Source organism: Notoacmeibacter marinus (genome assembly GCF_002238045.1).
Lineage (GTDB): Bacteria > Pseudomonadota > Alphaproteobacteria > Rhizobiales > Rhizobiaceae > Notoacmeibacter > Notoacmeibacter marinus.
On sequence record NZ_NBYO01000001.1, the window covers coordinates 1 to 115,343 of the forward strand.

A 115,343-nucleotide genomic window follows, 5' to 3' on the forward strand; every position below is an offset into this window, starting at 1 on the left:
GGCTCGGTCAGGCCGAAACAGCCGATCCATTCGCCCGAGGCCAGCTTCGGCAGGTATTTCCTGCGCTGCTCTTCGGAGCCGTAGGCATAAATCGGGTGCATGACCAAGGAGGACTGCACGCTCATCATCGACCGGTAGCCGCTATCGATCCGCTCCACCTCGCGGGCGACGAGACCATAGGCGACATAGCCGGCGCCGACGCCGCCATACTCTTCCGGCACCGTCACGCCCAGCAGACCCGCCTGCCCCATCTCGGCGAAGATCGCCGGATCGGTGGTCTCCTCAAGATAGGCGTCGGTCACGCGCGGCAGCAGCCGGTCCTCGGCGAAGGCCGCCGCCGTATCGCGGATCATCCGCTCTTCTTCGGTCAACTGGGCGTCCAAGAGGAATGGGTCGGACCAGACAAACGCGCCGTCATCCTTGACGTTCTTTTCCGCTCTGACCTGTTCCTGAGACATGATGCTTTCCTCTCCGCCCGGCAACTGATGGGATGTTTCACCATGCGAGCCGAAAGGGAGCAAGCGCCGCGACGGAAATAACGTCACGACGCTAGTCGAAGCCCGAACGCATGGCGCCGTTCAGCTTCGTCCGGCCGCCTTCAGATGCTCGATAATGCCGGAGAAATCCTTACCCTCTCCGCCTTCCTCGATAAAGCGCCGGTAGAGGTCCAGCGCGTGCCGGCCCATCGGTGTCGCCTGACCGGCATTTTCCGCTGCCTGCTGGGACAGCCCAAGGTCCTTGGCCATCAGTTCCGCCGCGAAGCCGGGCTTGTAATCATTGTCCGCCGGGCTTTGCGGGCCGACGCCCGGCACCGGGCAGTAATTGTTGACCGACCAGCAGAAACCCGAAGACGTCGAAATCACGTCGAAGGCGGACTGTGCGGACAGGCCGAGCTTTTCGGCAAGCGCAAAGGCTTCGCACGCGCCGATCATCGAAATGCCGAGCAGCATGTTGTTGCAGATCTTGGCCGCCTGGCCGGCGCCGCCTTCTCCGCAGTGCACAAGCTTTCCGCCCATAATGTCGAGAATGGGGGACGCCTTGTCGAACGCTTCGTTCGAACCGCCCACCATGAAGGTGAGGGTGCCCGCCGCAGCGCCGCCCGTGCCGCCGGACACCGGCGCATCGATCGGCAGAAGACCGGCCGCGGACGCCATTTCGTGCGCCTTGCGCGCGCTGGCGACATCGATAGTCGAACAGTCGATGACGACTGCCCCATTCTTCGCCGCCGGCACGATTTCCTCGAAGACCTTCTGCACGATGTCGCCATTGGGCAGCATGGTGACGATAATATCGGCATCGGCGACCGCTTCGGCACCGCTGGCGGCACGCTTCATGCCCTCATCGGCGGCCTTCTGCATGGCCGTCTCGACCCGGTCGAACACGGTCAGGTCGTGCCCGGCCTTCGTCAGATTGATGGCCATCGGCAAACCCATATTGCCCAGGCCGATAAATGCGATTGTACTCACCGGTCTTCTCCTCCCATTGCCGTCCATTCATCATCGCCGAGCGCCGCCAGCATCTGTTCCACCTGCGTCGGATCGATTTCTTCGAGCCTGTCGGGCCGCCATTTGGGATCGCGGTCCTTCTCGATGATGAGCGCACGTACGCCTTCGATAAACTGGCCGTCCGACTGCGAGCGGTATGTGAAGCGATATTCGTGGGCGAGCGCCTCCTCGACGGTCGAAAAGTCGCGCGCCTTGCGGATCATCGCGAAGGCACAGGCCACCGATAGCGGGCAGGCCTTCCTGGCCATCGCCGCTGCCTTCTGCGCGAATTCGGACGAATCCGCTTCGAGCGACTGGAGGCATTCCAGCGCCGTTTCATGATGGAAATGGCCGTCGATCGTCTCTCGCTGGGCTTCGAGCGGCGCGTCCGGCGCATCGGATGCCCGGTCGGCAAGAATTGCGATATCGGCGCCGCCTTCCAGTTCACCGATCAGGGCCGGCACGTCCGACGCGTCGCAATAGAGGTCGGCAAAACCGGCGAAAATTGAGTCCGCGCCATTCATGCGCCATCCGGTCATGGCGAGAAATTCGCCCAGATGACCGGGCGCCCTGGCCAGAAGAAGACTGCCGCCGACGTCAGGAACCAGACCAATGCCGCATTCCGGCATGGCGATCATCGAGCGCTCGGTGACGATACGATGCGAGCCATGAGCCGAAATACCGACGCCGCCACCCATCGTGATGCCGTCCATCACCGAGATGTAGGGTACGTGAGAATTGGCGATCTTGGCGTTCAGCCGGTATTCGTCAGACCAGAACTGCCGGCCATAGGCGAAATCGCCATTCTTGCCGCGCCGGTAGAGTTCGGTCAGGTCGCCACCGGCGCAGAACGCCTTGTCGCCTTCCGCATCGATCACGATCAAATCGACCGATCCCTCCGCCTGCCAGCGGTCGAGCGCCTCGTCGATGGCAAGCGCCATCTCGTAGGTCAGTGCGTTCAGCGCCTTCGGCCGGTTCAGCGTGATGCGTCCGGTGCGGCCGGCCTTTCGGATGAAAATCTCCTGTTCGTCCGCCAATTCAGTGCTCCGCCAGCAGATGCCGCGCGACGATCATCCGCATGATCTCGTTGGTGCCTTCCAGGATCTGATGAACGCGCAGATCGCGGACGATCTTCTCCACTCCGTAATCGGCGAGATAGCCGTAGCCACCATGGATCTGCAGCGCCTCATTGGCGACGCGGAAGGAGACATCGGTCACGAAGCGCTTGGCCATTGCGCAGAATTTTGTGGCATCCGGCGCGCCGGCGTCCAGCTTGGACGCCGCCTGGTAGAGAAAGATGCGCGCTGCCTGCAGTTCCGTCTCCATATCGGCGAGCTTGAACTGGAGCGACTGGAAGTTCGCAATTGGCTGGCCGAAGGCGCTGCGCTCTTTGGCATAGGCCACCGCCTTGTCGAGCGCGCACTGCGCGCCGCCGAGCGCACCCGCCGCGATGTTGATCCGCCCGCCATCGAGGCCCGCCATCGCATAGCGGAAGCCCTTGCCCTCCTCGCCGAGCAGATGATCGCCCGGGATGGCGCAATCGTCGAAGCGGACTTCGGAGGTCGGCTGCGCCCGCCAGCCCATCTTCTTCTCCTGCGCGCCGAAGGACAGGCCTTCCGCCCCCTTCTCGACCAGCACCGCCGAAATGCCCTTCGGGCCGTCCTCGCCCGTGCGGACCATGGCGATGTAGAGATCGGAATAGTCGCCGCCGGAAATGAAGGATTTGGCACCGTTCAGCTTCCAGCCATTGCCACTCGTCTGCGCCTTTGTCTTGAGCGCGGCGGCGTCGGATCCGGAGCCCGGCTCGGTGAGGCAGTAGGAGGCGACCAGCTCCATCGAACAGAGCTTCGGCACCCATTCCAGCCGCTGCTCCTCGGTGCCGAACCGGTCGATCATCCAGGCGCACATATTGTGGATCGAGATGAACGAGCCGATGGTCGGGCAACCGGTCGCCAGCGCCTCGAAGACGAGCGCGGCGTCGAGGCGGCCGAGGCCCGACCCGCCGACATCCTCGCGGACATAGATGCCGGCAAGGCCCAATTCGCCGACGGACCGGACGACCTCATCGGGAAAGGTGCCCGTCTGGTCCCATTCCAGCGCATGGGGCGCAAGCTGCTCCTCCGCGAAGGATTGCGCCATCTCCTGAATGGCGCGCTGTTCGTCGTTCAGTTCGAAATCCATAGCCGCTCTCCTCCGCTAGCGCTTGTCGTACCCGCTTCGTCCGACCGTCAACCCATGGTCGGAATCACGAAATCCGCGCCATCCTTGATGCCGGACGGCCAGCGCGAGGTGATCGTCTTGGTCTTGGTGTAGAAGCGGAAGGCGTCCGGCCCGTGCTGGTTGAGATCGCCGAAGCCGGAACGCTTCCAGCCGCCGAAGGTGTAGTAGGCGAGCGGCACCGGGATCGGCACGTTGATGCCGACCATGCCGACATTGATGCGCGAAGCGAAATCGCGGGCGGCATCGCCGTCGCGCGTGTAGATCGCGACGCCATTGCCGTATTCGTGGGTCATCGCCAGATCGAGCGCCTCGTCATAGGTCTTGGCGCGGACGACCGACAGAACCGGGCCGAAGATCTCTTCCTTGTAGATCGTCATGTCCTTGGTGACATTGTCGAACAGGCAGCCGCCGATGAAGTAGCCGTCCTCGTAGCCCTGCATGGAGAAGTCGCGGCCGTCGACGACGAGCTTGGCGCCTTCCTCGACACCCTTGTCGACATAGCCCTTCACACGGGCATGGGCCTCCTTGGTGACGAGCGGGCCGAAATCGGCGTCGTCGCCCGCCGTATAGGGCGCGATCTTCAGGTTCTCGACACGCGGCGTCAGCTTCTCCATCAGCCTGTCGGCCGTCTCCTCGCCCACCGGCACGGCGACGGACACCGCCATGCAGCGCTCGCCAGCAGCGCCGTAGCCCGCACCGACCAGCGCGTCGACCGCCTGGTCCATGTCCGCATCCGGCAGGATCAGCATATGGTTCTTGGCCCCGCCGAAGCACTGGGCGCGCTTTCCGTTGGCGCAGGCCCGCGTATAGACATATTCGGCGATGGGCGTTGAGCCGACGAAGCCAACCGCATGAACGTCCGGATGGTCCAGAATGCCGTCGACCGCGCCCTTATCGCCATTGACGACATTGAGGATGCCGGCAGGCAGGCCCGCTTCCATCATCAGTTCAGCCAGCATCATCGGCACCGACGGGTCCCGCTCGGACGGCTTCAGGATGAAGGCGTTGCCGGCTGCGATGGCCGGGCAGAACTTCCACATCGGGATCATGGCCGGGAAATTGAAAGGCGTGATGCCGGCAACGACGCCGAGCGGCTGGCGCACCGAATGAATATCGATGCCCGGCCCCGCGCCTTCGCTGAACTCGCCCTTGAGCAGATGCGGCGCGCCGATGCAGAACTCGGCGACTTCGAGGCCGCGAATGACGTCGCCCTTGGCGTCCGGCAGCGTCTTGCCGTGCTCGCGCGACAGCGCCTCGGCCAGCTTGTCCATGTCGCGATGCAGAAGGTCGACGAACTTCATCATCACGCGGGCGCGCTTCTGCGGATTGGTCGCGGCCCAATCGGGCTGCGCCGCCTTCGCGTTCTCGACGGCGGCGTTCAGCTCATCCGCGCTGGCGAGCGCGACCTTGCCCTGAACCTCGCCCGTCGCCGGGTTGAAGATGTCGGAATGACGGCCGCTCATGCCCTCGATCCGCGCGCCGCCGACAAAATGTCCGATCTTGTACATGCTCGTCCTCCCAATCGTGTTTGGGCCTATTCTATACGCGCAGTTTGGCAAAGCCATAGACTTGAGTGCGCATCGGTTGTGCGGATATACGCATATGAATGGCTTTTGACTGGGACGATCTGCGTTATTTCCTCTCAGTCGCCCGCACCGGGCGGCTGACGGCGGCTGCGCGTCGCATGGGCACCGATCACGCGACCGTCAGCCGGCGCATCACGGCGCTGGAAAGCCGGCTCGGCGCCGATCTCTTCATGCGCTCGCCGCGCGGTTATTCACTGACCGACGCTGGCGAAAGGCTGGTCGTTCAGGCCGAAGCGATCGAAAGTTCCGCCGCCAGCATCGAGAACGATCTGGCCGGCGACCGCTTTTCCGTCAGCGGCGTGGTGCGCATTGGCGCGCCGGACGGTTTCGGCTCGCTCTTCCTGGCGCCACGCATCGGCGAACTGACGCTCCGCCACCCCGAACTGGAACTGCAGATCGTCGCCATGCCGCGTGTTTTCAGCCTGACCAAGCGCGAGGCCGACATCGCCATCGGCCTGGAGCGGCCAGACCGGGGCCGGCTCTTTTCCCGGAAGCTGACCGACTACACGCTGCATGTCTATGCGGCCCGCTCCTATGTGAGCGAAAACGGGCCGATCGACGACCTCGCCGCGATTGCCCGCCACCCGCTGATCGGCTACATTCCAGAACTGATCTTCACGCCGCAACTCGATTATCTGGGCCAGATCGGCGATGGGCTGACGCCCCGCCTTTCCAGCACCAATCTCTTCGCCCAGCTGAATGCAGCAAAGGCCGGCGCGGGGCTCTGCATCCTACCGGATTTCATGGCGGCGAACGATGCCGATCTCGTGGCCGTTCTGCCGCAAGAGGTCGAACTGGTCCGCACCTTCTGGATCATGGCCCATCTGGACGCGCGCAATTCGGCACGAATTCAGACTGTCATGGGCTTCATTGCCGATCTGGTGAAGGCGCAGCGCGACCTGTTTCAGGTCAGAAACCGCCTTTCCGATTGAGGCGGAATGCGCCGCGCCTCGTCAGTCGGACGGCGCGGTCACGCCCATCCGCCCGATCAGCGTAGAGAAACCGCTCGACCCCTCGATCGCCTCCGCCGCGTTCCAGAGCGCCGCCGCCTCGTCCTCGCCGATCAAGGTTCGCGACTTCTCACGGAGCCGTTTCTCGATGACATCGATATCGGTAAGCGCAAGAATATCGTGGTGCGCGCTCCGCTCTTCTGAGGCGTTCGTGATGACCGTCACATGCGCCTCGCTATCGGACAGGCTGTCGTCGGCGATCACCGTTACGCGATCTCGAAGGGCGACCAGATCGGGCCGGGCGCAGGTCTCGTCGTCATAGACGTCGAGCGCGGCGGTATCGATCCCGGCCAGCGCCATCGCCGCCGTCAGCCGATAACTGAATTTGGCCTGCAGCCCCGTCTGCGGCTCCGGCTGGTTGCAGACGGCGAGCCAGCGGGGATGGGTGCGGATCGTCACCGCCTCGACATCGCCGGGGTCCAGACCCTCGGCGAGAAGCGCTCGCACCGCTTCCAACATGGCGTGAAGACCGTGGCAGCAGGCGTGAAACTTGTAGGAAATGTCCGGAAACAGCCAATCCTGGCCCAGCGCCCGGAATGCGCTGTCCTGCGCCGTGCCGGCATGGGTCGGGCCGAAACCCTGGGACCCTTCGATGGCCTCCGGTGTCGATTGTGCGCCGGCTTCGGCCAGCAGCGCGCATGTGACGCCCGTCTCGGCGGCAAAGCCGGCATTGAGCGGCTTGCCCATCGTGCCGAACTGGCTCTTCAGTCCGGCGGCGCGGGTTGCCGTCAGGCTCAGCGCGTGGGCCATCCGCATTTCATCGAGACCCAGAACCCGCCCGGCGGCGGCGGCCGCGCCGAATGCGCCGGAGGTGCCGGTCTGATGGAAACCCGCCTCGTAGTGCGACCGGCCCAGCCACGCGCCGATCCGGCAGGCGATCTCCAGCCCGACAGCCAAGGCGTCGAGAAGGGTCGCGCCATCCGCCTGCCGCGTCTCGGCCATGGCCAGAGCGGCAGGCATGATGGCGACGCTCGGGTGGCCGATATGGCCGAAATGGGTGTCGTCATAATCAAGAGCATGGCTCGTCGCGCCATTGGCCAGCGCAGCGGCGGATGCAGAGACCGTTCCGCCGCCGAAAAGGGTCGCGCCGTTCGATGAGGCGGCGGCCTCCAGCGCCATTTTGCACGCCGCCCGCGAAACGGGTTCGCCCATCCCCGCCAGTCCGACGCTTGCCCAGTCGAAGAGCGAAAAGCGGACGAAACGCGCCATGCGTTCGTCGGTATCGACCGGCCCGGCCGCAAAGGCGCCGAGCTTTTGCGCGATCGTCCTGTCCTGTTTCATTCGGCTGCCATAACCGCGTCGCCTTCATCGTGTCCGGCACGCATCAGAAGGGCGGGCAGCCAGTCCGGCTCCGCCGACGCTGGTGCAATCGGATCGCGAGCGCTGAGCCGTTCGGTCAGCACCATGCCGGCCAGCCTTCCGCGATCCGCCGCGATGTCCGGCGCGGCATCTGCAAGTTGCGCGCTTTCCCAAGCGAGGAAGACCGCCGAGGCCGCGTTGTAGAGCGCCGTTGCCGCCCGTCTCGTCTCCGCTTCGCCTGACGGCCCGCCTTGCGAAACAGCTGTCATCAGATCGCCAGCACGGACCAGCGCCTCGCGGATCGGGCCTGCCAGCTCGTCATTGACCTCTTCGAAGCAGGACCGGAGATAATTCGTCAGCGCCTCCAGCGCCCCTTCACGCTGCGCCGCGCGGACGACATCGAGCGCGACGATATTGCTGGTGCCTTCCCAGATCGAACCGAGATGGGCATCGCGCAGCACCCGCGCATCCGACCATTCCTCAATATAGCCGCAGCCGCCGCGCACCTCCATGGCGTCGCCAGCCACCTTGCGCGCGTCGCGACAGGCGCGGAATTTGATGAGCGGCGTCAGGATGCGCAGCACCTGCGCCATGGTCCGGTCGCCACGATCCGCCGCGTTCAGCACGAGAGCGGTATGAAACACCATGCTGCGCGCCTGCTCCGCCGGCAGCAGCATCTTGGCCAATTGCCGGCGCATCAGCGGCATGTCGATCAACCGCCTGCCGAAGGCGTTGCGGTAGCGGGCGATGAACAGGGCCTCCGACACCGAACGGCGCATCAGCCCGGCGCTGCGCACGCCGTTGGCCAGACGCGACATGTTGATCATGTCGGTCATCTGCTTGAAACCCTGCCCTGCATCGCCCACCAGATAGGCCTCCGCGCCTTCCAGCACGATTTCGCCGGACGCCATGGAGCGGGTGCCCATCTTGTCTTTCAAACGCACGATCCGATAGGCGTTCAACGCGCCATCGGGCATATGACGCGGCAGCAGAAACAGCGACAGGCCCTTCGTTCCCGACCCTGCGCCTTCGGGCCGGGCCAGAACCATCGCCAGCGCCGCGTCAGGGTTGGAGCAGAACCATTTGTCGCCGTAGAGTTTCCAGACACTATCCTCGTGCCGCGCCACCGTCTCCACCGCGCCGACATCGGACCCCGCCGCCTGCTCGGTCATGAACATCGCGCCTTGGTAAAGCGCATCCATATCCTGGCTGGTCAAGCGGTCCAGATAGCGGCCGATAAGTTCCTCGGAGCCGAATTTGCGCAGCGTGCGCGTCAACGAATCCGTCATGCTGAGCGGGCAGCAGAGCCCGAATTCCGCCTGCACGAACAGATAAACCAGCGCATATTTCGCCATCGGGTGCAGCGAGTCGTTTCGGCCGAACACGCCGCCGCGATGGGACATCGCCGCCAGGCCGAATTCACCGAAGGCAATGTGTTCCATCTCTTCATAGGCGGGATGCTTCTCGATTGTCTGGCAGGGCTCGCCAGTGCGGTTGCGCAGCGTCAGGGTCGGCGGGTTCCTGTCCGCCGTCAGCGCGAGCCGTTCCAGACGGTCGCCGACCAGTTCGCCCATCCGGTCAAGTTGCGGTTCCAGAACCGGGCAAAGCTCCTCTGGCAGATAAATCGACAGAAGCGCCGCGAAGGCTGGATCGGCGCGATAGGCGTTCTGGCCACGACTATCCGGCACATTATTTTGGACTGGATGAGCCATTGCGGGTTGGCCGTTCTCGGGTGCTGTTTCGTTCCGTCCCATCAGGTCAGGATCTTTGCTTCCGTGACAGACTGGACCTCTTCAAGGCTGTTGCCCTCGGTCAGTTCGACCAGCCGGAAGCCGTCCGGCGTCACGTCGAGCACAGCCAGATCGGTATAGACGCGACTGACCACGCCGAGGCCGGTGAGCGGATAGGTGCATTCCTTCAGGAGCTTCGGGCTGCCGTCGCGGTCGACGTGCTTCATCATGACGAGCACGGTCGGCACGCCGACGACGAGGTCCATGGCCCCGCCCACTGCCGGTGGAAACTTTTCGTCTAACGTCGCCCAGTTGGCCAGATCGCCGTTTTCTGCAACCTGGTACGCGCCGAGGACGGCGATATCGATATGGCCGCCGCGCATCATCGCGAAACTGTCGGAGTGCTCGAAAAAGGCCGCGCCCGGTGCAGTGGTGATATAGCGCTTGCTGGCGTCGATCAGTTCGAGATCTTCGGTGCCCTTTTCGGGGGTCGGGCCGACGCCGAGAATGCCGTTTTCTGAATGATAGATGACCTCGCGGCCTTCCGGCACATGGCCCGAAACGTGGGTCGGCTTGCCAATGCCCAGATTGACGTAGGAGCCGTCCGGAATGTCCTGCGCCACGCGCGCCGCCAACTGGCTGTCGATCAGGGACTTCATGGCCGTACCCCGTATTCCACGACGCTCTGGACGAAAATGCCGGGCGTTACCACCGTTTCCGGATCGAGCGGCGTATCCGACAGATGCCGCACCTCAACGATGGCGTGTCTGGCGGCGGTCGCCATGACCGGGTTGAAGTTGCGGGCGGTGGCGTGGAAGCTGAGGTTGCCCCATTTGTCGCCGCGCTCTGCCCTCAACAGGGCAAAATCGGCGTGCAGGGGCGCTTCCATCACATAGCCGCGTCCGTCGATGATCCTGGTTTCCTTACCCTCGGCCAGTAGCGTGCCGTAAGCCGTCGGGGTTAGAAAACCGCCGAGACCCGCGCCCGCCGCGCGAATGCGCTCGGCCAGCGTACCCTGAGGCACGACCTCCAGTTCGATCTCGCCGGCCTCGTAGCGCCGTTCGAACCAGACGGACCCGGGCGAGCGCGGGTAGGAGCAGATCACCTTGGCCACCATGCCAGCCTTCAGCAGCTTGGCGATGCCGGTTTCTTCCGCGCCCGCATTGTTGGAAATAACGGTCAGCCCGCTCACTCCCGTTTCCAGCAGGGCGTCGATCAGGCCGAATGGAATGCCGGACGACCCAAAGCCTCCGATCATCAGCGATGCGCCATCGGTGATGGGTGCGACGGCACTTGCCAGATCCGCGACGCTCTTATCCATCTGCGTATCGTCTTCCTTATGCCTGTGCGGCGCTTTTGCGCCAGCCGATTCCGTAATTGATCGCGATCACCGCGGCCAGGACGCCACCCCCGATCAGGCTCGTCAACAGTTCCGGGACGATAATGAGGATACCGCCGATGCCGAAAGCGACGCGGCTCACGGCGCCGATCTTTCCGACCCTGTAGACCCATCCTTCGAAGGCGGAGGTGATCGCCCAGATCGCCACAAGCGTCAGCGCAATGCGCTCCACGATCTCAAGCCATGTACCGTGCATGATGAGCGCGGGATCGTAGACGAAGATGAAGGGCAGCACAAAGAGTGGCATTCCGAGACGCATGGCGTGGAAACCGGTCTGCATCGGCTTCGACCCGGCGACATTGGCGGCGGTGATGGCGGCGAGCGCCACCGGCGGCGTGATGTATGACAGCATGCCCCAGTAGAGGATGAAGAGGTGGCTGGCGATCGGGTTCAGCCCCGCCTGCACCAGCGCCGGGGCGAGAAGGATCGACAGGAAGATGTAGCAGGCCGTCACGGTCATTCCCATGCCGAGAACGAAGCTCGTTACCGCACCGGCGATCAGCATCAGGGCCGTATTACCGCCGGCGTAGAGAAGCAGTTCGCGCGAGAACGCGCCGGCAACGCCGGTATAGGAGAGCCCGCCAATGACGAGACCGATGCCCGCGAGAACAGCCACAAGAGCCGCGATATTGGTCGAAATGTCGATCAGGAGCGCCTTGGCGCGGCCCAATGTCATGCGGGTCTCCTTGCGGAAACTCGTCGCGACCAGCATGACCAGTGAGGCATAATAGGGCGAGCGCGCCTCCATGCGCAGGCCCATCAGCACGAAGATCAGAACAGCGAGACTCAGAAGATAGGGCCAGCCCTTTTTCAGCACCGGCCAGATCGGCGGGGTTTCGCTGCGCGGCAGCCCCTCCAGTCCGCGCCGGGCGGCATACATGTCTACCTGGAACAAAAGGGCGGCGTAGAAGAGCAGCGCCGGAATGATCGCCGCGATCACAATGGTCGAATATTGCACGCCGAGGAAGGACGCCATGACGAAAGCGACAGTCCCCATCACTGGCGGCATCAGCGTCGCACCAGTCGACGCGCATGCTTCGATCGCCGCGGCGTAATTGGCCGAATAGCCGACACGGCGCATCGTCGGAATGGAGAAGGGGCCGGAGGTCAGGATGTTGGAGATGACGCTGCCGGATAGCGAGCCCAGAATGCCGGACCCCATCACGGCGACTTTGGCGGGGCCGCCCCGGCTATGGCCGAGAAGGGCGGAGGCCAGTTCCATGAAGAACTCGCTGCCCTTCGTGGCGACCAGCACCGAGCCGAAAATGACGAAGCCGATGACCAGTTCCGCCACCACCTGCATGGGGATGCCGATGATCGCCTCGACGCCCAGCACATGGGCGCGGATCGTGCCGATCAGCGAGTATTCCGTGCCCCACAGGAAACCGGGCATGTAATCGGCGTAAAGGGGATAGGTGCCGAACAGGATCGCCGTGAAGAGCAGGATCGGACCGCCGGCGCGACGAACGCCTTCAAGAACGAGCAGGATCAGGATCGCCGCCATGACATCGGCGGTCAGCGGAGCATCGTATTCCCAACCGCGCTGGATGATGTCGAGCCCGTGGAAGCCGAGCCAGCCTCCTGTCACAAGTGCGGCGATGGCCAGAGCCATATCGAACCACCAGAAGCGGGCGGGCTGTTTGGGGCTGAGCGGCAGTGTCAGAAAGGCCAGAGCCAGGAAAATGCCGATCAGATAATAGAGATAGGCGTTGCCGAGCGGCTGAAATCCAAAAATATTCAGCAGGAACTGCTGGTTAACAGCAAGCGCGACACCGATCGCGCCGAGCACCATCACGATGATGCGAATGGCGACATGCCGGGATGGATCGACCGGCTTGTCGAGAGGCGGCGCAATCGCCGCAGGGCCTTCTTTGCTGCTTTCAGATGCCATCGGCATATCCAAATCTGACAGGGAAGACCCCCGGACGGGCGATGCCGAGCCGGGGGCCGAAGGAGCGCGACACTCAGTTCAGGCCGGCAGCGACCTCGGCGCGCTTGGCCATCCAGGCTTCGGTATAGTCCTCTTCGCTCATGCTCTCATTTTGAGGTTTGAACTCTTCCCAAGCCTTCGCCATGGCATCCATCCGCTCGATACGCTTCTGGTTCCAGACTTCGTCCTCATCGGTCCAGATACCCTTTTCCTTGAGGTAGCGAACCGCGCCCTCGTGGAAAGGCACGTCGATGGCCGGCTTACCGGACATATCGAGAGACCAGCGCTTCATCGCGGCGGTGCCGTCCTTGTAGAGGTCGTAGGTTTCATCCAGCGCCTTGATGAAGGCGTAGACTTCGTCCGCCGACTTCTCAGCGGTCGTCGTGATGACCGGATAGCGGTAGGCCGCCATCTTGGCGATTTCGCCTTCCGGCAGACCAGCCGCTACATCCTCATCGGACGGCGCCATGATCGGCAGCACCTTTAGAAGCTTGTCCCAGCCTTCCTTGTTGTCCGCCTCGAGCGGCGCATACTGAATGCCACGCGGGCTTTCGGCCAGTTCGTAGAGCTGGCTGGTGGTGGGCGTGGTGCAGGTGGCGTCGGATTCGTTGCGCGTCATCGACGACATGGCCGACGAATAGGTCGGAAAGGTAATCACCTCGACATCGTCCAGGGTCAGCCCACCGAAAGCGAGGATAGCCTCGCACTTCACGTTCACCGAAGGATTGCCGGCGACGAAGGCGATGCGCTTGCCCCGCGCATCCTCGACGGTGTTGATGCCGGCGTCGCCAGCAGCGATCAGCGTGATACCGGCCGGGCGGCCAGCCACGGCTCGCAGATTGTGTGGTCCCCAATCGGGCTTGGCGAAATCATATGCGCCTTCGGCTACGAAGAAGGCTTCTGTCGCCAGAAAGGCGTAATCGGCCCGGCCCTGTAGCAGCGGCTGCAAACGGCCGATGCCGCTGCCCGATGGCTGGATGCGAACGCGCGTGCCGAATTCCCTGCCGAATGCATCGGCGATGGCCGACGCCTCCGCATAGCCGGCCGAGCCGACATCGTAGGACGTCCAGACCATGGTGCCCGGCAGTTCCTGAGCCGCTGCCGAACCCATCGACAGCGCCATAAGGCCAGCAAGCGCTGCCCCAAAACGAATTTTGGTGTCCATAATAATCCTCCCGGTGAGCGAAAGTCCGTCGACTAGCCGGTCCTCCTCCGACCGAATGCCAATCTAAGCATGCGCCAGCACGACAGCACAGTAGAAAATGACCTTCTCTATGTAAAATAGTGTCGGAGTGGCCGGCATAATTCAAATGCATTATAGACATATCAGCGATACAAACGAGGCATGAATGGAATTCCGCCAGCTTCGCAATTTCATCTATATCGTCGAACTGAACAGCATTACGGCAGCGGCCGAACGCCTGCATATCGCCCAACCTGCCCTCAGCCGTCAGGTCAAGGCTTTGGAAGAAGAGCTGAATGTATCCCTGCTGCGTCGGCACGGGCGCGGCGTGATGCCGACGGAAGAGGGGATTCAGCTGGCGCGCCGCGCCAAGGCGATCCTCGACGATCTCGATGAACTGGCCGGCGATATCTCCGGCAGCCGCACACCCTTGAGCGGCACGGTGACGCTCGGACTGCCGCCGACGGTCGCGGAAATTCTGGCAACGCATCTGATCGAGCGGACGATGCAGACCTTTCCGAACGTCAAACTGCGCATCATTTCCGGTTTCAGCGGTCATGTTCAGGACTGGCTGCTGCGAGGAAAGGTCGATCTCGGCGTTGCTTATGAAGGGCAGAAATCGTCATCGATCAGGGCGCAGCCTATCATCATCGAGCGGCTATTTCTCGTTCAGTCCGCCGATACTGACGGCGCACGAAATGGCGTGCCGGTTTCGACCCGTGAAGCCCTGACGGAACCGCTGATCCTGCCCAATCCCGAGCACGGGCTGCGCGGGCGTGTCGAAACTATCGCCCATGAGGAGCGGATCGATCTGAACGTCGTGTTGGAGATCGACATCTTGCCGACCATGCTGGATTTCGTCGGCCGGGGTCTCGGCAGCACCGTTCTGCCACTCGTCAGCGTCACGCCCGATATTCGCGCCGGTCGGCTGATTGCGCGGCCGATCGAGCAGCCGATCATCGACAGAACACTCGTTCTGATGACCCCGCTCAATCACCCCGGCTCTCGCCTGACAAGCCGTTTCGCGGCGTTTCTGACTGCCGAAGTGCAGAATATGGTCACATCGGGCCAATGGCCTGGCACAACGCTTTAGATTCCACTCGCTATTTCGCATTCGGCGCTCATCGTCAGCTTCTGCGCCGAAACAACCCGTTGCCGATCACGACCGTATCGCGTTCGACCGCACGGGTCCGGAAGGAGCCATCTTTCCATATTTCGGTGCGCAGCGTCTCGCCCGGAAAGACATGGGCCGTGAAGCGGGCGTCCATCGCGCCGAAGCGCTCAGCCTCGTAATCGCACAAGACGGCCAGCAGGGCGTGTGCGGCGCATCCGAAGCTGCACAGACCGTGAAGGATGGGCCGGTCGAAGCCGGCCTCCTGGGCAATGCGGGGATCGAGATGCAGCGGATTGGGATCGCCGTTCCAGCGGTAGTGGAGCGCCTGTTCGGGCCGGGTCGGCGCCTCGAAGACATGATCCGGCGCGCTGTCGGGCAGGCGATGCGGTTGCCTGACCGGCCCGTCCGGCCCGCCGAAGCCGCCATCGCCCCGCAGAAAGGTCGTGCCCCGGCAGGTCGCAAGATGCGTTCCTTCATCGGCGTCGCGAACCGTCTTCTCATAGTAGAGCAGCGCGCCCCTGCCCTCGCCCTTGTCGACCAGCCCGGTCACGCGGGTCTTGGCGATCACGGTTCCTTCGAGCGGGATCGGACGGTGGATCGTCATGCCCTGCTCGCCATGGACGATCCTGACGGCATCGACCCCGGTGGCCGGATCGCTGAGCCAGAAGCCGGGATGGCCCAGAACGTTGACGATGGCCGGCATGACGCGGCAATCATCTGACCGCGCACCGACATAGGCGAGCTGGCGCAAATCCATCGGGTCCTGTCCGAGACCGACCGAAAGGCCGTAGCGCGCCACCTCCTCCGGGCCGTAGGTCTGGCGGGCCTCCGGAATGTCGAAATTCATCAGATGATCGTAATCAATGGTCATCGGCGCCCGGCCTCCCGTCGCTCAGTTCGATGACCGCATCGAGTGCATATACCTCTTGCCCTTCGGGCATCGCCATCACGGGGTTTAGATCGATGGATTGCAGGCGTTTGCCCGCAGCCGCCGCAAAAACGGAAAGTCGCGAGAGCATCTGCGCCAAGGCGTCGATGTCGACCGGAGATCTGCCGCGCGCGCCCTGCAGAATTGCCCCACCGCGTATCGAAAGAATCATCTGGCGCGCGGCATCCGGACCGAACGGACAGGCTTTCACGGCCACATCGTCGAGCAGTTCGACGAAGATCCCGCCGAGACCGAACACGGCCACCGGCCCGAAGGTCGGATCGCGATTGATACCCATCAGGCACTCCACCCCGCCCGACAGTTGTTTCGCGACGAGAATGCCATTGATCGACGCATCCGGCATCTGCTCGGCTACGGCCGCGAGTATCGCAGCATAGGCCGCCCGCACCTCGTCCGCGCTGCTGATGTTCAATCGCACCGCGCCAATATCGGATTTGTGCGCGATGTCCGGCGACAGGATCTTCATCACCACCGGATAGCCGAGTTCGTCGGCTGCGTTCACCGCCTCCCCGGCGTCACGCACGGCGCGCTCCGGCGCGCCCGCAATGCCCGCTTGGGCAAGGATCGCCTTGGCGGCGGCTTCGTCCGGGCTGGCGTCGGGCAGGCTGACCGGCTTCGAAGGCGGCGGAGGTGACGAACGCTCGGCATTGCGCTCCGAACCGAAGCGCAAAACGGCATCGAGCGCGCGCACCGCGCGGCAGGGGTCGTTGAAGATCAGAATGCCCGCTTCGTCGTAGCGGTTCAGGATTTCCGGATCGCCCAGCGCGCAGAAGGCGATGATCCGGTCGGGATAGGCCCGGCGAAGCGGTCCCATCGCCTGCAGGATCGCATCCGCCATCGCCTCGCTGCCGGCAACATAGGTCAGGAAACAGAGCACCGCGCCGTATCCGCCATCCTCCAGCGCCGCATGGGTGAAGCTCTCCAGGAGGGACGGATCGTTCAGCGCCTGCGCCGTGCAATCCAGCGGATTGACCGCCGATGAGTAAGGCAGCAGTTCTTTCAGCTTCGCCTGCGCGCCATCGGGCATGGGCGGCATGGGCAGGCCGACGCGCTCGGCCTCGTCGCTGGCGACGATGCCCGCGCCGCCGCTGACCGTGATGATGCCGAGGGAATGCCGCGTCGGGAACACCGTCTTCGATGCCGCGTAGGCAATATCCATCATGGTTTCCGGATCGCGCAGCATGATCGCGCCGTGATCGGTCAGAACCGCATCGGCCACCACCGCATCGCCGGTGAGCGACGCCGTATGCGAAGCCGCCGCTTTCGCGCCGACCGCCGAGCGACCGGATTTCAGCGCCAGAACCGGTTTGCCGGCCTCTCGCGCCGCATCCAGCGCTGCAAGCAGCGCCGGCGCGTCGTTGACCGCCTCCATATAGGTGCAGATCACATCGGTCGTGTCGCTTTCGGCCATCCAGCGGATGGCGTCGGCGACGGTGATGTCCGCCTCGTTGCCGGTGGTGATCAGGACCGAGCAGCCGAGCCCCCGGTCGCGGGCCAGCGCGCCGAGATGGGCGCCGAATGCGCCGGACTGACTGGCAATGCCAATATTGCCGAGCTTCGGATAGCCGGTATCGAGCGAGGAGGAGAATGTGCCGAAATAGCCGGTCGCGACATTGTAGATGCCGAGCGTGTTCGGGCCAAGAAGCCGCATCCCGTATCTGCCGGCGAGCGCGACGAGTTCGCGCTGGGCCGCCTCGCCATCGGCGCCGGTTTCGGCGAAGCCCGCCGAGAACAGGGTGGCGGCCATGCAGCCCTTGCGGCCGAGCGCTTCGACCGTTTCGGGCACCAGTTTCGCCGGCACGGCGATCAGCGCCGCTTCCGGCGCTTCCGGCAGGGCGTCGACGCTGGCGTAGCATGGCAGACCCTGGATCGTCTCCCGCTTCGGATTGACCGGCAGGATGCGCCCTTCGTAACCGGCGTGAAGCATGGCGGCGATCGGCCGTCCGCCGATGCGCGTGACATCGTTCGTCGCGCCGATCACGGCAACCGAACGCGGCGCGATCAGACCATCGATATGCGGCAGGCCGGTCATAGCGTGGCATCCGATCCGAGGATGGCGGTGCACTGGCTGGACAATGTGCCGCCATTGCCGTGGCACAGCGCCAGTTCGCAGCCCTCGATCTGCCGCTCGCCCGCCTCGCCCCGGATCTGGGCGACCGCCTCGGCGATCAGGAACAGGCCGTACATGCCGGGATGGACGCAGGAAAGGCCGCCGCCATTGGTGTTGACGGCCAGTTCGCCGCCCGGCGCGATCCGCCCGTCCTCGACGAAGCGGCCGCCCTCGCCCTTCGGGCAGAAACCGAGATCTTCGAGGAACAGGATCGTGTTGATGGTGAAGGCGTCGTAGAGCATCACGAGGTCGAGTTCGTCACGGCCGACTTTCGCCATCTCCAGGGCGCGCGGGCCGCTTTCGGCGGCGGCCGTTGTCGTCAGATCCGGCATTGCGACAATGGAGCGGTGATAGTTCGCCGCGCCAGCGCCAAGGAAGTAGACCGGCTTGGCCGAAAGGTCCTTCGCCCGGTCCGCGCGGACCAGAACGCAGGCCGCCGCGCCATCGGTGACGAGACAGCAATCGGCCCTCGTCAGCGGGTCGGAGATCATCCGCGCCGACAGCACCTCCTCCTTTGTCAAAGGTCCGCGCGCAAACGCCTGCGGGTTGAGATTGGCCCAGCCCCGCGCCGCCAGCGCGACCTCGGCCAGTTGCTCGCGGGTGGTGCCATATTGCGCCATGTGCCGGCTGGCCGCCAGGGCATAGGCGGTGATCGGATGGCGCGGCCCGTAAGGCGTCTCATGCCATTGCGGTTCGCTCATCGAGACGAGTTTGCCGCCCGCCGTCCGCTGGTTGGAGCCGTAGCAGACGAGGGCCGCGTCGCAGAGGCCGGCCTCCAGCGCCAGCGTCGCCTGCAGCAGATGCAGTTCGAAACTGGAGCCGCCCACATTGGTGCTGTCGAAGAATCGCGGTTTCAAACCGAGATATTCGACGACGCTCATGGTCGGAAAGGCATGGCTGCTGGTCGCGGCGAAAACGCCGTCGATGTCCTGCAGCTTCAGCCCGGCATCCCGGACCGCAGCGATGGCGGCCTGGCCAAGCAGTTCCATCGCAGAAAAGCCGGGCGCTTCACCCATGCCGGCGGTCGCCATGCCGACGATCGCGGATTTACCGCGCATGGACGCGCCACTCATGCCGCATCCTCCTTCACCAGATCGAAGACGATGCGCGGGCCGTTGGGCGCCGTTTCGATGCGCGCCGTGACGCGCGCTCCGATGGTAGCGGTCTCGACATCCGGCAGGGTGGACATCATGCGCACGCCCTCGTCCAGATCGATCAGCGCGACGTTCCACGATCCGCTGCGGGAGCGGTTGACCGTGATGGCGTAGATCGTGCCGCCGCCGCCAGCCTCGACCCATTCCAGATCGGTGGCGCCGGACGGCGCGGCCACGCGCGGCCAGAACACATATTCGCCGGTGCTTCTGGCGCGCTGGATCATGAACCGGCCTTCGGCCAGATAATTCTCATAGGTGGCCTGAGGCCCCGCCTCGCGGCTGCCGAATGCGCTCATCGGTTCTCCTCCGTCTTTTCCGATCCGTCGTTCCAGCCCAGAAACAGATGGGTCTGCGAGGTCGCACCGACGGTCTTGCCGTCATCCCGCGTGATCGTGACCTGCAGGACCAGCGTCGCGCGGCCGACATGGAGCGGCTCGCTCCGGGCGGTCAGCGTGTCGCCGATCTTCGCCGGTCGTATGAAGTTGGTCTTCGCCTCGACGGTGGTGTTGGAAATGTCGGCCGGGCTGTTGATGAAGGCGCAGGTGCCCGCCGCCGTATCGGCCAGCGTCATCAATGCGCCGCCATGCAGCACGCCGTTGCGGTTCGCCATCTCTTCGGTGACAACCATCCGGCAGACCACCTCGTCGGGCGTGCATTTTGTGACTTCGATGCCGAGATGGTACGAAAAGTTCGATGCCGGAGGCATCTCTTCGACGCTGCGTGTGGGCCGCGCCGTCATGCCCGGCCTGCCCGCTGCGCCAGCGTTCGGCGGGCAATGACGAGCTGCTGGATCTGGCTGGTGCCCTCATAGATGCGCAGCAGGCGGATGTCGCGATAGAGCCGCTCGATATCGTATTCCGCCATGTAGCCCGCGCCGCCGTGGATCTGCAGCGCCCGGTCGGCAATGCGCCCGGCCGCCTCGGTACAGAAATATTTGGTGCAGGAGGCTTCGACGATGGCCTTGCCCTCGCGGTCGAAGGTCTCGGCGCTGGCACGGACCAGCGCGCGGGCGGCGTGCAGTTCCGCCTGGCAGTCGGCCAGAAGCCCCTGCACGAGCTGGTGTTCGCCGATGGGCTTGCCGAACTGTTTGCGCTCCAAGGCGTAATCGGTGGCGATATCGAGCATGCGCTGGCTCTGGCCCACCGCCATCGCCCCGACATGGATACGGCCACGATCCAGCACTTTCATGGCCGTGCGGAAGCCTCGATGCAGCCGGTCCGGCCCGCCGAGGATCGCGCTTTCGGGCACACGCACGTCGTCGAAGATCACGTCAGAGGTCTTGGTGCCGCGCTGCCCCATCTTGCGGTCGGGCGTTGCAACGGTGATTCCCGGCGTATCCGCCGGCACGATGAAAGCGGATACGCCATCGGCACCCGTCTTTTCCGGGTCGGTGCGCGCGAAAACGGTGAAGACGCCGGCGCGGACGGCGTTGGTGATGTAGCGCTTCGTGCCGTTGATGGCGAAATCGGAACCGTCCCGGAGCGCCGATGTGCGGATGCCGCCCGCATCGGAGCCATGATCCGGTTCGGTCAAGGCGAAGGACGCGATGATGTCGCCGCTGGCGATGCCGGGTAGCCATCGCTCCCTCTGTTCGTCGGTGCCGTCCATCACGATGCCCTGCGCACCGATCCCGACATTGGTGCCGATCAGCGAGCGGAAGGTGAGAGACGCGTAGCACAGCGTCTCGATCAGCCGCGCTTCCTGCGGAACATTGAGACCGATGCCGCCGAACTCTTGCGGGACCGACAGACCGAACAGGCCCATCGCCTTCATCTCGTCGATAATGTCTTCGGGAATGGCGTCCTCTTCCTCGACCCTGCGCTCCTCTGGAATAAGGCGTTCGCGAGCAAAACGGCCGACCGTTTCGACGAGTTGTTCAAAAACGTCGCTGTCCACTCCCGACATCATCTTCTATTCCTCCAAGGCACCGTTCACCGGCTATTGCACTAGCAAAGTCATTCTATATAGTAAATGTAATTCTGCCAGAGGAATAATATGTCCGACGATCACGGCCACAAATTCGTACCGGCAGTCCAGAACGCAACGCGCATCATGCGATTGCTTGCAGCCCAGGGTGAGCCACTGGGCGCGACGCAGATTGCAAGGGAGACCGGGCTGAACGTTTCGTCGGCTTTCAACATTCTGCGGACGCTCAGTCACGAGGGCATCTTGAGCTTCAACAGCGAAGCCAAGACCTATCGTATCGGCATGGGACTACTGGAATTCGCCGCGCCCTTGCTCGGCGCGAACCCGGCGGACCTGCTCCGGCCGACGCTGGCGGCCATCGCGCACGAACACAGGGTCACGATCGCGCTTTGGCATATTACAGGCAATGAGCGAATCGTTCTCATCGACCGCTTTACCGCGCCCAATATCGTGCAGGTCGTCATCGCGCGAAACAGCCGTCTGCCGGTCTTCGCCGGGGCGATCGGGCGCTGTTATGCGGCAATGCTCGGCCTTGACGAAGCTGCGACGCGAACGGGGTACGACACTGTACGTTGGCAGCAGGAACCGGGGTTCGATAGCTATTGGCAGGATGTGATCACGGCGCGGCAGACCGGCGTTGCGCGGGATCGGGAACAATTGTTCCGCGGTCTGGAAATCGTCGCCACGCTGGCGCGCGATGCCGCCGACATTCCACGGATCGGTATGAGCAGCATTACCATCGCCGGTCAGCATGACGAAAACAGTCTGGAGAAGGTCGCCGACGCCTTGACCGACGCAGCAGACCAGATCGAGCGCTGTGTCTTCGGGCGAAACGTCGCCGATAGCACACAAAAAAGAAAGTGAGGCACCATGTCTGTAACGAAACCGCTTGATGGAAAGGTCATTCTGGTCACCGGCGCCGGCGGCGGCATCGGTCGCGCCATCGCCATGGAGGCGGCCAAAGCGGGTGCGGCAGTCGTCGTGAACGATATCGGCGCGTCGCTCGACGGGCAGAGCCAATCCAGCGCCGCAGCCGACGACGCCGTTGCGGCCATCGAGAAAGATGGTGGCCGAGCCGTCGCCAATGGCGACGATGTTTCCAATCCCGATGGTGCGCAGGCCATGGTCCGGCAGGCGGCCGATGCGTTCGGGCGGCTCGATGCGGTGGCCAACAATGCCGGCATTCTGCGCGACAGCTTCTTTCACAAGATGACCTACGAGAACTTCGACGCGGTGGTGAAGGTGCATCTGTACGGCACGTTCAATGTCAGCCGGGCGGCGGCCGACGTGATGCGCGAACAGGGCTCCGGCAGCCTCATTCACATGACGTCGACCTCGGGCCTGGTCGGCAATCTGGCGCAGGCCAATTATTCGGCGGCCAAGCTCGGCATCGCCGCCCTTTCGAAGTCGATGGCGCTCGATCTGCAGCGCTGGAACATCCGCTCCAACTGTATCGCGCCCTTCGCATGGAGCCGGATGACCTCTTCCATCAAGGTGGACAGCCCGGAGCAGGAAGAACGCGTCAACCGCATGAAGGAAATGTCGCCGGAAAAGATCGCGCCGGTCGCGCTCTATTTGGCGTCCGACGATGGCGCCGACACCACCGGGCAGATTTTCGCGGTGCGCAACAACGAGATCTTCCTGGTGTCGCAGCCGCGCCCGGTGCGTTCGGTCCATCGCGGCGAAGGCTGGAATTTTGAAAGTGTTCGCAGCCACGCCATGCCGGCGCTGCGCGCCAGTTACATGCCGCTGGACGTCTCGGCGGACGTGTTCTGCTGGGACCCGATCTGAGCCATTCCGCCGGCGACAACCAGTAGAACGCCCTTGGCCTAGCCATATCGTTTCGGCATGTCTGTAAGGCCATTCAGATATTTGATTTATGCGATGCCGGAACGGATGATCGCGCGACGTTTTTTCGTTGCGAACCAGACCGTTCCGGGAGGCTGCATTGCGCCAGCAGGAGACAGACGATCACCAGGACATCCGGGACGCGGTGCGGGCGCTCTGCGCCGAGTTTCCCGACGAGTACCATCGCCGCATCGACGAGCAGCGCACCTATCCGGAAGAATTCGTCGATGCGCTGACGAAGGCCGGCTGGATGGCCGCGCTCATTCCGGAAGATTATGGCGGCTCGGGCCTTGGCCTGACCGAGGCGGCGGTGATCATGGAGGAAATCAACCGGGCGGGCGGCAATTCCGGGGCCTGCCACGGCCAGATGTACAATATGAACACCTTGGTCCGGCATGGATCGGAGGAGCAGCGTCGGACATATCTGCCGAAGATCGCGGCGGGCGAACTGCGCCTGCAGTCGATGGGCGTGACGGAGCCGACGACCGGAACGGACACAACGCAACTCAAGACCACGGCCGTCAAGAAGGGCGACAAATATGTCGTCAACGGCCAGAAGGTCTGGATCAGTCGGGTCCAGCATTCCGATCTGATGATCCTGCTGGCCCGGACCACGCCGCTTTCGGAAGTGAAGAAGAAATTGGAGGGGCTGTCGATCTTTCTGGTCGATATCGAAGATGCCATGCGCTCCGGCATGACGGTTCAGCCGATCCCCAATATGGTCAATCATGAGACGAACGAGCTGTTCTTCGACAATCTGGAAATCCCCGAAGAGAACCTTATCGGCGAAGAGGGCAAGGGGTTCAAATATATCCTGACCGGCCTCAATGCAGAGCGCACGCTGATCGCCGCCGAATGTATCGGCGATGGCTACTGGTTCACCGAACGGATCGTGAAATACGCCAGCGAGCGCAACGTCTTCGGACGCGCCATCGGGCAGAACCAGGGCGTGCAGTTCCCCATCGCCGAAGCCTATATCGAGATCGAGGCGGCCAATCTGATGTGCCGCAAGGCCTGCGCCCTCTACGATGCGGGCGAACCATGCGGCGCGGAAGCCAATATGGCGAAATATCTGGCTGCCAAGGCGTCATGGGAAGCGGCCAATGCCTGCATCCAGTTCCATGGCGGCTTCGGCTTCGCCTGCGAATACGATGTGGAGCGCAAGTTCCGCGAGACGCGGCTCTACCAGGTCGCGCCGATCTCCACCAATCTGATCCTCTCCTACGTCGCCGAACACGTGCTCGGCCTGCCAAGGTCGTTCTGATGCGACCGCTGGAAGGCATCAGGGTCGTCTCCATCGAGCAGGCGGTCGCCGCGCCGTTCTGCACGTCGCGGCTGGCCGATGCGGGGGCTGAAGTCATCAAGATCGAGCGGCCGGAGGGCGATTTCGCCCGCGGCTATGACGATGCGGCGAAGGGCCAGTCCAGCTATTTCGTCTGGCTCAATCGCGGCAAGACCTCCGTGACGCTCGATCTCGTTTCGCCGGGCGGCGAGGCCGAACTGGCGCGTCTGATTGCCGATGCGGACATCGTGGTGCAGAATCTCAAACGCGGGGCGCTTGAGCGGCTCGGTTTCGATTTCGACCGGCTGACGAAAGACGATCCGAAACTGATCTGCTGTTCGATATCCGGCTATGGTGAAAACGGGCCAATGGCTGATCGCAAAGCTTACGATCTGCTCGTCCAGGCCGAATCCGGCCTGTGCTCGATCACTGGCGGGCCGTCTGAGCCCTCCCGTGTCGGCATTTCGCTCGTCGATATCGCAACCGGAGCCACCGCCCATTCGGCCATTCTCGAAGCGCTTGTCCGGCGCGGCGCGACCGGCAAGGGCGCCAACATCTCCATTTCAATGTTCGATGTGATGGCCGATTGGCTGACGGTGCCGCTTCTCAACCATGAGGGCGGACGCACTCCGCGACGGATCGGCATGGCGCATCCCTCCATCGCGCCTTACGGCGTCTTCACCGCCAGGGACGGCATGCAGATCCTGCTTTCGGTGCAGAGCGACCGCGAATGGAAAAAGCTCTGCGCGATCTTTCTGGGCGCGCCGGATCTCGGAACGGACCCGCGTTTCGCCACCAATGTCGCGCGGATGGAGCGGCGCGCCGAGACCGATGCGCTCGTTGCCGAAGGTTTTGCCCGGCGAAGCGGCGAAGAGGCGATGGCCGCGCTGATCGAGGCGGATGTCGCGCTGGCAGCCGTCAACGACATGGCGGGACTTTCCGTCCATCCTCATCTGCGGCGGATCAGCGTCGACACGCCGAACGGGCCGGTGTCCTACCCGGCGCCGGCGCCGGTCTGGCAGGACGATACGCCCGAATACGGGCCGGTGCCCGCGCTCAAGCCGCTGGAAAGGTAGCCATGGAAATCGATCTGGATCATCTGCGCGGATGGATCGGACGGGAGGAAACGGCCTCGGAAGTGCTGACAGCTGCCCTGGTCGCGCGGTTCAACGCCACGCTGGACCGCGAAGGCCCGACGCAGGACGGCGCGGATGCGCCGCTCCTCATCCATCTGTGTCTGTGCCAGCCCGCCGTGCCGACGTCCACGCTGGGGGCGGACGGCCATCCGCCGCGCGGCGGCTTTCTGCCACCAGTCGCCCTGCCCCGCCGCATGTGGGCCGGTGGAGACTTCACGTTCCATTCCGCGCCGCGCATCGGCGAAACGGTGACGCGCCGGTCCGTGATCGACGATCTGACGGTCAAGGAGGGCCGCTCCGGCACGCTCTGCTTCGTCAGGGTCGTCCATCACATCGCGTCCGACGGTCGGGCGGTCGTCACGGAACGTCAGGACATCGTCTATCGCGGTGCCGACAAGGCCACCGGCGAAGGCAAGGCCGCCGCGCCCGCGGCTGGCCAGGGCGAGGCGCACCGCAGGATCGCCGCCTCCCCGATCCTGCTCTTCCGCTACTCCGCGCTGACCTTCAACAGCCACCGCATTCATTACGACGAGCCCTATGTCACCGGGGTCGAGCACTATCCGGGTCTCGTCGTCCATGGCCCCCTACAGGCGATGCTGCTCGCGCAATATGCCGAAGAACTCAAGGGGCGCGCCCCGGCGCAATACAGCTTCCGCAGTGCCGCGCCGATTTTTGCCGGCGTCGACTTTGCGATCAATGCGGATGAGAACGGCGACGCGCTCCGGCTCTGGACGGCGTCAACGGGCGGTCCCATCGCCATGGAAGCACGAGCCGAATGGTAGATATTGCCGCGATCCGCGCGCCGCTCTTCGTGCCGGCCAATCGGCCGGACCGATTCGTCAAGGCGGCGAGTTCGAAAGCCGACGCGGTCATTCTCGACCTCGAAGACGCGGTGGCTGCCTCCGAGAAGGATGCGGCGCGGGACGCGCTTCGCACCGATTTCACGGACAAGCCCGTGATCGTCCGCATCAACGCCATCGGCACGCCCTGGCACGATGCCGACATCATCGCGGTCGGCCATTTGCCAGTTGCAGCGGTCATTCTGCCGAAAGCCGAAATCCCCTCCACCGTCATGGCCGTGAGCTATATGCTGGGTGGCGATATCCCCCTCCTGCCGCTGATCGAGACCGCGAATGGTCTTGCCAATGCACGATCCATCGCAGCGCTGCCCGGTGTCAGCCGGCTGGCCTTCGGCTCCATCGATTTCTGTGCCGATATCGGATGCGACCACCGGCAGGACATTTTGCTGCCGGCGCGGTTCGAACTCGTTCTGGCGTCGCGCCTTGCCGGCATTGCCGCGCCCATCGATGGCGTGACGGCGCAGTTCGACGACGATGTCCGGACCCATCACGAGGCTCTCCACGCAGCGGCGCTCGGCATGACCGGCAAGCTCTGCATTCACCCCCGGCAGGTCGGCGAGGTGATGCGCGCCTTTCTGCCGTCCGATGCCGAGATCGCCTGGGCGCGACGGGTTGTCGCTTCGGGAGACGGGGCCGCGTCAGTGGATGGGGAGATGATCGACGAGCCGGTGCGTCTGCGCGCACGATCCATTCTCGCCCGCGCCGAGACGGAGTGAGAACGTATGAGTGAACCGGCTATTCTGCTGGGCCGATGGTCAATTCGATGTCCGGCAATCCGTCGATCCCACCGCGAATAACGTCGCCCGGTTTAACCGGGCCGACGCCGGCGGGCGTGCCGGTGTAAACGAGATCGCCCGGCGCGAGATGGTAGAAGCGCGACAGATGTTCGACGATCGCCACTGGCGGATGGATGAGATCGCTTAAATGCGCGTCCTGCCTGATCTCGCCATTGACGGAGAGCCAGATTCGCTGCGGGCCGATCTCGCCGAACTCGGATGCGGCGACGAGCCCCGTCATCACGGCCGAGTTTTCGGCGTTCTTGCCGATATCCCAGGGCCGCTGCTTGGCGCTGTTCGCCTTCTGCAGATCACGGCGGGTCATGTCGAGGCCGCAGCCATAACCCCAGATCGCATTTTCGGCCTCGCTTTCGTCGCCCCGAAAGACGGGCGCGCCGATGGCAACCACCAGCTCCATCTCGTAATGATAGTTTTCCGTGCCAGGCGGATAGGGCACGGTCGCGCCGGACGGCACAAGCGATTGTGCGTCCTTCATGAAGTAGAAGGGCGCTTCCCGGTCCGGCTCCGCGCCCATTTCCCTAGCATGATCGGCATAGTTCCGACCGACGCAGAAAATGCGGTGAACGGGATAGAGATCGTCGCCCCGCGCCGAAACCGTCGGATATTCGGGTGAATCGAACAGTCGCCGGGCCATGCGGTCGTCCTCCATTGCAGGCGAGAAACTCAGAGCGGAAGGACTGCCGCCGGTCATTACCAACCGAGATCTCGCGAACCATAAGATTTTGACTTTACTTCAAAATCTTCAGATTTCCAGCCAGACGCCCCTCAATGAACCGCCAATTTGTTGGAATATTGCGTTTGAAAGGGCGTCTTCTGACCGACGCGAAACGAAAAGCCTGTGAACTCTCAACATCTATCGGTCGTTTCACGATTGCCGAAGAATGACAATTACCAAAGCCACCAACACCTGGAAGGTCGAGTAGGCGGATATGACGACGGCCAACAGGGCGATGGCGACTCAAAGCACGTCTCTGCGGATCGATACATCGCCGTGGATGCCGGACACGATAGCCAGAAATCACCGCGCCTAATCTTCGCGCCGACTGCGACCGCGGTCGCAGCGCTGGCCGGACATGCACCGCAACCCTGCGACAAGGCTCCGATCGCGAGGGTGCCCCCGCCTTCACATGCCTGCGAGATCGGCCGGCAGAAGCGCCTCGGGAATGTTCTGGTAGCAGACCGGGCGCAGGAAGCGACGGATCGACAATGTCCCGACCGAGGTGGCGCCAAAGTTTGTGCTGGCCGGATAAGGACCGCCATGAACCATGGAATCGCAGACCTCGACCCCCGTCGGGAAACCGTTGGCCAGCACGCGGCCCGCCATGCGCTCAAGCACGGGCAGCAGTTCACGGCCCAGGTCGATGTCGCCATCATCCATCTGGAGCGTTGCGGTCAGCTGTCCCTTGAAGCTGGAGGCGATGTCGACCATCTGCGTCGCGTCCTTGACACGTATCACCAGGCCAAGCGGGCCAAAGACTTCCTCGGACAGCTCCTCATCAGACAACCAGTCGGCGGCCGATACCTGGAAGAGATAAGGCGCAGCGCTACGGCCTTCGCAAGAGTTGTTCAGTAGGGATGACACCCCCGCTCCTTCGGATATGCGGCGGGCACCGTCCCGAAAGGCATCCGCCATGCCATCGGTCAGCATGGTCTGCGCTGTGATTGCCGTCAGGCTCTCGACCGCCGCGGCAATAAAGGCATTGGCTTCGGGTCCGTCGACTATGACAGCGACACCGGGGTTCGTGCAGAACTGCCCGACACCCATGGTCAAGCTGCCGGCCCAGCCGGCACCAAGCTCCGCCCCGCGCTCTACGGCGGCATTCGGCAGGACGAACATCGGATTAACGCTGCCGAGTTCACCGTAGAACGGAATCGGCTCGGAACGTGCGGCGCACAGATCATAGAGCGCACGCCCGCCACCAAGGCTGCCGGTGAACCCAACCGCTTTGATGCGCGGATCCGTCACAAGCGCGGCACCCACATCACGACTGCCGCCCTGTACAAGGCTGAAAATGCCGGCAGCCATACCCAAATTGTCCAGCGCAGCAACGATCGCCTCGGCCACAATCTCGCTGGTGCCCGGATGAGCGTCGTGCCCCTTCACGACGACCGGACAGCCTGCAGCCAGCGCAGCGGCGGTATCTCCTCCGGCCACCGAAAAGGCGAGCGGGAAGTTCGATGCGCCAAAAACGGCCACCGGGCCGACCGGACGCTGCATCATTCGCAGATCGGGGCGCGGGAGAGGCTGGCGGTCGGGTATCGGTTCGTCATGGCGACGGTCGAGATATGCGCCGTCGCGGATATGCGCTGCAAAGAGACGCAACTGGCCGGTGGTGCGGCCGCGCTCGCCTTCGAGCCGGGCGGCAGGCAAACCGGTTTCTGCGGTGCCGATCTCAGTGATCTGGTCGCCACGGGCGTCGATCTCGTCAGCAATAGTTTCGAGGAGCCTGGCGCGCTCTTCGCGCGGGGTCGCGGCGAAGCCTGGGAAAGCTGCGCTCGCGGCGGCGCATGCCTCCGCCACCAGTTCCGGCGTGCCGACCGCGTATTCGAAAGCTTCACCGCTGACCGGCGCGGAGGAGAATTTGAGATCTGCGCCGATCCACTTGCCGGCGATCAAGTGGTTTCCCTGAGGAATGAAGGTCATGCTTACCGTCCTGTCTCTTCGCGCCATGCGTTGTCTTCGTTCAGGCTTTCCTGATCAGTGCCCGGATAAAGCCCGATAATCGCTGCATCGCCATCGACCTGCTCGAACACGACATCCTCTTAGGCTGTCATCTCAGTGCACATTGTTTGGCAAGATGGACCGCAACCACCATCACGCCCTCGCTATCGCACAGCATCGCGTCATCAGGGAAGACGGACGCATTGTCGCACCGGCTTGGCCCGTCGATTTCGATTGCTTCATGTAGCGTCATATTGGTGGACGCCGAGGGGCAGGCGAAACGGGGCTGCATGCCGAGCGTACCGGCGCCTCCCGCATCGCGCGGTGCGAGAACACTCCCTCCATACCGCGCTTTTGCAGCCGGGTGATAAGGATCGAACCAACAGTTGCGGTGCGGCAATGCTAACGTCGATTCGTCGGCACCGCAGGCAAAAACGCCCTATAGCCCCCCGTCATCAATGTATAGGCACAACCGCTAAATTGTTTTATTCCAATGAGTTATGTCGTAAACTTCCTCACGCCAGCCCTAATTGGAAAATCGCTATTCCCACTCGATCGTGCCAGGGGGTTTTGAGGTCACGTCATAGACCACGCGGTTAATGCCGCGCACCTCGTTGATGATGCGCGTCGCCGCCGAACCGAGAAACTCCATGTCGAACGGGTAGAAATCCGCCGTCATGCCATCGACGGAGGTCACCGCCCGCAGCGCACAGACATATTCATAGGTCCGCCCGTCGCCCATCACGCCGACGGTCTGGACCGGCAGCAGCACGGCGAAAGCCTGCCAGATCGCGTCATAGAGTCCGGACTTACGGATCTCGTCGAGATAGATGGCGTCGGCTTCCTGCAGGATACGGATCTTCTCGCGCGTCACGCCACCCGGCAGGCGAATTGCCAGGCCCGGACCGGGGAAGGGATGGCGACCGATGAAACTATCCGGCAGGCCGAGTTCCTTGCCCAGTTCGCGCACCTCGTCCTTGAAGAGTTCGCGCAGCGGCTCGACGAGCTGCATGTTCATGCGCTCGGGTAGCCCGCCGACATTGTGATGGCTCTTGATCGTGACCGACGGCCCGCCGGTGAAGGAGACGCTCTCGATGACGTCGGGATAGAGCGTGCCCTGGGCCAGAAAATCGGCGCCGCCCACTTTCTTCGCCTCGTCCTCGAAAACATCGATGAAGAGCCTGCCGATGGTCTTGCGCTTCTTCTCCGGATCGGCCTCGCCTTCCAGCGCGCCGATGAAGGTGTCGGAGGCGTCCACATGGACGAGCGGGATGTTGTAATGCTCGCGGAACATGGCGACGACTTCCGCCGCCTCGTTCTTCCGCATCAGCCCGTGATCGACGAGAATGCAGGTGAGCTGATCGCCGACCGCCTCGTGAATGAGCATGGCCGCAACGGACGAATCCACGCCGCCGGACAGGCCGCAGATCACCTTGCCGTCGCCCACCTGTTCGCGGATCGCGGCGATGGCCTGATCCTTGTAGGCGGCCATCGTCCAGTCGCCCTTCAGCCCGGCGATCTTGTGCACGAAGTTCGACAGCAGCTTCGCGCCGTCCGGCGTATGCACAACCTCAGGATGGAACTGGACGGCATAGTAATGGCGCGCCTCGTCGGCCGTTGCCGCCAGCGGCGCATTGGGCGACGCGGCGATCACCTCGAACCCGTCCGGCAGCCTGGTCACGCGGTCGCCATGGCTCATCCAGACCTGGTGCTTCTGGCCGGTCTCCCAGACGCCATCGAAAAGCGGCGAGGCCTTCAGCACTTCGACGAAGGCGCGGCCGAACTCACGATGATGGCCGCTCTCGACCGCCCCGCCGAGCTGGGCGCACATGGTCTGCTGGCCGTAGCAGATGCCCAGAACCGGCACGCCGCTGTCGAAAACGATCTGCGGGGCGCGGGGGCTGTCCATGTCGACCGTGGAAGCGGGCCCGCCGGACAGGATCACCGCCTTCGGTTTCAACCTGCGGAAGCCGTCTTCAGCGCTCTGGAACGGCACGATCTCGGAATAGACGCCGGCCTCGCGGACGCGGCGCGCGATCAGCTGCGTCACCTGGCTGCCGAAGTCGACGATCAGAACGGTATCGGGATGGACTGTCTCGGTCATGGCAAGGCCGTATCCGATCGGCAACGAAGGTGCAATGCGTTCGGCATCGGCGAAAGCAAGCGATCCACGGCTTTACCGCCCGGTCGGCGGCTGCGTCAGAAGGCCGTTACCGATCGCCTGCTCCAGGCGGTCGACCGCTCCGGCGAGCTTCTCGTCGAGAACCGGCAGAAGGCGGGTCCAATCCTCGAAATGGCGCAGTTCCTCGGCGCCGTCCGACACGCCGCGAAGGCCGATCAGCGGCACGCCGAAATGCATGGCGGCGCGCCAATGGGCGAAGGTTTCCATATCGACGAGGTCGGCGTCCACATCGTCATAGGCGGCGCCGGAAACGATGTTGGCCCCCGTCGAGAGAGTGGCGACCGGCAGGTCCGGCACGCGCAGAGGAAGCGGCAGGGTGGCGGGCAGGTCCAGAAAGGGCGTCCGGCCTTTCGGAAAGCCCAGAGCGCTGGCGTCCATGTCGCGATAAGACACGGATTCGATCTGGTAGATTTCGCCCTGTTCCAGCGAGCGGCTGCCGGCCGAACCGAGCGAAACGATCAGGGCAGGTCGTCGGCCGGCAGCGGCAAGCGTCGCTAGGGCGATACCGAGACCCACGCCGGCCTCGACCGGGCCGACCCCGGTGCGGAATGGCGTGAAGCGGCTCTTGAGCGCGGCTCCATATTCCTGATCGGTCGCCATGACGTAGAGCACATCATGGCCTGAAACGGTCTTCAGGCAGTTGGTGGGATCGGTCACCACCAGCTCAATTGTTCGCTGCGATGGTTGCGTTCAGCACCGTCGCATAGCCGACCCAGATGGCATAGGGCGCGAAAAGCAAGGCGGCGATGCGATCCGGCGACCAGCTGATCGCGATGAAGGCGACGATCGAGAGCAGCAGCAGGCCGATCACGATCAGCGCCAGGTCCGGACGCTGCGCCATGAAGAAGACGGGCGTCCAGGCGAAGTTCAGAATAAGCGCCACGACCCAGATCGTCATCGCCGCACCGGTCGGCGCACGCATGAAGGTTCGCGCGCCGGCGATCGCGATCAGCACGTAGAGAATGGTCCAGGCGACCGGAAAGAGCCAATTGGGCGGCGTGAAGGACGGCTTGTTCAGCGTCTCGTACCAGCCCGTGGTCTCGGTCTGCGAGCCGAGAAAGAGCCCGCCGCCCAGCACGATCAGCAAGAAGACGCCGTAGATGATGATCGGTGACATGGAAGTCCTCATTGGTTTCCTGCCGATCTAGTTCACCTGCCGGTGCTGTCACGGCTCGCCGGAACGTTTTTATCCTAGCCCAGCTTCTGCATCACGGCGAAGAAGAAACCGTCCGTGCCGGTCGCAGCCGGCGTCAGCGTGATGCAGTTGAGATCCTCGCTCCAAGGCGACGGCTTGTCGAAGCCGAACAGATCCTGCCAGACTTCGCCGGCGGACAAGAGGTCCCAGCCGTCGTGGCGTTCGCCGAAGGCGTAGATCTGTTCTTCGTTCTCGGCGCGGAACATCGAGCAGGTGATGTAGACGAGATAGCCGCCTGGCCGCACATAGGCGCTCGCATCGTCCAGGATCGCCGATTGCTCGGCCTGGCGCGCGCGGAGCTGCTGTTCGGTCAGCCGCCATTTGGCATCGGGCTTGCGCCGCCATGTGCCGGAGCCGGTGCAGGGGGCATCGACCACCACGCGGTCCATCTTCGCTTCCAGCGGTGTCAGCGTGGTTCGGTCGGAGTGCACCTGCACGTTGCGGACGCCGGCCCTTTTGATGCGCTCCACGATGGGCGCGAGCCGCCCGCGATCAGCATCATAGGCATGGATCTGGCCGCGATTGTCCATCGTCGCCGCCAGCGCCAATGTTTTGCCGCCACCGCCCGCGCAGAAATCCAGCACCTGCTCCTTCGGCTGGGCGAAGATCAGATCGGCGACAATCTGGCTGCCCTCGTCCTGAATCTCGAACCAGCCCTTCTGGAATTCTGGCGTCGCCTGCACGTTCGGGTGACGACCGAAGCCGGTCACGGGTGCAATGCGCAGGCCGCTCCGGGCGATGGTCGTTTGCTGGACGCCGTCCTTCTGCAAGGCGCGCGCGACCTTTTCAACATCGGCCTTCAGCGTGTTGACCCGCAGGTCGACCGGCGGGCGCGCGGCCAGCGCCGTAGCCTCGGCGACCCAGTCCTCGCCGAACCCTTCCAGAAAGAAGAATTCGCTCCAGTCCGGCGCATTGGCACGGATGGCAGGCGGCGCAACGGACGGGTCGGTCTGGCGCCAGCGCTCGGTTTCCGCTTCCGTCAGCGGTTCGGGCGCAAAGCGGTCGCCGTCCAGCTGGCCGGCGAGGTCATCCGGCGAAAGACCGAAACCGGACAGCAATGCGCCATAAGCATCCGCCCGCGCCGTGCCCGCGCCGAACCGCCAGCGGCTCATCGCGCGGTGGCGCAGCCCGTCATAGATGATGTTGCCGATGGCCGCGCGATCGCCCGCCCCGGCGAAGCGGTGCGACGTGCCCCAGTCGCGCAGCGACTCCGCCGCCGGCCGATGCCGCGTCTGCATGTCTTCCAAAATTTCGATGGCCGCAGCCAGCCGTCCGCCGATACGCATGGATACCCCGAATTGGTGATCGGCGCGGCTTATGGCACGGACCGGCACACTACGCCATGGCGTCGCAGCCTGCCTTTTCGTTTCACCAAAATCTATTTCGGCAGCAGGCCCGTTTCCCGGTAATAGCGTTCGGCGCCGGGATGAAGCGGAATGGCGATATTGTCGAGCGCGGTATCGGTGACGATCAGACGGCCTTTCGCATGGCCCTCATCGAGAAGCTTGCGGCTTGCGTCGTTCCAAAGTGCCTCGGTCACGCCATAGATCAGTTCGTCCGGCTGCTCCGCCGATGTCAGCCAAAGCGCGCCCACCGACAGCGTTTCAATATCGTCTTCCTGCCCCTCATAGGATCCGGCGGGAATGACATGCTCGCTGAAGAACCGGTTCTGGCGAATGACCTCCTGCGCCGGAGCGCCACCAACCGGAACCAGCCGGATAGGAAAGCGGGCGGCCAATTGCTGGATGCCTTCTGCTGGATAGCCGCTCACGAAAAAAAAGGCGTCCAGTTCGCCGTTGGCCAACTTTTCGGCGGCCTTGTCCGGGGCGAGATATTCGGTGTCCAGATCGCGCTCATCCAACTCATAGGCGTTGAGGACAATTCGCGCCTCGACCAGCGTTCCGGAACCGGGCTCGTCCAGCGAGACGCGTTTGCCCTGGAGATCGGTCACGCTAGCGATTCCTGCATCGCGCGCCGTGACCAGATGCAGGCTTTCCGGATAGAGATTGGCGATGGCGCGCAAATTCTCGATCGGTTTCTTGCCGAGAAAAGGACCGGTGCCCGTCTGCGCCCAATAAGCGACGTCCGACTGGCTGAAGCCACTCTCGACCAAGCCGAAACCGATGGCATTCACATTGGCGACCGAACCGTTCGATGTCAGGGCCGTCGCCACCAGATCGGGAACGCCGCAAGCGCCGCCCTCTTCGCAACTCCGCGAACCGGGCGGAGCGGAGATGGCCGTCGAAACGAGACCGCCAATCGGAAAATAGGTGCCCGTGCGACCCGCCGTCGCGATGCGGAAGAACAGCATGTCGTCCTGCGCGGCGGCCGGCGGCGCAGGCACGAGCGCTACGATGAAAGCGGATATCGCGGCAAGCAGACCTGTTCCATTCCATCTTACGCGCATTCCGTCCGCCTCCCATGCGGTTCGCCATCGTCCGCCCGCCCCGATGATAGCGGAAAGCGTGGCTAGCGCTCAAGCGCGTGAAATTTGTGCCCTAAGCAGAAAGGGCCGGCGCAAGACCGGCCCTTTACAATATCGTGCTATCGAAACCCGATCATTCCGCAGCGATGGTCGGCTGCTGCGGGCTTTGATCGTTCGCCTCATGCGGCGTATCGCCGGTGATCGGCAGGCCGTTCGGGTCGTAGCCCGCGTCGCGGCTGGCTGCTTCCCATTCCTTGCGAACGCCGGCCTCGTAATCCGGATGCACCTGCTGGAGATGATCGAACCACCGCTCGACAATCACGGTCGGAACGCCAACCATGGCGCCGCCCATATTCTGGTGCAGGCGGTCGCGCTCTTCATCGTTCATGACTTCGGCATAGAGCGCGCGCGGCTGCTTGTAATCATCGTATTTGCGATGATCGTAGCGGGCCGCATCGCCCGAGATACGCAGTGGTGGCTCCTGCGCTTCTCGCACTTCCACCGGGCCATTGAAGCTGTTCGGCTCGTAATAGGCGTTCGGATTGCCCGTCGCGATGCCGCCATAGACGTTCATCTCACCGTCCTTGTGATAGTGATGAACGGGGCATTTCGGCCTGTTGACCGGGATCTGCTCGTAATGGGTGCCGAGACGATGGCGGTGCGCATCCGCGTAAGAGAAGATGCGGGCCTGCAACATCTTGTCCGGCGACCAGGAAATGCCGGGCACGATATTGCTGGGCGAGAACGCCGCATTCTCGATCTCGGCGAAGTAGTTTTCCGCGTTCCGGTTCAGTTCGAAATAGCCGACATCGATGGGCGGATATTCGTCATGCGGCCAGACCTTGGTGAGATCGAACGGATTGTAGTCCGTCTTCTCCGCATCCATCTCCGGCATGATCTGCACCTGGAACTTCCAGCGCGGATATTTGCCATCCTCGATCGCGTTGAAGAGGCGCTCCTGATAGCCCTCGCGGGTCTTTCCTACGACCTTTTCTGCTTCTTCGTTGGTGAAGAAGTCGTGGCCCTGCTCGGTCTTGAAGTGGAACTTGACCCAGTAGCGCTCGCCCTTGTCGTTCCAGAACGAGAAGGTGTGGCTGCCATAGCCGTTCATATGCATCGGGCTCTGCGGCAGGCCACGGTCGCTCATCAGGATCGTCACCTGGTGCATGGCTTCGGGCGACAGGCTCCAGAAGTCCCACATCGCCGTCGGCGAACGCATATTCGTCTTCGGATGACGCTTCTGCGTATGGATGAAGTCCGGGAACTTGTAAGGATCGCGCACGAAGAAGACCGGCGTGTTGTTGCCGACCATGTCCCAGTTGCCGTCCTCGGTGTAGAATTTCAGCGAGAAGCCGCGCACGTCACGCTCGTGATCCGCGGCACCGGCTTCACCGGCAACGGTCGAAAAGCGGGCGATCATCGGCGTTTCGGCGCCGGGCTGAAGGCATTTTGCAATGGTGTATTTGCTGATGTCCTCGGTGATGACCAGCTTGCCATGCGCGCCCCAGCCTTTGGCGTGAACGGTGCGCTCGGGAATACGCTCGCGGTTCTGATGGGCCAGCTTCTCGATGAGCTGGTAGTCCTGCAGCAGTAGCGGGCCGCGCTCGCCCGCCGACAGGCTGTCCTGATTGTTGGGCCAGGGCGAACCGGCCGTCGTCGTAAGTTTCGGTTTATCGCTCATGAACCTCGCTCCCTTGTTCTGATTGAATCATTCGGACGCGATCCTTTACGGGGTCATGCCGGATCGCATTGTTCGGGCTTCTGGTCTTCGAAGATGGCGACGATTTGCCGATCAGCAAGACCTTGGAGAAGTTCCCGATGACATATCGTGAGAACGGCCATTAATGGAAATTGCAAATTCTGTTATCGGCGATAATCTAGGCTTATGAATGTCACCTTGCGCCAGTGCAGCTATCTCGTCGCACTTGCTCGCACCGGCCATTTCGGGCGGGCCGCCGAGCGGGTTCATGTCACGCAGCCGGCTCTGTCGTCGCAGATCGCGCAGATGGAGGCGCATCTTGGCGGACAGCTCTTCGAACGCCGGCGCGGAGAGGCCTGCCTGACGCCGCTCGGCCGGACGATTCTGCCGCTGGCGCAATCGCTGATCGATACAGCGCAGCAGATCGAAGAAATCAGCCAGCGCGGCCTGACGCCGCTTAGCGGCCCATTGAAACTCGGCGTCATTCCGACCGTTGCGCCCTATCTTCTGCCCAGTTTGCTGCCGGCGCTTGCCAAGGCCCATCCCGGTCTGGAATTGCGCCTGAAGGAGGCGACGACATCGGCGCTGCGTGACGACCTAGAGAATGGCGCGGTGGACATGGTGATTGCCGCCCTGCCTTTTCCCGATGGGCCGTTCCGCTCAAAAGCGGTGCGGAAAGACCGCTTCCTGATGGCGGTCAGCGCGAAGGATGCCGAACGGTCCGACCTGCCGAAACGCCCTGAAGCGCTGGAGCCAGAACGGCTTCTATTGCTCGCCGAAGGCCATTGCCTGCGCGATCAGGCGCTGGAAGTCTGTGGCACCGATCCGGGTCACCGTGCTGCGGATCTCGAAGCGACATCCATGGCGACACTTCTACAAATGGTCGCGTGCGGTCTGGGCATCACGCTCCTGCCGGAAATGGCGGTGACAAGCGAATCGACCAATGCTGCACTGCGAATCGTGCCGTTCTCCGATCCGCAGCCTGAACGCACCATAGGCCTGATCTGGCGGAACGGCAGTGCGCGGCAAAACGATGCCGAAAAGCTGGCCGAATATATCGCCGCGCTCTGAGCCGTCGCCGGCTGGCCGTTCTCAGACGAAAAGCGGCGCCGGCTGCAACTTCCGGGACCGGCCAGCCGTTCGGAAAGAACAATCTTTCCAAGCGGCCGACGCCGACCGTCCGCCAGAAACGAGGATCACCGCATGAACACCCCGACCTTTCTGACCGCCCTCGCCATCACGACGGCCATCACACTGCCGGCCTCTGCGCAGAATGAGACGTTCTCCATCACTGGGACGGAAGGCACGGCGCTGAACGCTGAAGCCATCGCCGATTTCGACGAGCCTTGGGCCATGACCTTTCTGCCCGACGGAACGGCGCTGGTGACGACCAAGCCCGGCAAGCTGATCCACGTTACCCAGGATGGCGGTAAGACCGAGGTCGACGGCATGTGGGAGGTCGCCTATGGCGGTCAGGGCGGCCTCGGCGATGTGGTGCTGCATCCCGATTTCGAGCAGAACGGCTATGTTTATCTCTCCTACGCCCAGAGCCTCGACAAGGGCGCTACGAAGAGCGCGATGGTCTCGCGCGCCAAACTCGACCTCACCGGCGGTACGCCAGAGCTGACCGACATCCAAAAGATCTGGACGCAGGAGCCGAATGTGCCGGGCGGCGGACATTTCTCCCACCGTATCGCCTTCGGGCCGAAAGGCAGCGATCAGGAGGGCTATCTCTTCATCACCTCCGGCGATCGGCAGAAGCAGACGCCAGCACAGGACATGGGCGGCAGTCTCGGCAAGATCGTCCGCCTCAATGATGACGGCTCGGTGCCCGCCGGCAATCCCTTCGCAGACGAGGGCGATCAGCCGGTCACGGACCAGTTCTGGAGCGTCGGCCACCGCAACATGCTCGGCCTCGCCTTCGACGGCGAGAACCGGCTCTGGGCGCATGAGATGGGACCGCGCGGCGGCGACGAACTGAACCTTGTCGAGCCGGGCAATAATTACGGCTGGCCCGAACGCTCCTATGGCGACAATTATTCGGGCGTGCCGATCCCCGATCACACGGAGGACGATGGCTTCACCAAGCCGAAAGCCTTCTGGAACCCGGTCATCTCGCCATCGGGTCTCGTCATCTATTCCGGCGATGTCTTCGGCGACTGGGCCGGCGATGCGCTGATCGGCGGCCTGTCGTCGCAGGCGCTGATCCACGTCGGTCTGGAGGGCGATACGGCGAAGGAGGCCGAACGCTTCGAGTGGGGCAAGCGCATCCGTGAGGTCCAGCAAGGGCCGGATGGCGCAGTCTGGGTGCTCGAAGATCAGGCCGGCGGGCGATTGATCAAGCTGACACCCGCATAGGCTTCGCAAACGTTCACCACGGTCAAAGCGGAGGCCAGACCGGAAAGACGTTAGCCGCCCGTCGACGGATAGTTTGGGCTTTCGCGCGTGATGGTCACGTCATGGGCATGGCTTTCGCGCAGGCCCGATCCGGTGATCCGCACGAATTGCGCGTTGTCGCGGAAGGACGGCAGATCCTCGGCGCCCACATAGCCCATGGCCGCCCGCAGGCCGCCTGCCAATTGGTGCAGCACCGCGCTGACCGGCCCCTTATAGGCGACCTGGCCTTCGATGCCTTCCGGCACGAGTTTCAGCGTGTCGCGCACCTCCGCCTGGAAATAGCGGTCGGCCGAGCCGCGCGCCATCGCGCCGACCGATCCCATGCCGCGATAGGCTTTAAAGGACCTGCCCTGATAGAGATAAACCTCACCGGGGCTTTCTTCCGTACCGGCCAGGAGCGAGCCGACCATGGCTGCCTTCGCGCCGGCAGCCAGCGCCTTGGCCAGATCGCCGGAGAATTTTATGCCGCCATCGGCGATGATGCTGATACCCTGGTCGTCGGCCTTTTCGACCGCACCCATGATCGCGGCGAGTTGCGGCACGCCAACGCCGGCGACGATCCGGGTCGTGCAGATCGAGCCCGGCCCGATGCCGACCTTCACGCAGTCGGCACCGGCGTCGATCAGCGCCTGGGTACCATCGGGCGTGGCGACATTGCCGGCGCAGATGCGCACCGCGTTGGACAGTTTCTTGACCTCGGCCACCATATCGAGGACGCGCTGGCTGTGGCCGTGCGCAGTATCGATAACGAGAAGATCGACACCCGCATCGATCAGCCGCTCGGCGCGCTCGAACCCGTCCTCGCCGACGCTGGTGGCCGCCGCGACACGCAGCCGGCCCTTGCTATCCTTGGCCGCGTTCGGGTTGAGCTGGCTCTTCTCCATATCCTTGACGGTGATGAGTCCGACGCAGCGCCGGTCCTCATCCACCACCAGCAGCTTTTCGATCCGGTACTGATGGAGCAGGCGGCGCGCTTCCTCTTGCTCCACACCGTCGCGCACGGTGATCAGGTTTTCGCGCGTCATCAGTTCGCGGACCGGCTGATCCGGATTGTCGGCGAAACGGACGTCGCGATTGGTTAGAATACCGGCGAGCTTGCCGGTCGTCTGCCCGCCCGTTCCGCCATTCTCGACAACGGGAATGCCGGATATGCGGTGCTCCTGCATAAGCGACAGCGCGTCGGAGAGTTTCGCGTCGGGACCGATCGTCACGGGATTGACGACCATGCCGCTCTCGAACTTCTTGACCTGGCGGACCTCCTCGGCCTGAAGGGCCGGGTCGAGATTGCGGTGAATGACGCCGATGCCGCCGGCCTGCGCCATCGCGATGGCGAGGCGATTTTCGGTCACCGTATCCATGGCCGCCGACAGAAGCGGAATATTCAGTTCGATGTCGCGCGCGATCGTGGTCCTGGTGTCGACTTGTCCGGGCAGCACCTCGGAATGACCGGGAATGAGAAGTACGTCGTCGAAGGTGAGTGCGTGCCCACCTGTCGCCGTGTCGATGATGCGTGCCATGGAGGTGCCAGTCCTGTCTTCCGGCGGGAACCGCTTCCCGCAATCTGGATTGGCAGTGGCTGCTACCATCATTGCGTGACGGAAGGAAGACGTCGCAACGTCTATTCACCGGTGATCGGCATGCAAAAACCCGGCGCAAACGCCGAGCCTTTGGATATCTATGCCGGACCTCAACCTTCCATGGCGAACTGATAGCTCTCGGCGATGAACCGGAACCCTTCGCCTTCCGTCTTCACGTAACCGAGCGACGGGAATGGCATGTGGTAGCCGATGAAGGGGATACGGTCCGCCGCCAGCATGCCGAATACGTCCTTCCTGGTCTGCGCAGCCTTTTCTTTGTCCATATCGAACTTCACTTCCCATTCGGGACGCTGCAGCGACAGGACGAAATGATTGGCCGTGTCGGCGGTGAGCGCCAGCATTCTTCCACCATCCTCGACCATGAAGATCAGGTGACCGGGCGTGTGACCGAAGGCACCTTTGGCCGAGACGCCGGAGACGACTTCATCGCCATCCTTCAGCATGGTCATCTTCTCCTTGAAAGGAACGACCTTCTGTTGCGTCAGCTGGGCAACACCCTGACCGGGACCGGCCATGGCCGCGTCCGATGTCCAGAAGGCGTATTCCTCTTCGCCGGCATAATAGCTGGCGTTCGGGAAGTTCGGCGTTCCGTCCTCGGCGGTCATGCCGCCAATATGGTCCGGGTGGAAATGAGTCAGAACCACTTTCGTGATGTCGTCCGGCGCGATACCGGCGCGTTTCAGATTCTCGACCGTGTTGCCGACCGGGGCGTCCGGGCCGCCGGCATTGCCGGTGTCGAAGAGGATGATGTCGGCACCCTTTCGGATCACCACCGGATGAAACGAGATGCGCATCTGATCGGTGGGCAGCAGATTCTCATCCAGAAGCGCAGAGACCGTTGCTTCCTTCAGATCGGTGCCGAAAATCGAGCCCGGTCCGGGAACATTCCGTCCCCCATCATTGATAATGATGATGTCCGACCCGCCCATTGAAAACCGACGAAACTCTCCGCCATCTCCGCCAGATGCCATCGCCACATCGCCATTCACTGGGGCTTTCGCCGCGTCGACGCTCGCATGAGTGTCCGCATGAACGTTTCGTGAGAGAAGCAAAGCCGGAGCCGAAAGAGCGGCAGCCGCACCGAGCCCGATTATGGAGCGGCGACTGGTCGCCATGATCTTTGTATCGTTCATGAATGTCTCCTGAATTGGGCCGTGTCGAGGAAGCAGAGCAGCGCGCACCCTATCAGGATTGCAATCGACGAAACCCGCCAGGGTTCCCTACGGCGTGGTTGTCCGGCATGAAAACCCGCATTGACAGAGCGTTCATCGGGGCCATGTCACCCTCGTGAAACGCCCTGCCCTTCCCCTTATCCTCGCTGTCGCCCTGTTCATGGAACAGATCGATTCGACTGTGATCGCGACCGCCCTGCCGGCCATCGCGGAAGATATCGGCACACGCCCCGTCGCGCTGAAGCTGGCGCTGACGGCCTATCTTGTTTCGCTGGCGATCTTCATCCCGATTTCCGGATGGATGGCGGACCGCATCGGCTCGCGGAACGTCTTTCGGATCGCCATCGGCGTGTTCGTCATCGGCTCGCTTTCCTGCGCACTGTCCGCCACCTTGGCGCAGTTCGTCGGAGCGCGCTTTCTGCAAGGCATGGGCGGGGCGATGATGACGCCGGTGGCCCGGCTCATTCTCGTGCGGACGACGCCCAAGGACAGGCTCGTCGACGCCATGGCGCTGCTGACCATTCCGGCGCTGATCGGCCCGTTTCTCGGCCCGCCGCTTGGCGGCTTCATCACCACCTATGTGTCCTGGCACTGGATCTTTCTGATCAACCTGCCCATCGGGCTGGTCGGCATCGTTCTGGCCGGCGTCTACGTGCCGGACATGCGCAGCGAGACGCGCCAGCCGATCGACCGGACCGGCTTCGCGCTGGCCGCCATCGCGGCGTCCGGCATCATTTTCGGCCTCTCGGTGATCTCACTGCCGGCCCTGCCGCCGGCAGTCGGCGTCGCGACCGTCTTCGCCGGTCTGGTCGCGGCATGGCTTTACATCCTCCACGCGCGAAAGGCGGTGGCGCCGCTGCTCGACCTGTCGCTGTTCGCGATCCGCTCCTACCGCTCATCGGTGCTCGGCATGAGCCTCTTCCGCATGGGATCGGGCGCGGTGCCATTTCTGATGCCGCTACTGCTGCAACTGGTCTTCGGCTACACGCCCTTTCAATCGGGCCTCATCACCTTCATGGGGGCGGTCGGCGCGCTGATGGTCAAATTCGTCGCGCCGGCGATCCTTCGGCGCACCGGTTTCCGCCTGGCCCTTTCCGTCGCCGCGCTCGTGGGCGGCCTTCTCATCGGCGTTGCGGGTTTCTTCACCGAAACGACGCCGGTCGCCGTTATTCTACTGACCTTGCTGATCGGCGGGCTGTTCCGCTCGCTCTTCTTCACCGCCGGCAATGCGCTGATCTTCGCCGACATCGATTCGGCGCGGGCTGCACCGGCCACGGCGACCACATCGGTATTGCAGCAAGTGTCTATCGCTTTGGGCGTCGCACTCGGCGGGGCGATCCTGGAACTGTCATCGACCGCGGATGGCGTTGTCACACAGACCAGCTTCCTGATTGCGTTCTTGACCATCGGCGGCATCTCGGTGATCGCCGCCATTCCGTTTCTACTCTTGCCGACATCGACGGGCGCGGACGTCTCCGGCCACCGCAAATATCTGCATGTCGGGCGGGACGATGGCGGCACGCGGCCCGGCCCCTCCATTATGAGAAACGACGAGCCAGGTTGAGAATGGACTGACGGTGGGTAGCAATCTCGAACCTTAAAGCCCACAATTTGAATGCTTTTCCACCACTCAGCGGTGATGGGAACACCCACCGCACAGATCGCTATTTAGAAACTATTCTGGCTTGCGCTCGCTTCGAGAGGAAATTGTTGACCGCGATGCCTATTCCGATGGCAACGACAAGGATCAAAGCACCCTTGACCATATCACCCAAGGGCAAGATCCCGATAAAATAACCAGCTATCGGAAACACGATTACGGTCGAAACGATGCCTGCAATCGCAGGAATGATGTGCCTTTTGAACATAGTTTCACCCATAAAATTTCAATCGAAGCGCCTACATTACTGGCGTTCGTCTATATTTAAATGCGAATACTACTCCAGTTCTGGGTTCCTACCTCGAAATGTCTTCGCCAACAAGTATAATTCCACGCTTTCGTCGCGGCTTGCCGGCGGCTTGACGTGATGGACGCTCTGGAAGTTCGCCTTCAGCAGTTTCAGAAGATCGGATTCGGTGCCGCCCTGAAAGGTCTTGGACAGGAAATGGCCGCCCGGCTTCAGCACCTTCATGGCGAAGTCCGCCGCCACCTCGCATAAATGCATTGTGCGGATGTGATCGGTGTTGCGGTGGCCGGTCGTCGGCGCCGCCATATCCGAGAGCACCAGATCGGGTTCGGCGCCCAGCGCCTCGATCAACCTGTCCGGCACGTCGTCATCGAGAAAATCCAACTCCAGAATGGTGGTGCCGGGGATGGAGTCCATCGGCAGGTAATCGATACCCACCACCGCCGGTCTTTCGTCCGTCGAACCCACCGTCTGCACCGCCACCTGGCACCAGCCGCCGGGCGCCGCGCCCAGATCGATGATCTTCTGACCGCGCTTGAGCAGCTTGAACCGCTCGTCGATCTCCAGCAGCTTGTAGGCCGCGCGCGAGCGATAACCTTCGGCGCGGGCCTTATGTACGTAAGGGTCGGACAATTGTCGCTCGATCCAGCGGCGCGACGAGTTCTTGACCCGCTTCTTCTTGACCCTGACCTTCAGCGCCCGGGGGGCCGGACCCTTCGATTTGCCGCGTTCGCTCATTGCTGGCCTCCTTTGCGCCGGCTGCGTCGCCAGGCATTGTCGCGCGTCATCAGTTCAATGAGAATGCCCTCACGTAGGCCGCGATCGGCCACGCGTAGCCGTTCTGACGGCCAGGTCCGGCGGATCGCTTCCAGAATAGCGCAGCCGGCGAGCACCAGATCGGCCCGGTCCGCGCCGATGCAGGGATTGTCGACGCGCTCTTCGAAGGTCCAGCCGAGCAGGCGTTCGGTCATCGCCGAAACCTGTTCGCTGCTCATCCAAATACCATCGACCCGGCGACGGTCGTACCGTTCCAGATCGAGAAAGATGCCGGCAAGCGTCGTCACCGTGCCGGATGTGCCGAGCAGGTGAAAATTCGGATTGTCCAGAAGATGGGCAAGGTCCATGCGTCCGTCGAACCGGCCGATCACCTCGGAGACGTGGGCAACCATCGCTTCGAACACCGCCGGCGTGACATCGCGCCCACCGAAATGTTCGGCCAATGTGACAACACCCATGGGCAGCGAGGTCCATGAGACGATCTTCTCCGACAGCCGCCTCGGATCGCCATCCGGAATATCGATCAGCGCGATCTCCGAGGAGCCGCCACCAATATCGAACAACACGACGCCGCGCGTTTTCGGCTCGACGAGCGACGAACAGCCGGCGACGGCCAACCGCGCCTCGGTTTCGCGATCGACGATCTCCAGCGACAGCCCCGTTTCGCGGCGAACACGCTCGATGAACGCAGCGCCATTTTCGGCGGCGCGGCAGGCTTCGGTCGCGATCAGGCGATAGCCCCGGGTCTTGCGGGCCATCAGTTTACCCGCACAGACGTGAAGGGCATCCACCGCCCGGTCCATGGCCGCATCGGAAAGCCGGCCGCTATGCGTCAGCCCTTCGCCCAGCCGCACGATACGCGAAAAAGCATCGACCACGCGAAACTGTCCGGGTCGCGTCGGCGCCGCCATTAGAAGCCGGCAATTGTTCGTGCCAAGATCGAGCGCGGCGTAAAGCGGCGCATGCCCCTCTCGTCGGAACTGGCGCGAGCGCCAGCGGCGCGGCTCCTGCCGATTGCCGGCTCGACCATCCGGTTCCGGTCGTATGGTATTGCCCCCGTCTTTCGTTTCGACAGGACGGCTCCGAACGTGATCGGCCGGCTGGGTCTGCATGGCCTGGTCGGGCGACGAAGCCGACCCTGACGATGCGCCGCCTCCAGCGGCAACATCCGGCGCGGCAGCGTTTGCCGGCACCGTATGATCCTTGGCGAAAACGGCCTTGCGTCTGCGGCGACGGCGCGAACGCCTCCGGCGCGGCTGTTCGACCACGTCCGTCTTGTCACCGTCCTGAGACGGCACATTATTCGCGTTCGGAGCGGATTGCGGGGCGGGAGACGATGCCTCTATCGTCTGTCCCTGCGGGTTCTTGCCACGTTTGCCCCGCGATCGGTGGCGGCGGCGTCCCCTGCGCGATGTCGGACGCGGCGTCTCGCTTTCCGAGCCGCCCGAATCGTCACCGCCCCCCCGCTGCGGCGGAGTTTTTCCGCCCTCGGGGTCTTTCACCGTAACATTTCCTTCCGCGCAGCAGCCGCCGGACAAACCGGGGCGCGCGCGCCATTTGCGTTGGCCTGACTCTAACAGAGGTCCGATCCGTTGCAAAGGCGGATGGCTTTGCCACCTCCGAGGGAAGGGTTGACAAGGAAGCGGCGATCATTAGATAGCCAGCATCATTCCGGCGTAATCTCCAGCACCAGGCTGAATCGCACGGAACCGGCTTTGGGGAATAGGTTAACGGTAGACCCACGGACTCTGACTCCGTTAGTCCTGGTTCGAATCCAGGTTCCCCAGCCACTTCTTTCGCTGGAATATCCAGACAATCTGCAATTCGCCCGATCAGCGCTTCCGGGAGCGCTGATGATACAACGCCACGAACGCTATCAACGGCATTTATGGCAATGGCTTTGCCCCGATCCAGTAAGGCGGATGCGGGCCATGCTGTCGGCGCTGGATGCCGCGGCCAAGTCCGTCGACGTGTCACATATCGAGCCATTCGAAGCCGCTTGAAGCCGACTGGGTGGCGGCACGCCTTGTCAGTCCGAGCGCGCGCTGGCAGCCAGAATATAGCCCGTGCCATGCACCGTTCGAATCAGCGTCGCGGGCGCATCAGAGCCGTGCTTCAGCTTGCGCCGAAGACGGGCAATATGCGCATCGATCGCCCGGTCGGTCACGGCGGCGGTCTTGCCGTATAGCGTATCGAGAATACGTGATCGCGACAGCACCTCGCCTGCATTCTCAGCCAGGGCTCGCAATAACGTGAACTCGGCCCCGGTCAGATCAATCGCCGCGTCATCCTCATCGCGTTTGAGCGTGCGCTCGACCAGATCGAGCGTCATGCCGGCAAACCGGATGGAACTGGCCGAAGAAACGGCAGAAGGCTGCTGGGCCGGCCCGGTACGGCGCAGCACCGCCTTGATGCGCGCCAGTAGCTCGCGCGGCTCGAACGGTTTGGTCACATAGTCGTCGGCGCCCAGCTCCAAACCGACGATCCGGTCGAACGTTTCGTCGCGCGCTGTCAGAATGATGATCGGCACATGCGTGCGGCGCTGTATGTCGAGGGTGATCTCGAAACCGTCATTATCGGGCAGACCGAGGTCCAGAACGATCAGGTCGAAGGTGTGGTGCTCCAGAATTGCCCACATCTGGGCAGCCGAAGCCGCGGTGGTGACGCTGTAATCCTGCTTGCCTAGGAAGCGTTCCAGAAAGCTGGTCAGCTGGCGATCGTCCTCGACGATCAGAATCCGATTATGTGTCACCGCCCCCATTCCTTTGTGCCCCGGCTATCCTGCATAGTCGCATTCCACGTAAAACGTTTACAACTTTATGATGCATCGGCGTTCATGGATAGCAGCAAACATCTTTCGCGCACATACCGTCTGGGCATCATCGCATCGGTTTTTCTGTGCGTTACGCTGGCGCTCGGCGTTTTTCTGGGCAGCGGCACACGCGCGCGGTTCGTGGAAATTGCCGAAAGCTGGTCGAGCTACGCCGAAAACGCCGAGAAGAAGGGGGTATGGATCAGCCTGCTGCGTGGCCATCTGGGCTATGGCGGCATCATTCACAACTTCAAGAACTACGTGTTGCGCGGCGACGACATCTACCGCGAACGCGTTGAAGAGCAGCTTGAGCAGTTCGACCGTGTGATGAACCGTTACCTCTCGGAGCCGTTGCCGCTACGCGAGCGGCAGTCGCTCCAGACGATCCGCGCCACCATTGACGAGTACCGGGCGATGCTGCCCATCGCCGAAGAGGGCGCGCGCCTGAACGACGGCGCGCGCGCCGTCGATATGCGCGTACGTGTCGACGATACGGCGGCGATCGCCGCCCTCGACAGGCTCGAAACGATCTGGCGTGACAATCGCCGGCAAAGCACCGGTCGCGTCATCACCGCCGTGGCCGAAGGCGAAGCGCTCGTCAGCCTCGGCTTTTTCGTGCTGTTTTTCTTCGTTCTTGCCGCATTGGGCCTCGGATTCTTGCTGCTGATCCTGCTGCGCGACATGATGCAGACGATCACGCAGCTATCGGAGGAGTTCAAGGTCCGTCACCGGCTCGAAGAATCCGAGCAGCGTCTGACGGAGGCCGTGGAGCAGAGCCCGGCTACCATCCTCATCACTGATACCGATGCCCAGATCCTCTACGTCAATCGCCATTTCGAGGACATTACGGGCTGGGACAGAACATCCATCGCCGGCCACACCCCCAAATTCCTGCAATCGGGCGATGCATCGCCGCAAACCTACAATGAAATAAGAGAGCGGCTGCGTGCAGGACGCGAATGGCACGGTATTTTTCGCAATCTGCGCAAGGATGGCAGCAGCTACTGGGCCGATACCACTATTCTGCCGCTGAAAGGTCCGGACGGGCAGATCACCAGCTTCCTGTCGATCGCCGAGGACATCACGGAAAAGCGCAAGGCTCGCGAACAGGTGGTCCGCGCCCAGAAGATCGAGGCCGTGGCGCTTCTGGCCGGGGGCATCGCTCACGATTTCAACAATGTCCTCTCCACCATCGTCGGCTCCGTTCACCTTGCCGCGCTCGATGCGGAGCCCGACAGCGATATTGCCGGCGAGATCGAGCAGATCGCCATCGCCGCGGGACGGGCACAGATGCTCGTCCGCCAGCTTCTGACTTTCGCGCGGCGCGAACCGGGAAACCCGTCCGCGACCGACCTGTCCTCGATCATCGATGAGGTGACGCATCTGCTGGAAGCGGCCATCCCGCCAACCGTCACGCTGTCCTTTACTACGAGCGAGCCGCAGATATGGGTTCTCGCGGATCCCACGCATTTGCATCAGATACTCATGAATCTGTGCGGCAACGCAGCAGAAGCCATCGGATCTGCGTCCGGTCGGATCGAGATCGACGCAACCTATCTGGAAGACGCTCCGTCCGACCTGCCGGCACGGGCCGAGGGCTGGGTGCAGCTCACCGTTTCCGATAACGGTCCCGGCATGACGTTCGAAACCCAGGCGCGGCTCTTCGACGCCTTCTTTACGACGAAGCCGCTCGGCAAGGGTTCGGGCCTCGGGCTCGCCGTGGTGGAAGGGCTGGTCAAGGATATGGGCGGTTCGATCAGCGTCGATTCGGCGCCTGGCGAAGGGGCGCGGTTCGTACTGATTCTGCCGAGAGCGCTTCCCAGCAAAAGCCAAGCTGTACCGGAACAAAAAGCCGCGCCGCGTGGCACCGAGCGCCTGCTTCTTGTTGATGACGACACCGAATTTGCCGCAACATTCCGGCGCTACCTGATGCGTCTTGGCTATCAGGTCGAAGCATTCACCGCCCCGCTGGTGGCGCTGGAGCGCCTGCGTGCCGATCCGGACCGGCCCAATCTGGTGATCTGCGACATCATCATGCCTGAAATGGACGGCGAAACCTTCGCCCGCCATATGCGCGAACTGCGACCCGACTGCCCGATCATCTTCTGCACCGGATTCAACCCCGGGTCGCCAACCTTTGCCGACCCGCCAATGGCCATGATCGACAAGCCGGTCGATCCTCTTCATCTGGCCAGGAAAATCCGCCAGATGCTGGATGCCAAGACGATCGACTGACGGCCCGTCGCATCTCGTCACAATTTTTATTGTTTCGTCACTCCAGGCGAAACAACTGGTTTGATTTCAAGTCCTAGGGTCTCCCCGACTGAAGACACGGGGAATCGTTAAATGTCTCTTCCGTGTCGACCTTAAACGCGATGTCGCGAGGAGAGTCGAATGACAGAAAGTGACCGGCGAAAAAGATTGACGGGCGGTCTGACCGCCATAACCGCGCTATTGACCCTTGGAATGGGCGGCACCGCCGACGCCCAGGATGCGGAGGCGTTCGCGCCGCTGCCCGATACCAAGGAAATCAACGAGGCGCGCGCCGAACTCGGCAAGAAGCTCTTCTTCGACAATCGCCTGTCCGGCGATACGTCGCTGTCCTGTTCCAGCTGCCACAACCCGGCGACCGGCTGGACGACCGATGAGCCGCTCTCGCAAGGCTATACCAACACCCCGCATTTCCGGAATGCGCCATCGCTCTTCAACGTCTCCCACAAGACATATCTGCACTGGGACGGACGTCTGGAAGGCAGCGATCTGGGAACCGCCTCGCGCGACGGGATCGTCGAAGCGCATTTCATGAATGCGGATTCGCGTCTGGTGCAGGAGCGGCTGAAACAGGTGCCGGAATATCTCCAGATGTTCCAGGATGCCTATGGCGGCGAACCCTATGGCGGCCGCATCTACGGCGCCCTCGGTGAATTCATGAAGACGCTGCGCACCGAAGGCGCGCCGTTCCAGGCGTTTCTCGACGGCGAGGAATCCGCTCTGAGCGAAGAGGCCAAGGCCGGCCGCGAGCTTTTCGAAGGCAAGGCCGGTTGCGTGTCGTGCCACAGCGGCCCGATGCTGAGCGACAGCAAGCCGCATGCGCTCGGCGTGCCGGACAATGATCTGCTGGAAAGCGAGCCGGAACGCTCGGTCACGATGCTGCGCTATTATTCGAGCTTCGGCGTGCCGAACTACATGAACCGCAGCGAGGATGTCGGCTACTACGCAGTGAGCAAGGACGATGCCGATATCGGCAAGTTCTATACCCCGCCGCTTTGGGATGTCGGCCAGACCGCCCCCTACATGCACTCCGGCGTTTTCGCCACGCTGGAAGAGGTCGTCGACTTCTACAATCAGGGTGGCGGCGACGTGGCCAACAAGACCGACCTGCTGCAGCCGCTCAACCTGTCCGACGATGAGAAAAGCTCGCTGGTCGCCTTCCTGGAAAGCCTGACTGGCCAGACACCGCAGATCGAGGTGCCTGAGCAGCCCGACTACTCGGAAGAAGCACCGGCCAAGGCCGAATGAGGAGCCGAGAGATGACAAGAATCGCAAAATTGCTGATCGCCGCGGCTCTCGCCTCGACGGCGTTGTCCGTGCCGCTTTCCGCTCAGGAAGCCGCCAACGACAATCCATCGATGGACGAGCTGGTCCCCGACGCGACCTACCCGAATGCAGCAGAAAACAAGGATATGTCGGACGGTGCGGTCGAGAATGTCTCGACCGGTGCGCCGCTCGCCCGCCTGAAGCCGCCGGTCGCGCCGCCCGACAACCCGATGAGCGAGGCCAAGGTCGAACTGGGACGGATGCTCTTCTTCGACCCCCGCCTTTCGGGCAATAGCAGCATGCCATGCTCGGCCTGCCACTTGCCGGATCTCGGATGGGGCACCGATACGCCCATCTCGTTCGGCTATCCGGGCACGACGCACTGGCGCAACAGTCAGACCATCCTGAACTCCGCCTATTACAACAAGCTGTTCTGGGATGGCAGCAAGACCAGTCTGGAAGCCCAGGCTCCTGCGGCCGCTCACGGCGCGGTCGCCGGTAATGGCGACGATTCCATCATGGAAATGCGGCTGGCCTTCATCCCGGAATATGTCACCCGCTTCAAGGAGTTGTTCGGCACGGAGAACCCGATCATCGCCGATGCGTGGAGAGCGATCGCCGCCTATCAGCGGACCATCGTTTCGGACCCGGAGAACGTCCCGTTCGACCGCTTCATGGACGGTGACGAAACAGCCCTCAGCGAAGAGGCCAAGCGGGGCATGGAGCTTTTCGAGGGCAAGGCCAACTGCGCCACCTGCCACGATGGTGCGCTGTTCTCCAACCAGAAGTTCTACGATCTGGGCGTGCCGCAGGACGTCATCATGGACAGCTCCGATCCGCTGCAGCAGATCACCGTGCGCTGGGAGAACTACGCCAAGGGCGTGACGGAGGAAATGTATTACTCCGATCCCGGCGATATGGGGCTCTATTACGTCACCAAGCGTCCATCCGACCGCTACAAGTTCCGCGTGCCGTCGCTGCGGGAGCTGACTTACACCGGCCCCTACATGCACAACGGCACTTTCGAGACGCTCGCTGAAGTCGTCGACTTCTACAATGAGGGCGGTGGCGAAAGCGTCAACAAGACCGACCTGATCAAGCCGCTCGGCCTGGACGATCAGGAGAAGGCCGATCTGATCGCCTTCCTGGAAAGCCTGAGTTCGGACGAACCGATTCTCGACCAGGAACCCGAACTTCCCGAAATTCAAGCACGGAGGTGAGCCCGATGGCATACACCGAACATAACACGGCCAAAGGCAGGCAGAAGGCAGAGCCGACCCATCTGTGCCTGGCACGGCGGCAATTCCTGATCATGGGCGCGGCGAGTGTGGTTTCGCTCGGCGTGGTCGGCCCTCGCAACGCGATGGGCCAGGTGGCGGAACTCGTCATGGGCGCATGGCCGAGAAAGGTTGTCGGCACGGTTGCCGAACTGGAATCGGCCAAGGCCATCGAGTTCAGCTACCCAAACGACGACATCACCAATCTGCTGTTCATGCTGGGTGAAGAAGCCGGAGGCGGCGTCGGCCCCGATCGCAACATCGTGGCGTTCAACTCGCAATGCCCGCATCAGGGCGCCTATCTTGACGGTAGCCTCTTCCATTCCAAGCACTCGTTGCTGGGCCCGTGCCCTCTGCACCTGTCCACTTTCGATCTGACGAAATACGGCATGGTCGCTTCCGGCCACGCCACAGCCAGCCTGCCACAGATCACGCTCGAACTGGACGGCGACGACATTGTCGCGACCGGGGTCATGGGCCTTGTCTATGGCTATTCCCAGAACCCGACGAGCTGAGGAGAAGACATCAAATGACGACTCCCTATGACAATCCCGACGTCGACGTCGTTCCTCTACCGCCAGTCGACGCGGAAAAAATCACCACGGCCTGCGATTACTGCATCGTGGCCTGCGGCTATCTCGCCTATCGCTGGCCCGTGGGCCGGCAGGGCGGACCGGCTGCCGATCAGAACGCGCTCGGGATCGATTTCCCGACGGGTGCGCCGCTGACCGCCTGGGTCAGCCCGAACCAGCACAACATCGTCGACCATGAGGGCCGGCCGCATCACGTCATCATCATTCCCGATCCGGACACGCCGGTCGTCAACGTGGACGGCAACCACTCCATCCGGGGCGGCACGCTGGCCCAGAAGCTCTACAACCCGACGACACCGACGCGCGAACGTCTGCGCGAGCCGATGATCCGCGTCGTCGATACGCTCACGCCCGTCTCCTGGGACGTCGTGACCGACGTCATGGCGGAAGTGTCCAAATATGTCCTGGAGAAGCATGGCGTTCACGCCTGGGGCATGAAGACCTATTCGTACGAGTTCTTCGAGAACACCTATGCGATCTCCAAGCTGGTGCACAATTCGATCGGCACGCCGATCTACGCACCGCACGACAAGCCGCAGGCCGCCGAAGACACGCCCGGCCTCGACGACGCCGGCATCAACGCCTTCTCGGCGAGCTATGACGATTGGGGCATGACCGATGTCGCCTTCTGCTCGGGCGTCGATCCGTACGAGACGAAGACCGTGCTCTTCACCTCCTGGATGATGTATGGCGACAATCCAGACAAGAAGATGATCATGGTGACGCCGCACCGGACCATGGGCGTGCAATACGCCCTGGAAAATGGCGGCCTTTGGCTTCCGGTCATTCCGGGGTCCGACACCGCGCTACATCTGGCGATCTCGAAGATCATCCTACAGAACAACTGGCAGGACCAGGAGTTCATCGACAAGTGGATCGCCAATCGCTGGGAGGTCAACTCCGGCTATGGCCGCGGCACGCGCAACACGCGCTGGCAGTGGCGGACGACCTGGGGCCGCTACCAGTCCGACTGGGAAGACTACCAGAAATTCATCATGGAAGAGCCTGCCGCGGACCTTGCCAAGGCGGCCGAGATCACCGGCCTGAAGCCGGAGCTGATCGAGCAGGCGGCCGAGATGATCGCCAAGCCGAAGGAAGACGGCACCCGCGTGAAGACATCCTTCATGCTGGAAAAGGGCAATTACTGGTCCAACAACTACATGAACACGGCGTCGCTCGCCTCCCTCGGGCTGGTCTGCGGCGCGGGCAACCGCCCCGGTCAGGTCATCTCGCGCGGCGGCGGCCACCAGCGCGGCTGGATGGGCTCCGGTCCCAAGCGCGTCTATCTGTCGCCGGAGAAGCATCCCGGACGGCGCAAGAAGTCCGTCAATGTCGACCGCTGGGTCATGGACGGCAATGTCCGCTTCATGTGGGTGATGGGAACGGTCTGGTTCCCGGCCATGCTCGCCAGCCAGGAACTGGGCTCTCGCGTCCATGACCTCGTCAAGGAAAGCAAGCATCAGCCGCGCAGCGTCGACCGCGATCATCTGATCGAGGTCTACAAGAAGCGGGTGGACGAAGGCGGCATGGTGCTGGTCAATTCGGACATCTATCCGGTCGACCCGCTGAACACCCAGATCGCCGACATCGTGCTGCCGGCCGCGGCATGGGGCGAAGAGGACCGCTCGCGCTGTAACGCCGAACGTCGCCTGCGCCTCTATTCCAAGATCGCCGACGCGCCCGGAGACGCCAAATCGGACTGGTGGGCCATTGCCCAGTTTGCCCAGAAGATGGGGTTCGAAGGGTTCGAATGGGAAAATTCCGCCGACATCTTCGAAGAGGCGGCCCGTTTCTCCCGCACCGGCGTGCTATCTTACTACGCCCTTCACAAGAAGGCGCAGGAAGAAGGCAAGCGCAGCCATGACAAGCTGCGCGAGCTCGGCACCACCGGCATTCAGACGCCGATCCGCATGATCGACGGCGAACTTGTCGGCACCAAGCGCCTGCACGACCCAGACAATGATTGGGGCGAGATCGAAGGGGCCGTGGCCGACCAGAAGTGGCTCTATTCCTTCGGCACCCATTCGGGCAAAGCTCTGCTGCTGCGCACGCCCTGGGAGAACAATGCCTGGTCCGATTTTTACGAGGCGATCAAGCCGCGCGCCGAAAAGGATGAGGTCTGGATCACCAATGGCCGGGTGAACGAAACCTGGCAATCGGGCTTCGACGACCGCCGCAAGCCTTATCTGGCAAAACGCTGGCCGTGGCCGTACATCTTCATTCATCCGGAGGATGCGGAACCGCGCGGCATCGAATCGGGCGATCTGGTCGAAGGCTACAACGACACGGTCTATATCCAGAGCGGGCGGCCCGTGGGCGTTCAGTCGGATGATCTGTCCTTCACCAAGCTGAAGGAGGATGGCCACATCACGACGACCGAGGGCAGCTTCGTTGCCGTCGCCATCGTGTCGGACGAGATGCGTCCGGGGGTGACAATGGCCAACTTCAACTATCCCGGCAGCCAGGCGAACTCGGTCTGTCACGCGGTGCCCGATCCGGTCAGCGGCAACTATCGCTACAAGCTGGGACGAGGCGTCATCCGCCGCGTCGGCGAATCTCCGTACAAGAACAATTTCGATGAGATGAGCCTGAAGCCGCGACCGGTCCCGATGGTGGCCACTGACGACGCCACTCCCTGGGACTTCGACTCCGTCATTCAGCGCAAGGGCTGAACCGGCAAATCGAAATGGCGGGATTGCTCAAATCCCGCCATTTCTGCTTAACTTCGAACAACAATCGGGGAAACCGGATGAAACTCGCCGTCGTCTCATCACCGGTTCCTGGTCAGGTCAACGCGGTTCTGTCCAACGTTGCCTTGTATCTGGAACAAAGGAGCTGGCGTTTGGCCGGGCTCGTTCAGTCTGACGTCGACCGACCCGACAGACGCCATGCCGACATGCATGTGCGTGTTCTGCCGAATGGCGAGACGTTTCGCATCAGCCAGGATCTCGGATCGAATTCGCGTGGCTGTCGACTGGATACGGCTTCGCTTGAAGCGGCCGTCGGTATCGTGACCGAGGCCATGAGCGGCGATATCGACCTGCTCATCGTCAACAAATTCGGCAAGCAGGAAGCGCAAGGCGGCGGCTTTCACGCCTTGATCGGCGAAGCGGTGCTGCGCGGCATCCCTGTCCTGACGGCCGTAAACAATCTCAATCGAGCGGCCTTCGATGATTTTTCCGGCGGTCTGGCGCACGAATTGCCGGCTGTCGAAGAGGATATCCTCGGCTGGCTGTCCAAGTCACGAGTCGGCAGAGCCGCCTGAACTGATTTGTTTCGACACAGGAATGCTCTCGCACGCTCCTTCGGCCAGCACCCGCTCCAGCAATTCTTCGTTCCCGGCACAGATGAACGGTCCATTGGCAAAATCGGCATCGTCTGCCTGATCGGTCTTGCCATAGACGAGCGCTTGTCCGTCCGGCTTCCGGGTCAGGCCGCCAGCGGCGCGAAGAACGGCGTCGCCCGCCGCCGTATCCCATTCCATCGTTCGCCCGAAGCGCGGGTAGAGATCGGCCTCTCCTTCCGCCAGCAGACAGAATTTCAGCGATGAGCCGACCGAAACGGTCTGCGCCTTCGGGCAACTTGCGATGAACCGGTCAGTCTGCGGCGTTCGGTGGGAAACACTGGCGACGACGCGCAGCGGTGTCGCGGGGCGCTGGGAGGCAATAGGATGGCGACCATCGATAGCGCCCTGCTGCATGATGGCACGGGCCGATATGGCTCCAGCCGGCGAACCAGCCCAGATCTGCTGTCGGGCAGGCGCCAGCACGACGCCGACGGTCGGAACGCCGTCTTCGATCAGGGCGATATTGACGGTGAAATCGTCATTGTCCTTGATGAATTCGCGAGTGCCGTCCAGCGCATCGACCAGAACGAAACGCCCGCCCGAAATGTCGGGTCGCCGACCTGCTGCGACCTCTTCCTCGGCGACAACCGGTATGTTGGGAAGCTCGTCCGCCAGCCCTTTCAGGATGATGGCCTCGGCTGTCCTGTCGGCCTCGGTGACGGGGGAATCGTCGGTCTTGCATTCGACTTCGATTCCCCTTGCCCGAATGGCGAGGATTGCCCTGCCCGCCTCCAATGCAAGCCGTTCGAAAATCTCCAGAACGGCTTGGCTTTGCATCAAATATAACCTCGTTCGATCATCCACGCTTCGATCTCGTCGGCCATGTCTTCCGCCGTCCGGTCCTTGGCCTTCAGGTGGATTTCGGCGCGCTCCGGCAGTTCGAACGGGCTATCGACGCCGGTGAAGTTCTCGATTTCGCCGGCATAGGCTTTCTTGTAAAGACCCTTCGGATCGCGACGGGCGCATTCCTCGATGGGCGTATCCACCCAGATCGTGATCATTTCGCCCTCGTCGAGCAGATCGCGCACCATCCGCCGCTCCGCCCGGAAGGGCGAAATGAAGGAGCAGAGGACGATCAGCCCGGCATCCGACATGAGTTTGGCGACCTCGCCGACGCGGCGGATATTCTCCACCCGATCCTCGTCGGTGAAACCGAGATCGCGGTTGAGCCCATGGCGCACATTGTCGCCGTCCAGCGTATAGGTATGCTTACCCTTGGCGTGCAGGCGCTTCTCCAGAATGTTCGCGACGGTGGATTTGCCGGAGCCGGATAGACCCGTGAACCACAGCACGGCGGGTTTCTGCCCCTTGGCCTCGGCGCGGGAGGCCTTGTTCACGTCGAGCGCCTGCCAGTGGATATTGTCGGCGCGGCGGAGAGCCGAATTGATCATACCCGCCCCGACTGTCGCATTGGTCACGCGGTCGATCAGGACGAACGCGCCGGTCGCCCGGTTCTTCGCATAGGGATCGAAGGCCAGATCGCTCTGCGTGGCGATGTTGATCACACCGACCTCGTTGAGGTCGAGGTGTCGGGCGGCCTCCTCAGCGAATGTGTTGACGTCGACCTTGTGCCGAAGCGCCGTGACATTGGCCGACACCTGGTCGGTTTCGGTCCGCAGAATGTAGGACCGACCGGGCAGCAGCGGCTGCTCGCCGAACCAGACGATATTGGCCTCGAACTGGCTGGCAATGTGCGGTCGCTCTTCGGGTGCGACCAGCATGTTGCCGCGCGAGACCTCGATTTCGTCGTTCAGAACGAGCGTAACCGCCTGCCCGGTGGCGGCTGCCTCCAGATTGCCGTCCATGGAGACGATCCGTGAAACCCGCGCGGTCTTGCCGCTCTTGGCGACGACAACCTCATCGCCGACTGCAACTGCCCCGGACGCGACTGTTCCGGCAAAACCACGGAAATCCAGATGCGGGCGGTTCACATATTGCACCGGAAAACGCAGCGGCAGATCGTCCGTCCGGTCGTCGACCGCGACGGTTTCGAGATGATCGAGAAGCGTCGGGCCATCATACCAGCCCATTTTCCGGCTACGCGTCGTGACATTGTCGCCGTAGCGGGCGCTCATCGGGATCGGAGTGATCGTCTCGAAGCCGAAATCGGCAGCGAAACGCCGGTAGTCGGCAACGATCTGGTCGAAGGTCTCCTGGCTGTAATCGGCCAGATCGATCTTGTTGATAGCGACGACGATGTGGCGAATGCCGAGCAGCGACGCGATGAAGGAGTGGCGGCGCGTCTGAGGCAGAACGCCCTTGCGGGCATCGATCAGCACGATGGCGAGATCGGCGGTTGAGGCGCCCGTCGCCATGTTGCGGGTGTATTGCTCGTGACCGGGCGTATCGGCCACGATGAATTTGCGCCGGGCCGTGGCGAAGAAGCGGTAGGCGACATCGATGGTGATGCCCTGCTCCCGCTCGCTTTCGAGACCGTCGACGAGCAGGGCGAAATCAATGTCCTCGCCCGTTGTGCCGAATTTCTTCGACTCGCTCTCCAGCGAGGCCAGTTGATCCTCGAAGATCAGTTTGGTGTCGTAGAGAAGCCGGCCGATCAGGGTCGACTTGCCGTCATCCACCGATCCGCAGGTCAGAAAGCGCAGAAAGCTCTTGGCTTCCTGCTCGGCGAGAAAGGCGGCGACAGTATCGGCCGCCGTGATTTCGGCTTCATCCAGCCGGTCGAGTTTGGCGAGCGCGCTCATCAGAAATACCCCTCGCGTTTCTTCTTTTCCATCGAGCCGGCCTCGTCCTTGTCGATCAGGCGGCCCTGTCGTTCGGAGGTGCGGGCGACCAGCATCTCGGCGACGATCGCTTCGAGCGTGTCGGCCTCGCTTTCGATAGCGCCGGTCAGCGGGTAGCAACCGAGCGTACGGAACCGGACCATCTGCTCCTTCGGTTCTTCGCCGGGCAGAAGCTCCATGCGGTCATCATCGCGCATGATGAGCATGCCGTCGCGCTCGACCACGGGACGTTGCTTGGCGAAATAGAGGGGCACAATAGGGATGCGCTCCTGCAGGATGTACTGCCAGATATCGAGCTCGGTCCAATTGGAGAGCGGGAAGACGCGGATCGATTCGCCCTTGGCGACGCGTGTGTTGTAGATATTCCACATTTCCGGCCGCTGGTTCTTCGGGTCCCAACCATGGCTGGCATTGCGGAACGAGAAGATACGCTCCTTGGCGCGGCTCTTCTCCTCATCGCGCCGCGCACCGCCGAAGGCCGCATCGAACCCGTATTTGTCGAGCGCCTGGCGCAGGCCGACCGTCTTGTAGAGGTGGGTGTGCACCGAGGAGCCGTGCGTGAACGGCCCGACGCCCTCGTCGCGTGCTTCCTCGTTTGTGTGAACCAGAAGATCGAACCCCTTGTCGCGTGCCATGCGGTCCCGAAACTCGATCATCTCGCGGAACTTCCAGGTCGTATCGACATGCAGAAAGGGAAAGGGCGGCGGCGCGGGATAGAAGGCCTTGAGTGCCAGATGCAGCATGACCGACGAATCCTTGCCCACCGAATAGAGCATGACAGGATTGTCGAAACTGGCCGCCACTTCACGGAAGATGTGGATCGATTCCGCTTCGAGCCGTTGCAGATGGGAAAGGGGGGCGTTCATGAATATTCCTGTCGCGGGGACGCAGAGTGGAGGTCGTACCCGAGTTGGTATGACCCTCGGCGATCCCAGCAAAGGAATAGTCGATTAAATATCCGGCGCAGATTAGGAGGCTTTGCCCGATGATAAGCTTGGCGGTTCAGATCGTCTGGTTATAGGCGCCCACCGCATCGTGACGGCGCAGGAGACTGTCTACCGCCTCGAACATCGCCCGCTTGCGGTCCTCGGAAACCGGGCTTTCGACTACGACAACGATCTCCGGCTTGTTGGACGAAGCGCGGACGAGGCCCCAGGTGCCCTCATCGTCCGTCACGCGGATGCCGTTGACGGTATTGGTTTCCGCAATCGGGTGACCGGCCAGCGTTTCGCCCATCCTCTCCATCTCGAGGATGGATTGCACGACATTCTCCACCACCTCGTATTTGACCTCGTCGGCGCAATGGGCGCTCATAGTCGGCGATCCGAAGGTCAGCGGCAGGTCGTCATAGAGGCCGCCCAGCGTTTGGCCGGGATTGCGATCCAGCATTCGTAGCACGGCGACGGCGGTCAGCAGGCCGTCATCATAGCCCCGGCCATAGGGCGGCCCGAAGAAGAAGTGGCCGGATTTCTCGAAGCCTGCGGTGGCGCCGAGATCGCGGACGCGGCGCTTGATGTAGGAATGACCGGTCTTGAAGTAGTCGGTCCGCGCGCCGAGGTCCTGAAGCACGGTATCGGTATGGTAAAGGCCGGTCGATTTGACGTCGACGACGAACTGGCCGCCGCCCTGCTCCCTAGCCATATCCCGCGCCAGCATCACGCCGATCTTATCGGCGAAGATTTCGCGGCCGGTCTCGTCCACCACGCCACAGCGGTCGCCATCGCCGTCGAAGCCGAGCGCCAGATCCGCCCCATGTTCGACCACCGCCGCCGCCATGGTGTGCAACATTTCCATGTCTTCGGGGTTCGGGTTGTAACGTGGAAAACTGTGGTCGAGTTCGCAATCGAGCGGGATCACCTCGCAACCGAGGCGCTCCAGTGCTTCCGGCGCAAACGCGCCGGCCGTGCCATTGCCGCAGGCGCAGACGACCTTGAGGCGGCGACCGATTTCGATGCCACCCGTCACTTCCTCGAGATAGCGCTCACGGAAACCTTCGACCCGATCGTAAGAGCCGCCCTTCGCCGTTTCGTACGCGCCGGAAAGCACGATGTCGCGCAGCGCCGCCATGTCGTCAGGCCCGAAGGTGACCGGCCGCTCGCAGCCCATCTTCACGCCGGTCCAGCCATTTTCATTGTGGCTCGCCGTCACCATGGCGACAGAGGGCGCATCCAGCGCGAACTGCGCGAAATAGGCCATGGGTGACAGCGCCAGACCAATATCAAGCACCTCGGCGCCGCCCGCCATCAGTCCCTGCGCCAGCGCCAGCTTGATCGAAAGCGAATAGGAGCGGAAATCGTGGCCGATTGCGATCCGCCGGCCGATCCCCTTTCGGGCGATCAATGTCGCCAGTCCCATGCCGAGCGCCTGCACGCCCAGCAGATTGAGTTCCGGCGGCTTGTCGCTGCCCGGATGGCCGAACCACCAGCGCGCATCGTATTCGCGAAACCCCGTTGGCTTGACCAGCGGGCGGGTCTCGAAAGCGTAGCTGTTCGGCTCGAGATCAGCAGCGGGCTTCATCTTGGCCTCCCCGGCGCTCAGGAACGTTGTCAGCCCTTGGTGACCGCATCGAAGGCCATCAGCCGTTCGAGCATGGCTTCCATCCGGTCGAGCGGCACCATGTTCGGACCGTCGGAGGGCGCGTTGTCGGGGTCTTGGTGGGTCTCGACGAACAGGCCCGCCACGCCGACGGCAATGGCAGCGCGCGAGAGCGTTTCGACGAAGCGCCGCTCCCCGCCGGTGGACCCGCCCTGCCCGCCCGGCTGCTGAACCGAATGGGTGGCATCGAAGATCACCGGCGCGCCGGTCTCGGCCATGATCGGCAGCGAGCGCATGTCGGAAACCAGCGTGTTGTAGCCGAAGGACGCGCCGCGCTCGGTCAGCAGCACGTTCGGATTGCCGCTCTCGACGATCTTGGCCAGCACGTTCGTCATGTCCCAGGGCGCCAGAAACTGGCCCTTCTTGACGTTGACGACGCGCCCGGTCTTCGCGGCGGCAACGAGCAGATCGGTCTGGCGGCACAGGAAGGCCGGGATCTGGAGAATATCGACGATCTCCCCCACCGTGGCGCACTGCTCTTCGGTATGGACATCCGTCAGAACCGGCAGGTCCAGCGCCTTCTTCAGATCGGCGAAGACCGGCAATGCGTCGTCCAGACCGATTCCACGCCTGCCGGAAAGCGAGGTCCGGTTCGCCTTGTCGAAGGAGGATTTGTAGACCAGCCCCAGACCCAGGCGACCGCAGATCTCTTTCAGCGCGCCGGCCATGTCGAACGCATGATCGCGGCTTTCCATCTGGCATGGGCCGGCGATCAGCGTGAAGGGCGCGTCATTGGCGAAGGATACCGATCCGGCGCGGACGGTGCGATTGGCCTGGACCATTAGCAGTCTGTCTCCTGTTGACACTCCGCGCCCTTCTAGCGGCAAAATTTGCGGTTTGCCATCGCGTCCTACGCGATCCACGGCAAGTGACGTTAAATGGTCATATCCTGCCTTTATCGTACCTGACTGGTGACACCACGGTGGCGGCAGCAAACATATATTCACCTTTACGCACGGGGCTTGTGCATTAGCTTTTCTGAAAACGTTTGGACCGACCCGTCAAGGGTTATCGATCCAGAGAAAGGCCCGAAGGATGACCGCACTCTTCGCGAAAGTTCTGGACGACGCGCCGCTGCTGGACCTGTTTCGTCAGACCCGCCAGCGCAGCCTTTCAATGATCGAAGGGCTGGAGCCGGAAGACATGGCCGTGCAGTCCATGGAGGACGCCAGTCCGACCAAATGGCATCTGGCGCATACGAGCTGGTTCTTCGAAGAGTTCGTTCTGCGACCATGCGATCCCGCCTATTCGTCTCCCGACGAGCGCTTCGCCTTTCTGTTCAATTCCTACTACGTGCAGGCCGGACCCCGCTATACAAGGGCACAACGCGGCCTCGTCACGCGTCCGACGATTTGCGATGTGCTGGCTTATCGCGCGCAGGTGGATGAAGCGGTGGAACGGCTCGTCGAGAGGGGCGCAGCGCCCGCCGACATTGTCGAACTCGGTTGTCACCACGAGATGCAGCATCAGGAACTGATGCTGACCGATCTTCTACATGTTCTCAGCCACAATCCGCTACGCCCCGCCTATCGCAAGCCGGAACCGCTGGAAGTACGCGATACGGGTGATCTGTCGTGGCTCGTCTTCGAAGGCGGCATCTTGCCGGTCGGCCATGGTGAGGAAACCTTCGCCTATGATTGCGAGACGCCCCGCCACGATCAGTTGATCCGCCCGTTCGAGATCGCCAATCGCTGCGTCACCAATCGCGAATGGATCGCCTTCATCGAGGATGGCGGCTATGCGCACGCGCCGCTTTGGCTGATGGATGGTTTCGCCACCGTCCAACGGGAGGGTTGGCGCGCGCCGGCCTATTGGTGGCAGGAAGATGGGCAGTGGATGCAGTTCAGTTTGCGCGGCGCCCAGCCGGTCGATCCGGATGCGCCGGTCAGCCATGTCAGCTATTACGAGGCCGACGCCTATGCGCGATGGGCCGGTGCGCGGCTACCGTCGGAGTTCGAATGGGAAATCGCATCGGGTCGGGTCGAAGACGGCAATTTCCATGAAACCGGGCGGCTACGCCCTTCGGCAGCTCAGCCTGGCAACACCATGCTGCAAATGTGGGGCGATGTCTGGGAATGGACGGCATCGGCCTTCCTGCCCTATCCCGGCTTCCAAACCGCAGAGGGCGCGGTTGGCGAATATAACGGCAAGTTCATGGTCAATCAGTTCGTTTTACGGGGCGGCTCCTGTTTCACCCCCGCCGCGCAAATGCGACGCACCTATCGCAATTTCTTCTATCCGCATCACCGCTGGCAGATGACTGGCCTGCGACTGGCGCGCGATGCTTGAAAGGCTCGATACGCAGTTCCGCGATTCAGTCCTGAACGGCCTTTCGCAGGACCCGAAAACGCTCGAGCCGAAATGGTTCTATGATGCGGAAGGTTCCGCGCTGTTCGACCAGATCTGCCAATTGCCAGAATATTATCCAACACGTACGGAGGCCGCCATTCTGCAAGAGCGGGCCGGTGAGATCGCGGACGCGCTTGACGAAGGCGTGGTGCTGTACGAACCGGGTGCCGGATCGCTCAGGAAGGCGCGTATCGTTCTCGATGCATTGAAGAACCCGGCGGGATTCGTGCCGACCGACATATCCGCCACCCATCTTCACCGGGCCGCAGAGAGCCTTTCCTGCGACTTTCCAGACCTGCCCATCGATCCGGTCGGCTGCGACTTTACAAAACACCTCGCCATGCCGGCCGCCATCGATAAAGACATGCCGGTCACGCTGTTCTTCCCCGGCTCGACGATCGGCAATTTCGAACCCCGCCAGGCGGAGACGCTCTTGCGCCGCTTTCGCCAGGAGACGGGTGCAGTGCACCTTTTAATCGGTGTCGATCTTGTTAAGAACCAAGAAACGCTGGTCGCCGCGTATGATGATCGGGCAGGCGTGACCGCTGCATTCAATCTTAACCTTCTGAAACGGATCAACCGCGAACTCGGCGGCGATTTTTCGGTCGACCGGTTCCGCCACATTGCTCTGTTCAATGAGAGGAAAAGCCGGATCGAAATGCATCTGGAAAGCCTCGGAGACCAGAGCGTCGGTATAGCAGACAGACGCTTTGACTTCGTCGCCGGCGAGCGCATCCACACCGAAAATTCCTACAAATATTCGCCCGAACATTTTACAGAACTTGCCGCCAATACTGGCTGGGGCAACCCAAAGTTCTGGACCGACACAAAGAGCCTGTTCGGCGTCTTCCTCTTCACCGCCGCTGCATGATGACAGCAAGGCGGCGGATCGATCCGTTCAGCCATTCGTTCGGAAAAACAATGGCGCGAGTGACGGGGCTCGAACCCGCGACCTCCGGCGTGACAGGCCGGCACTCTAACCAACTGAGCTACACCCGCGCATCGAAACGAACAGCGCATGTTGCGCCACCGCGTTCCGTGGAGCGCTGATTACGGTTTCGCCTCGGGACTGTCAACACGATTGAAGCCCTGCTGGCATGTTTTTCCGTTCTGCCGTAACGGTATTTCTTAATGGGCTGCCGGGATCGCTGTCCGGTGCATTTCCATCTTGCGCCATGCCGACAGACATCGTAGGCGTCGTGCGTCGATTTCGACCTTCTGTCGGGCGGTTAGCTCAGTTGGTAGAGCGCCTCGTTTACACCGAGGATGTCGGGAGTTCGAGCCTCTCACCGCCCACCATTTCCCCGCTCGGACTGCCGACAATTTCGCCTTGGGTCGATAAGAGTTCGCGCGTTCCGCAATCCGGCGACCGTCAGCCAGTCATCAATTCGCGGTAAGGCTCGTACTGTTCTTTCCGACAGGTATCGAACACAACCTGGACCGCGCCGGAAACCTTCCCGTCCTTGAAACCGATCGCATAGGTCGTAATGCCCATATAGGCGCCATACGCATTCTTCGCGTTCAGCCGAACACAGACAGCCGGAACCGTGCCGCCATACAGGATGCCTGCGAAGGCGCTTGTCGGACCGGATATTTCCGCATCGCGAACGCTATAGGGATCTTTCAGATGCCTGCGGAAATAGAGGGCCGTCTGTTCGCGGTAGTCGCTCGGCACGCTTTTCGAAATCTCGGTTTTGACGTCCGGTGGAGTCGTCTGGCAACCGGCAAGAAAACCAAGCGGAATCGCAAAAGAAACGATTGTCGCGATATGACGCAGCATGCCAATTGCCCCCAGTCTGCTGACCCTACTCCAAATGACCGACCCGCCGCCGCTTCACTATAGGCTGGCCTTGTCCGTGTACAAAACTGTTTCGACACTTGTCTGTCTCGACGACTGGCGGGCCGATGGGCGCCAACAATTCCAAGTCTGTGCAGAACGCACGATCGTTTTGGAAGCGGCGGATCAGACAGGGTCCTGCCCGCCGGCGGCAATTGCTCTCGGCGATCCCCACACGAAAAAGGCCGGTGCGCTGCGCACCGGCCCTTAGAATTTTTATTTCCCGGGCCGGGGGCATAACGGCCCGGCCACGCAAATCACTTCTTGTTAACGGAATCCTTCAGGCCCTTGCCGGCCGTGAACTTGGGAACGTTGCGGGCCGGAATGTCGACCTCAGCGCCCGTCTGTGGGTTACGGCCCTTCGAGGCACCGCGATGGCTCACGGAGAAATTGCCAAAACCGACCAAGCGGACATCGCCGCCCTTGCCGAGTTCGTTCTGAATGGCTTCGAACACCGCATCGACAGCATCGCCGGCTTCCGACTTGGACATGCTGGTCTTTTCGGCAACCGCCGCGACGAGTTCATTCTTGTTCATGGGATTCTCCTCTTCGAATCTGTCGACCGTAGAAGCCTGAGGCTCTTTTCCGGCACGTATTGTCCAGCCATCTACGCTCGTAGAATAACAGGGGCCTGCCACAGATACAGATAATTCAGGCCCTGAAAAGGCAGAAAAGGCCGGAAAACCCGGCCTTTTCCCCTGATATCTGTGGAAGAGACGCCTTAATGCGCCACCGCGGACTCCGTTGCGTCAGGTACCGTGGGTACCGACACAACCTCCGGTTCCGTCCATTCGATCGGTTCGGGCAGCCTTGTCAGGGCGTGACCCAGCACCTCTCCCACCCGGCTGACAGGGACGATCTCCAGACCTTCCTTCACATTATCGGGAATGTCCGCCAGATCCTTGGCATTGTCATCGGGGATCAGCACTTTCTTGATCCCGCCACGATGCGCGGCCAGCAGCTTTTCCTTCAAACCGCCGATGGGCAGGACCCGGCCACGCAACGTCACCTCGCCCGTCATGGCGATGTCCTTGCGGACGGGTATGCCCGTCATAACGGAAACGATAGAGGTCACCATGGCAATACCGGCCGACGGGCCATCCTTCGGCGTCGCACCCTCGGGCACATGGACGTGGATATCCCGTCGATCGAAGATGGGCGGCTCGATGCCGAAATCGACGGCCCGGCTGCGAACGTAAGACGCAGCGGCCGAAATCGACTCCTTCATCACATCCTTCAGGTTGCCGGTGACGGTCATCTTGCCCTTACCGGGCATCATCACGCCTTCGATCGTCAGGAGTTCGCCGCCGACTTCCGTCCAGGCCAGGCCTGTGACAACACCAACCTGATCCTCGCCCTCGGCCTCGCCGTAGCGGAAGCGCGGCACACCGAGGAAGTCTTCCAGATTCTCGTCCGTGACGGGCACGTTCGTGGCGTCGGCATCCTTCAGGATTTTGGTGACGGCCTTTCGAGCGAGCGTCATCAACTCGCGTTCGAGATTGCGGACGCCAGCTTCGCGCGTATAGGTCCGCACGATATGACGGATCGCCTCCTCACTGACCGAAAATTCGCCCTCTTTCAAAGCGTGGTCCTTGATAGCCTTTGGCAATAGATGCCGTTTGGCGATCTCGACCTTTTCATCCTCCGTATAGCCGGCGATGCGGATGATCTCCATCCGGTCCATCAACGGCGCTGGAATGTTCAGCGAATTAGCCGTCGTGATGAACATCACATTGGACAGATCGTAATCGACCTCGAGATAGTGATCGGCGAACGTGTTGTTCTGCGCCGGATCCAGCACCTCGAGCAGCGCCGAAGAGGGATCGCCGCGGAAATCCTGCCCAAGCTTGTCGATCTCGTCGAGCAGGAAGAGCGGGTTGTTCTTCTTGGCCTTCTTCATCGACTGGATGATCTTGCCGGGCATCGAGCCGATATAGGTCCGCCGATGACCGCGAATCTCCGCCTCGTCGCGGACGCCGCCAAGCGCCATGCGGACATATTCGCGGCCCGTCGCCTTGGCGATGGACTGGGCAAGCGACGTCTTGCCGACGCCGGGCGGGCCGACGAGGCAAAGGATCGGGCCCTTCAGCTTGCTCTGCCGGCTCTGCACCGCCAGGTATTCGACGATCCTTTCCTTGACCTTCTCAAGACCGTAATGATCGTCGTCCAGCACTTTCTGGGCAGCGTTCAGGTCGGTTTTGACACGGGATTTGCGGCCCCATGGAATGGACAGCAGCCAATCCAGATAGTTGCGCACGACCGTGGCCTCCGCGCTCATGGGGCTCATGGCGCGCAGCTTCTTCATCTCCGCTTCGGCCTTTTCGCGGGCCTCCTTGGAGAGCTTGGTCTGTTTGATCCGCTCTTCCAGTTCGCCCAGCTCGTCACGGCCATCCTCACCCTCACCGAGCTCCTTTTGGATCGCCTTCATCTGCTCGTTGAGATAATATTCGCGCTGGGTCTTCTCCATCTGGCGCTTGACGCGCGAGCGGATGCGCTTCTCCACTTGGAGAACGGATATCTCCGCCTCCATGAAGCCCATGGCCTTTTCCAGCCGGTCCTTGACCGGAATGGTCGCCAGCATCTCCTGCTTCTCGGGGATCTTGATCGCAAGATGGCTGGCGATCGTATCGGCGAGCTTGGAAAACTCCTCGATCTGGCCGGCAGCGCCAACCACTTCGGGACTAATCTTCTTGTTGAGTTTGACGTAATTTTCGAAATCGGAGACGACCGAGCGCGCCAAAGCCTCGATCTCCACCGCGTCCTCGTCCGGCTCGCCGAGAATCTCGGCATCGGCCTCGTGAAACTCTTCACGATCTGTGAACGCGGTCAGGCGTGCGCGTGACTGGCCTTCGACCAAGACTTTGACCGTGCCGTCCGGCAGTTTCAGCAATTGCATGACCGTTGCGAGCGTACCGATCTCGAAAATATCCTCGGAAGCGGGATCGTCATCGGTCGAGTTCTTTTGCGTTGCAAGGAGGATCTGCTTGTCCGCACTCATCACGTCTTCCAGCGCGGCAATGGATTTGCTGCGCCCGACGAAGAGGGGGACAATCATGTGTGGGAAAACGACGATATCGCGCAGGGGAAGCACCGCATACCGGCCTTCGGCAATCACATCGACCCGCTGTTCCTTATCAGGCATCTTGTTCCTTTCTTGGCCCGCATGGGCCATTCGGCAGCGTCTCGAACATCCCGAAGGCTGGCAATGATTGAGGAGACGCCCACTTGGATTCCCCACGAATCCGTTGGTGCCAATGTGGCGTGTCATTGGGGCTGTTTCAAGAATTCCGGGCGCTTCCGACCCTATCCGGGCCGATTCCTCCGCGGAAAACCGCCCCGGCGCGCCTTGCAGCTGCGGGAACGTAACGGTGGATCATGCATTCCAATACGATGATGGGTGGCGGTCCGTGCCGACGCGGGACCACTCGGTTGGAGGCTGGGGAGGCCGATCTGAGGGGGATGCACGTCATCATATCCATCGATTCGATTCACTTTGTACGGCATCGCTTCTGCGCTATCTGCCTGCTTATCCTGATAGGACTGGCAATGGCTCTTCCCACCGCCTTTGCGCAGTCGAACAGCAATGGCGGACCACCGAGCCGCTGGTTCGAAACCGACCGCCTGAATGCAGGCCTGCCACCGCCGACCGGTGTCGATCTTCTGCGCGAGACGCCACAATCGGCCCTCGAGACCTTTCTCATGCTTGGCCGCGACAAACGCTATGCTGACGCAGCGCACCTGCTCGACCTCACCGATATAGACCTCGCCGACCAAGAGCGGATCGGTTTCGAGCGAGCCGCCCAGCTCTACGCGGTGCTCGACCGAAAAATCTGGATCGACTGGAGCGCTCTACCAGACCGTCCAGATGCGCTCGATCCCCGTGGATCGAGCCGCGACGCCAGTGCGGGCGAAGCGCAGCGCGACCTCAGCCTTGGCCAGCTCGCGCTGGATTATCGGCCGGTTTCGCTACGATTGAGGCGTATCAAGGAGACCGGGGGCGATCCCGTATGGGTTTTCTCGCGTCAGACGGTCGGCAACATTGAAGGGCTTTACGAGGCCTATGGGCCGAGCCGTTTCGAGCGTTGGCTGCCGGAGTCGCTGAAGCAGAATACGCCTTTTGGCGTCGCAGTCTGGGAAATGGCGGCACTGCCGATCGCAATCGTTCTCCTTATCGCCGTCTTCCTCACGGTCTATCGCGGGCTCCGCAGCTTCCAGTCGCGAACCGACCGTAGCGTCGTCGCGGAACTCCTGGACGCCATTGCCCTGCCGGCAGCGTCCATGCTGACGGGCGTTATCGGCTGGCTCCTCACCCGGTATCTCTTCGTCTTCTCCGCCCCGGTCGACGTGTTCATGACGCCGCTATGGACCATGTTCCTCGTTCTGGCGTTGATCTTCCTGTTCGTGCGCATCTTCGACACGATGCTGGACAGGGTCTTCGCCAGCAAGATCGACGACATCTCCAAGCCGGAGAACGAAGGCGACCGGGAACTTCAGACCAATCTTTCGGCAGCGCGCCGGATCGCACTTCTTGTCCTCGCCGTAGCGGGGTTCGGGATCGTTCTGCTGCAAACCAATGTGTTCGACGGCATGGCGGTGGCGCTTCTCGGTTCGGCGGGCCTGCTGACGCTGGTGATCGGCTTTGCGGCCCGCTCGGCGCTATCCTCCATCATGTCGTCGCTGCAGATCGCGCTGTCGAAATCGGCCAAGATCGGCGACGATGTTCTGTTCGAAGGTTACTGGTGTACCGTCGAGCGCATCAACTTCACCTTCATTCAACTGCGAAGCTGGGATCGGCGGCGGATCATCGTGCCCGTCGATTACTTCGTCAGTCATCCGTTCGAGAACTGGACCAAGCAGGATGCGACCATCACCAAATATGTCGAACTTCGGCTGAACCATCTCGCCGATCTCGAACCGATGCGCGAGCGCTTCCAACAGTTTGTCGAAGAGGACGCGGATATTCTGACGAAGAACGAGGCGAAGGTGCAGGTCGTCGGGCACGAGGCAACGGGCATGCTGGTCCGGTTTTACGCGGATGCACGCGATCCCACGACCGGCTGGAACATGCAGTGCCGGCTGCGCGAGGCCATGCTGACCGCCGCTGCCGAACTGGAACCGAAGCGCGGCGACGAAGCGCTCTATCTGCCCGCCGAACGCGAAGCCAAGATTATCGATCTAACCGATGGAGGCTGATCACCCGCTTGTCCCATCGGGCGAAGGCGATTGCTTCGGTCGCAATCAGCCCCTTGCGTGGTTATCGCAGCGATGTGGGCCGGAATGACCCCAGTCGCGGGTGCAAATCCGCGAACATTCGCTGCACATACGGTCGCACTGCCCAGCGCCGGCGGTCGGACGGTGCGACCACCGGACCGGGATCGCACTACCGCAAACGTGCCTCACCCCTTCTCCAACGATCAGCAATGTCTTTGGATCGAAATGCTTCATTTCACCCTCCCATGACCTTACGTCAATTATGGCGCAGCGTGGATAAAGCGGCAAGGGTGATCGGTTGTCGGCTGGTCGGCGATAAGGGTGTCCCGACCCCGCAAACGAAAAGCGCCCCTGCGGGCGCCTCTCTTAGTCTCGGCAAAGTTATGCGTGCGTGTCAGGCGGACGTCTTGTCCTTTTCCTTGCGCGATTCCGAATAGATGTAGAGGGGCTGGGCATTTCCGCCCACGACCTCTTCCGAAATCACGACTTCCTGAACGCCCTCCATACCCGGAAGGTCGAACATCGTGTCGAGCAGAATGCCTTCCATGATCGACCGCAAGCCACGGGCGCCGGTCTTGCGCTCAATAGCGCGCTTGGCGATAGCGCGCAGCGCATCCTCGTGGAACGTCAGTTGCACGTCTTCCATCTCGAACAGACGCTGATACTGCTTGACCAGAGCGTTCTTCGGCTCGCTCAGAATCTGGATCAACGCATCTTCGTCAAGATCCTCGAGCGTGGCGAGCACCGGCAGACGACCGACGAATTCCGGGATCAGACCGAATTTCAACAGATCTTCCGGCTCGACCTTGCGGAACAATTCGCCCGTCTTGCGATCATCCGGGTTTTCGACGCTAGCGCCGAAACCGATGGAGGTCTTGCGTCCGCGATCGGAGATGATCTTGTCGAGGCCGGCAAACGCGCCACCCGAGATGAACAGGATGTTGGCGGTATCGACCTGCAGGAACTCCTGCTGGGGATGCTTGCGTCCGCCCTGCGGCGGGACCGAAGCGACCGTGCCTTCCATGATCTTCAGCAGCGCCTGCTGGACGCCCTCGCCCGACACGTCGCGCGTGATCGACGGATTGTCGGATTTGCGGCTGATCTTGTCGATCTCGTCGATATAGACAATGCCGCGCTGAGCGCGCTCCACATTGTAGTCAGCCGATTGCAACAGTTTGAGGATGATGTTCTCGACGTCCTCGCCGACATAGCCGGCTTCGGTCAGCGTGGTGGCGTCGGCCATGGTGAACGGCACATCGATGATGCGCGCCAGGGTCTGTGCCAGCAGCGTCTTGCCGCAGCCGGTCGGGCCGATCAGCAGGATATTCGACTTGGCCAGCTCGACATCCTGGTTCTTGGACGCATGGGCCAGACGCTTGTAGTGATTGTGGACCGCGACCGAGAGAACCCGTTTGGCGTGCGGTTGTCCGATGACGTAATCGTCGAGGACTTCCAGAATTTCCAGAGGGGTCGGCACACCATCAGACGATTTGACGATGGAGCTCTTGTTCTCCTCGCGGATGATGTCCATGCACAGTTCGACGCATTCATCGCAGATGAAAACGGTCGGCCCTGCAATCAGCTTGCGGACCTCGTGCTGGCTCTTGCCACAAAAAGAGCAGTACAGCGTGTTCTTCGAATCACCGCCCCCATTGCCGCCGACTTTGCTCATATGTTCGTCCTTTCGCTGCCCCGCGTCGCCGTTCTCACCAACGGTTCGCGTCAAGGGACTGATTCATGCAACCCAAACACAATTCGCCAATGCAGGCAATTCAGTGAATGGGAAAGTAAAACGGGCCGTTTTCGCCGAAGCCGGCCCGTCGCCTTCTTACTTGGCCTCGTCTTCGACCGCTTCGCGGGTCGTGATGACCTTATCGATCAAACCCCAGTCCTGTGCCTCGTCGGCCGTCATGAAATGGTCGCGGTCCAGGGTCCGTTCGACCGTATCGTAATCCTGATTGGTATGTTTGACGTAAACTTCGTTCAAACGACGCTTAAGCTTGATGATGTCCTGAGCGTGGCGTTCGATGTCGGACGCCTGACCCTGAAAACCGCCGGAGGGCTGGTGGACCATGATGCGGGCATTGGGCGTTGCGAACCGCATGCCTTCCGCGCCGGCGCAAAGAAGGAGCGATCCCATTGACGCCGCCTGCCCGACGCAGAGCGTGGTCACTGGCGGCTTGATGAACTGCATGGTGTCGTAGATTGCCATGCCGCTCGTCACAACACCGCCCGGCGAGTTGATGTAGAGGCTGATCTCCTTGGCGGGGTTCTCCGCTTCCAGAAACAGCAGCTGCGCACAGACCAGCGACGCCATACCGTCTTCGACGGGGCCGGTAATGAAGATGATGCGTTCTTTCAAAAGCCGCGAGAAGATATCGTATGCCCGTTCGCCGCGATTGGTCTGCTCCACGACCATCGGCACAAGGCTCATTGCGGTTTCGATTGGGTCTCTCATAGATAATCCTTAAACGTTACGGAAAGCGGAACGGATTGTCCGTTTCGCCCTGAGCGGCCAATTGGCGGGGCCTTCGGAAAAAGGGGTAGCCGCGGACTCCCTAAATAAGGGTTGAGCGTTCCCGATAACAAGACCATCGCGACGCCGTGCAAAAGATACAATCCTAAGCAGTAACCTTTCGCGCAAACCCTGTTGCCGGAAATGGCAGCAAAACACGCTTTTCCTGCGTTAGCCTGACCATGATGACGGCTATTTGCGTTGTTTGTGGAAAGGACGTGACAGCATGACCCACCGTTCGACCGTTGCCTTTCGCCTCATTTTGGCCAGCGCGGCAAGTGTCTCGCTGGGGCTGGCGAGCATCCTGCCCGCCGCCGCCGGCAGCCATTCGGCCTCCTGCTATCAGCCGGTTCACCACCCCGCGAAGTACAAGACCGTGACCAAGCGGGTGCAGGTCGCGCCGGCCCGCCGCAGCGTCGAACACATCCCGGCCATCACAAAAACGGTCTGGCAGACCGTCGTCACTCAACCGGCCCGAACGGAATGGCGCTATGTTCCAGCCGTGACGCGGGGCGTGAAAAGACGGGTTCTGCTGCGTCCGACCGAACGCGTGCCGCAGCATCACCCGGCGGTCACAAAGATCGTCCACGAGACCGTCACGGTGTCCGGCGGCTATGGATGGGAGTGGCGGATGGTGCACGGCAAGAAAACGCTGTGCAAAGTGAAGCTGCCGCCTCGCCACGAGACCGTCGCCCGCCAGGTCACCGTTCGGCCCGCGACGGTGAGCTACAAGATCATTCCGCCCCGCTACGGCACCGATTGGGTCGAGGAGATCGTTCACCCCGCGCGGACGGAAGAAGTTCATATTCCAGCCGTTCGCGAACGGGTCGCGCGCACCGTGGTCGTTCGCCCGGCCAGTGAACGCGTCCACACGATCCCTGCGGAATACGCGACGGTGACGGAACAGGTGAAGGTGCGCGCGGCGTCGACCGGCTGGAAGGCGGTCAGGGTCCCGGAACATTGCCGCCACTGAATAGGAAAGAGCGGACGGGCTCCGCTAGACGGACGGATCGACGGCGCTGAGATCGAGCATGTCCGTCGTCCCGTCCTCTTCCGTTTCCCACCAGGCAAGCCATTGCTCGCCCTTGCGCATCAGGCGAAGATAGTTGCGCTGATCGCAATAGGTGCGCGGATGGCCCGGTATGGATCGCATACGGATCGGATGGTTCGGCAGCGGCGTCTCGCCGAGCCAGGCCAGGGTTCCCAGCGTTCGCGCCCAGCCGCGCGGGGGCGGATCGTGGGTGATGCCGGACGCCACGAGCTGATGCACCGTTCCCGTCTTGCAGGCGAGCGTGCCGCGCGTTGCCAGATGAATCTCGCCGGACAGAACGGTGACATCGGTGCCCTCCTCGTCCTTGGCTTTTACCAGTCGGGCCAGCATTCGCGTCCACTCCTTGCGATGATGCCGGCTCTGCCACTGATCGCGCAGATCGTCCTCATATTTCTGCGCCCCTGGAATGATGTTCATCATCGATTCCACAAGCGATAAGCGCGGGCCGAGAACCGGAACCGTCGAGACGAACAGGACACGATGACCCGCGGCCTTCTTCAGTGCCTCGTCGAATGTCCGCCAGCCTTCCTCGCCCATGACGCGATCCGGGCGGCGCTCGCTGCGCAGATCGGGTGCGAGGACATGGAGACCGGGCAGTTCGACATGAACGCCGAAGCCGCCCGCCGTCCGGTCCATCATGATATCGGGCAGATCGTCCAGCGTTGCGGCCTGCTGGAACAGAAGAAAGTGTTCGCGGGCCACCTCGTAAACCGTCTGGCCGACCGGCGAATCGAGTTTGCCTTCCGCCAGCGATCCCCAGCCGTCGCAAATATCGTGGTCGTCCCACATCGAAATCGTGGGCACCGAACTGAGAAGCGATTTCGCTTCGTCATGACCAAGCAGCACCAGATAGCGGCCAAAGAGCGATCGCGACAGCGCCACACGAATGGTCTCGACATCTTCGGCGGTGACGTCGTTTCCGAAATAGTCTTCTTCGTCCTCCCACCGGCGTGTCAGCGGATGAGCGTCGAGGATCTCGTCGGCGTAGATCTGGTCGCCGCCCTGGAGGAGCAGATGCAGCGGCGCTTCGGCGTGCTCGGCCTTCAGGCGCGACCACAAGGTGTTGCGCTGTTCCTTCTCCCGCTCCAGATCGCCCTGCTCCTGCCCGTTGCATGAAACGAACGCGACTCGCATATCGTCGCCTTCGTAATCGGTCGCCAGATTGATCCGCTCGCCATCCAGTTCGTACCAGCCATTGGGCAGCCCGACAGGCAGTTCGAAAAGGTAGCGATCTGCGGTGACACCGTATCGATTGAAGACCGCGTGCGGCTGCCATTCCCGTTCATCGGTCCGAAGCGGCGCGCTCGGCCTGTCGCTCGGACGCAGCGTCAGAAGCGCGAAATGGGCGCGTCCCTCTTTAGCGCCCCGCATATAGAGAAGCGGACCAAGCGTTTCGGCGGCTTTGCCGATCGCCTCATCGGAAGGCAGATCGCTCTTTCGTTTGTTATCGCCGGTCAGCATGCCGCCCCAGATGTTTGAAAAATCGTCGTTGCGCTCCGACAGATAGGCGTAATGGCGATCACTGAAACCGCCATTGCCATTTCTTAATCCCACAGCCGCACCTTCGCGGGACTTGGACAGTGATTTCCTGACTCGGAACCGGGTCGGGAGCCGCGGTGCGCCCGCCCGGAGACCTTGAATGTCAGGCCTTGGCAAGCGCCTGGTCGAGGTCGGCCAGAAGATCGCCGACCGCCTCGATACCGACCGACAGGCGTACGACCTCATTGCCCGCGCCTGCCGCGCCGCGCTGTTCGTCGGAAAGCTGGCGGTGCGTGGTCGAGGCCGGATGGATCACGAGGCTGCGCGTATCGCCGATATTGGCGAGATGGCTGAAGAGTTCGAGGCCCTCGACGAATTTCACGCCGGCCTCATAGCCGCCTTTCAGGCCGAAGGTGAAGACCGCCCCTGCCCCATCCGGCGCGTATTTCTGCTGGAGTGCATGATTGGGCGAATCGTCGAGGCCGGAATAGTTCACCCATTCCACCTTGTCGTGGCCTTTCAGGTGTTTCGCGACTGCCAGCGCGTTTTCGCAGTGACGCTGCATCCGCAGCGGCAAGGTCTCGATACCGGTCAAGATCTGGAAGGCGTTGAACGGGCTGATGGCCGGGCCGAGATCGCGCAGGCCGAGCACGCGGCAGGCGATGGCGAAAGCAAAATTGCCGAAAGTCTCATGCAGCTTGACGCCGCCATATTCGGGCCGCGGCTCTTTCAGCATCGGATAACGGTCCGAGGCGCTCCAGTCGAACGTGCCGCCATCGACGATGACCCCGCCCATGGAATTGCCGTGGCCGCCAAGAAACTTCGTCAGCGAATGCAGAACGATGTCGGCGCCATGCTCCAGCGGGCGACAGAGATAAGGCGTCGCCATCGTATTATCCACGATGAGCGGAATGCCGGCCTTCTGCGCGACTTCCGCGATGGCCGCGATGTCCGACACCGCGCCAGCCGGGTTGGCGAAGCTTTCAATGAAGATCGCCTTGGTCCGCTCGTCGATCAGATCGGCCATGGTTTCGGGCCTTTCGACATCGCCCCAGCGCACTTCCCAGCCAAAACTCTTGAAGGAGTGGCCGAACTGGTTGACCGAGCCGCCATAGAGCTTCTTGGCGGCGACGAAATTGTCGCCCGGTTCCATGATCGTGTGGAAGACCAGCAACTGCGCAGCGTGGCCGGACGCGACCGCCAGTGCGGCGGTGCCGCCTTCGAGCGCGGCCAGGCGCTCTTCAAGGACGCCCTGCGTCGGGTTCATGATGCGGGTGTAGATGTTGCCGAAAGCCTGCAGCCCGAAGAGCGAGGCGGCATGGTCGGCGCTTTCGAACACATAGGATGTGGTCTGGTAGATTGGCGTTGTGCGCGCACCGGTGGTCGCGTCAGGCTGGGCGCCGGCGTGAATTGCCAGGGTCGAAAATCCGGGCTGCTGGTCGGTCATTCTTATTCCTCATCATAATCCGAGCTGAAAATCGGTGGGGACATTGGCGACAGCTTCCGGCGATGTCCAGAGAAAGAGACAATCGAGCATGTCTTGTCATTCGCCCGTCACATCCCCACTCTATAAGCAATCGCGAAGACACGATACGGACCACGGAAGAACTGGCCGGCGTGTCTGCGACATATTTCCGAAGGTCGCGATACCGGCCATGACGCAGCCTTATTTGGCATTAACCCTTTGTTAACCATTTAAGCGCAGCATACTATTTCGGAAATTGGGCCGAGCCACGGATGTAATGGTCGGTCCACTCCTTAAAGCGGGTTCGTCAGAGCCCGCTTTTTTGGTGTCTTAACCTGAATCATTCCCGACGAATGCCGAGGCTTTGCACCTTATGACCGGCAACGGGCCTTCGCGACGACAGAACGCGGCTGTTCACGCCATTCCAGCCGATCTCGCCGGACAGCCGCGCATATTCGATTTTCGGGCAGCGATCCATGATGACCGTGATGCCGGCATCCTCCAGCCGCGCGGCGCTCTCATCGTCGCGCACGCCCAGTTGCATCCAGACGAATTTCGGCAATTTCTCCATCGCGAGGATTTCCGCGGCGATGCCGGGTACGGCGTCCGGCGCCCGGAAAATGTCGATCATGTCCGGCGTGGCCGGCAGATCGGCAAGCTTCCCGTAGGTCATCGCGCCGCAGATCGGCTTGCCGGCCTGGCCAGGATTGACCGGCCAGACCTCATAGCCCTTGTCGAGAAGATATTTCACGACGAAATAGCTCGGTCGGGCCGGATTGGCCGATGCGCCGAGAACGGCGATCGTTTTCGTTTCCGCGAGTACGCGGACGATCAGACGCTTATCGTAATGATCGTGCCCCGAAAGAGATGCCCCGTCGCTCATTCCGGCAGTCCCATATTTCCATCCTCGTCAAGCGGCGCCATCGGGTTGTGGGCCAGTTCCCACAGATGACCGTCGGGATCGGCGAAATAGCCGGAATAGCCGCCCCAGAAGACCTTTTCCGGTCGTTTGGCCGGGGTGGCTCCAGCCGAGACCGCATGATCGAAGGCGGCATCGACTTCTCCTTCCGAGGCGAAATTGATCGCCACCGTCACGCCGGAAAAGCCGGTTTCGGTGTTCTCGATATCCGCATCCTTGGCGAGATCGGCACGGCCGAACAGGCCAAGTTTCGTGCCGCTCATATGAAAGAAGGTGACGCTGTCGTTGGAAGCCGAGGACTTCTTCCAACCGAGTTTTTCGTAGAAGGCCGTCGAACGGGCGACATCGGCAACGCCGAGCGTCACCATTGTCATGCGGGCGGGGAGAGCGCCGGACATCGTCATTCGTCCACCCATGTCGGCGTCCGCTTTTCGATGAAGGCGCTCATGCCCTCATCGGCGTCCTTCGCCATCATGTTCTCCACCATGACCCGAGCGGTCTCCTTGTAGGCTTCGGAGAGCGGCAATTCCGCCTGCCGGTAGAACGCCTCCTTGCCGATCTTGAGCGTGAAGGCCGACTTGGAGGCAATGGTTTCGGCGTATTTCTGGACGACCTGTCCGAGATATTGCTTGGGCACGACGCGATTGACGAGGCCGATCTCACGCGCATGGGTGGGGTCGGTCGTCTCGCCGGTCAGGAGCATTTCCATGGCGTGCTTGCGGTGCACATTGCGGCTGAGCGCCACCATGGGCGTCGAGCAGAACAGGCCGATATTGACGCCGGGTGTTGCGAAGCGCGCTTCTTCCGAGGCGATCGCCAGATCGCAGGAGGCGACGAGCTGGCAGCCGGCGGCAGTCGCCACGCCGTTCACCTCAGCGATCACCGGCACGCGCAACCGAACGATGGTCTGCATCAGATCCGCACAGCGCTGAAACGTCTTTTCGAAGAAGCAACGGCCCTTGTCCGCCTCATCGCGCGCGGCCTGCATTTCCTTCAAATCATGGCCGGCGCAGAAAACCTTGGCGTCCGAGGCGAGCACAACCACGCGGACATTACGGTCCTCGGCAGCCGCTGTCAGGGCGTTCGTCAACTCCTCCATGAAACCGAGGCTCAGCGCATTGGCCGGCGGGCGAGCCATGGCGATGCGGCGCACCCCGCCCTCCTGCGTGATCCGCAGAGTTTCCGTGCCGTGTTCGATCTTCAAAACCTCACCCATGGTCCGCTCCCGATACTTCGCCCTTTTGATAAAGGCAGTCCGATTGCACCGCCTTTGGCGGTCAAGATAGGGTTTCGACCGCGAGGAGACAGTGATGGCAACAACCGATAGCAGTTTGACCCCGGTGCTTGGCAAGGACGATGTTCAGCGCATCATGGCCGAGGGGTTCGGCGAATATCACGATGATTTTCCGTTTGAGGTGACGGAGGTCAGGCCGGGCGAAGTCCATCTCCGCTTTCACGCAGAACAGCGCCATTTGCGCCCCGGCGGCACGGTGTCCGGCCCCGCGCTCTTCACGCTGGCCGATGTCGGTGGATGGGCCTGCGCGCTCTCCCACGTACGGGGCGACCCGCTGATTGTGACCACGAATCTCAATATCAATTTCATGCGGAAAGCCGAGGTCGGGCCGATCGACGCGATCTGCCGCATCCTCAAGATGGGCCGTTCGCTGCTGGTCTTCGAAGTGGAGATGATCTCCGGGGGCCAATGTGCCGCCCATGCGACGGGAACCTATGCCATTCCGGCGGCGTGAATTCACTAGGTAGCTGTTTCAACAGACCAGAAACAAGCTGGCTAACTCCACGAACTGGAAGCAGACGAGCCGAAAGAGACGTTTCACAAGACGCTAAAGCACTTTAGGAACAGCGTAAGCAAGATGGACGCTGATAAAAGCTAACTCACGATTAACCATTAACGACTAGAGTGGGAGTGGAGCGGACCGCACTGGGAAGATTGTTCCGCCCCACCCGAAGTCAGCCTAACTGTTACTTCCGTTTGATGGTCTCAACGACGTGAGTGTTCGGCTTGCCTTTGGCGGCTTTCACCGTCGTGAACTTGCCGGTCACAGCGCTGCGACTAATTTTGATCTTAGTCATGGCATTCACCTCCTTTCACGGGCCGGTCGCCCGTCCGTAAAGGCATCGGCACGAAAGAATGCTTTGCCATTCAAGATCAGAGCAATTCTGCATTGATTCGGCACTCTCCGTCGAGAGTGCTAATCTTAGAATGAGCTGCAGGCGATTCTATCGTGGTGCGTCAAGTATAATATCGCCCATTATTCAATGGTATCATAGTACCGCAAACAGTAACATATTGTTTTTCCTTTATCTTCGCGATTTTGCAGCAAAAAATCTGGCTTGACGCCGCCCCGGTTCTGACCTATTGAGCGCGGCATCGGTGGTCCGGCATCCCATGTCCGGGCCATTGTTTCGTTCGGATATGCCCCGGCATCGCCGAACCCAAGCAACAAAAAACGCCGGCGCACCCGCCGGTTCCAAAGGACGAAACCATGAAGACCTTTTCGCAGAAGCCTGCGGAAGTGACGAAGGACTGGATCCTGATCGACGCCGAAGGGCTCGTCGTCGGCCGTCTCGCTTCCCTGGTCGCCAACCGCCTGCGCGGCAAGCACAAGCCGAGCTTCACCCCGCATGTCGACGATGGCGACAATGTCATCATCATCAATGCCGACAAGGCCGTCTTCACGGGCCGTAAATATGAAGACAAGAAGTATTTCTGGCACACGGGCTATCCGGGCGGCATCAAGGAACGGACCGCCAAGCAGCTGTTCGAAGGCCGCTTTCCGGAGCGCGTTCTGGAAAAAGCCGTGCAGCGCATGATTCCGCGCGGCCCGCTCGGTCGCCGTCAGATGAAGAACCTGAAGGTTTATGCCGGCGCCGAACACCCGCACGAGGCGCAGCAGCCGAAGGTGCTGGACGTCGCCGCCCTGTCCTCCAAGAACACACGAGCTTGATCCAAATGGCTGATTTGAACTCCCTCGAAGAACTGGGCGAAGCCACCGGCGTCGAAACGACGACCGAAAGCAGCGCTCCCGTTCATGTCCAGAAGCTCGACGCGCAGGGCCGCGCCTATGCGACCGGCAAGCGCAAGGATGCGGTCGCCCGCGTCTGGGTGAAGCCCGGTTCCGGCCGCATCAGCGTTAATGGCAAGGAATTCGCCGAATATTTCGCGCGTCCCGTCCTGCAGATGGTGTTGCAACAGCCGATCGTGGCCGCCGACCGTGCGGGTCAGTACGACGTCGTCGCGACGGTTGCCGGCGGCGGCCTTTCCGGCCAGGCCGGTGCGGTCCGCCACGGCATTTCCAAGGCGCTGACCTATTACGAGCCGACGCTACGTGGCGTGCTCAAGAAGGGTGGCTTCCTCACTCGCGACAGCCGCGTCGTCGAGCGCAAAAAGTATGGCCGCGCGAAGGCCCGCCGGTCCTTCCAGTTCTCCAAGCGCTAAGCGTTTCGGACAGACCATCTGCGAGAAGGCCGGCTTTCATGCCGGCCTTTTCTTTTGCGTGTCAGCCGAAAGCGCTCCGCTTGTCATCGGCCGCGACGCGAAATATCAGGCACGCTGAACGAGTACGAGAATGGGCAGGGCTATGACGGCGAAAATCTTCATCGATGGCGAACATGGCACGACGGGTCTGCAGATCCGCGAGCGTTTGGCCAAGCGCGACGATCTGACACTTCTTTCGCTGCCGATGGACGACCGCCGCGATGCGGCAAAACGCGCGCGTTTCCTGCAGGAAGCGGATATCGCCATTCTCTGCCTGCCGGACGACGCGGCGCGCGAAGCTGTGTCGCTTGCTGCGGGCGAAGGCACGCGCTTCATCGATGCCTCCACCGCGCACCGGACAGCCGATAACTGGGTCTATGGGTTTGCGGAACTGACATCCGGCCAGGCCGAGCGGATTGCCGCAGCCGATCGGGTTGCCAATGTCGGCTGCTACGCGATCGGCTCCGTCGCAATGCTTCGGCCCCTCACCGAGGCCGGCATTTTGCCGCGCAACTATCCCGTCACCATCAATGCGGTATCGGGTTACTCCGGCGGCGGCAAGCAGATGATTGCGCAGATGGAAGACACATCGCGCGACGATGCCATTGCGGCCAATCACTTCGCCTACGCACTCACGCTGGCGCACAAGCACTTGCCGGAAATCATGATGCATGGCGAAATTGCGCGCAAGCCGGTCTTCACGCCGGCTGTCGGGCGCTTCGCGCAGGGCATGCTCGTCAATCTTCCGCTCCACCTCGATCTTCTGGACAGCAACCCGGACATGGCTACGATCCATACGGCGCTATCGGATCACTATGCCGGCCAAAAGCATGTCGCGATCGCGCCACTAGGCGAAGCGAACACTTTGCCCCGGCTCGACGCCGAGGCCATGAGAGACACGGACGATCTGCTAATTCACGTCTTCGGAACCGAAGGCGGCGGACAGATCAATCTCGTCGCCGCACTCGACAATCTCGGTAAGGGCGCATCCGGCTCGGCGGTGCAGAATCTGGACCTGATGCTGGGTCGCTGACGGTTCTCTTCTCAGGGGCCGGAGGGCGATCAGGCGCCCTGCGCCGCCGCCCAACCATCGGTCTGCGGCCGCACTTCGACGCGGGTCTGGGGCGGATAGGCGCCTTTCGTGCCCCGCCAATGCGCGGTTGCCCATCCCAGAACCACGATGGCCAGACCCTGATGCGCCAGCGCCGTGTGAAGCGGCACGGCCCAAAGCAGCGTCAGAATGCCGACGACCATCTGCGCCAGGACCAGCAGCACGAGAATGGCCGCCCGACGCGCATGGGTCGTGTTGCCATTGGCGAAACCGGCAATGGCATGCCACAGCACGGCAATCGCGACGACATATGCGCCGACGCGATGAATGAACTGCACAGCCTTCGGATTCTCGAACAGATTGCGCCAGCCCGGCTCCAGCGTATCCAGCCCGGACGGTATCCAGGCGCCATCCATGCGCGGCCAGGTGTTGTAGGCAAGACCCGCATCGAGCCCGGCGACGAAGCCGCCGAGGAAAATCTGGATAAGGACAAGCAGCACGATCAGGCCCGCGCCGATCTGAAAGCCGCGGGACGACGGCGCGCCGCTATGAGGCGCCAACCCTCGTGCCACGGCCATGGTGGCCGTGAAGATGAGGCAGGCCGTCGTCAGATGGACCGCCAGACGGTATTGCGAGACATCGGTCCGCTCGGTCAGACCGGACGCGACCATCCACCAGCCGATCCCGCCCTGCAGGCCGCCAAGCAACAATATGCCGATCAGCCGTGGCAAGACGCGCCGTTCGATCTTGCCGAGCGACCAGAAGCCGATCAGTCCCGCGGCGAACACCAGCCCTACACCACGCGCCAGGGTGCGATGCGCCCATTCCCACCAGAAGATCGTCTTGAACTCATCCAGGCTCATACCCGCATTGATCTCGGTATATTCCGGAATCTGCTTGTATTTCTCGAACTCCTCCTGCCATTGCGCGGCATCCAGCGGTGGAATGACCCCGTGGATCGGCTTCCACTCGGTGATGGACAGGCCGCTATCGGTCAGCCGCGTCGCGCCCCCCACCAGAACCAGCGCGAAGATCAGAACAAGCACGAAATAGAGCCAGAGCCGTATCTGCCGGCGATTCCTGTCTTCCTTGCGGGTCGCGGCCACAGGATCGAATTCGGAGGAGTATGCGGAGGTGGCGGCCATAGCCAGGCGGTCCTTTCGGCAGAGCGCAATGGGCGGGTTGTGCCGCAGCCCGAAATGGTTTTCAAGCGGCACGTCGTGCTGCCACCGCAATACAGGCCCTTACCATGCGTCCCAATCTACGCACCCTGGTCGGATCGATCCTTCTCATCCTCCTGACCCTGTTCTACGCGTGGCTGACCGTCGCGGTCGCTTCTGCGCGCCTCGCCGAATCGAGCGGGCTGACGCATTTGATCTTCTTCGCCACCACGGGCCTTTTCTGGATTCTGCCGGCCATGTGGCTGGTACGATGGATGTATCGTCCACGCGAGAATAACGGATCGCGTGACGACTGAACGTCCGCTAACCGCTGATTTACCACGCCGGTTCGCGGCCGCTTCACGCTCATATTTGCTTCAGGAACGTCTGGTCTAATCCGGCAGAGTCCGAGACCCGCCTCGAACGACGTTCACCGGAAGCCAGGATGATCCAACCCATCGCCCGCCAGACACCCGCTCGCCGCACGGTTCCTGCCCCGACAACCGTGCCCTTTTTCGCCGGCGATGGCTGGCGCGTCGTCAGCGGTTCGGACGGTCATGCCCTGCACCGGGATCTGACGGAGCAGGCCGTGGCATTCGGCGCGCCACAGGGCCCGCATTGGGCAGAAATCTGGGCGGATGAGAAGGCAGGCCAGATCATCTACGCGATCTTCGTTGAAGACGGGCTGCCGGTCCTGTCGCTCCCGCTGATCGTCCATTCGTCCTTCGGTGTCACGGTCGCTGCCATACCCGGCGGATCGCACGCCAATGGCAGTTTCCCTGCTTTGCGCGAACCTGCTGAAAAGACCCTTCGCCCGGACAGTCTCGCTCGAACCTTGCAGGAGATTTATCCTGAGATCGATGCTCTTGTGCTGGAGCGAATGCAGCCGGCGTTGAACAATCTAGCCAATCCGTTTCTGCCTCTGAATACCAATACCAGCGTCAATCCCGCCCTGGCGGCCAATCTGGACGGCGGGTGGGAACTCTGGCTGAAACGCAATTCCGGCAAGAAGAAACGCAAGAAACACCGGCAAGACCAAAGCGCGCTGGAATCCTTGGGACCGCTCAGCTTCGAGATATTGAACGAGCCGTCCCAGATCGCCGCTGCGCTGGAGGCATTCTTCGCGATGAAAGCCAAGCGGTTTGGCGAGAGGGGAATCAGCAACGTCTTCGCCGACAGCACCGTCCGGGCCTTCTTCCATCGTTTAGCTGCCGATGGGCATCAGCAGTTCGACATCTCCGTTCTGCGCGTTGGCGAACGCCCCATCGCGATTGCCGGTCACAGCCTTCTACCTGACAGACTTGTCTGCGAATTTTCGGCATTCGAGCCTGTCGACACCGATATCCGTTCCGTCAGCCCATCGCTATACATGCACTTCGAATCCATCAAACGCGCGGCGAATGACGGCTATCGCTACTATGATTTTTCCGTCGGCGACGAAGAATACAAGCGGCGCTGGTGCGATACGCGAACAGAGCTGTTCGACGTTGCCCTCGGACTGACGATGAAAGGGCGCATCTATGCCTTGAATTACAGGACGCTGGCGCGGATGAAACGGAGCGTCAAATCGAACGACGGCGCCATGCGGATACTCCAGAGAATACGGCGCTTGGGTCGTTAAGCCACTTCCGCGCTCTTCGATCGGCTTTTCGTCAGTTCCGCGCAAGTTGCGATCGTAAGATTGCGGTAGCCGGCCTCATGGAGTTCGCGCACATGGGAATCGACCATGGCGTCGGCCGCCTCGATGACGGAGACCACGATCTCCGCATTCTGGCTGCGAAGCTGCGCCAGACCGGCAGCGTCCGTCGATCCCGCTTCGACCAGAACCATGTCGAACACATCCTCCAGCGCATCCAGTATGTCGGGCAGCCGGTCTATCTGATCGATCGCCTCGGCCGGCTCGGTGAGGCCGAAAGGCACGATCGACAGGTCCGAATAGCAGTCGCCACGGACCACCTGCGACAGCGTGGCCTTGTCGGCCAGCACATCCATGATGCCGATGGCCGTCTCCCCATCGAGCGATGGGCGGGTCGCGGCGGCGTTCTCGGTAAGATCGAACAGGATGGCGCGAATTCCAGCATCGGCCAAGGCGCGTGCGATGGCCAGGCCGACAATCGCTGCGCCGTCGCCTTCCGGGCTGACGAACACCACACGGGAGGCGCCCGTTTTGGCAAGCACGGCGACCATTGCGTCCGCCGTGGTGGCGACGGCCACTTCGGGCTCGGGAGCTATCGGCGCAATATCGGCGTGCGACGGCGCCAGATCGGGCGCATCGCCGCCGTTGCGCGGACGCGAAGCCTGCTGGACCACAGGATGCGGGGCCGCGAGCACGGTTGGACGAAGTGCGCGCCCGCTCATCAGTTCAGCGATCAGAACGGCGACGATAGCCAGAAGCAGACTTCCCACGAAAGTGGCAGCGACAATGGGAACCGGCTTTGGGAACACGGGCGATGTCGGCACCGTGGCGCGCGAGAAGATACGCGCATCGACCGGCTGGTAATCACCGGCATCGCGCGATTGCGCCGCCCGGTAGCGGGCCAGATAGCTTTCCAGCAGGTCGCGCTGCGCTGAGGCTTCGCGCTCCAGCGCACGTAAACCGACCTCTTCCTCATCGACCCGCGCCGACTCCGCCTTCAACGAGGAAATACGGTCGGACAATTCCTGTTCGCGCAAACGCGCGGTTTCGGCTTCCGACGCCAATGCATTTGCAGCTCTACGGGCTTCGGTTCGGATCTGTTGATCCAGTTGCGAAAGCTGGCTGCGCAAGCCGCGCATACGGGGATGATTGTCCAGTAGCCGCGCCGACAGCTCGGCAATATCGCTCGCCAGTTCCGCGCGGCGTTCCTGAAGGTTCTGTACGGCCGGTGAGTCCAGGACGGCAGGCAGACCGTCCAGCCCCTCGCCCCGGCTGAGAGCTTCGCGAACGCTTCTGGCCTGCGCCGCTGCATCGGACGCCTCTGCGCGGACGCGCGACAGTTCTGCCGAAAGATCGCCAAGCTGCTGACTGGCCAGCGTACCGTCGGTGCGAACGGAGGGTATGTCCTTTTCGGCACGATAGGCTGCAACCGCCGCTTCCGCTTCGCGCACGCGCTTTTGCAACTCGTCGATTTCCGGCGAAAGCCAAGCCGTCGCAGAGGCGTTGCTGTCCGCCTTCGCGCGAGCCTGGACCGCGATATATTCGTCGGCCACCGCATTGGCGCCCGCCGCCGCCAGATCGGGGTCTTCGGATTTGAACTCGATCACGATGACGCGCGAATTGGCCACGCGGTAGACGGTGACGTGTTCGCTGACCCGCGACAGAATATCGTTATCGGGCTCGGAGAAGGGCAAGAGCGACGATGGCTGAAACTCTTCCCGGCCAGCAAGATCGAGGCGCTCCACAACATTGGCCAGCACCTCCGTCGACGTCACCAGCGCAACCTGGCTTTCCACGGCCTCCGTATCGAGCGCAGAGCGGTCGGACTGGTTCGGACGCGTGAAGACGCTTTCGCCAGTCTCCACAATAACCCGCGCTTCGCCCATATAGGATTTCGGCAGCAGGATCACCGCGAAGACTGCCAGTGCCGTACAGGCTAGAACGGCGATCAGAATCTTCAGCCAGTTGCGCCACAATGCGCCGAACAATGCTCCCATATCGACATCGACGTCCTGCTCGTGCTGGGAAACCTGGCGCATAGGTGAAAACTCCGAAACTATCGGTATGAAAGTAAAGAAGGATGGTTTCACATGCGTTAAACCGTGAATAGTGTGTCGAGCCCGGCCTTCGAGGCGCTTTACCGGGTCTTAACCCTAATAGATCGATAACGTCCTATGGCCACTTTGCCCCTTCGGCTGTGGCGCATGTGTAGGACCCTGAGCGATGTTGCCGAACCGATTGCTTCTCATGCTGTTTGCCGCCGTTCTCCTGACGGCTGCGGGATGCACGCATTACAGGCCCGCACCAGCAGCGTTTCACGCCGCGCTTCAGGAACCGTACCGGCTCGATGCCGGCGACAATATTCGGTTGCTGGTTTATGAAGAGGACGATCTGTCGCAAACCTACGCCGTCGATCAGGCCGGCTATGTCTCCATCCCGCTCGTGGGATCGGTGCCGGCGCGCGGCCGCACGGCGCAGGAGCTGGAACTCGACATCGCCGCCAAGCTGGCGAATGGATTTCTGCGCGATCCCGATGTCGCGGTGGAGGTCGATCGTTACCGTCCCATCTTCATCATGGGTGAAGTGGGCGCAGCCGGACAGTATCTGTATGTGCCCGGCATGACGGTGCAAAAGGCGATCGCCGCGGCCGGGGGTTTCAGCACCCGCGCCTATCAGGGCTCCGTCGACATCACCCGGACGGTCAATGGCGAAGTCATGACCGGCCGCGTGCCGATCTCCGATCCTCTGCTGCCGGGCGATACGGTCTATGTGCGCGAAAGGCTGTTCTAGACCCATGATCCCGGTGGAACCCAGAGGCTGACGGTCATGCGCATCGTCCACTGCTTCCGTTCGCCAGTTGGCGGTATTTTCCGCCATGTGCGCGATCTTTCATTGCGGCAGGAAGCCATGGGGCACCAGGTCGGTATCGTCTGCGATTCGACAACCGGTACAGCGTTCGAAAATGAGGCGCTGGAACGCCTCGGCAGTCAGATCTCGCTCGGCTTGGATCGCCTGCCCATGCAGCGGCATATTAGTCCTCGCGACCTCTTCAGCGCGTTCGCCACCCACAAACGTTTCATGACGATGAAACCGGACGTGATCCATGGCCATGGGGCCAAGGGCGGTGTCTTCAGCCGTGTGTTCGGCACTTGGCCGAATCGGGGCCGTCGGCCCTTGCGCTTCTATTCGCCCCATGGCGGCAGCCTGCACTATGATGAAACCACGCGCACCGGGAAGATCTTTGCGCTGCTGGAACGGCAGTTCTCCCGCATCTGCGACGGCATCTGCTTCGTGTCGGATTACGAACGCCAGACCTTTCTGCGCAAGGCGGGCGAGCCGCATTGCGCAACCCGGCTCATCTACAACGGTCTGTCGGAAGAGGAATTCGAACCGGTGCCGCTCGATAAGGACGCTGCCGACTTCCTGTTCATCGGCATGATGCGGGACCTGAAAGGCCCGGACCTCTTCATCGATGCCTTCGCCAGCCTGCCGACGAGCGATGACGGGCGGCGACCGACCGCCGTCATGGTCGGCGATGGCCCGGACAGGCAGGCGCTCGAATTTCAGGTTCGCGAACTGGGGCTGGCCGACGTCCTGCAGTTCCATGATCCCATGCCGATCCGCCAGGCGATGAGAATGGCGCGCCACGTGGTGCAACCCTCCCGTGCCGAAGCCATGCCGTATACGGTGCTCGAAGCGTTGGCGGCAGGGCGCACGATGATCGCCACGCGCGTCGGCGGCATTCCGGAAATCCTCGGTCTCAACTCCATTGCGCTGATGACGCCTCACGCGCCCTCCATCGCAGACCGCATGGCCGCGCTTCTGGCGAATCCGAACCGTTTCGCCGCCGCCATGCCGGACCGGCGGTTCATGGCCGACACCTTCTCCATCGAGACGATGGCCAACGCCATTACGCAGTTCTACCAGGATCGAAAAAGCGTGCGCTTCGGCGATTCCTGAGTTCCAGGGGGAAGATTCAAGCCTTTCTAACCATTTTTATGGGATAAAGAGCTATGAGAGCGTATTTGCCCGATAGAAGAGCATGAACCAGCCTGATCCGACCGAACGTTACAGCCGGGAAGCCGTGCGCCGTACAGTGATGGACCCACCGTCGCTCGATCCGGAAAATCGGCGCCGGCTGAAGGCAATCGCTCGCTCCGTGGCAGCGCAATATCGCGACGACAGCCTGTCTCCCGGCATGATCGCCGGCATTATGCGCTTGCTGGAATTTGCCCTTATCAACGTCGTCGGACATCTGCTTTGCGCGATGCAGGTTCACGATCCGACCGTGCCGCATATCTACTATGTGCTTCTGATCACGGGCGGCAGCACGGTGTGTATCGGCGCGTTGAGCATTGCCGACGGCTATGACGTTGCATGCCTCAGGCGTCCCTTCGCCTATTTGAACCGGCTGGTGACGGCGGTCGCCATTGCGTTTGCAATGGTCGCCCTTGCAGCCTTTTTCCTGAAGATCGGCGCCTTCTATTCGCGCTTCTGGTTCGGCTCATGGGTGCTGGCGACATTCTCGGCACTCTTTGTCCTGCGCTTCGCCGTCAGCCGACTCATCATGCGCTGGTCGCGAAATGGACGCATCGAGCGGCGCGCCGTCATCGTCGGCGGTGGAGAACTGGCGGAAGGATTGATCCGCCAGCTGGAGAACTCGCCGCATAACGACATTCGCATCTGCGGCATTTTCGACGATCGCGACGATCACCGAAGCCCGCCCGTGGTCGCCGGCTATCCGAAGCTGGGCGATATCGACGATCTGGTCGAATTCGCACGGATCGCGCAGATCGACATGCTGATCGTTACTCTGCCGCTTACGGCGGAAAGCCGCGTGCTGATGATGTTGAAGAAGCTCTGGGTGCTTCCGGTCGACATCCGTCTGGCGGCGCATTCCAACGCCTTGCAGTTCCGACCGCGCTCTTACGCCTATCTCGGCGATGTGCCGACGCTTGCTATTTTCGACAGACCGATCACCGATTGGAGTTCGGTTGCGAAACGTGTCTTCGACATCGTCTTCTCGCTCGCCGGGCTGATCCTGTTTTCCCCGATCATGATCGCCACGGCGATCGCCATAAGGCTCGACAGCCCGGGTCCGGTCTTCTTCAAGCAGAAGCGTCATGGCTTCAACAATGAAGAGATCGATGTTTACAAATTCCGCTCGATGTACACCGATCAATGCGACCCCACGGCCAGAAACGCCGTCACCAAGGGCGACCCCCGTGTCACACCCATCGGCCGTTTCATCCGCAAGACGTCCATCGACGAATTGCCGCAGTTCTTCAACGCGCTGTTCGGCTCGCTCAGCCTGGTCGGGCCGCGTCCGCATGCGGTGACCGCCCAGGCCCATGACAAGCTCTATGGCGAGGTGGTGGACGGCTATTTCGCGCGGCATCGGGTGAAACCGGGCGTGACGGGCTGGGCGCAGATCAATGGTTGGCGCGGTGAGATCGACAGTGAAGAGAAAATCGAGAAGCGTACCGAATTCGACCTTTTCTACATCGAAAACTGGTCGCTGCTGTTCGACCTGAAGATTCTGCTCCTTACGCCGTTCAGCCTCTTCAACACCGAAAACGCCTATTAGGCTATGATCGCGGGCACCAGCTCAACGATCGGCGAGAGCTCCAAGGGGCATCCAACGCCGTCCGTTTCACGCATGGCTGCCCAGCGCCATCTTATCGGTCTCGTAGCGAAAGCTGCGATTGGCCTTGCCGTGCTGCTGGCCGGCTTCGTCAAATTCGAGCCGGCGCCCTACGAGCTCTACATGGCGGCTCTGATTCCGATCTGGGCGCTGTTCGGCCTGCGACTTGCGGCATCGATCACGCCGTTGATCTTGCTGCTCGTCACGTTCAATATTGGCGGCCTGCTTTCCATGCTCGTTATGGACGAACTCTACGATACGCCGCTCTATCTCGCCGTTTCCCTCTTTCTGGCGTTCAGCGCGATCTTCTATGCCGCAGTGATCCGCCAGCGACCCGACGTGCTGCGAACCATCATGATCGCATGGGCTGCCGCCGGCGTGGTGACGTCCACTCTCGGCATCGCCGGCTTTTTCGGCGTACCCGGTCTCGATCTTTTCACGCGCTACGGGCGGGCCACGGGGGTTTTCGAGGATCCGAACGTCTTTGGACCCTTTCTCGTGCCGCCGAGCCTTTATCTGCTGCATCGGGTGGTAACGGGCCCGGCCGGCGCGATGATGCTGCGGGCGCTCCCCCTTCTGGTTATCGTGCTGGGCATTTTCTTTTCCTTCTCGCGCGGAGCGTGGGGGCTGCTGATCGTCAGCGTCGCGATTCAACTTGGCCTGTTGCTGCTGCATCACCGGTCCGGACGGTTTCGCATTCGCATCCTGATTCTTGCGCTTGCCGGGTTCGCGCTGCTCGGCCTTAGCATCGTGGTGGCGCTGCAGGTCCCGACCGTCGCCGAGCTCTTCTCCACCCGCGCCCAACTGGTCCAGGATTACGATGGCGGCCGCATGGGTCGCTTCGATCGGCATATCTATGGGTTTAAATTGGCCATGGAGAACCCGCTTGGCATCGGTCCGCTGAATTTCGGTCGTATGCTCGGCGAAGATACGCACAATGTCTGGCTGAAGGCGCTGATGGGCTATGGCTGGCTCGGGTTTGCCAGCTGGTTCATCATGATCGTCTGGTCGCTGGTTGCCGGGTTCCGCATCCTGTTCCGCCAGCGCGCGTGGCAGCCCTTTCTACTGGTGTCCTGGGTTGGACTGCTCGGCCATACCTTGCTGGGGTTCATCATCGACACCGATCACTGGCGTCATTTCTATCTTCTGCTCGGCATGATCTGGGGTTGCATCGCCTTGGAATCGCGCGTTCAGGGCAACACGCTCGATGCAGATGGAAGGCGGATCGGACCGGCGCCACCGCCGGCCTGGACCCAGTTCGGAACGGATACACGGCCCGCGCGGCGCGATGCCTGATTTCCCCTTGCGCGCTCCTGCCAAGCCACGTAGAAGGCGAACCGGCTCGGAGCGTAGCGCAGCCCGGTAGCGCACTTCACTGGGGGTGAAGGGGTCGTCGGTTCGAATCCGGCCGCTCCGACCATTTTAGACAGACCTGGCCGAAAACTCCGTTAGTGGCGAGAACGAGCAGCGTTCTCCTAACGCGCCTGATCCAAAAGCCGCTTGCATTCCAGAAGATCGAAAAGCGCCTCCTGAAGAAGGTTGCGATGATCGCCGGACAGCGGCATCGACGCGCCCTCGCCGGGTGCGCCCTTGCCGTCTCCGCTGCGCTCCGCGCGCCCCCTCGCCTCACCCAGTAGCGGATCGGCCGCCTTCGCTGCCGGGCTTCGCCCCCGGTCGTTCGCTACCTTGGCCTTGCGCGCGGCCACAGCCTGCAGGGCGTCGCTGTCACCTGCGCCAATGGCGGCGACCTGGCCGACACCGCTTTCCTTGAGGATCTTCTGCACACCCTTGATGGTGTAGCCCTCATCGTAGAGCAAATGGCGGATACCGCGGATCAGATCGACATCCTGCGGGCGATAATAGCGGCGCCCGCCACCGCGTTTCATTGGGCGAATCTGGTTGAAACGAGTTTCCCAGAACCGCAGAACGTGCTGCGGAAGGTCCAGATCGTCAGCGACCTCGGAAATCGTTCGAAAGGCATCGGCGGCTTTGTCAGCCATGAACATCATCCTTGGGCCCGTTCACTCGAATCGGCTGCTATCAAAGATCAGCCGGCCGCACGGTGCAAGCCGACGACCGACCGCCCTCGATAGGCGAAGCGCACATATCTAACGCCGAAAGGGATTGAGACCGGAAGAAGTCTCGTCAGCTTTTCTTGCCGCCTGCGCCATGGCCGTCGAGAATACGCTGCTTGAGCACATTGGAGGCCTTGAACGTCATGACACGGCGCGGCAGAATCGGCACTTCTTCGCCTGTTTTCGGATTGCGCCCGATCCGCTCATTCTTGTCGCGCACCTGGAAAGTCGCGAAGGAGGAAAGTTTCACGGTCTCGCCGCGAACAATCGCATCGCATATTTCGCCGATCACCTGCTCGACCAGTTCACCCGATTCGGAACGTGATAGCCCGACCTGGCGATAGACAGCTTCAGAAAGATCGGCGCGTGTCAAAGTACGCGAAGCCATGGATACTTCCTCCGGTTTGAAGAAAGGGTAGGTCGAACAATGGCATTCGACAAGGCGGCAATTTACACGCGCAGCAGAATCGCGCCCCAGGTGAAGCCACCGCCCATCGCTTCGAGCAAGAGCGTATCGCCCGGCCGAACGCGTCCATCCCTTACGGCTTCGTCCAGCGCGAGCGGAACCGACGCGGCGGAAGTGTTGCCGTGCTTATCCACCGTGACCACAACATTTTTAATGTCGATACCGAGCTTTTTGGCCGAGGCGTCGATGATGCGGCGGTTCGCCTGATGCGGCACCAGCCAGTCGATCTCACTGGCGGCGATGCCGGTCTGGCCGCACACATCCTTGATGACATCGGTAATCATGCCCACGGCATGCCGGAACACTTCACGGCCTTCCATGCGCAATTTGCCCACGGTCTGCGTGGTCGACGGGCCGCCGTCGACATAGAGCTTTTCCTTGTGGGTGCCATCGGAGCGAAGAGAAACGGCCAGGACGCCCGGCCCCTCGCCGGGCGCCATCTCTTCCAACTCCTGCGTTTCGACAACGATAGCTCCCGCGCCGTCACCAAACAGGACGCACGTTGTCCGGTCTTCCCAGTCCAGAATGCGTGAGAAGGTCTCCGCGCCGATCACCAGAGCGCGTTTGGCGAGGCCGGCCTTCAGATGCGCATCGACGGTGGCCAGCGCGTAGATGAACCCTGTACAGACCGCCGCGACATCGAAGGCGTAGCCGTGGTGGATGCCCAGCCGCTTCTGAATTTCGACCGCCGTTGCGGGAAAGGTGTTGTCGGGCGTCGCCGTAGCCACGACGATCAGATCGATGGACTGGGCGTCAACGCCCGCATTCTCAAGGGCCGCACGCGCAGCATCGGCGCCAAGCGAAGCGGTCGTTTCGGTCTCATCGGCGATGTAACGCTGGCGGATGCCGGTGCGTTGAACGATCCATTCATCCGTTGTGTCGACCGTCTTTTCCAGATCGGCATTGGTCACGACCCGTTTGGGAAGCGCCGTTCCAACGCCAAGCATTACTGTCCGCTTCATGTCTTCTGTCCTGACTGCCCCGTTTCCGCGCTATCGCCGCGCACGAAGCCATCCGTTTGCGTAGAATCCTCTTCCGAGCCGGGTGCCGGAATTCGGTCGGCGTGGAACTTATCTAGATCGTCCCGGATACGATGTTGCAGATCGCCCTTGGCCAGATCGGCCGCCAGAGACACGGCGGCAGCGAAAGCCTCCGCATTTGCGCCGCCATGGCTTTTGACGACAAGGCCGTTCAGGCCCAGGAACACTCCGCCATTGGCGCGCGCCGGGTCCATGCGCTCGCGCAGCTTCCGAAAGGCATCGCGCGCAAAGAGATAGCCGATGCGGCTTCTGAGACTGCTTTGCATCGCATCGCGAAGATAGCCGCCCAACTGTTTGGCCGTGCCTTCCGCGGTCTTCAACGCAATATTACCCGCAAACCCTTCGGAAACGACGACATCTGTCACGCCCTGACCAATATCCGTTCCCTCCACGAAGCCGCGATATCTCAACGTCGGCATGCGCCGTTCGCGCAGAATACGGGCGGCTTCCTTGACCTCTTCCTGTCCCTTGATGTCTTCCGTTCCGACATTGAGGAGGCCGACGGTCGGACAATCCTTGTCGAACAGAGCACGAGCCATGGCCGCGCCGAGAATGGCGAAATCTACCAATTGCACGGCGTCCGCGCCGATCGTCGCGCCGACATCGAGCACGATGGCCTCGCCTTTCACCGTGGGCCAGATAGCGCCGATGGCGGGCCGGTCGATATTGGCCATGGTACGAAGGCAGAAGGTCGCCATCGCCATGAGAGCACCGGTATTGCCGGCCGAGACTGCGACATCGGACTCACGGGTCTTCGTCGATTCGATCGCCTGCCACATCGATGATTTGTAGCGGCCGGAGCGCAAGGCCTGGCTCGGCTTCTCGTCCATCGCCACGGCCACTTCGGTGTGGTGAATCGTGGAAGCGGCCTTCAGGCGCGGAAGATCGGCAATTGCGCCCTCTACCGTTTCACGGTCGCCGTAAAGAAGAAATGTGAGGTCCGACCGCTTGCCAAGCAGGGTTTCCAGACCGGGCAGGATAGCGCGCGGCCCATGATCCCCGCCCATCGCGTCAATGGCAATTGTTGTCAAACCGATCCAAATCCTCTGTGGTCAGCGGAGTTCGGGGACCATAGTGTTTTCCCGCTCCGATACAACGCTTTTCTGCCTGTGGCGCGCGCTCGCATCAGTGAGGCTTCAGAGCCGAGAGCACGGCGAACGGGTTCTGCGGGTCGGCATTGTCCGTCGCCGCATTGTCCAGATCGTCGGGTAGTTGCGCGCCTTCCGCGCGGGGATAGAGCGGGATCGCCAGTTCGAAAAACTCTTCCGCCAAGGCACCGATATCGATCCGGCCGTGAGAGAAGGTTTCCGGCACGTCGTCGCCTTCCGGCGAAACGATGAGTTCGCCTTCGACAATCTGCGGCCGCGCCAACCGGCTGTCGTCCGGCACGAAGGCCGTTTCGATGGCCTCGTCGATTTCAGTGCGCACCGGCTCCAGCGTAACCGTGCAAAGCTGCACGATAACAGCGCCCACATCGCCGCGAATGCGTACGCCCCTGCCCTTCCATGGCGACAGATGCAGATCATAGGCGAAATGCTCGACACGATGGAGGCCATGCGCACGCGCGAGGTTAGCGCGCTGCTGCGCATCGGCTTCGGCCTTGACCATCAACCCCTTGCCGGGAAGTTTGGAGACCGTGACGAAATGGGAGACCGGGCTCACCGGCGTATTGTCTGTCATCGCTTAGTCCTCCATACGCATGCTTGTCTCGGGAATGGCGGCCAGAACCGTCGCAGCGCTCGGAAAACGAAATGTGCCGTCGAGCAGGCACGCGGCCTCGGCTTGATCGAGGGTTTGCGCCGTCGTGGCGACATAGATGGCCAGCGGATCGGCATCGGCATCCATGGCGCCGGCCAGCGCGTTTCGCCGAAGTGCCGATGACAGCGCCGCGCCGTCGCCCTGGTCCAGAGCGTCGCCATAAGCCTCCAGCCGACCGTAATACATCTTTCCCATCGTCTTCATGCGATGGCGCATGCCAAGATCGCCAATGCCTAGTTCACGCTGGGCGTGATCGACGTCGGTAAAGAACCGATCCGTCAGTTCCTGCGCAAGATCTGAAAAGGCTTCGCCTTGCTCGATTCGCAATCGACGCACAACCAGCGCGACGTGCAAGGCCAGCATTTCGAACCGGCCAAGAGGCGTGTCCGGGACGTTGGCGGCACGATAAAGACCGGCATCGCGGCTGGCGGCCACGATAGCGCCATACAAGCCCTGCATCAGCTCCTCGGAAGTTGGAGGCCGGCGAGAGAAGAAGCGTTTGAGCATGAAAGTGAACCGGATCGGTGTTGGCCAAGGCTGGTTGCGCGGCGGGACAAGCTGGTTTACCGAATTGCGGCACTGGCTGGAACCCAGCGGCGAACCAGAAGGCCGCTTGCAGGAACGTTTGAGGGGAAAATGGTCGTGAACAGTTTTGGATTCAAGCTGACCCTTCTTGTCGCAGCGGCATTGCCCCTGCCATTGGCCGGCTGCAACTCCACCGATGCGCTCTCCCTGAAGCAGGAATTCAAGCAGGGTTATGTGATCGACGAGGATGCGATCGCAGCCACGCCGGTGGGATCCTCCCGTGAGCAGGTGCTGCTATCTCTCGGCTCGCCATCCATTACCCGTGATTTCGGCGAGGGCGAACGCTTCTACTACATCTCCCAGATTCGTCAGCGTTCGGTCGGCTTCGGACAGCGCCGCATCGTCGATCAGCGTGTTCTCGCCGTCTCCTTCAACGATGAGGGGCGCGTCGACAATATCGCCAATTACGGCCTGAAGGATGGGCGCGTCTTCGACTTCATCAGTCGCGCCACGCCGACCGGCGGCCGTGAGACGACGTTCATTGGCGGCGTCCTGTCGGGTATCGGCAAAGGCAAGCCGAGCCTTGGCGGGTTCTGACCGCTCCCTGCTTGCCGCATCATAGTCCGCCTTAATGTCGGGCTGAGCGACTGGGGCCGGCAAGTGGCCTCCGGGGCCTTTCCGTCATCCCGACAAACCGTGGTGCACATGCGATGACCCAGGACCGAACTCTGCTCGGCATCATGCTGATGGTTGCGTTCTGCGCCATCATTCCCATCGGCGACGCCATGGCGAAGATTCTCGGCGGAACGGTGCCGCTCATTCAGCTTCTCGCGGTGAGACTCGCTTTCCAGGCGGCGATTCTGTTGCCGATCGTCATCCTGGCGAAAATCCCCTTTCGCTTAAGCGCGCGCCATATGCGGATCGTTATACTGCGAACCGCGATCTTCGTCGGCGCAATGGCCGCTATGTTCACCGCACTGCGCTTTCTGCCGCTTGCCGATGCCGTGGCCATCGCCTTCGTCATGCCTTTCATCATGCTGCTGCTTGGGGCGACCATGCTGGGGGAAGAGGTCGGACCGCGCCGGATCGCGGCCTGCACGGTCGGTTTCGTCGGTACGCTTCTCGTCATTCAACCGAGCTTCGTGGAAGTCGGCCTGCCCGCATTGCTGCCATTGCTGGTGGCCGTGCTCTTCGCCTTCTACATGCTGATCTCACGCCAGATCGCGCAGGATTGCGACCCGATTGCCCTACAGGCCTGGAGCGGACTGCTTGCCACTCCGCCGCTTCTTTTGCTGCTCGCCTTCACCTGGTGGAAAAACGGGCCGGTCTTCGGCGCGGTGATGCCGAACATGACCGAAGCCGTTCTGATGGCCGGTATCGGAGTGTTCGGCACCGGCGCGCATCTTCTGATGACCTGGTCGCTGCGTTTTGCGCCGTCGGCGACATTGGCGCCGGTGCAATATCTCGAAATCCCGTTTGCTACGCTTTATGGCTGGCTGATCTTTCGCGACCTGCCGGACGGGCTGGCGGCCATCGGCATTGCCATCATCATCGCTGCGGGGCTTTACATTCTCGTCCGCGAGCAGCGTTTGGCGCGGCCCCGCCCGCCGGAAGCATAACTTTCCATCCAGCGACAAAACGGAACGGGCCGGAGAGATCGCTCTCTCCGGCCCGTTCATGACGAATAGCTGCGGTGTCCGCTGCGCTCACCCCATATGGGCGAGGACAGCCAGCAGAAGCAGCGCCATGATGTTGGTGATCTTGATGGCCGGGTTCACAGCCGGACCGGCGGTGTCCTTGTAGGGATCGCCGACCGTATCGCCCGTCACCGAGGCCTTGTGCGCTTCGGAGCCCTTTTCGTGGCGGACGCCGTCCTTGTCGACGAAACCATCCTCGAAGCTCTTCTTCGCATTGTCCCAAGCGCCGCCGCCGCTAGTCATCGAGATCGCGACGAACAGGCCGTTGACGATGACGCCGAGGAGCGATGCACCCAGCGCGGCGAAGGCGGACGCCTTGTCGCCACCCGACACCAGAAGCACGCCGAAATAGACGACGAGCGGGGCCAGAACCGGCAGAAGCGAGGGCACGATCATCTCGCGGATCGCCGCGCGGGTCAGAAGATCGACCGCCCGGCTGTAGTCGGGCTTCACCGTGCCCTCCATGATGCCCGCATTCTCGCGGAATTGACGCCGGACCTCCTCGACGATGGAGCCCGCTGCGCGGCCGACGGCCGTCATCGCAATCCCACCGAAGAGATAGGGGATCAGGCCGCCGAAGATGAGGCCGGCCACCACGTAGGGGTTGGAAAGGTCGAAGGAGACATCGCCTAGCCCTTCGAAATACGGATAGTCCGCGCTGTTGCGGGCGAAATACCGTAAATCGTTGGCATAGGCTGCGAAAAGCACCAGCGCGCCGAGACCGGCGGACCCGATCGCGTAGCCCTTCGTCACCGCCTTGGTGGTGTTGCCGACCGCATCAAGCGCATCGGTCGTCTGGCGGACTTCGCTGGGCAAATCGCTCATCTCGGCAATGCCACCCGCATTGTCCGTCACGGGGCCGAACGCGTCGAGCGCCACGATCATGCCGGCCAAACCGAGCATGGTCGTCACCGCGATGCCGGTGCCATAGAGACCGGCAAGCTGGTAGGTCCCGATGATACCGGCAACGATGACGATGGCTGGCAGCGCAGTCGATTCCAGGCTGATCGCCAGCCCCTGAATGACGTTCGTGCCGTGACCCGTAACCGAAGCCTGGCTGATGGAATTGACCGGACGCTTATCCGTACCGGTATAATATTCAGTGATCACCACGATCAGGCCGGTGACGATCAGGCCGACAATTCCGCAGAGGAACAAGTTGAAGCCGTTAAGCGTCAGGCTCTCGCCGGCCAGCGTCTCGACCGTTCCAACATCGCCGAAACCGATCGTCAGCCAGTTGGCGACCGCCAGACCGACGATCGATAGCAGGCCGGTCACGATCAGCCCCTTATAGAGCGCGCCCATGATCGAGCCGGTCGAGCCGAGCTTGACGAAAAAGGTGCCGGCGATCGAGGTGATCAGGCAGACCGCGCAAATCGCAAGCGGGTAGATCATCATGCTACCGACGATCTCGGTGCCGCCGAAGAAGATGGCGCCGAGCACCATCGTCGCGACGACCGTCACCGCGTAGGTTTCGAAGAGGTCGGCCGCCATGCCGGCGCAATCGCCGACATTGTCGCCGACATTGTCGGCGATGGTGGCGGGGTTGCGCGGGTCGTCCTCCGGAATACCGGCCTCGACCTTGCCGACGAGATCGCCGCCGACATCGGCGCCTTTGGTGAAGATGCCGCCGCCGAGACGGGCGAAGATGGAAATGAGCGACGCACCGAAACCGAGCGCCACGAGCGCATCGATGACGGTTCGACTATCGGTTTCATAGCCCAGAAGGCCGGTCAGAACCCAGTAATAGACCGACACACCGAGAAGGGCGAGGCCAGCCACCAGCATGCCGGTGATTGCGCCAGACTTGAAGGCGATGTCGAGCCCGCCGGCAAGGCTGTGCGCCGAGGCCTGCGCCGTGCGCACATTGGCGCGCACGGAAACGTGCATGCCGACGAAGCCGGCGACGCCTGAGAGCACTGCGCCGATCAAAAAGCCAATCGCCGCGGATAGGGAAAGGAGCAGCCAGACAAGGATGAAGACAACAACGCCGACAATGGCGATGGTGGTGTACTGGCGGTTGAGATAGGCGGTGGCGCCCTCGCGGATATAGCCCGCGATCTCCCGCATTCGTTCGTTTCCTTCATCCGCCGCCATGACGGATTTCGTCGCCCATATCGCATAAGCGACGGACAACAGCCCACATAGCATGACCATATAGAGCACAATCATTTTCGACTTTCCCTCCTTGGCTCCGGAATCGGAGCCCTGACGGACGGCAAATCCTGTTGGAACTGTCCCAGTCCCCAAGCCATCCAGAGGGAAGTTGAGCGGCTTACCGAGCCGGCGTCAATACGACGAACGCCGCTTCTCCAGTCTTGTCACAGCAATCAGCGCCAGGCCGCAGATGATCACGACCGGAAAGACGATGCTGACCACCGCGCTCCAGCCCAATTCGTTGAGAACCTGACCGCTCATGAGGGATGCAAAGGCGACCACGCCGAAGAGAAGAAAGTCGTGGATGCCCTGAACGCGCCCCTTCTCCGCATCGCTATAGGTTTCCGACACGATAGCCGTGGAGCCGATGAAACCGAAGTTCCAGCCAATGCCGAGCAGGATGAGAGCGATCCAGAAATGGGCGAGGTCGATGCCGGCCAGCGCGACCGCCGAGCAGCCCGCCAAAAGCAGAAGGCCGACGAGAACGATCGGCACCTTGCCGAATTTTTCGATCAGCCGGCCGGTGAAAAATGAGGGCGCGAACATGGCCAGCACGTGCCAGGAAATGCCGAGCGTCGCTTCGTCCGTGGAGAAACCGCAATCGACCATGGCGAGCGGCGCTCCGGTCATCACGAAGCTCATCATGGAATAGGAGCCGATCGCGCAGAGCAGGCCCGCCATGAAGGTCGGCTGGGTCAGAATGACCGAAAGCGGACGCGCTTCATCTGCGTGATCGATCCCGGCGGTCGCCTTGGCGGGCGGCAGGCGCAGGAAGTTCAGCAGAAACGCGCCGATCAGCGAAAGGGCGACGAGGCCGATAAAGGCGCCGGCGAAAGGCACGGCGGGTGCGAATGCATCCTTCGTCCAGATCACCAGTTGCGGGCCGACGATGGCGGCGAACACGCCACCCGCCAGCACCCAGGAAATGGCCTTCGGCTTGAAGATCGACGGCGAGGCGTCAGCCGCCGCGAAGCGGTATTGCTGGACGAAACTGCCACCGATCCCGACCGTCAGAAGGCCGAGCGCGAACAGCCAGAAGCTGACGGAAGATAGCGCGAACGCCGCCACAATGCCGCCGGCTGCCGTGATGAACGCGCCGGATACGAAGCCACGCCGACGCCCGACTGCCCGCATCAACGCCGCGGCGGGCAATGCGCCGAGGGCGACACCGATACTGTAACCGGCGACCGGTGCGGTCGCCAGCGACTTGTCCTCGCCGAGAAGATAGCTGCCGGCGATCGCGCCGAGCGCAATGCAGATGGGCGCCGCCGCACCGACGATCGCCTGGCCAGCGGAGAGTATAAGTGCGGTGTGCCGCGCATTGTCCATCGCGGCATCGCTATTCTGCGCCGCGAATGTTGTCATAACCCTGCCCGATCCGGCGTTTGCCGCAAGTGCCTCGCGACCCGGTCCAACGCGCCATTGACGAGGCCCGGCTCCTGCTCGTCGTAAAAGGCGCTGGCGACATCGACATATTCGCTGACGATCACCGCCGTGGGCACGTCGGGCCGATGCGCAAGTTCGAACGTGCCTGCGCGCAGGATCGCGCGAAGGGTGGAATCGACACGCGAAAGCGGCCAATCTTCCGGCAGGGCACGGTTGATGACGGGGTCGATGGTCTTCTGATGGGAGACCACGCCGGAAAGGATCGCGCGGAACCATGCTGCATCCGCCTCACGATACTGCTCGCCGTCGATCTCATGACCAAGCCGAAAGTGCTCGTATTCGGTCGTGGTTTCCAGCAGTCCGGTGCCGCCAATATCCATCTGGTAGAGCGCTTGCACGGCAGCCAGACGCGCCACACCGCGCTTGTTGGCCGGCCGCGCCTGTCTCGTTTCGTTTGCCTGTTCGGCCATATCCGCTCCGGTCGTCTCGCCTCGTGGCGGCGTGTTACGCCTCGTCCGCCGCTTCCGCAAGCCGTGCGGCGTATCGGGCTATGGTATCGACTTCGAGATTGACGCTATCGCCTTCCGCCCGCTCGCCCCAGGTCGTCGCGTGAAGGCTGTGATCGATCAGTAGAACATCGAACGTGTTGCCCGATACGGCGTTGACAGTCAGCGATGTGCCATCCAGCGCGACGGAACCTTTCGGCGCAATGAACCGGGCCAGATGCTTTGGCGCCTCCAGCGTAAAGCGCACCGCGTCGCCTTCGGATTGTCGCGCCAAAATGGTTGCCCTGGCATCGACATGGCCGGAGACAATATGGCCGCCCAGCTCGTCACCGACGCGAAGGGCCCGTTCCAGATTGAGGCGCGTGCCCTCCCGCCAGTCGCCGGCGGTGGTCAGGCGCAGGGCTTCTTCCCAGGCTTCGACCTCGAACCAGCGTTCGTTCGACCCGGCCTCCGGCAGGGCGACGACGGTCAGGCAGACGCCCGCATGAGCAATGGATGCGCCAATGGCGATGGTCGCCGGATCGTAAGCGGTCTCGATCCGGTAGCGCCTTCCGCCCGCGCGTTCGCTCATCGCGACCACGCGGCCAATATCGGTGACAATTCCGGTGAACATCAGCTTTCCCGCACCCATTCCTGAAAACTGTCCGGGCCTAGCATACGCTCGTCCGTCAGGCGATAATCATCAGGCACGGTTTGTTGGGTCACGGGCGATGGAATGCCGCCCGCGCCGACCTCACGCCGGCCGCTATAGAGCCAGATGCGGTCGACCAGACCGTCCGCCAAGAACGAGCGCGCGACGGCCGCGCCGCCTTCGACCATCAACGAGCCGATGCCCCGCGCGGCGAGATCCTCCATCAGTTCCGGCAGCGCCAGACGCCCGCCGACCCGTTCCGCACCCAAAATCACCGCGCCATTGAGGCGAAGCGCCGCGGCCCTTGCGCCGGCCTCCTCCAGCACGCAGGCGACGATCAGCGGAACGGAAGGCGCCGACTTCACCAGTTTCGAGCCGAGTTGCAGACGCCCTTCTCCATCCAGCACGACGCGCACCGGTGAATGCGGCTCCAGCCCCGGCAGGCGGCAGGTCAGTTCGGGATCGTCGGCCAGCGCCGTGCCGATACCGACCGCGATTCCGTCCACCTGCGCACGCTGCGCGTGAAGGTGGGCCCGCGCCACATCGCCGGTAATTGGCACCTGCCCTTCGCCAAGCCGGCCGATCATGCCGTCAGTGCTGACGGCCAGTTTCACCGTCACGTGGCAGCGATGCCGGAAGGTGCGGAAGAGGTAGCCACCCATGATCTCGGCAGCGTCTTCAGCCAACACTCCCTTCGTCACGGCGATGCCCGCCTTTTCCAACAGAGCAAAGCCCCTGCCCGAGACACGGTCGTCCGGATCGGTCGCAGCGCAAACCACCCGCGCTATGCCCGCCTCCACCAAGGCTTCCGCGCAAGGCGGTGTCCGGCCGTGATGGGCGCAGGGTTCCAGTGTGACGTAAGCGGTCGCGCCGCGCGCCGCCTCCCCTGCTTCGGCCAGAGCTTGCGGCTCGGCATGGGGCCGCCCGCCCGGCGCCGTCACACCGCGACCGATGATCCGCCCATCCGGTGTCACGATCAGCGTGCCGACGGAAGGATTCGTGCCGGTCTGCCCGAGATTGCGGCCCGACAGGCGGAGCGCCGCCGCCATGAAACGCCGGTCGGACTCGGATGCCGTCTCGGCTCCGTCATTCTTCGATTGAACCGCCATGGAGCTTTCAGTCCGCCGACCGGTCGTCGATGTCGGTGCTGGGCACGCCGTCTTCGCCGACCTCATCGAGATTCTCACCGGCCTGGCCGGCGGGGCCGCCCAGTTCGCCGAGCAGGTCCTGAAAATCCTTGGCTTCGCGGAAATTGCGATAGACCGAGGCGTAGCGCACATAGGCGACGTCATCCATCGACTTCAGGACATCCATGACGAGATTGCCGATGGTCTCGGCCTCGATCTCCGATTCACCGGAATTCTCCAGCTGGCGGACGATGCCGGATATGGCCCGCTCGACGCGCTCCGGCTCGACATTGCGCTTGCGCAGCGCCGTCTCGAAGGATCGGGCCAGCTTGTCGCGGTCGAAGGGAACCTTGCGTCCGGAGCGCTTGAGAACGGTCAGATCGCGTAGCTGGATGCGCTCAAATGTCGTGAAGCGGCCGCTGCAATCGGGACAGACCCGCCGGCGACGAATGGCGGCGCCGTCCTCGGCCGGGCGGCTATCCTTCACCTGGGTGTCGGGAGACTGGCAGAACGGGCAGCGCATAAAAAAGCCTTCGCGATTGTAACGTCGCGAAGGCCATAAACCGTTCAGATGGCGGAGAAAAGGCCGCGCCTATCCCAGGTGCGGGTAGATCGGGAAGCGGGCCGTTAGCGCCTCGACCTTTTCCTTAACGGCGGCCTCGATGCGGGCATTGCCTTCCGGATCGTTCGCCTGCGACAGGCCGTCCAGCACCTCGGCGATCAGATTGCCGACCTCGCGGAACTCGTCCGTGCCGAAGCCGCGCGTCGTGGCGGCGGGCGTTCCGAGGCGGATGCCGGAGGTGACCATCGGCTTTTGCGGATCGTTCGGCACACCGTTCTTGTTGCAGGTGATGCCGGCGCGGCCGAGCGATTTTTCGCTGTCCTTGCCGGTCAGGTTCTTGGGTCGCAGATCGACCAGCATCAGATGGGTGTCGGTGCCGCCGGAGACGATGGCAAAGCCATGGCCGACCAGCGTTTCAGCCAGTACATTAGCGTTTTCGACGACCTGGCGCATGTAAGACTTGTAGGCAGGCTTCAGCGCTTCGCCGAAAGCCACCGCCTTGCCCGCCACCGCGTGCATGAGCGGGCCACCCTGCAGGCCGGGGAACACCGCCGAATTGATCTTCTTGGCGATAGCCTCGTGATTGGTGAGAACCATGCCGGCGCGCGGGCCCCGCAGCGTCTTGTGCGTCGTCGTGGTGACGACATCGGCATGGGGGAACGGGCTCGGATGCTGGCCGCCAGCGACCAGGCCCGCAAAATGGGCCATATCGCACCACAGGACCGCGCCGGACTTGTCGGCAATGGCGCGGAAGCGCTCGAAATCGATCTGGCGCGAATAGGCCGAACCGCCGCAGACGATGATCGTCGGCTTGTGCTCCATCGCCAATTCCTCGACCTGATCGTAGTCGATCAGACCGGTTTCCAGATCGAGACCGTACTGCACGGCGTTGAACCATTTGCCGCTCATATTGGGCTTGGCGCCATGGGTCAGGTGACCGCCGGCATCCAGACTCATGCCGAGCAGCGTGTCGCCCGGCTTGGCGAGCGCCATCATGACGGCCTGGTTGGCTTGCGACCCCGACGAGGGCTGCACATTGGCAAATTCGCAGCCGAACAGTTCCCTGGCGCGATCGATGGCCAGGTTCTCGGCGATGTCGACAAATTCGCAGCCGCCATAATAGCGCCGTCCGGGATAGCCTTCGGCATATTTGTTGGTGAGGACCGAGCCCTGCGCTTCGAGCACCGCTCGCGAGACGATGTTCTCGGAGGCGATCAGCTCAATTTCGTTCTGCTGGCGGCCGAGTTCCTTGCGGACCGCATCGAACACATCGGGATCGCTCTGTTCGAGCGTATCGGAGAAAAAACCGTCGTGACGCGCCTGGATGTTCATGCGCTGGTCCTCTTCATGTCTGGACTGCCGAGCCGATTTGGTCCCATTGCGGATCGAAAAACGATGTAATGGTTCCGTTTCGTCCGCGTCTTGGAACACGCGACTTAGCAGTTTTCAAAGTCGCACGCTACGTCGACGACCCATCGAATCCACCGGGTTCGCATCCCTGCTTCAGGGGCGAATGTAAGCCGCACCCTGAAGCATTCCCATTTGCGAGATGTTCAAGCGACTCGTGGACGCGGTCGAAACGGCATAGCAGGTACTTGCCTCGCCACTATCGGGATAAAAGTTGAGATAAAGTCCTTCACCGACCGGTTCGTCGCAACGTTCGGAGAAAGCGAAGATTCCCGTTTCTGGCTCTCCGGTCCCATAGGAGAGCGAATAAATGTTCCCGATCAGCGACAGGCGCTGGCTCGGATCGGCGCTGTCGATCCATTCGCCCTGGACAGCCTTCCGCGTATCGCCATGGGGATCGGGATCCAGCTGCACGACTTCCCGCAAGGTAACTTCGACTTCCCCGCCGTTCTGCGCGACCAGATCGCCGCTCCATCTCTGTTGCGCGAACGTCTTCATGTCGACCATCGCATCCAGCATGGCTTCGGGCGTCGCATCGTTGCTTTGCGCTCTATAGGTGAAGCCGCCGCTGTTCAGAAGGCAGGCCATCGAGACATCGTAATATTCGCAACCCTGAAAGACGCCTGTGACGGTGTAGGGCTCGCCTAGCGAACCGATCGGCGGTGCACCGCTCACCGTCAAAGTCTCGCCAGAAACGGAGAAGCCGAAGGGCTCGGCTGGCGTTTGCTTCGAGGCGCGCTTCGGTGTCGGCGGCGGCTCGTTCGCAGGTGGCATCGATTGCACGACGTCCGCCACACTGTCTTGCGTCGTGAAACCTTCCTCTTCGGCGCGAAGAGCCGCCAGGCGCTGTTCATCGTCGAGCCGCAAACGGAACCCGGTCGTCCCCTTCGTCAGTACGATCTCGTTGAAGCCCTCCCGCCGATAGTTCCACGCGGTACAATCGTCGTCGCCGACAATGGTGAACGGCTTCCTCACCGTACAGAACATGAATTTGCGGGCGGGCCAGTCTGGACCCGTCGCGCTCGTCGCGCGCCAATAATAGCGGGTGCGTGTCAACTCGTCGGTCAAAACGGTCTTGCAATCGCCCGGCTCGATCCGCCACCAGCCTTCGGACGTCCAGTCACCTTCCCCCATATAGCCGATCGCGACATTGGCGCGCACGGAGCCGTCATTACAGATTTCGAAGCCAGCTCGCGCCACGCCCGTTGCCGCCAGGAAGACCGCGCTTGCGACGATGATTCCACGCATGAAGCTCCTCCGCCCCCCCCAGTTTGATCGCAGACTAGACCAGTCGGGCACAAAAGCGGAAGCCGTCTGCCGCTGTTCACCTCGTTTTGAGGCGGCGTTCTCCGTCTATTTTGCGAAGGCAGCAACCGCTATCGAAGCGCAAACGAAAAGGGCCGCCCCGAGCGGGGCGGCCCATCCAATCGTTCAGTTCGTTTCGCTTCAGTAAGCGCTGGAGAGCTGCAGGTCGGTCGAACCGTCACGTCCGTAAATGTCGTCACGGAAGTGCACGGCACCTCTGCCCGTCGACCAGGCCGAAATGTAGGTAAAGTAATTCGGCACCGGCTGCGACAACTCGACCGGAACAGATTCACCCGTCTTGATCTGCGACTCGATGGAACGACGATCCCAGCCGGGCGTGTCCCGCATCAGCCAGACCACCAGATCGCGAACGTTCTGGACACGAACGCAACCGGACGATTCAAAGCGCATGAGCTGGTTGAACAGGCCCTGCTGCGGGGTGTCGTGCATATAGACGGCGTGCTTGTTCGGAAAATTGATCTTCACGCTCGCCATGGCGTTGATCTTGCCCGGATCCTGACGGAAACGCAGCTTACCGACATAGTCGGGCGTCGCCGGATCATGCCAGTCGATCGATCGCGGATCGATCTCGTTTTCCAGGTCGCCGTGCTTGTAGATGCGGATGGCGTTCTCGTTCAGATAGTTCGGATCCTTCTGCATCAGCGGAACGATGTCCTTGCGGATAATCGATTCCGGCGCATTCCAGTAAGGATTGATGATGATCTGATTGATCTTGGAATTAAGGATCGGCGTTTGACGGCTGACCTTGCCGACAATCGCGGTGTGACGCTGAACCACGCGACCGTTCTCAACCGCTTCGATCTCGGCGGCCGGAATGTTGACGATCACATAGCGCTCACCAAGGAAGCTGTTCGCCATGGTTTCCAGCCGCACCAGATTGGTGCGCAACTGCATCAGGCGCGTCGACACCGGCACGTTCATCATCTTGAAGGTGTATTCGCCGACCACGCCGTCGGATGGCAGGCCATGGCGGGTCTGGAAGCGCTTGATCGCTGTGTTCACGTAAGAATCAAAGGCGTTGCTCATGCCGGCATTGCGGTCGAGATCGCCCGAAATCATCAATCTGCGGCGAAGCGGCCCGACGGCCGGATCGACAACTCCGAGTTCGAGCTTGGTCGTAGAGGGAACAACGGGCCATCCGCCGGACGCCTCGATCATCTGGTAATCGGAGATCGCCTGCTGAACATAACCCAGCGTCGCCGGACTGAAGATAGGCTGATTTGTCTGGACCGTCTGGCCGGCCGAGTAACGGCCGTCGAACTGGTCGTTCCAGGCGCTGCGACTACGGGTGTTGAATATCTGCTGAAGGACATCGTCGGCTCTCGCACCGGAGGCCGTAGACAGAGCCATGGCGCCGGCTCCGGCGAGAAGGTGGCGGCGTTTGATCTGCATGGAGGTCGGGTCCCGCTTTCGTTTATGCGCAATCGGCCGAGGGGCCGGGTAAAACATCATAAGCGGGTTCTCTTAAGGCTTCGCTAACCAAGGACGTTTTCAAGCAACAGCTCGAAGGCGTCCGGCCGACGACGATCCCCGCACCCTTCCATTCGTGCGCGTCGAATATGGCGTCAGAATGGCCCAATGCCCGATGACACCTAAGATGATGGCCGAACCACCAGTGGCCCGACCGGTGCGAGAACACCTGTCGGGCCATTCTGGGAACAATCCGGACTGTCGGACCGGAAGCGCGTCTTACATGCGGTAGGCGATCGTATCGTTCCAGAAGCGGTCAAGCCGCTGAAGGGCCCGGTTCATGCGGGTGAACTCGCCCTCATCGATACCGGCGACGGCCTCGATCGAACCGATGTGGCGGTCGTAGAGGCCGGCGACGACATCGGCGATCTCATGGCCTTCCTCGGTCAGCGAAATGCGCACGGAACGGCGGTCAACACGGCTTTTCTGGTGGTTGATGAAGCCCAGATCCACCAACTTTTTGAGGTTATAGGAGACATTGGAGCCGAGATAATATCCCCGCGAGCGCAATTCGCCGGCGGTCAGTTCGGAATCGCCGATATTGAAGAGAAGCAGCGCCTGGACCGCATTGATGTCGGAACGGCCCTGTCGCTCGAATTCGTCCTTGATGACATCGAGCAGACGGCGATGAAGCCGCTCCACCAGATGAACCGATTCCATGTAAAGATCGCGGATCTCGCCGCTCTTGGCAGGCTGCTGCGGCTCTGTGGCACGTGCATTCGTTCTGGTCATTGTCCTGTTCCTTCCAGTCTGACGCTCCGGCGGGAACGGTTATCCGTCCTTCTCACCATGCCAGCAGACTGCACCAGGCGCATAAAATTCGACTTAAAGGTCTCGCTTAACGAAGGCTTTCAAAAGCCGAGATGAATCAAAGGGTAAACAGAGCATGAGTCGTTCATGATTGCTCAACCTCGCCGGCTCGGGTCGTGCGGGCTTCGTGCGCCAGATAGAGACGCCAGGCCGCGTAGAGCAGAGCGATCAGGACATGCAGGGCGACGATCAGCGGGCGCGCGCCGAAGGTATCGGGAAAGAAGAGATACATCGCAAGTTCCATAGCCGCAGCGCAGAACCAGAGCACCGCGCCCCAGCTTGCCAGCATCCAGAGACCGGACGCGGCAAAGGGGTACAGCACGGCCAAAGTGCACGCCGCCACCCGCCAGGAAACGCTCATCGTATCGAAGCGCCAGTCCGGAGCCTCGTGCCAGCCGATCAGCCGCAGCCAGTAACCGATACCCCAAGCCATGCCGATCACCGCGAGCAGGCGCAGAAATATCACGTATCCGTTCTGGGACAGGCTGGTCTTGCGGACCGGATAGCCACCGGTCCGGAGCATGCCATCGTCCTCATCGTCGGTTTCAGCCGTCATATCGACCTGATCAAAGAGTGCATTTCCTGGCGAATCGATCCCGCCGATCATTGCCCCAGCAGTGTTCCGCTGCCAAGCCGAAGGCGGTTGCGACAGGCCGGAAAGACTGGCAGGAGGGGCACATATCGTCGTTTCGTCAGAAGAGAGAGGTCGTGTTGCCAATGTCGGATGGAGGCTCTTTTCCAATGCGCCGGAACGTCGATGAAATCACCGGTTCGCGCCGTTTGCGACGGATGCGCAAGGCCGACTGGTCGCGCCGGCTGGTGGCGGAAACACGGCTGACCGTCGACGATCTGATCTGGACCTGCTTCGTGACCGAGGGCGAGGATTGCGCCGAGCCCATCGCCGCCATGCCGGGCATCGAACGGCTTTCCATCGACCGGCTGGTCGGCGAGGCCAAGCGGCTCGCCGCGCTCGGCGTGCCGGCCATCGCGCCCTTCGCCCATATCGAAGAATCACGAAAGGACGAGCGCGGCAGCCACATTCTCGATGCCGACAATCTGATGAACCGGTTGATCCGCGCGATCAAGGAAAAGGTGCCGGAAATCGGCATCATCACCGACGTGGCGCTCGATCCCTTTACCAGCCACGGCCATGACGGCGTGCTGCGCGACGGCATCATCGTCAATGACGAAACGGTCGAAATCCTAGCGCAGGCTGCTGTCGGCCAGGCGCGCGCCGGCGCCGACATCATCGCGCCATCGGACATGATGGATGGCCGTATCGGCGCCATTCGTGACGCGCTCGACGAGGCCGGCTTTCAGGATGTCGCCATCATGAGCTACGCGGCAAAGTATGCGTCGGCGTTTTATGGCCCTTATCGCGAAGCCATCGGCACGATGGGTCTCCTGAAGGGCGACAAGAAGAGCTACTACGTCGCGCCCACCAACAGCGAAGAGGCGCTGCGCGAGGTCGAACAGGATCTGGCCGAGGGCGCCGATATGGTCATGGTCAAGCCCGGCCTGCCCTATCTGGATATCTGCCAGCGCGTCAAAGAAACCTTCAAGGTGCCGACATTCGCCTATCAGGTCTCCGGCGAATATTCGATGATCGAAGCCGCCGCCGCCGCCGGCATGCTGGACCGCGACCGCGCCATGATGGAAAGCCTGATGGCGTTCCGCCGGGCCGGCGTCGACGGCATCCTCTCCTACTTCACGCCGACGGTCGCCGAAATGCTTGCGGAGCGATAATCGGGCGAAGGGCTCTGCTCTCGAAGTCGTTTGCGATCGGTGTGCCGCGTTCTTACATATTCTCTACCTGCCACTTGGGCAGAACACCGAACGTCAACTGGGTGGAACAGATCATGAGCGAGACCGCTTCGGCATCAACGGAATACGGCACGGCGCAGGACGGCGGACAGCCCAATGCGGGGCAGTTCGACAGTCCGGCGCTCTATGACGAGGTCGTCACGCGCCGCGTCTTCGCCTTCCTGTTCGACTGGACGGTCGTGGCCCTGCTCAGCTTGATCGCGGGCATCATCGTTTTCTTTCTTGGCATCGTAACGCTCGGTCTCGCCTGGCTTCTCTATGGCGGCATTTTTCCGCTTGTCGGCCTTGTCTATACAGCCTTCACCCTTGGCGGCCCCTCACAGGCAACGCCCGGCATGCGTATATTCGGGCTGAGAATTGCGCGGCTCGACGGTCGTGTTCTCGATCCCCTTTGGGGTGCGATGCATTCCGTCCTGTTCTGGGTCGGCAATATGATCCTGACCCCCTTCATCCCGCTCGTCGCCCTCTTTACGGCCCGCAAGCAGACCGTACACGATCTGCTGCTCGGCACGGTTGTCGTTCGCGATCTTCGATAGCGGCATACGCCGCAAAACGATTGGCCCTGGCAGACGCGGAGCGCAAAAGGTTTCTACGCGCGCGGTAACGCTGCCGGACAACGCCCTTTCTCCATAATGCCGGCTGGCGTATTGTCGACGCCAGACGATGCGGGGGCCGGTCGGCTAAATGGGTGATTTTCATATCTGGGCGACGATAGGTCTGATCGCATTGACCATTGTCGCCTACATGTCGAACCGCTTCAGTCTCGAAGCGGTCAGCATCGCTTCTCTGGCATCGCTGCTGGCGCTGTTCAGCCTGGTGCCGCTGGACCGGCCTGACGCCAGCCTTTCACCCGAACAATTGCTGAGCGGCTTCGCCAATCCGGCCCTGATCAGCGTACTGGCGCTCATCATCATCGGACAGGGGCTGTTCGCCACCGATGCGATGGACCGGCCCGCGCGCATGATCGGCAAACTGGGCGGTCGCTCCGGCCTTTTGTCCGTCGTCATCACGCTGATCGCCGCGGCCATCCTGTCCGCTTTTCTCAACAACACGCCGGTCGTGGTGATCTTCATTCCGGTGCTCACCGTTCTGGCCGCGCAGCGCAATCTGGACGTGGCCCGTTCGCTGCTACCGCTCTCCTACCTTTCCATATTGGGCGGCATGACGACGCTGATCGGTTCGTCGACCAACCTTCTGGTCGCCGGCGTCGCCGCCAGGCAGGGCATCGAAATCGGCATGTTCGACATCACCATTCCCGGTCTGGTTCTGCTGGTTGCCGGCGGGGTCTACGTCTTGCTGTTCGTGCCGAAGATGATCGGGCGAAAGGAAAACACCGAGTTACGCGAACGGCCCGGCGCCGGCGCACAGTTCATCGGCGAGATCCGTATCGGGCCGGAGCACCCCTTTGTCGGTCTGGAAAGCCGGGCGGGTCTTTTCCCCGAATTGCGCAGTCTGATGCCGCGTATCATCGAGCGGCGGGGCGTGAGAATCCTGCCGCCCTTCGAGGATGTGGTGATCAGCCAAGGCGATTTGATCGTACTCGCCGGTACGCGCAAGGCCTTCATGCAGGCGCTGGCGCGGGGATCGCGCGGTTCGATGGTCGGCCATGGCGACGATGAAAGCGAAGGAGCGGAGCGCAGTTCCGGCCCCGGCCCCGATTATCAGGTCGTCGAAGCTATCGTTGCACCGGGTTCTCGCCACAGTGGCCGCACCGTCCGTAATTCCGGCATTCAGACCGAACACAATGTGGATGTGCTCGCCGTGCAGCGCCGAAGCCGTATGGGACGCTTCTCCATGGGCGATATCCGGCTGGAACCGGGCGACAACGTACTGCTCGGAGGCGGCTCTGAACGCCTTGTCGCGATTCGCGACAACCATGACCTGCTTGTCATGGAGTGGAGCGCCGAACCCGTGCCGCAGACACAGAAGGCATGGCTCGCACTCTGCATCTTCGCCGGTGTCGTGCTCGCGGCGCTGAGCGGTATCGCCTCCATCGCCATATCGGCCACGATCGGCGCGGTGCTGATGGTTGCCACCAATTGCCTGACACTGACCCAGGCCAAGCGCGCCTTCAACGAGCAGATCTTCCTGCTCGTCGGCGCATCGATCGCCGCCGCCACAGCGCTCGAAAAGACGGGTGGAGCAATGTTTCTTGCCGAGGCGGTCATCGCCGCCATGGACGGATGGAGCAAACCTTTTATCCTGTCCGGCTTCTTCCTGTTCGTTGCAGTGCTCACCAATTTTCTGTCGAACAACGCAACGGCGGTTCTGGCCACACCCGTCGCCCTTTCGGCGGCCAACCTCTCCGGCATCCCGCTGGAAGCCATGGTCGCGACCGTCATCTTCGCCTCGAACGTCTCCTTTGCCACGCCGATGGGCTACCAGACCAATCTGCTGGTCATGGGACCAGGCGGTTACAGCTTCAGCGATTTCGTGCGAACCGGCGTTCCATTGGTAATCATCGTGTGGATCGCTTTCAGTCTGTTCGGACCGTGGTATTATGGCCTCTGGAACTGAACGGTACGAGAAACCAAATCTCCGGGACGATGACGCAGCATCCTACCAAGACACCGCAGTTTTTTCTGACGTCCCCGTCGACCTGCCCCTATTTGCCGGACCAGCAGGAGCGCAAGGTTTTCACGCATCTGGTGGGCGAACGCGCGCCCGATCTCAACGACCTTCTGACGCAGGGCGGCTTTCGCCGCAGCGCCAATATCGCCTACCGGCCCGCCTGTGAGACTTGCCGTGCCTGCGTATCGGTCCGCATTCTTGCCGAAGAATTCGCCCCCTCGAAAAGTCAGAAACGCGTCCTGAGGCGCAATGCCGATCTG

Annotated in this window: 102 protein-coding genes and 4 tRNA genes (1 of these 106 running past the window's edge); 40 read left to right on the top strand and 66 right to left on the bottom strand. The window is 62.0% G+C overall.

All coding sequences use genetic code 11. The features are described 5' to 3' along the window. The 5 genes from B7H23_RS00005 to B7H23_RS00025 form a co-directional block, all read right to left on the bottom strand. Positions 1-458, bottom strand: a 458-nt coding sequence (locus B7H23_RS00005; protein WP_173861863.1) for an acyl-CoA dehydrogenase family protein, incomplete at its 3' end; no start/stop codon positions are given. A gap of 120 nt (positions 459-578) precedes the next feature. Then, positions 579-1,466 (bottom strand): 3-hydroxyisobutyrate dehydrogenase, encoded by an 888-nt coding sequence (mmsB, locus tag B7H23_RS00010; RefSeq protein WP_173861864.1) that lies wholly within the window; start codon positions 1,464-1,466, stop codon positions 579-581. Continuing rightward, positions 1,463-2,521: an enoyl-CoA hydratase/isomerase family protein gene (locus B7H23_RS00015; protein WP_094075389.1), complete on the bottom strand. Its 1,059-nt coding sequence runs from the start codon at positions 2,519-2,521 to the stop codon at positions 1,463-1,465. Before B7H23_RS00015 ends, mmsB begins: the two co-directional genes overlap by 4 nt. Position 2,522: 1 nt before the next feature. Next, positions 2,523-3,665, bottom strand: coding sequence for an acyl-CoA dehydrogenase family protein (locus tag B7H23_RS00020; RefSeq protein ID WP_094075390.1), 1,143 nt, complete (start codon positions 3,663-3,665; stop codon positions 2,523-2,525). A gap of 47 nt (positions 3,666-3,712) precedes the next feature. Beyond that, positions 3,713-5,212, bottom strand: coding sequence for a CoA-acylating methylmalonate-semialdehyde dehydrogenase (locus tag B7H23_RS00025; RefSeq protein ID WP_094075391.1), 1,500 nt, complete (start codon positions 5,210-5,212; stop codon positions 3,713-3,715). 98 nt (positions 5,213-5,310) lie between these two features. Here B7H23_RS00025 and B7H23_RS00030 point away from each other — a divergent pair, with 98 nt between their 5' ends. Continuing rightward, positions 5,311-6,222: a LysR family transcriptional regulator gene (locus B7H23_RS00030; RefSeq protein WP_094075392.1), complete on the top strand. Its 912-nt coding sequence runs from the start codon at positions 5,311-5,313 to the stop codon at positions 6,220-6,222. A gap of 21 nt (positions 6,223-6,243) precedes the next feature. Here B7H23_RS00030 and B7H23_RS00035 read toward each other — a convergent pair whose 3' ends face one another. From B7H23_RS00035 to B7H23_RS00060, 6 genes are all read right to left on the bottom strand, one after another. Then, positions 6,244-7,581 carry an MmgE/PrpD family protein gene (locus tag B7H23_RS00035; protein WP_094075393.1) on the bottom strand — a complete coding sequence of 446 codons (1,338 nt, stop codon included), beginning with the start codon at positions 7,579-7,581 and terminating at the stop codon, positions 6,244-6,246. Continuing rightward, positions 7,578-9,311, bottom strand: coding sequence for an acyl-CoA dehydrogenase family protein (locus B7H23_RS00040; RefSeq protein WP_094075394.1), 1,734 nt, complete (start codon positions 9,309-9,311; stop codon positions 7,578-7,580). Before B7H23_RS00040 ends, B7H23_RS00035 begins: the two co-directional genes overlap by 4 nt. 41 nt (positions 9,312-9,352) lie before the next feature. After that, positions 9,353-9,988 (bottom strand): 3-oxoacid CoA-transferase subunit B, encoded by a 636-nt coding sequence (locus B7H23_RS00045; protein ID WP_094075395.1) that lies wholly within the window; start codon positions 9,986-9,988, stop codon positions 9,353-9,355. Continuing rightward, positions 9,985-10,650, bottom strand: a complete 666-nt coding sequence (locus tag B7H23_RS00050) for a 3-oxoacid CoA-transferase subunit A (protein ID WP_094075396.1) — start codon at positions 10,648-10,650, stop codon at positions 9,985-9,987. The genes B7H23_RS00045 and B7H23_RS00050 overlap by 4 nt, the downstream gene beginning before the upstream one ends. 16 nt (positions 10,651-10,666) lie before the next feature. Beyond that, on the bottom strand, positions 10,667-12,619 hold the full coding sequence (locus B7H23_RS00055; RefSeq protein WP_206608835.1) for a TRAP transporter permease: 1,953 nt from the start codon (positions 12,617-12,619) through the stop codon (positions 10,667-10,669). A gap of 73 nt (positions 12,620-12,692) precedes the next feature. After that, positions 12,693-13,823 carry a TAXI family TRAP transporter solute-binding subunit gene (locus tag B7H23_RS00060; RefSeq protein ID WP_094075397.1) on the bottom strand — a complete coding sequence of 377 codons (1,131 nt, stop codon included), beginning with the start codon at positions 13,821-13,823 and terminating at the stop codon, positions 12,693-12,695. Between the two features lie 184 nt (positions 13,824-14,007). On the opposite strand from B7H23_RS00060, the gene B7H23_RS00065 reads away from it, so the two are divergent. Continuing rightward, on the top strand, positions 14,008-14,934 hold the full coding sequence (locus B7H23_RS00065) for a LysR family transcriptional regulator (RefSeq protein ID WP_094075398.1): 927 nt from the start codon (positions 14,008-14,010) through the stop codon (positions 14,932-14,934). A gap of 34 nt (positions 14,935-14,968) precedes the next feature. Here B7H23_RS00065 and B7H23_RS00070 read toward each other — a convergent pair whose 3' ends face one another. Genes B7H23_RS00070 through B7H23_RS00095 form a run of 6 tightly spaced genes read right to left on the bottom strand, consistent with a single transcriptional unit; the run spans position 14,969 to position 21,076 of the window. Then, complete coding sequence (locus B7H23_RS00070; RefSeq protein ID WP_094075399.1) at positions 14,969-15,826, bottom strand: MaoC/PaaZ C-terminal domain-containing protein; 858 nt, start codon at positions 15,824-15,826, stop codon at positions 14,969-14,971. Next, entirely contained in the window at positions 15,816-17,936 is a 2,121-nt protein-coding gene (locus B7H23_RS00075) for an acetate--CoA ligase family protein (RefSeq protein ID WP_094075400.1), read from the bottom strand. The genes B7H23_RS00070 and B7H23_RS00075 overlap by 11 nt, the downstream gene beginning before the upstream one ends. Continuing rightward, entirely contained in the window at positions 17,933-19,087 is a 1,155-nt protein-coding gene (locus B7H23_RS00080; RefSeq protein ID WP_094075401.1) for a thiolase, read from the bottom strand. The genes B7H23_RS00075 and B7H23_RS00080 overlap by 4 nt, the downstream gene beginning before the upstream one ends. After that, complete coding sequence (locus B7H23_RS00085) at positions 19,084-19,464, bottom strand: Zn-ribbon domain-containing OB-fold protein (protein WP_094075402.1); 381 nt, start codon at positions 19,462-19,464, stop codon at positions 19,084-19,086. Before B7H23_RS00085 ends, B7H23_RS00080 begins: the two co-directional genes overlap by 4 nt. After that, a complete protein-coding gene (locus tag B7H23_RS00090) occupies positions 19,461-19,907 on the bottom strand; it encodes a PaaI family thioesterase (RefSeq protein WP_094075403.1) in 447 nt (148 codons plus the stop codon). The genes B7H23_RS00085 and B7H23_RS00090 overlap by 4 nt, the downstream gene beginning before the upstream one ends. Continuing rightward, positions 19,904-21,076, bottom strand: a complete 1,173-nt coding sequence (locus tag B7H23_RS00095; protein ID WP_094075404.1) for an acyl-CoA dehydrogenase family protein — start codon at positions 21,074-21,076, stop codon at positions 19,904-19,906. Before B7H23_RS00095 ends, B7H23_RS00090 begins: the two co-directional genes overlap by 4 nt. Before the next feature lie 87 nt (positions 21,077-21,163). Here B7H23_RS00095 and B7H23_RS00100 point away from each other — a divergent pair, with 87 nt between their 5' ends. From B7H23_RS00100 to B7H23_RS00125, 6 genes are all read left to right on the top strand, one after another. Continuing rightward, positions 21,164-21,958: an IclR family transcriptional regulator gene (locus tag B7H23_RS00100; RefSeq protein WP_094075405.1), complete on the top strand. Its 795-nt coding sequence runs from the start codon at positions 21,164-21,166 to the stop codon at positions 21,956-21,958. 6 nt (positions 21,959-21,964) lie between these two features. Then, positions 21,965-22,885 (top strand): SDR family NAD(P)-dependent oxidoreductase, encoded by a 921-nt coding sequence (locus tag B7H23_RS00105; protein ID WP_094075406.1) that lies wholly within the window; start codon positions 21,965-21,967, stop codon positions 22,883-22,885. A gap of 157 nt (positions 22,886-23,042) precedes the next feature. Then, positions 23,043-24,206: an acyl-CoA dehydrogenase family protein gene (locus B7H23_RS00110; RefSeq protein ID WP_094075407.1), complete on the top strand. Its 1,164-nt coding sequence runs from the start codon at positions 23,043-23,045 to the stop codon at positions 24,204-24,206. Continuing rightward, positions 24,206-25,300 carry a CaiB/BaiF CoA transferase family protein gene (locus tag B7H23_RS00115; protein ID WP_094075408.1) on the top strand — a complete coding sequence of 365 codons (1,095 nt, stop codon included), beginning with the start codon at positions 24,206-24,208 and terminating at the stop codon, positions 25,298-25,300. Before B7H23_RS00110 ends, B7H23_RS00115 begins: the two co-directional genes overlap by 1 nt. Positions 25,301-25,302: 2 nt before the next feature. Further along, the gene (locus tag B7H23_RS00120) at positions 25,303-26,142 is read left to right on the top strand and encodes an HTD2 family dehydratase (protein WP_094075409.1); all 840 of its coding nucleotides are present in this window, start codon (positions 25,303-25,305) and stop codon (positions 26,140-26,142) included. Beyond that, positions 26,136-26,936, top strand: a complete 801-nt coding sequence (locus B7H23_RS00125; protein ID WP_094075410.1) for an HpcH/HpaI aldolase/citrate lyase family protein — start codon at positions 26,136-26,138, stop codon at positions 26,934-26,936. Before B7H23_RS00120 ends, B7H23_RS00125 begins: the two co-directional genes overlap by 7 nt. A gap of 19 nt (positions 26,937-26,955) precedes the next feature. Here B7H23_RS00125 and B7H23_RS00130 read toward each other — a convergent pair whose 3' ends face one another. From B7H23_RS00130 to B7H23_RS00165, 8 genes are all read right to left on the bottom strand, one after another. Further along, positions 26,956-27,651, bottom strand: a complete 696-nt coding sequence (locus B7H23_RS00130) for a fumarylacetoacetate hydrolase family protein (RefSeq protein ID WP_094076764.1) — start codon at positions 27,649-27,651, stop codon at positions 26,956-26,958. 489 nt (positions 27,652-28,140) lie between these two features. After that, entirely contained in the window at positions 28,141-29,661 is a 1,521-nt protein-coding gene (locus B7H23_RS00135) for an aldehyde dehydrogenase (NADP(+)) (RefSeq protein WP_094075411.1), read from the bottom strand. A gap of 559 nt (positions 29,662-30,220) precedes the next feature. Continuing rightward, complete coding sequence (gene guaA / locus B7H23_RS00140; RefSeq protein WP_094076765.1) at positions 30,221-31,783, bottom strand: glutamine-hydrolyzing GMP synthase; 1,563 nt, start codon at positions 31,781-31,783, stop codon at positions 30,221-30,223. Between the two features lie 72 nt (positions 31,784-31,855). Beyond that, positions 31,856-32,518 (bottom strand): 5'-methylthioadenosine/S-adenosylhomocysteine nucleosidase, encoded by a 663-nt coding sequence (locus B7H23_RS00145; protein WP_276292985.1) that lies wholly within the window; start codon positions 32,516-32,518, stop codon positions 31,856-31,858. 7 nt (positions 32,519-32,525) lie between these two features. Continuing rightward, a complete protein-coding gene (locus B7H23_RS00150; RefSeq protein WP_173861865.1) occupies positions 32,526-32,978 on the bottom strand; it encodes a TspO/MBR family protein in 453 nt (150 codons plus the stop codon). Between the two features lie 74 nt (positions 32,979-33,052). Next, complete coding sequence (locus tag B7H23_RS00155) at positions 33,053-34,342, bottom strand: RsmB/NOP family class I SAM-dependent RNA methyltransferase (protein ID WP_094075412.1); 1,290 nt, start codon at positions 34,340-34,342, stop codon at positions 33,053-33,055. A gap of 92 nt (positions 34,343-34,434) precedes the next feature. Beyond that, positions 34,435-35,463, bottom strand: a complete 1,029-nt coding sequence (locus B7H23_RS00160; RefSeq protein WP_094075413.1) for a TAXI family TRAP transporter solute-binding subunit — start codon at positions 35,461-35,463, stop codon at positions 34,435-34,437. 151 nt (positions 35,464-35,614) lie between these two features. Then, positions 35,615-37,162, bottom strand: a complete 1,548-nt coding sequence (locus B7H23_RS00165; RefSeq protein ID WP_094075414.1) for a catalase — start codon at positions 37,160-37,162, stop codon at positions 35,615-35,617. 204 nt (positions 37,163-37,366) lie between these two features. Here B7H23_RS00165 and B7H23_RS00170 point away from each other — a divergent pair, with 204 nt between their 5' ends. Both B7H23_RS00170 and B7H23_RS00175 read left to right on the top strand, forming a co-directional pair. Further along, positions 37,367-38,251 carry a hydrogen peroxide-inducible genes activator gene (locus tag B7H23_RS00170; protein ID WP_094075415.1) on the top strand — a complete coding sequence of 295 codons (885 nt, stop codon included), beginning with the start codon at positions 37,367-37,369 and terminating at the stop codon, positions 38,249-38,251. 132 nt (positions 38,252-38,383) lie between these two features. Then, positions 38,384-39,538, top strand: a complete 1,155-nt coding sequence (locus tag B7H23_RS00175; protein ID WP_094075416.1) for a PQQ-dependent sugar dehydrogenase — start codon at positions 38,384-38,386, stop codon at positions 39,536-39,538. 50 nt (positions 39,539-39,588) lie between these two features. Here B7H23_RS00175 and guaB read toward each other — a convergent pair whose 3' ends face one another. After that, positions 39,589-41,094 carry an IMP dehydrogenase gene (gene guaB / locus B7H23_RS00180; RefSeq protein ID WP_094075417.1) on the bottom strand — a complete coding sequence of 502 codons (1,506 nt, stop codon included), beginning with the start codon at positions 41,092-41,094 and terminating at the stop codon, positions 39,589-39,591. Positions 41,095-41,264: 170 nt separating this feature from the next. After that, entirely contained in the window at positions 41,265-42,308 is a 1,044-nt protein-coding gene (locus B7H23_RS00185; protein ID WP_094075418.1) for an MBL fold metallo-hydrolase, read from the bottom strand. 154 nt (positions 42,309-42,462) lie between these two features. Between B7H23_RS00185 and B7H23_RS00190 the strand changes: the two genes are divergently transcribed. Next, complete coding sequence (locus B7H23_RS00190; protein ID WP_276292993.1) at positions 42,463-43,911, top strand: MFS transporter; 1,449 nt, start codon at positions 42,463-42,465, stop codon at positions 43,909-43,911. Positions 43,912-44,011: 100 nt separating this feature from the next. On the opposite strand, the gene B7H23_RS00195 is transcribed toward B7H23_RS00190, so the two are convergent. The 3 genes from B7H23_RS00195 to B7H23_RS00205 are packed head-to-tail and all read right to left on the bottom strand — an operon-like array spanning position 44,012 to position 46,533. Beyond that, positions 44,012-44,227 (bottom strand): hypothetical protein, encoded by a 216-nt coding sequence (locus B7H23_RS00195; RefSeq protein ID WP_094075419.1) that lies wholly within the window; start codon positions 44,225-44,227, stop codon positions 44,012-44,014. Between the two features lie 57 nt (positions 44,228-44,284). Continuing rightward, complete coding sequence (locus B7H23_RS00200) at positions 44,285-44,992, bottom strand: RlmE family RNA methyltransferase (RefSeq protein ID WP_094075420.1); 708 nt, start codon at positions 44,990-44,992, stop codon at positions 44,285-44,287. Further along, a complete protein-coding gene (locus B7H23_RS00205; RefSeq protein WP_420814454.1) occupies positions 44,989-46,533 on the bottom strand; it encodes a Ppx/GppA phosphatase family protein in 1,545 nt (514 codons plus the stop codon). Before B7H23_RS00205 ends, B7H23_RS00200 begins: the two co-directional genes overlap by 4 nt. A gap of 214 nt (positions 46,534-46,747) precedes the next feature. Between B7H23_RS00205 and B7H23_RS00210 the strand changes: the two genes are divergently transcribed. Continuing rightward, positions 46,748-46,821, top strand: a tRNA-Gln gene (locus tag B7H23_RS00210). A gap of 239 nt (positions 46,822-47,060) precedes the next feature. Here B7H23_RS00210 and B7H23_RS00215 read toward each other — a convergent pair. Continuing rightward, complete coding sequence (locus tag B7H23_RS00215; protein ID WP_205319998.1) at positions 47,061-47,783, bottom strand: response regulator; 723 nt, start codon at positions 47,781-47,783, stop codon at positions 47,061-47,063. An 84-nt stretch (positions 47,784-47,867) separates the two neighbouring features. Between B7H23_RS00215 and B7H23_RS00220 the strand changes: the two genes are divergently transcribed. The 6 genes from B7H23_RS00220 to B7H23_RS00245 all read left to right on the top strand — a co-directional run bounded on the left by B7H23_RS00220 (position 47,868) and on the right by B7H23_RS00245 (position 56,515). Beyond that, a complete protein-coding gene (locus tag B7H23_RS00220) occupies positions 47,868-50,078 on the top strand; it encodes a hybrid sensor histidine kinase/response regulator (protein WP_158215725.1) in 2,211 nt (736 codons plus the stop codon). 159 nt (positions 50,079-50,237) lie between these two features. After that, positions 50,238-51,362 (top strand): cytochrome-c peroxidase, encoded by a 1,125-nt coding sequence (locus B7H23_RS00225; protein ID WP_094075422.1) that lies wholly within the window; start codon positions 50,238-50,240, stop codon positions 51,360-51,362. A gap of 11 nt (positions 51,363-51,373) precedes the next feature. Next, positions 51,374-52,600 carry a cytochrome-c peroxidase gene (locus B7H23_RS00230; protein ID WP_094075423.1) on the top strand — a complete coding sequence of 409 codons (1,227 nt, stop codon included), beginning with the start codon at positions 51,374-51,376 and terminating at the stop codon, positions 52,598-52,600. A 5-nt stretch (positions 52,601-52,605) separates the two neighbouring features. After that, positions 52,606-53,172, top strand: a complete 567-nt coding sequence (locus tag B7H23_RS00235) for a Rieske 2Fe-2S domain-containing protein (protein ID WP_094075424.1) — start codon at positions 52,606-52,608, stop codon at positions 53,170-53,172. A gap of 14 nt (positions 53,173-53,186) precedes the next feature. Continuing rightward, on the top strand, positions 53,187-55,922 hold the full coding sequence (locus B7H23_RS00240) for an arsenate reductase (azurin) large subunit (RefSeq protein WP_094075425.1): 2,736 nt from the start codon (positions 53,187-53,189) through the stop codon (positions 55,920-55,922). Positions 55,923-55,999: 77 nt separating this feature from the next. Next, a complete protein-coding gene (locus tag B7H23_RS00245) occupies positions 56,000-56,515 on the top strand; it encodes a DUF2478 domain-containing protein (RefSeq protein WP_094075426.1) in 516 nt (171 codons plus the stop codon). Here the strand turns inward: B7H23_RS00245 and cysQ are convergent. The 5 genes from cysQ to kdsA all read right to left on the bottom strand — a co-directional run bounded on the left by cysQ (position 56,492) and on the right by kdsA (position 62,714). Beyond that, positions 56,492-57,373 carry a 3'(2'),5'-bisphosphate nucleotidase CysQ gene (gene cysQ, locus B7H23_RS00250; RefSeq protein ID WP_094075427.1) on the bottom strand — a complete coding sequence of 294 codons (882 nt, stop codon included), beginning with the start codon at positions 57,371-57,373 and terminating at the stop codon, positions 56,492-56,494. The genes B7H23_RS00245 and cysQ overlap by 24 nt on opposite strands. Continuing rightward, on the bottom strand, positions 57,373-59,298 hold the full coding sequence (gene cysN, locus B7H23_RS00255) for a sulfate adenylyltransferase subunit CysN (protein WP_094075428.1): 1,926 nt from the start codon (positions 59,296-59,298) through the stop codon (positions 57,373-57,375). The genes cysQ and cysN overlap by 1 nt, the downstream gene beginning before the upstream one ends. Continuing rightward, positions 59,298-60,203 (bottom strand): sulfate adenylyltransferase subunit CysD, encoded by a 906-nt coding sequence (cysD, locus tag B7H23_RS00260; protein WP_094075429.1) that lies wholly within the window; start codon positions 60,201-60,203, stop codon positions 59,298-59,300. Before cysD ends, cysN begins: the two co-directional genes overlap by 1 nt. A 136-nt stretch (positions 60,204-60,339) precedes the next feature. Beyond that, complete coding sequence (locus B7H23_RS00265) at positions 60,340-61,854, bottom strand: phosphomannomutase/phosphoglucomutase (protein WP_094075430.1); 1,515 nt, start codon at positions 61,852-61,854, stop codon at positions 60,340-60,342. A gap of 29 nt (positions 61,855-61,883) precedes the next feature. Further along, positions 61,884-62,714: a 3-deoxy-8-phosphooctulonate synthase gene (gene kdsA, locus B7H23_RS00270; protein WP_094075431.1), complete on the bottom strand. Its 831-nt coding sequence runs from the start codon at positions 62,712-62,714 to the stop codon at positions 61,884-61,886. A 253-nt stretch (positions 62,715-62,967) separates the two neighbouring features. Here kdsA and egtB point away from each other — a divergent pair, with 253 nt between their 5' ends. Together egtB and egtD are read left to right on the top strand one after the other, a co-directional pair. Beyond that, the gene (egtB, locus tag B7H23_RS00275; RefSeq protein ID WP_094075432.1) at positions 62,968-64,221 is read left to right on the top strand and encodes an ergothioneine biosynthesis protein EgtB; all 1,254 of its coding nucleotides are present in this window, start codon (positions 62,968-62,970) and stop codon (positions 64,219-64,221) included. Further along, positions 64,214-65,152, top strand: coding sequence for an L-histidine N(alpha)-methyltransferase (egtD, locus tag B7H23_RS00280; RefSeq protein ID WP_094075433.1), 939 nt, complete (start codon positions 64,214-64,216; stop codon positions 65,150-65,152). The genes egtB and egtD overlap by 8 nt, the downstream gene beginning before the upstream one ends. 51 nt (positions 65,153-65,203) lie before the next feature. Here the strand turns inward: egtD and B7H23_RS00285 are convergent. Further along, a tRNA-Asp gene (locus tag B7H23_RS00285) sits at positions 65,204-65,280 on the bottom strand. 224 nt (positions 65,281-65,504) lie between these two features. Between B7H23_RS00285 and B7H23_RS00290 the strand changes: the two genes are divergently transcribed. Then, a tRNA-Val gene (locus B7H23_RS00290) sits at positions 65,505-65,580 on the top strand. A 73-nt stretch (positions 65,581-65,653) separates the two neighbouring features. On the opposite strand, the gene B7H23_RS00295 is transcribed toward B7H23_RS00290, so the two are convergent. The 3 genes from B7H23_RS00295 to lon all read right to left on the bottom strand — a co-directional run bounded on the left by B7H23_RS00295 (position 65,654) and on the right by lon (position 69,260). Next, on the bottom strand, positions 65,654-66,061 hold the full coding sequence (locus tag B7H23_RS00295; protein ID WP_094075434.1) for a hypothetical protein: 408 nt from the start codon (positions 66,059-66,061) through the stop codon (positions 65,654-65,656). A 314-nt stretch (positions 66,062-66,375) separates the two neighbouring features. Continuing rightward, entirely contained in the window at positions 66,376-66,714 is a 339-nt protein-coding gene (gene hupB / locus B7H23_RS00305; protein WP_276294032.1) for a DNA-binding protein HupB, read from the bottom strand. A gap of 125 nt (positions 66,715-66,839) precedes the next feature. Continuing rightward, positions 66,840-69,260 (bottom strand): endopeptidase La, encoded by a 2,421-nt coding sequence (gene lon / locus B7H23_RS00310; RefSeq protein ID WP_094075437.1) that lies wholly within the window; start codon positions 69,258-69,260, stop codon positions 66,840-66,842. A gap of 404 nt (positions 69,261-69,664) precedes the next feature. On the opposite strand from lon, the gene B7H23_RS00315 reads away from it, so the two are divergent. Further along, complete coding sequence (locus B7H23_RS00315) at positions 69,665-71,311, top strand: mechanosensitive ion channel family protein (protein ID WP_158215726.1); 1,647 nt, start codon at positions 69,665-69,667, stop codon at positions 71,309-71,311. A 412-nt stretch (positions 71,312-71,723) separates the two neighbouring features. On the opposite strand, the gene clpX is transcribed toward B7H23_RS00315, so the two are convergent. Together clpX and B7H23_RS00325 are read right to left on the bottom strand one after the other, a co-directional pair. Next, positions 71,724-73,001 (bottom strand): ATP-dependent Clp protease ATP-binding subunit ClpX, encoded by a 1,278-nt coding sequence (gene clpX / locus B7H23_RS00320; protein WP_094076771.1) that lies wholly within the window; start codon positions 72,999-73,001, stop codon positions 71,724-71,726. Positions 73,002-73,157: 156 nt separating this feature from the next. Then, positions 73,158-73,787: an ATP-dependent Clp protease proteolytic subunit gene (locus tag B7H23_RS00325; protein WP_094075439.1), complete on the bottom strand. Its 630-nt coding sequence runs from the start codon at positions 73,785-73,787 to the stop codon at positions 73,158-73,160. 283 nt (positions 73,788-74,070) lie between these two features. On the opposite strand from B7H23_RS00325, the gene B7H23_RS00330 reads away from it, so the two are divergent. Further along, positions 74,071-74,817 (top strand): hypothetical protein, encoded by a 747-nt coding sequence (locus tag B7H23_RS00330; RefSeq protein ID WP_094075440.1) that lies wholly within the window; start codon positions 74,071-74,073, stop codon positions 74,815-74,817. A 24-nt stretch (positions 74,818-74,841) separates the two neighbouring features. On the opposite strand, the gene B7H23_RS00335 is transcribed toward B7H23_RS00330, so the two are convergent. The 5 genes from B7H23_RS00335 to B7H23_RS00355 form a co-directional block, all read right to left on the bottom strand. After that, on the bottom strand, positions 74,842-76,449 hold the full coding sequence (locus tag B7H23_RS00335; protein WP_206608836.1) for an alkaline phosphatase D family protein: 1,608 nt from the start codon (positions 76,447-76,449) through the stop codon (positions 74,842-74,844). 88 nt (positions 76,450-76,537) lie between these two features. Continuing rightward, positions 76,538-77,821 carry an O-acetylhomoserine aminocarboxypropyltransferase gene (locus B7H23_RS00340; RefSeq protein ID WP_094075441.1) on the bottom strand — a complete coding sequence of 428 codons (1,284 nt, stop codon included), beginning with the start codon at positions 77,819-77,821 and terminating at the stop codon, positions 76,538-76,540. A 358-nt stretch (positions 77,822-78,179) separates the two neighbouring features. Next, positions 78,180-78,722, bottom strand: a complete 543-nt coding sequence (locus tag B7H23_RS00345; protein WP_094075442.1) for a CoA-binding protein — start codon at positions 78,720-78,722, stop codon at positions 78,180-78,182. Then, complete coding sequence (locus B7H23_RS00350; protein WP_240534909.1) at positions 78,719-79,174, bottom strand: VOC family protein; 456 nt, start codon at positions 79,172-79,174, stop codon at positions 78,719-78,721. Before B7H23_RS00350 ends, B7H23_RS00345 begins: the two co-directional genes overlap by 4 nt. After that, a complete protein-coding gene (locus B7H23_RS00355) occupies positions 79,159-79,974 on the bottom strand; it encodes an enoyl-CoA hydratase (protein ID WP_094075444.1) in 816 nt (271 codons plus the stop codon). The genes B7H23_RS00350 and B7H23_RS00355 overlap by 16 nt, the downstream gene beginning before the upstream one ends. Positions 79,975-80,068: 94 nt before the next feature. Here B7H23_RS00355 and B7H23_RS00360 point away from each other — a divergent pair, with 94 nt between their 5' ends. From B7H23_RS00360 to argC, 4 genes are all read left to right on the top strand, one after another. After that, the gene (locus tag B7H23_RS00360; RefSeq protein ID WP_094075445.1) at positions 80,069-80,506 is read left to right on the top strand and encodes a PaaI family thioesterase; all 438 of its coding nucleotides are present in this window, start codon (positions 80,069-80,071) and stop codon (positions 80,504-80,506) included. 756 nt (positions 80,507-81,262) lie between these two features. After that, positions 81,263-81,724, top strand: coding sequence for a 50S ribosomal protein L13 (rplM, locus tag B7H23_RS00365; RefSeq protein ID WP_094075446.1), 462 nt, complete (start codon positions 81,263-81,265; stop codon positions 81,722-81,724). A gap of 5 nt (positions 81,725-81,729) precedes the next feature. Beyond that, positions 81,730-82,215, top strand: coding sequence for a 30S ribosomal protein S9 (rpsI, locus tag B7H23_RS00370; protein WP_094075447.1), 486 nt, complete (start codon positions 81,730-81,732; stop codon positions 82,213-82,215). 142 nt (positions 82,216-82,357) lie between these two features. After that, positions 82,358-83,287 (top strand): N-acetyl-gamma-glutamyl-phosphate reductase, encoded by a 930-nt coding sequence (gene argC / locus B7H23_RS00375; RefSeq protein WP_094075448.1) that lies wholly within the window; start codon positions 82,358-82,360, stop codon positions 83,285-83,287. Between the two features lie 29 nt (positions 83,288-83,316). Here the strand turns inward: argC and B7H23_RS00380 are convergent, their stop codons facing one another. Next, a complete protein-coding gene (locus B7H23_RS00380) occupies positions 83,317-84,450 on the bottom strand; it encodes a COX15/CtaA family protein (RefSeq protein WP_094075449.1) in 1,134 nt (377 codons plus the stop codon). A 104-nt stretch (positions 84,451-84,554) separates the two neighbouring features. On the opposite strand from B7H23_RS00380, the gene B7H23_RS00385 reads away from it, so the two are divergent. Both B7H23_RS00385 and B7H23_RS00390 read left to right on the top strand, forming a co-directional pair. After that, entirely contained in the window at positions 84,555-84,782 is a 228-nt protein-coding gene (locus tag B7H23_RS00385) for a DUF2842 domain-containing protein (protein WP_094075450.1), read from the top strand. A 128-nt stretch (positions 84,783-84,910) separates the two neighbouring features. Next, positions 84,911-86,086 (top strand): GNAT family N-acetyltransferase, encoded by a 1,176-nt coding sequence (locus B7H23_RS00390; RefSeq protein ID WP_094075451.1) that lies wholly within the window; start codon positions 84,911-84,913, stop codon positions 86,084-86,086. On the opposite strand, the gene B7H23_RS00395 is transcribed toward B7H23_RS00390, so the two are convergent. Continuing rightward, complete coding sequence (locus tag B7H23_RS00395) at positions 86,083-88,140, bottom strand: GumC family protein (RefSeq protein ID WP_094075452.1); 2,058 nt, start codon at positions 88,138-88,140, stop codon at positions 86,083-86,085. The two genes, B7H23_RS00390 and B7H23_RS00395, sit on opposite strands and share 4 nt — an antisense overlap. A 184-nt stretch (positions 88,141-88,324) precedes the next feature. Between B7H23_RS00395 and B7H23_RS00400 the strand changes: the two genes are divergently transcribed. From B7H23_RS00400 to B7H23_RS00420, 5 genes are all read left to right on the top strand, one after another. Further along, positions 88,325-88,891 (top strand): polysaccharide biosynthesis/export family protein, encoded by a 567-nt coding sequence (locus B7H23_RS00400; protein WP_240534910.1) that lies wholly within the window; start codon positions 88,325-88,327, stop codon positions 88,889-88,891. Between the two features lie 36 nt (positions 88,892-88,927). After that, a complete protein-coding gene (locus tag B7H23_RS00405; protein ID WP_094075453.1) occupies positions 88,928-90,061 on the top strand; it encodes a glycosyltransferase family 4 protein in 1,134 nt (377 codons plus the stop codon). Positions 90,062-90,143: 82 nt separating this feature from the next. Then, the gene (locus tag B7H23_RS00410; RefSeq protein WP_094075454.1) at positions 90,144-91,688 is read left to right on the top strand and encodes an undecaprenyl-phosphate glucose phosphotransferase; all 1,545 of its coding nucleotides are present in this window, start codon (positions 90,144-90,146) and stop codon (positions 91,686-91,688) included. A gap of 72 nt (positions 91,689-91,760) precedes the next feature. Further along, positions 91,761-93,041, top strand: coding sequence for an O-antigen ligase family protein (locus B7H23_RS00415; protein WP_240534911.1), 1,281 nt, complete (start codon positions 91,761-91,763; stop codon positions 93,039-93,041). Between the two features lie 47 nt (positions 93,042-93,088). Continuing rightward, positions 93,089-93,165 (top strand) — tRNA-Pro (locus B7H23_RS00420). Positions 93,166-93,220: 55 nt separating this feature from the next. Here the strand turns inward: B7H23_RS00420 and B7H23_RS00425 are convergent. The 6 genes from B7H23_RS00425 to B7H23_RS00450 all read right to left on the bottom strand — a co-directional run bounded on the left by B7H23_RS00425 (position 93,221) and on the right by B7H23_RS00450 (position 97,543). Next, a complete protein-coding gene (locus B7H23_RS00425; RefSeq protein ID WP_094076774.1) occupies positions 93,221-93,745 on the bottom strand; it encodes a MerR family transcriptional regulator in 525 nt (174 codons plus the stop codon). Positions 93,746-93,890: 145 nt separating this feature from the next. Next, positions 93,891-94,208, bottom strand: coding sequence for an integration host factor subunit alpha (locus tag B7H23_RS00430; protein WP_094075455.1), 318 nt, complete (start codon positions 94,206-94,208; stop codon positions 93,891-93,893). Positions 94,209-94,270: 62 nt separating this feature from the next. Further along, entirely contained in the window at positions 94,271-95,248 is a 978-nt protein-coding gene (locus B7H23_RS00435) for a beta-ketoacyl-ACP synthase III (RefSeq protein ID WP_094075456.1), read from the bottom strand. Further along, the gene (gene plsX / locus B7H23_RS00440) at positions 95,245-96,357 is read right to left on the bottom strand and encodes a phosphate acyltransferase PlsX (protein WP_094075457.1); all 1,113 of its coding nucleotides are present in this window, start codon (positions 96,355-96,357) and stop codon (positions 95,245-95,247) included. The genes B7H23_RS00435 and plsX overlap by 4 nt, the downstream gene beginning before the upstream one ends. 94 nt (positions 96,358-96,451) lie before the next feature. Beyond that, positions 96,452-97,006, bottom strand: a complete 555-nt coding sequence (locus B7H23_RS00445; protein ID WP_094075458.1) for a YceD family protein — start codon at positions 97,004-97,006, stop codon at positions 96,452-96,454. 3 nt (positions 97,007-97,009) lie between these two features. After that, a complete protein-coding gene (locus B7H23_RS00450; protein ID WP_240534912.1) occupies positions 97,010-97,543 on the bottom strand; it encodes a ubiquinol-cytochrome C chaperone family protein in 534 nt (177 codons plus the stop codon). 177 nt (positions 97,544-97,720) lie between these two features. Here B7H23_RS00450 and B7H23_RS00455 point away from each other — a divergent pair, with 177 nt between their 5' ends. Further along, complete coding sequence (locus tag B7H23_RS00455) at positions 97,721-98,206, top strand: outer membrane protein assembly factor BamE (RefSeq protein WP_094075460.1); 486 nt, start codon at positions 97,721-97,723, stop codon at positions 98,204-98,206. A gap of 113 nt (positions 98,207-98,319) precedes the next feature. Then, positions 98,320-99,228 carry a DMT family transporter gene (locus B7H23_RS00460; protein WP_094075461.1) on the top strand — a complete coding sequence of 303 codons (909 nt, stop codon included), beginning with the start codon at positions 98,320-98,322 and terminating at the stop codon, positions 99,226-99,228. An 87-nt stretch (positions 99,229-99,315) separates the two neighbouring features. Here B7H23_RS00460 and B7H23_RS00465 read toward each other — a convergent pair whose 3' ends face one another. From B7H23_RS00465 to B7H23_RS00520, 11 genes are all read right to left on the bottom strand, one after another. Then, positions 99,316-101,478 carry a sodium-translocating pyrophosphatase gene (locus B7H23_RS00465; RefSeq protein ID WP_094075462.1) on the bottom strand — a complete coding sequence of 721 codons (2,163 nt, stop codon included), beginning with the start codon at positions 101,476-101,478 and terminating at the stop codon, positions 99,316-99,318. 117 nt (positions 101,479-101,595) lie between these two features. Beyond that, the gene (locus tag B7H23_RS00470; protein WP_240534914.1) at positions 101,596-102,828 is read right to left on the bottom strand and encodes an MFS transporter; all 1,233 of its coding nucleotides are present in this window, start codon (positions 102,826-102,828) and stop codon (positions 101,596-101,598) included. Continuing rightward, complete coding sequence (gene nusB, locus B7H23_RS00475; protein ID WP_094075463.1) at positions 102,825-103,319, bottom strand: transcription antitermination factor NusB; 495 nt, start codon at positions 103,317-103,319, stop codon at positions 102,825-102,827. Before nusB ends, B7H23_RS00470 begins: the two co-directional genes overlap by 4 nt. Before the next feature lie 34 nt (positions 103,320-103,353). Further along, positions 103,354-103,968, bottom strand: a complete 615-nt coding sequence (locus B7H23_RS00480) for a riboflavin synthase (protein WP_094076776.1) — start codon at positions 103,966-103,968, stop codon at positions 103,354-103,356. Next, positions 103,968-105,095, bottom strand: a complete 1,128-nt coding sequence (gene ribD, locus B7H23_RS00485; protein ID WP_094075464.1) for a bifunctional diaminohydroxyphosphoribosylaminopyrimidine deaminase/5-amino-6-(5-phosphoribosylamino)uracil reductase RibD — start codon at positions 105,093-105,095, stop codon at positions 103,968-103,970. Before ribD ends, B7H23_RS00480 begins: the two co-directional genes overlap by 1 nt. Before the next feature lie 7 nt (positions 105,096-105,102). After that, a complete protein-coding gene (gene nrdR, locus B7H23_RS00490) occupies positions 105,103-105,636 on the bottom strand; it encodes a transcriptional regulator NrdR (protein ID WP_094075465.1) in 534 nt (177 codons plus the stop codon). A gap of 69 nt (positions 105,637-105,705) precedes the next feature. Continuing rightward, positions 105,706-107,007, bottom strand: coding sequence for a serine hydroxymethyltransferase (gene glyA, locus B7H23_RS00495; protein WP_094075466.1), 1,302 nt, complete (start codon positions 107,005-107,007; stop codon positions 105,706-105,708). Between the two features lie 171 nt (positions 107,008-107,178). Continuing rightward, positions 107,179-108,330 carry a DUF1036 domain-containing protein gene (locus tag B7H23_RS00500; RefSeq protein ID WP_094075467.1) on the bottom strand — a complete coding sequence of 384 codons (1,152 nt, stop codon included), beginning with the start codon at positions 108,328-108,330 and terminating at the stop codon, positions 107,179-107,181. A 198-nt stretch (positions 108,331-108,528) separates the two neighbouring features. Continuing rightward, the gene (locus tag B7H23_RS00510; protein WP_094075469.1) at positions 108,529-109,800 is read right to left on the bottom strand and encodes a L,D-transpeptidase family protein; all 1,272 of its coding nucleotides are present in this window, start codon (positions 109,798-109,800) and stop codon (positions 108,529-108,531) included. A gap of 297 nt (positions 109,801-110,097) precedes the next feature. Further along, positions 110,098-110,610: a transcriptional regulator LdtR gene (gene ldtR, locus B7H23_RS00515; RefSeq protein WP_094075470.1), complete on the bottom strand. Its 513-nt coding sequence runs from the start codon at positions 110,608-110,610 to the stop codon at positions 110,098-110,100. Positions 110,611-110,773: 163 nt separating this feature from the next. Next, the gene (locus B7H23_RS00520; protein WP_240534915.1) at positions 110,774-111,244 is read right to left on the bottom strand and encodes a DUF6163 family protein; all 471 of its coding nucleotides are present in this window, start codon (positions 111,242-111,244) and stop codon (positions 110,774-110,776) included. A 185-nt stretch (positions 111,245-111,429) separates the two neighbouring features. Between B7H23_RS00520 and hemB the strand changes: the two genes are divergently transcribed. The 4 genes from hemB to B7H23_RS00540 all read left to right on the top strand — a co-directional run. Beyond that, the gene (gene hemB, locus B7H23_RS00525; protein WP_240534916.1) at positions 111,430-112,434 is read left to right on the top strand and encodes a porphobilinogen synthase; all 1,005 of its coding nucleotides are present in this window, start codon (positions 111,430-111,432) and stop codon (positions 112,432-112,434) included. Positions 112,435-112,547: 113 nt separating this feature from the next. After that, complete coding sequence (locus B7H23_RS00530; protein WP_094076778.1) at positions 112,548-113,048, top strand: RDD family protein; 501 nt, start codon at positions 112,548-112,550, stop codon at positions 113,046-113,048. A gap of 148 nt (positions 113,049-113,196) precedes the next feature. Beyond that, positions 113,197-115,029 carry an SLC13 family permease gene (locus tag B7H23_RS00535; protein WP_094075472.1) on the top strand — a complete coding sequence of 611 codons (1,833 nt, stop codon included), beginning with the start codon at positions 113,197-113,199 and terminating at the stop codon, positions 115,027-115,029. Between the two features lie 29 nt (positions 115,030-115,058). Next, positions 115,059-115,343, top strand: partial view of an arginyltransferase gene (locus B7H23_RS00540; RefSeq protein ID WP_094075473.1) — the 5' end (the start) only. Its footprint extends 471 nt past the window's final position; only the first 285 of its 756 coding nucleotides appear in the window; the start codon lies at positions 115,059-115,061; its stop codon lies off the right edge, out of view.

Bases quoted from the DNA above. Each gene is read 5' to 3' on its own strand.
- cysD (WP_094075429.1), bottom strand. From the start codon at position 60,203: ATGAACGCCCCCCTTTCCCATCTGCAACGGCTCGAAGCGGAATCGATC.
- egtD (WP_094075433.1), top strand. From the start codon at position 64,214: ATGCTTGAAAGGCTCGATACGCAGTTCCGCGATTCAGTCCTGAACGGC.
- B7H23_RS00035 (WP_094075393.1), bottom strand. From the start codon at position 7,581: ATGAAACAGGACAGGACGATCGCGCAAAAGCTCGGCGCCTTTGCGGCC.
- B7H23_RS00395 (WP_094075452.1), bottom strand. From the start codon at position 88,140: ATGCGCCAGGTTTCCCAGCACGAGCAGGACGTCGATGTCGATATGGGA.
- B7H23_RS00385 (WP_094075450.1), top strand. From the start codon at position 84,555: ATGCGTCCCAATCTACGCACCCTGGTCGGATCGATCCTTCTCATCCTC.
- guaB (WP_094075417.1), bottom strand. From the start codon at position 41,094: ATGGCACGCATCATCGACACGGCGACAGGTGGGCACGCACTCACCTTC.
- B7H23_RS00100 (WP_094075405.1), top strand. From the start codon at position 21,164: ATGTCCGACGATCACGGCCACAAATTCGTACCGGCAGTCCAGAACGCA.
- guaA (WP_094076765.1), bottom strand. From the start codon at position 31,783: ATGACCGAGACAGTCCATCCCGATACCGTTCTGATCGTCGACTTCGGC.
- B7H23_RS00095 (WP_094075404.1), bottom strand. From the start codon at position 21,076: ATGATGTCGGGAGTGGACAGCGACGTTTTTGAACAACTCGTCGAAACG.
- B7H23_RS00220 (WP_158215725.1), top strand. From the start codon at position 47,868: ATGGATAGCAGCAAACATCTTTCGCGCACATACCGTCTGGGCATCATC.
- B7H23_RS00415 (WP_240534911.1), top strand. From the start codon at position 91,761: ATGGCTGCCCAGCGCCATCTTATCGGTCTCGTAGCGAAAGCTGCGATT.
- B7H23_RS00465 (WP_094075462.1), bottom strand. From the start codon at position 101,478: ATGATTGTGCTCTATATGGTCATGCTATGTGGGCTGTTGTCCGTCGCT.
- B7H23_RS00430 (WP_094075455.1), bottom strand. From the start codon at position 94,208: ATGGCTTCGCGTACTTTGACACGCGCCGATCTTTCTGAAGCTGTCTAT.
- B7H23_RS00045 (WP_094075395.1), bottom strand. From the start codon at position 9,988: ATGAAGTCCCTGATCGACAGCCAGTTGGCGGCGCGCGTGGCGCAGGAC.
- B7H23_RS00510 (WP_094075469.1), bottom strand. From the start codon at position 109,800: ATGCAGATCAAACGCCGCCACCTTCTCGCCGGAGCCGGCGCCATGGCT.
- B7H23_RS00500 (WP_094075467.1), bottom strand. From the start codon at position 108,330: ATGCGTGGAATCATCGTCGCAAGCGCGGTCTTCCTGGCGGCAACGGGC.
- B7H23_RS00380 (WP_094075449.1), bottom strand. From the start codon at position 84,450: ATGGCCGCCACCTCCGCATACTCCTCCGAATTCGATCCTGTGGCCGCG.
- B7H23_RS00295 (WP_094075434.1), bottom strand. From the start codon at position 66,061: ATGCTGCGTCATATCGCGACAATCGTTTCTTTTGCGATTCCGCTTGGT.
- B7H23_RS00025 (WP_094075391.1), bottom strand. From the start codon at position 5,212: ATGTACAAGATCGGACATTTTGTCGGCGGCGCGCGGATCGAGGGCATG.
- B7H23_RS00125 (WP_094075410.1), top strand. From the start codon at position 26,136: ATGGTAGATATTGCCGCGATCCGCGCGCCGCTCTTCGTGCCGGCCAAT.
- kdsA (WP_094075431.1), bottom strand. From the start codon at position 62,714: ATGGTCCAGGCCAATCGCACCGTCCGCGCCGGATCGGTATCCTTCGCC.
- B7H23_RS00520 (WP_240534915.1), bottom strand. From the start codon at position 111,244: ATGACGGCTGAAACCGACGATGAGGACGATGGCATGCTCCGGACCGGT.
- cysN (WP_094075428.1), bottom strand. From the start codon at position 59,298: ATGAGCGCGCTCGCCAAACTCGACCGGCTGGATGAAGCCGAAATCACG.
- B7H23_RS00460 (WP_094075461.1), top strand. From the start codon at position 98,320: ATGACCCAGGACCGAACTCTGCTCGGCATCATGCTGATGGTTGCGTTC.
- B7H23_RS00445 (WP_094075458.1), bottom strand. From the start codon at position 97,006: ATGACAGACAATACGCCGGTGAGCCCGGTCTCCCATTTCGTCACGGTC.
- B7H23_RS00345 (WP_094075442.1), bottom strand. From the start codon at position 78,722: ATGAGCGACGGGGCATCTCTTTCGGGGCACGATCATTACGATAAGCGT.
- B7H23_RS00135 (WP_094075411.1), bottom strand. From the start codon at position 29,661: ATGACCTTCATTCCTCAGGGAAACCACTTGATCGCCGGCAAGTGGATC.
- B7H23_RS00425 (WP_094076774.1), bottom strand. From the start codon at position 93,745: ATGGCTGACAAAGCCGCCGATGCCTTTCGAACGATTTCCGAGGTCGCT.
- B7H23_RS00390 (WP_094075451.1), top strand. From the start codon at position 84,911: ATGATCCAACCCATCGCCCGCCAGACACCCGCTCGCCGCACGGTTCCT.
- rpsI (WP_094075447.1), top strand. From the start codon at position 81,730: ATGGCTGATTTGAACTCCCTCGAAGAACTGGGCGAAGCCACCGGCGTC.
- clpX (WP_094076771.1), bottom strand. From the start codon at position 73,001: ATGAGCAAAGTCGGCGGCAATGGGGGCGGTGATTCGAAGAACACGCTG.
- B7H23_RS00105 (WP_094075406.1), top strand. From the start codon at position 21,965: ATGTCTGTAACGAAACCGCTTGATGGAAAGGTCATTCTGGTCACCGGC.
- B7H23_RS00070 (WP_094075399.1), bottom strand. From the start codon at position 15,826: ATGACCATTGATTACGATCATCTGATGAATTTCGACATTCCGGAGGCC.
- B7H23_RS00040 (WP_094075394.1), bottom strand. From the start codon at position 9,311: ATGGCTCATCCAGTCCAAAATAATGTGCCGGATAGTCGTGGCCAGAAC.
- hemB (WP_240534916.1), top strand. From the start codon at position 111,430: ATGCGCCGGAACGTCGATGAAATCACCGGTTCGCGCCGTTTGCGACGG.
- B7H23_RS00155 (WP_094075412.1), bottom strand. From the start codon at position 34,342: ATGCGTATCGGCGGACGGCTGGCTGCGGCCATCGAAATTTTGGAAGAC.
- B7H23_RS00455 (WP_094075460.1), top strand. From the start codon at position 97,721: ATGGTCGTGAACAGTTTTGGATTCAAGCTGACCCTTCTTGTCGCAGCG.
- B7H23_RS00405 (WP_094075453.1), top strand. From the start codon at position 88,928: ATGCGCATCGTCCACTGCTTCCGTTCGCCAGTTGGCGGTATTTTCCGC.
- B7H23_RS00055 (WP_206608835.1), bottom strand. From the start codon at position 12,619: ATGGCATCTGAAAGCAGCAAAGAAGGCCCTGCGGCGATTGCGCCGCCT.
- B7H23_RS00130 (WP_094076764.1), bottom strand. From the start codon at position 27,651: ATGGCCCGGCGACTGTTCGATTCACCCGAATATCCGACGGTTTCGGCG.
- lon (WP_094075437.1), bottom strand. From the start codon at position 69,260: ATGCCTGATAAGGAACAGCGGGTCGATGTGATTGCCGAAGGCCGGTAT.
- B7H23_RS00150 (WP_173861865.1), bottom strand. From the start codon at position 32,978: ATGTCACCGATCATCATCTACGGCGTCTTCTTGCTGATCGTGCTGGGC.
- B7H23_RS00030 (WP_094075392.1), top strand. From the start codon at position 5,311: ATGGCTTTTGACTGGGACGATCTGCGTTATTTCCTCTCAGTCGCCCGC.
- B7H23_RS00050 (WP_094075396.1), bottom strand. From the start codon at position 10,650: ATGGATAAGAGCGTCGCGGATCTGGCAAGTGCCGTCGCACCCATCACC.
- B7H23_RS00450 (WP_240534912.1), bottom strand. From the start codon at position 97,543: ATGCAGGGCTTGTATGGCGCTATCGTGGCCGCCAGCCGCGATGCCGGT.
- B7H23_RS00080 (WP_094075401.1), bottom strand. From the start codon at position 19,087: ATGAGTGGCGCGTCCATGCGCGGTAAATCCGCGATCGTCGGCATGGCG.
- B7H23_RS00075 (WP_094075400.1), bottom strand. From the start codon at position 17,936: ATGACCGGCCTGCCGCATATCGATGGTCTGATCGCGCCGCGTTCGGTT.
- B7H23_RS00120 (WP_094075409.1), top strand. From the start codon at position 25,303: ATGGAAATCGATCTGGATCATCTGCGCGGATGGATCGGACGGGAGGAA.
- B7H23_RS00230 (WP_094075423.1), top strand. From the start codon at position 51,374: ATGACAAGAATCGCAAAATTGCTGATCGCCGCGGCTCTCGCCTCGACG.
- B7H23_RS00265 (WP_094075430.1), bottom strand. From the start codon at position 61,854: ATGAAGCCCGCTGCTGATCTCGAGCCGAACAGCTACGCTTTCGAGACC.
- B7H23_RS00200 (WP_094075420.1), bottom strand. From the start codon at position 44,992: ATGAGCGAACGCGGCAAATCGAAGGGTCCGGCCCCCCGGGCGCTGAAG.
- rplM (WP_094075446.1), top strand. From the start codon at position 81,263: ATGAAGACCTTTTCGCAGAAGCCTGCGGAAGTGACGAAGGACTGGATC.
- B7H23_RS00060 (WP_094075397.1), bottom strand. From the start codon at position 13,823: ATGGACACCAAAATTCGTTTTGGGGCAGCGCTTGCTGGCCTTATGGCG.
- B7H23_RS00530 (WP_094076778.1), top strand. From the start codon at position 112,548: ATGAGCGAGACCGCTTCGGCATCAACGGAATACGGCACGGCGCAGGAC.
- B7H23_RS00355 (WP_094075444.1), bottom strand. From the start codon at position 79,974: ATGGGTGAGGTTTTGAAGATCGAACACGGCACGGAAACTCTGCGGATC.
- B7H23_RS00240 (WP_094075425.1), top strand. From the start codon at position 53,187: ATGACGACTCCCTATGACAATCCCGACGTCGACGTCGTTCCTCTACCG.
- cysQ (WP_094075427.1), bottom strand. From the start codon at position 57,373: ATGCAAAGCCAAGCCGTTCTGGAGATTTTCGAACGGCTTGCATTGGAG.
- B7H23_RS00400 (WP_240534910.1), top strand. From the start codon at position 88,325: ATGTTGCCGAACCGATTGCTTCTCATGCTGTTTGCCGCCGTTCTCCTG.
- B7H23_RS00170 (WP_094075415.1), top strand. From the start codon at position 37,367: ATGAATGTCACCTTGCGCCAGTGCAGCTATCTCGTCGCACTTGCTCGC.
- nusB (WP_094075463.1), bottom strand. From the start codon at position 103,319: ATGGCCGAACAGGCAAACGAAACGAGACAGGCGCGGCCGGCCAACAAG.
- B7H23_RS00410 (WP_094075454.1), top strand. From the start codon at position 90,144: ATGAACCAGCCTGATCCGACCGAACGTTACAGCCGGGAAGCCGTGCGC.
- B7H23_RS00185 (WP_094075418.1), bottom strand. From the start codon at position 42,308: ATGAACGATACAAAGATCATGGCGACCAGTCGCCGCTCCATAATCGGG.
- egtB (WP_094075432.1), top strand. From the start codon at position 62,968: ATGACCGCACTCTTCGCGAAAGTTCTGGACGACGCGCCGCTGCTGGAC.
- B7H23_RS00435 (WP_094075456.1), bottom strand. From the start codon at position 95,248: ATGAAGCGGACAGTAATGCTTGGCGTTGGAACGGCGCTTCCCAAACGG.
- glyA (WP_094075466.1), bottom strand. From the start codon at position 107,007: ATGAACATCCAGGCGCGTCACGACGGTTTTTTCTCCGATACGCTCGAA.
- B7H23_RS00195 (WP_094075419.1), bottom strand. From the start codon at position 44,227: ATGGGTGAAACTATGTTCAAAAGGCACATCATTCCTGCGATTGCAGGC.
- B7H23_RS00235 (WP_094075424.1), top strand. From the start codon at position 52,606: ATGGCATACACCGAACATAACACGGCCAAAGGCAGGCAGAAGGCAGAG.
- B7H23_RS00470 (WP_240534914.1), bottom strand. From the start codon at position 102,828: ATGACAACATTCGCGGCGCAGAATAGCGATGCCGCGATGGACAATGCG.
- argC (WP_094075448.1), top strand. From the start codon at position 82,358: ATGACGGCGAAAATCTTCATCGATGGCGAACATGGCACGACGGGTCTG.
- B7H23_RS00330 (WP_094075440.1), top strand. From the start codon at position 74,071: ATGACCCACCGTTCGACCGTTGCCTTTCGCCTCATTTTGGCCAGCGCG.
- B7H23_RS00360 (WP_094075445.1), top strand. From the start codon at position 80,069: ATGGCAACAACCGATAGCAGTTTGACCCCGGTGCTTGGCAAGGACGAT.
- B7H23_RS00085 (WP_094075402.1), bottom strand. From the start codon at position 19,464: ATGAGCGCATTCGGCAGCCGCGAGGCGGGGCCTCAGGCCACCTATGAG.
- B7H23_RS00340 (WP_094075441.1), bottom strand. From the start codon at position 77,821: ATGACCGACCAGCAGCCCGGATTTTCGACCCTGGCAATTCACGCCGGC.
- B7H23_RS00090 (WP_094075403.1), bottom strand. From the start codon at position 19,907: ATGACGGCGCGGCCCACACGCAGCGTCGAAGAGATGCCTCCGGCATCG.
- nrdR (WP_094075465.1), bottom strand. From the start codon at position 105,636: ATGCGCTGCCCGTTCTGCCAGTCTCCCGACACCCAGGTGAAGGATAGC.
- B7H23_RS00115 (WP_094075408.1), top strand. From the start codon at position 24,206: ATGCGACCGCTGGAAGGCATCAGGGTCGTCTCCATCGAGCAGGCGGTC.
- B7H23_RS00160 (WP_094075413.1), bottom strand. From the start codon at position 35,463: ATGCGCGTAAGATGGAATGGAACAGGTCTGCTTGCCGCGATATCCGCT.
- B7H23_RS00315 (WP_158215726.1), top strand. From the start codon at position 69,665: ATGGCTCTTCCCACCGCCTTTGCGCAGTCGAACAGCAATGGCGGACCA.
- ribD (WP_094075464.1), bottom strand. From the start codon at position 105,095: ATGGCGGTTCAATCGAAGAATGACGGAGCCGAGACGGCATCCGAGTCC.
- B7H23_RS00245 (WP_094075426.1), top strand. From the start codon at position 56,000: ATGAAACTCGCCGTCGTCTCATCACCGGTTCCTGGTCAGGTCAACGCG.
- B7H23_RS00480 (WP_094076776.1), bottom strand. From the start codon at position 103,968: ATGTTCACCGGAATTGTCACCGATATTGGCCGCGTGGTCGCGATGAGC.
- B7H23_RS00165 (WP_094075414.1), bottom strand. From the start codon at position 37,162: ATGAGCGATAAACCGAAACTTACGACGACGGCCGGTTCGCCCTGGCCC.
- ldtR (WP_094075470.1), bottom strand. From the start codon at position 110,610: ATGACCAGAACGAATGCACGTGCCACAGAGCCGCAGCAGCCTGCCAAG.
- B7H23_RS00065 (WP_094075398.1), top strand. From the start codon at position 14,008: ATGGAATTCCGCCAGCTTCGCAATTTCATCTATATCGTCGAACTGAAC.
- B7H23_RS00225 (WP_094075422.1), top strand. From the start codon at position 50,238: ATGACAGAAAGTGACCGGCGAAAAAGATTGACGGGCGGTCTGACCGCC.
- B7H23_RS00535 (WP_094075472.1), top strand. From the start codon at position 113,197: ATGGGTGATTTTCATATCTGGGCGACGATAGGTCTGATCGCATTGACC.
- B7H23_RS00325 (WP_094075439.1), bottom strand. From the start codon at position 73,787: ATGAGAGACCCAATCGAAACCGCAATGAGCCTTGTGCCGATGGTCGTG.
- B7H23_RS00020 (WP_094075390.1), bottom strand. From the start codon at position 3,665: ATGGATTTCGAACTGAACGACGAACAGCGCGCCATTCAGGAGATGGCG.
- B7H23_RS00175 (WP_094075416.1), top strand. From the start codon at position 38,384: ATGAACACCCCGACCTTTCTGACCGCCCTCGCCATCACGACGGCCATC.
- B7H23_RS00350 (WP_240534909.1), bottom strand. From the start codon at position 79,174: ATGGGTGGACGAATGACGATGTCCGGCGCTCTCCCCGCCCGCATGACA.